At 53.4% G+C, this 82574-nt stretch carries 74 protein-coding genes and 5 pseudogenes; 36 read left to right on the top strand and 43 right to left on the bottom strand.

The features are described 5' to 3' along the window. Window positions 1–354 precede the first annotated feature (354 nt). Together BMZ81_RS10120 and BMZ81_RS10115 are read left to right on the top strand one after the other, a co-directional pair. Window positions 355–711, top strand: a complete 357-nt coding sequence (locus tag BMZ81_RS10120) for a nuclear transport factor 2 family protein (RefSeq protein ID WP_091131618.1) — start codon at window positions 355–357, stop codon at window positions 709–711. Window positions 712–746: 35 nt separating this feature from the next. Continuing rightward, window positions 747–923: pseudogene (locus BMZ81_RS10115) on the top strand (zeta toxin family protein); the annotation flags it as partial. A gap of 61 nt (window positions 924–984) precedes the next feature. Here BMZ81_RS10115 and BMZ81_RS10110 read toward each other — a convergent pair. From BMZ81_RS10110 to BMZ81_RS14285, 33 genes and pseudogenes are all read right to left on the bottom strand, one after another. Continuing rightward, the gene (locus BMZ81_RS10110; RefSeq protein WP_091131614.1) at window positions 985–2205 is read right to left on the bottom strand and encodes an MFS transporter; all 1221 of its coding nucleotides are present in this window, start codon (window positions 2203–2205) and stop codon (window positions 985–987) included. A 540-nt stretch (window positions 2206–2745) separates the two neighbouring features. Further along, a complete protein-coding gene (locus BMZ81_RS10105) occupies window positions 2746–3093 on the bottom strand; it encodes a plasmid mobilization protein (RefSeq protein WP_091131611.1) in 348 nt (115 codons plus the stop codon). Beyond that, window positions 3090–3254 (bottom strand): DUF4316 domain-containing protein, encoded by a 165-nt coding sequence (locus BMZ81_RS10100; RefSeq protein WP_091131609.1) that lies wholly within the window; start codon window positions 3252–3254, stop codon window positions 3090–3092. The genes BMZ81_RS10105 and BMZ81_RS10100 overlap by 4 nt, the downstream gene beginning before the upstream one ends. An 8-nt stretch (window positions 3255–3262) precedes the next feature. Beyond that, window positions 3263–3607 carry a hypothetical protein gene (locus tag BMZ81_RS10095; RefSeq protein ID WP_091131606.1) on the bottom strand — a complete coding sequence of 115 codons (345 nt, stop codon included), beginning with the start codon at window positions 3605–3607 and terminating at the stop codon, window positions 3263–3265. A 133-nt stretch (window positions 3608–3740) separates the two neighbouring features. Beyond that, window positions 3741–4196 (bottom strand): cysteine-rich VLP protein, encoded by a 456-nt coding sequence (locus BMZ81_RS10090; RefSeq protein ID WP_242942616.1) that lies wholly within the window; start codon window positions 4194–4196, stop codon window positions 3741–3743. Beyond that, window positions 4193–4870 (bottom strand): CD1107 family mobile element protein, encoded by a 678-nt coding sequence (locus BMZ81_RS10085; protein ID WP_091131603.1) that lies wholly within the window; start codon window positions 4868–4870, stop codon window positions 4193–4195. The genes BMZ81_RS10090 and BMZ81_RS10085 overlap by 4 nt, the downstream gene beginning before the upstream one ends. Next, window positions 4867–5115, bottom strand: a complete 249-nt coding sequence (locus BMZ81_RS10080; protein ID WP_091131600.1) for a DUF4315 family protein — start codon at window positions 5113–5115, stop codon at window positions 4867–4869. The genes BMZ81_RS10085 and BMZ81_RS10080 overlap by 4 nt, the downstream gene beginning before the upstream one ends. Window positions 5116–5130: 15 nt before the next feature. Next, complete coding sequence (locus BMZ81_RS10075) at window positions 5131–6780, bottom strand: C40 family peptidase (RefSeq protein WP_091131599.1); 1650 nt, start codon at window positions 6778–6780, stop codon at window positions 5131–5133. Continuing rightward, on the bottom strand, window positions 6761–9031 hold the full coding sequence (locus tag BMZ81_RS10070; RefSeq protein WP_091131639.1) for a VirB4-like conjugal transfer ATPase, CD1110 family: 2271 nt from the start codon (window positions 9029–9031) through the stop codon (window positions 6761–6763). Before BMZ81_RS10070 ends, BMZ81_RS10075 begins: the two co-directional genes overlap by 20 nt. A 46-nt stretch (window positions 9032–9077) precedes the next feature. Continuing rightward, on the bottom strand, window positions 9078–9458 hold the full coding sequence (locus BMZ81_RS10065) for a PrgI family protein (RefSeq protein WP_091131596.1): 381 nt from the start codon (window positions 9456–9458) through the stop codon (window positions 9078–9080). After that, window positions 9446–10039 (bottom strand): MT-A70 family methyltransferase, encoded by a 594-nt coding sequence (locus tag BMZ81_RS10060; protein WP_091131594.1) that lies wholly within the window; start codon window positions 10037–10039, stop codon window positions 9446–9448. The genes BMZ81_RS10065 and BMZ81_RS10060 overlap by 13 nt, the downstream gene beginning before the upstream one ends. Continuing rightward, window positions 10036–10758 carry a DNA-methyltransferase gene (locus tag BMZ81_RS10055; RefSeq protein WP_091131637.1) on the bottom strand — a complete coding sequence of 241 codons (723 nt, stop codon included), beginning with the start codon at window positions 10756–10758 and terminating at the stop codon, window positions 10036–10038. Before BMZ81_RS10055 ends, BMZ81_RS10060 begins: the two co-directional genes overlap by 4 nt. A 185-nt stretch (window positions 10759–10943) precedes the next feature. Next, window positions 10944–11810: a VirB6/TrbL-like conjugal transfer protein, CD1112 family gene (locus BMZ81_RS10050; RefSeq protein WP_091131592.1), complete on the bottom strand. Its 867-nt coding sequence runs from the start codon at window positions 11808–11810 to the stop codon at window positions 10944–10946. 12 nt (window positions 11811–11822) lie between these two features. After that, on the bottom strand, window positions 11823–12035 hold the full coding sequence (locus BMZ81_RS10045) for a Maff2 family mobile element protein (RefSeq protein ID WP_091131590.1): 213 nt from the start codon (window positions 12033–12035) through the stop codon (window positions 11823–11825). 196 nt (window positions 12036–12231) lie between these two features. Then, window positions 12232–13119, bottom strand: a pseudogene (locus tag BMZ81_RS10040) (TraG/TraD/VirD4 family protein); the annotation flags it as partial. Window positions 13120–13160: 41 nt separating this feature from the next. Beyond that, window positions 13161–13328, bottom strand: coding sequence for a transposon-encoded TnpW family protein (locus tag BMZ81_RS10035; RefSeq protein ID WP_091131587.1), 168 nt, complete (start codon window positions 13326–13328; stop codon window positions 13161–13163). A 141-nt stretch (window positions 13329–13469) separates the two neighbouring features. Next, window positions 13470–15341 carry an AAA family ATPase gene (locus BMZ81_RS10030; protein WP_091131584.1) on the bottom strand — a complete coding sequence of 624 codons (1872 nt, stop codon included), beginning with the start codon at window positions 15339–15341 and terminating at the stop codon, window positions 13470–13472. A gap of 11 nt (window positions 15342–15352) precedes the next feature. Continuing rightward, window positions 15353–15655, bottom strand: a complete 303-nt coding sequence (locus tag BMZ81_RS10025; RefSeq protein ID WP_091131582.1) for a hypothetical protein — start codon at window positions 15653–15655, stop codon at window positions 15353–15355. Further along, window positions 15652–17148 carry a MobQ family relaxase gene (gene mobQ, locus BMZ81_RS10020; protein ID WP_091131579.1) on the bottom strand — a complete coding sequence of 499 codons (1497 nt, stop codon included), beginning with the start codon at window positions 17146–17148 and terminating at the stop codon, window positions 15652–15654. Before mobQ ends, BMZ81_RS10025 begins: the two co-directional genes overlap by 4 nt. Continuing rightward, window positions 17114–17473, bottom strand: a complete 360-nt coding sequence (locus tag BMZ81_RS10015) for a DUF3847 domain-containing protein (RefSeq protein WP_091131576.1) — start codon at window positions 17471–17473, stop codon at window positions 17114–17116. Before BMZ81_RS10015 ends, mobQ begins: the two co-directional genes overlap by 35 nt. Before the next feature lie 98 nt (window positions 17474–17571). Beyond that, window positions 17572–19107: an ATP-binding protein gene (locus BMZ81_RS10010; RefSeq protein ID WP_091131573.1), complete on the bottom strand. Its 1536-nt coding sequence runs from the start codon at window positions 19105–19107 to the stop codon at window positions 17572–17574. 256 nt (window positions 19108–19363) lie between these two features. Next, entirely contained in the window at window positions 19364–20179 is an 816-nt protein-coding gene (locus BMZ81_RS10005; protein ID WP_091131572.1) for an Eco47II family restriction endonuclease, read from the bottom strand. Continuing rightward, a complete protein-coding gene (locus tag BMZ81_RS10000) occupies window positions 20176–21180 on the bottom strand; it encodes a DNA cytosine methyltransferase (protein WP_091131635.1) in 1005 nt (334 codons plus the stop codon). Before BMZ81_RS10000 ends, BMZ81_RS10005 begins: the two co-directional genes overlap by 4 nt. Further along, window positions 21164–21406 (bottom strand): helix-turn-helix domain-containing protein, encoded by a 243-nt coding sequence (locus BMZ81_RS09995; RefSeq protein ID WP_091131569.1) that lies wholly within the window; start codon window positions 21404–21406, stop codon window positions 21164–21166. The genes BMZ81_RS10000 and BMZ81_RS09995 overlap by 17 nt, the downstream gene beginning before the upstream one ends. A 170-nt stretch (window positions 21407–21576) precedes the next feature. Then, window positions 21577–21765: a hypothetical protein gene (locus BMZ81_RS09990; protein WP_091131568.1), complete on the bottom strand. Its 189-nt coding sequence runs from the start codon at window positions 21763–21765 to the stop codon at window positions 21577–21579. An 11-nt stretch (window positions 21766–21776) separates the two neighbouring features. Next, complete coding sequence (locus BMZ81_RS09985; RefSeq protein ID WP_091131565.1) at window positions 21777–22103, bottom strand: TnpV protein; 327 nt, start codon at window positions 22101–22103, stop codon at window positions 21777–21779. Beyond that, on the bottom strand, window positions 22100–25030 hold the full coding sequence (locus tag BMZ81_RS09980; RefSeq protein ID WP_091131564.1) for a DUF4368 domain-containing protein: 2931 nt from the start codon (window positions 25028–25030) through the stop codon (window positions 22100–22102). Before BMZ81_RS09980 ends, BMZ81_RS09985 begins: the two co-directional genes overlap by 4 nt. Next, entirely contained in the window at window positions 25017–25433 is a 417-nt protein-coding gene (locus BMZ81_RS09975; protein WP_278308887.1) for a PcfB family protein, read from the bottom strand. Before BMZ81_RS09975 ends, BMZ81_RS09980 begins: the two co-directional genes overlap by 14 nt. A 215-nt stretch (window positions 25434–25648) precedes the next feature. Beyond that, window positions 25649–26365 carry an antirestriction protein ArdA gene (locus tag BMZ81_RS09970; RefSeq protein ID WP_091131560.1) on the bottom strand — a complete coding sequence of 239 codons (717 nt, stop codon included), beginning with the start codon at window positions 26363–26365 and terminating at the stop codon, window positions 25649–25651. Next, a complete protein-coding gene (locus BMZ81_RS09965) occupies window positions 26365–26706 on the bottom strand; it encodes a DUF7768 domain-containing protein (RefSeq protein ID WP_091131557.1) in 342 nt (113 codons plus the stop codon). Before BMZ81_RS09965 ends, BMZ81_RS09970 begins: the two co-directional genes overlap by 1 nt. A gap of 395 nt (window positions 26707–27101) precedes the next feature. After that, the gene (locus BMZ81_RS09960; protein ID WP_091131555.1) at window positions 27102–28487 is read right to left on the bottom strand and encodes a ParB/RepB/Spo0J family partition protein; all 1386 of its coding nucleotides are present in this window, start codon (window positions 28485–28487) and stop codon (window positions 27102–27104) included. A 361-nt stretch (window positions 28488–28848) separates the two neighbouring features. After that, the gene (locus BMZ81_RS09955; protein ID WP_091131553.1) at window positions 28849–30447 is read right to left on the bottom strand and encodes a tyrosine-type recombinase/integrase; all 1599 of its coding nucleotides are present in this window, start codon (window positions 30445–30447) and stop codon (window positions 28849–28851) included. Continuing rightward, a pseudogene (locus tag BMZ81_RS14285) lies at window positions 30405–30581 on the bottom strand (site-specific integrase); the annotation flags it as partial. The pseudogene BMZ81_RS14285 and the gene BMZ81_RS09955, both read right to left, overlap by 43 nt. Before the next feature lie 70 nt (window positions 30582–30651). On the opposite strand from BMZ81_RS14285, the gene BMZ81_RS09950 reads away from it, so the two are divergent. From BMZ81_RS09950 to BMZ81_RS09935, 4 genes are all read left to right on the top strand, one after another. Next, window positions 30652–31155, top strand: a complete 504-nt coding sequence (locus BMZ81_RS09950) for a DUF3849 domain-containing protein (protein ID WP_091131550.1) — start codon at window positions 30652–30654, stop codon at window positions 31153–31155. 2 nt (window positions 31156–31157) lie between these two features. Continuing rightward, window positions 31158–31496 (top strand): plasmid mobilization protein, encoded by a 339-nt coding sequence (gene mobC / locus BMZ81_RS09945; RefSeq protein WP_347498064.1) that lies wholly within the window; start codon window positions 31158–31160, stop codon window positions 31494–31496. A 101-nt stretch (window positions 31497–31597) separates the two neighbouring features. After that, window positions 31598–31888: a CD1845 family protein gene (locus BMZ81_RS09940; RefSeq protein WP_091131547.1), complete on the top strand. Its 291-nt coding sequence runs from the start codon at window positions 31598–31600 to the stop codon at window positions 31886–31888. A 75-nt stretch (window positions 31889–31963) separates the two neighbouring features. Beyond that, window positions 31964–33388 (top strand): relaxase/mobilization nuclease domain-containing protein, encoded by a 1425-nt coding sequence (locus BMZ81_RS09935; protein ID WP_091131545.1) that lies wholly within the window; start codon window positions 31964–31966, stop codon window positions 33386–33388. A 249-nt stretch (window positions 33389–33637) separates the two neighbouring features. Here BMZ81_RS09935 and BMZ81_RS09930 read toward each other — a convergent pair whose 3' ends face one another. Then, on the bottom strand, window positions 33638–34000 hold the full coding sequence (locus BMZ81_RS09930; RefSeq protein WP_091131542.1) for a helix-turn-helix domain-containing protein: 363 nt from the start codon (window positions 33998–34000) through the stop codon (window positions 33638–33640). Window positions 34001–34133: 133 nt separating this feature from the next. Here BMZ81_RS09930 and BMZ81_RS09925 point away from each other — a divergent pair, with 133 nt between their 5' ends. The 4 genes from BMZ81_RS09925 to BMZ81_RS09910 all read left to right on the top strand — a co-directional run bounded on the left by BMZ81_RS09925 (window position 34134) and on the right by BMZ81_RS09910 (window position 49313). Beyond that, window positions 34134–34685 (top strand): SLOG family protein, encoded by a 552-nt coding sequence (locus BMZ81_RS09925; RefSeq protein ID WP_091131540.1) that lies wholly within the window; start codon window positions 34134–34136, stop codon window positions 34683–34685. A 275-nt stretch (window positions 34686–34960) separates the two neighbouring features. Next, a complete protein-coding gene (locus BMZ81_RS09920) occupies window positions 34961–37432 on the top strand; it encodes a winged helix-turn-helix domain-containing protein (protein WP_091131538.1) in 2472 nt (823 codons plus the stop codon). Between the two features lie 107 nt (window positions 37433–37539). Further along, window positions 37540–37791: a DUF2442 domain-containing protein gene (locus tag BMZ81_RS09915; protein WP_091131536.1), complete on the top strand. Its 252-nt coding sequence runs from the start codon at window positions 37540–37542 to the stop codon at window positions 37789–37791. 38 nt (window positions 37792–37829) lie between these two features. Then, window positions 37830–49313, top strand: coding sequence for an S-layer homology domain-containing protein (locus BMZ81_RS09910; RefSeq protein WP_091131534.1), 11484 nt, complete (start codon window positions 37830–37832; stop codon window positions 49311–49313). Window positions 49314–49553: 240 nt separating this feature from the next. Here the strand turns inward: BMZ81_RS09910 and BMZ81_RS09905 are convergent, their stop codons facing one another. Next, window positions 49554–49880 carry a helix-turn-helix domain-containing protein gene (locus tag BMZ81_RS09905; RefSeq protein ID WP_091131531.1) on the bottom strand — a complete coding sequence of 109 codons (327 nt, stop codon included), beginning with the start codon at window positions 49878–49880 and terminating at the stop codon, window positions 49554–49556. 463 nt (window positions 49881–50343) lie between these two features. Here BMZ81_RS09905 and BMZ81_RS09900 point away from each other — a divergent pair, with 463 nt between their 5' ends. From BMZ81_RS09900 to BMZ81_RS09890, 3 genes and pseudogenes are all read left to right on the top strand, one after another. Next, entirely contained in the window at window positions 50344–50835 is a 492-nt protein-coding gene (locus BMZ81_RS09900) for a sigma-70 family RNA polymerase sigma factor (RefSeq protein WP_091131530.1), read from the top strand. A gap of 538 nt (window positions 50836–51373) precedes the next feature. After that, complete coding sequence (locus BMZ81_RS09895) at window positions 51374–51598, top strand: DUF6870 family protein (RefSeq protein ID WP_091131528.1); 225 nt, start codon at window positions 51374–51376, stop codon at window positions 51596–51598. Between the two features lie 127 nt (window positions 51599–51725). Then, window positions 51726–52702 (top strand): annotated as a pseudogene (locus BMZ81_RS09890) (recombinase family protein); the annotation flags it as partial. Between the two features lie 173 nt (window positions 52703–52875). On the opposite strand, the gene BMZ81_RS09885 reads toward BMZ81_RS09890, so the two are convergent. After that, the gene (locus BMZ81_RS09885; RefSeq protein WP_091131526.1) at window positions 52876–54114 is read right to left on the bottom strand and encodes a Wadjet anti-phage system protein JetD domain-containing protein; all 1239 of its coding nucleotides are present in this window, start codon (window positions 54112–54114) and stop codon (window positions 52876–52878) included. Next, window positions 54111–55445 carry an SbcC/MukB-like Walker B domain-containing protein gene (locus tag BMZ81_RS09880; RefSeq protein ID WP_242942614.1) on the bottom strand — a complete coding sequence of 445 codons (1335 nt, stop codon included), beginning with the start codon at window positions 55443–55445 and terminating at the stop codon, window positions 54111–54113. The genes BMZ81_RS09885 and BMZ81_RS09880 overlap by 4 nt, the downstream gene beginning before the upstream one ends. Before the next feature lie 231 nt (window positions 55446–55676). On the opposite strand from BMZ81_RS09880, the gene BMZ81_RS09875 reads away from it, so the two are divergent. Continuing rightward, window positions 55677–56288 carry a helix-turn-helix domain-containing protein gene (locus BMZ81_RS09875; protein ID WP_091131523.1) on the top strand — a complete coding sequence of 204 codons (612 nt, stop codon included), beginning with the start codon at window positions 55677–55679 and terminating at the stop codon, window positions 56286–56288. A 344-nt stretch (window positions 56289–56632) separates the two neighbouring features. On the opposite strand, the gene BMZ81_RS09870 is transcribed toward BMZ81_RS09875, so the two are convergent. After that, the gene (locus BMZ81_RS09870; RefSeq protein WP_091131519.1) at window positions 56633–57256 is read right to left on the bottom strand and encodes a GNAT family N-acetyltransferase; all 624 of its coding nucleotides are present in this window, start codon (window positions 57254–57256) and stop codon (window positions 56633–56635) included. An 876-nt stretch (window positions 57257–58132) separates the two neighbouring features. Continuing rightward, window positions 58133–58405, bottom strand: coding sequence for a hypothetical protein (locus BMZ81_RS09860; RefSeq protein WP_091131514.1), 273 nt, complete (start codon window positions 58403–58405; stop codon window positions 58133–58135). A 621-nt stretch (window positions 58406–59026) separates the two neighbouring features. On the opposite strand from BMZ81_RS09860, the gene BMZ81_RS09850 reads away from it, so the two are divergent. From BMZ81_RS09850 to BMZ81_RS09805, 9 genes and pseudogenes are all read left to right on the top strand, one after another. Beyond that, window positions 59027–59395 (top strand): DUF5655 domain-containing protein, encoded by a 369-nt coding sequence (locus tag BMZ81_RS09850; RefSeq protein ID WP_091131509.1) that lies wholly within the window; start codon window positions 59027–59029, stop codon window positions 59393–59395. Window positions 59396–59407: 12 nt separating this feature from the next. Continuing rightward, window positions 59408–59731, top strand: a complete 324-nt coding sequence (locus BMZ81_RS09845) for a TfoX/Sxy family protein (RefSeq protein ID WP_091131507.1) — start codon at window positions 59408–59410, stop codon at window positions 59729–59731. Then, window positions 59731–60189 (top strand): VOC family protein, encoded by a 459-nt coding sequence (locus tag BMZ81_RS09840; RefSeq protein WP_091131633.1) that lies wholly within the window; start codon window positions 59731–59733, stop codon window positions 60187–60189. Before BMZ81_RS09845 ends, BMZ81_RS09840 begins: the two co-directional genes overlap by 1 nt. A 16-nt stretch (window positions 60190–60205) precedes the next feature. Beyond that, entirely contained in the window at window positions 60206–60643 is a 438-nt protein-coding gene (locus BMZ81_RS09835) for a SufBD protein (RefSeq protein ID WP_091131504.1), read from the top strand. Continuing rightward, window positions 60640–61182: a CDP-alcohol phosphatidyltransferase family protein gene (locus tag BMZ81_RS09830; protein WP_091131502.1), complete on the top strand. Its 543-nt coding sequence runs from the start codon at window positions 60640–60642 to the stop codon at window positions 61180–61182. The genes BMZ81_RS09835 and BMZ81_RS09830 overlap by 4 nt, the downstream gene beginning before the upstream one ends. 543 nt (window positions 61183–61725) lie before the next feature. Continuing rightward, on the top strand, window positions 61726–62256 hold the full coding sequence (locus BMZ81_RS09820; protein ID WP_091131497.1) for a GNAT family N-acetyltransferase: 531 nt from the start codon (window positions 61726–61728) through the stop codon (window positions 62254–62256). A 31-nt stretch (window positions 62257–62287) separates the two neighbouring features. Beyond that, the gene (locus BMZ81_RS09815) at window positions 62288–63034 is read left to right on the top strand and encodes a GNAT family N-acetyltransferase (RefSeq protein ID WP_091131495.1); all 747 of its coding nucleotides are present in this window, start codon (window positions 62288–62290) and stop codon (window positions 63032–63034) included. A gap of 276 nt (window positions 63035–63310) precedes the next feature. Beyond that, a pseudogene (locus BMZ81_RS09810) lies at window positions 63311–63720 on the top strand (peptide deformylase). A gap of 11 nt (window positions 63721–63731) precedes the next feature. Further along, complete coding sequence (locus BMZ81_RS09805) at window positions 63732–64478, top strand: EFR1 family ferrodoxin (RefSeq protein ID WP_091131493.1); 747 nt, start codon at window positions 63732–63734, stop codon at window positions 64476–64478. A gap of 214 nt (window positions 64479–64692) precedes the next feature. Here the strand turns inward: BMZ81_RS09805 and BMZ81_RS09800 are convergent, their stop codons facing one another. Further along, on the bottom strand, window positions 64693–65589 hold the full coding sequence (locus BMZ81_RS09800; protein ID WP_091131490.1) for a LysR family transcriptional regulator: 897 nt from the start codon (window positions 65587–65589) through the stop codon (window positions 64693–64695). Window positions 65590–65738: 149 nt separating this feature from the next. Here BMZ81_RS09800 and BMZ81_RS09795 point away from each other — a divergent pair, with 149 nt between their 5' ends. The 10 genes from BMZ81_RS09795 to BMZ81_RS09750 all read left to right on the top strand — a co-directional run bounded on the left by BMZ81_RS09795 (window position 65739) and on the right by BMZ81_RS09750 (window position 73648). Further along, window positions 65739–66110 (top strand): DUF134 domain-containing protein, encoded by a 372-nt coding sequence (locus tag BMZ81_RS09795; RefSeq protein ID WP_091131487.1) that lies wholly within the window; start codon window positions 65739–65741, stop codon window positions 66108–66110. Continuing rightward, complete coding sequence (locus BMZ81_RS09790; RefSeq protein ID WP_091131486.1) at window positions 66107–66463, top strand: NifB/NifX family molybdenum-iron cluster-binding protein; 357 nt, start codon at window positions 66107–66109, stop codon at window positions 66461–66463. Before BMZ81_RS09795 ends, BMZ81_RS09790 begins: the two co-directional genes overlap by 4 nt. Next, window positions 66460–67296 (top strand): nucleotide-binding protein, encoded by an 837-nt coding sequence (locus BMZ81_RS09785; protein ID WP_091131483.1) that lies wholly within the window; start codon window positions 66460–66462, stop codon window positions 67294–67296. Before BMZ81_RS09790 ends, BMZ81_RS09785 begins: the two co-directional genes overlap by 4 nt. Next, window positions 67293–68153, top strand: a complete 861-nt coding sequence (locus BMZ81_RS09780; protein WP_091131481.1) for a nucleotide-binding protein — start codon at window positions 67293–67295, stop codon at window positions 68151–68153. The genes BMZ81_RS09785 and BMZ81_RS09780 overlap by 4 nt, the downstream gene beginning before the upstream one ends. Window positions 68154–68185: 32 nt before the next feature. Continuing rightward, window positions 68186–68545: a NifB/NifX family molybdenum-iron cluster-binding protein gene (locus BMZ81_RS09775; RefSeq protein WP_091131631.1), complete on the top strand. Its 360-nt coding sequence runs from the start codon at window positions 68186–68188 to the stop codon at window positions 68543–68545. Window positions 68546–69066: 521 nt separating this feature from the next. Then, entirely contained in the window at window positions 69067–69816 is a 750-nt protein-coding gene (gene yaaA, locus BMZ81_RS09770; protein ID WP_091131629.1) for a peroxide stress protein YaaA, read from the top strand. Between the two features lie 237 nt (window positions 69817–70053). Then, window positions 70054–70539, top strand: a complete 486-nt coding sequence (locus BMZ81_RS09765) for a DUF7004 family protein (RefSeq protein ID WP_091131479.1) — start codon at window positions 70054–70056, stop codon at window positions 70537–70539. Window positions 70540–70550: 11 nt separating this feature from the next. Continuing rightward, window positions 70551–72008 carry a DNA adenine methylase gene (locus tag BMZ81_RS14400; protein WP_347498063.1) on the top strand — a complete coding sequence of 486 codons (1458 nt, stop codon included), beginning with the start codon at window positions 70551–70553 and terminating at the stop codon, window positions 72006–72008. Between the two features lie 61 nt (window positions 72009–72069). After that, on the top strand, window positions 72070–72813 hold the full coding sequence (locus BMZ81_RS09755; RefSeq protein ID WP_347498062.1) for a DNA-methyltransferase: 744 nt from the start codon (window positions 72070–72072) through the stop codon (window positions 72811–72813). Next, window positions 72800–73648 carry a type II restriction endonuclease gene (locus tag BMZ81_RS09750; protein WP_091131477.1) on the top strand — a complete coding sequence of 283 codons (849 nt, stop codon included), beginning with the start codon at window positions 72800–72802 and terminating at the stop codon, window positions 73646–73648. Before BMZ81_RS09755 ends, BMZ81_RS09750 begins: the two co-directional genes overlap by 14 nt. A gap of 181 nt (window positions 73649–73829) precedes the next feature. On the opposite strand, the gene BMZ81_RS09745 is transcribed toward BMZ81_RS09750, so the two are convergent. The 3 genes from BMZ81_RS09745 to BMZ81_RS09735 all read right to left on the bottom strand — a co-directional run bounded on the left by BMZ81_RS09745 (window position 73830) and on the right by BMZ81_RS09735 (window position 78459). Further along, the gene (locus BMZ81_RS09745) at window positions 73830–74168 is read right to left on the bottom strand and encodes a nucleotide pyrophosphohydrolase (RefSeq protein ID WP_347498061.1); all 339 of its coding nucleotides are present in this window, start codon (window positions 74166–74168) and stop codon (window positions 73830–73832) included. Between the two features lie 11 nt (window positions 74169–74179). Continuing rightward, on the bottom strand, window positions 74180–75217 hold the full coding sequence (rsmH, locus tag BMZ81_RS09740) for a 16S rRNA (cytosine(1402)-N(4))-methyltransferase RsmH (RefSeq protein WP_091131474.1): 1038 nt from the start codon (window positions 75215–75217) through the stop codon (window positions 74180–74182). Window positions 75218–75309: 92 nt separating this feature from the next. Then, on the bottom strand, window positions 75310–78459 hold the full coding sequence (locus BMZ81_RS09735; protein WP_091131472.1) for a UvrD-helicase domain-containing protein: 3150 nt from the start codon (window positions 78457–78459) through the stop codon (window positions 75310–75312). 142 nt (window positions 78460–78601) lie between these two features. Between BMZ81_RS09735 and BMZ81_RS09730 the strand changes: the two genes are divergently transcribed. The 3 genes from BMZ81_RS09730 to BMZ81_RS09720 all read left to right on the top strand — a co-directional run bounded on the left by BMZ81_RS09730 (window position 78602) and on the right by BMZ81_RS09720 (window position 82379). After that, entirely contained in the window at window positions 78602–79144 is a 543-nt protein-coding gene (locus tag BMZ81_RS09730) for a beta-class carbonic anhydrase (RefSeq protein ID WP_091131470.1), read from the top strand. A gap of 80 nt (window positions 79145–79224) precedes the next feature. After that, window positions 79225–80769, top strand: a complete 1545-nt coding sequence (locus BMZ81_RS09725) for a PucR family transcriptional regulator (protein WP_091131468.1) — start codon at window positions 79225–79227, stop codon at window positions 80767–80769. Window positions 80770–81077: 308 nt separating this feature from the next. After that, a complete protein-coding gene (locus BMZ81_RS09720; protein ID WP_091131466.1) occupies window positions 81078–82379 on the top strand; it encodes a nickel pincer cofactor-dependent isomerase, group 22 in 1302 nt (433 codons plus the stop codon). Window positions 82380–82574 lie beyond the last annotated feature (195 nt).

Genomic DNA, 82574 nt, shown 5'->3' with positions numbered 1-82574 from the left:
GGAACTCGAACGGTTTCGTGTGTACTGTTCCATCCTGATTCAGAATTGCTGCAGCGCTTTTTGACTTTGATACATCGATACCGACAGCAAGCATTGGCATTCCTTCTTTCGTTTTTGGTATGCGGTTATCCAGCTCTTTCCAAAGTACGCACATATTCAATCGTGAAACGGGAGCTACGTCCCAACTTGCTGAATCGAGCACTAAACGATGGAGGCTGGCTGACACATTTTACTCCGGGCGTGGTGTCCCAATTCCAGATTTCGTCAGACCGATGCCTCCATCTTAAAGGAAACGAGTAAGGCCGGATAGACCTTACTCGTACATTATGAATTCCAATTTGAGGAGGAAAGAAAATGTTACGGCCAAAAGAAGTAGTATGCAAATGGGTAGATGCTTTTAATAATCACGATGTAGAAGCAATCGTAAGCCTGTACCATGACAATGCAACCAATCATCAGGTGACAAATGCCCCCGTGATTGGGATAGACGCAATCAAAGAAATGTTTACAACAGAATTTGCCACCGCCGATATGGTAGCCATTGTAGAGAATATCTTTGAAGATGGGCAATGGGCAATTTTAGAATGGAAAGATCCATTGGGATTGCGTGGCTGTGGATTTTTCCAAGTTGTAAATGGTAAAATCCTGTTTCAGAGAGGATATTGGGATAAGCTATCTTTTTTGAAGCAACATAATTTGCCGATTGAATAAATGCACAAATCCAAAATTTAAATGGGTGAATATAGATGAAACAAGGAAGAATTGTTATAATTACTGGTTCGCCGGGAACGGGAAAAACCACAATATCAGCTATCGTTGCAAGCGAATCCAGTATGGAAAAATCTGTACATATGCACACAGATGACTTTTATCATTATCTTAGCAAAGGAGGAATTCCACCACATTTGCCCGAATCGAATGAGTAAAATTTTTTTGTGGACTGAATTACCACAGTACGACAGCATTGACTTAAAATCGTATTCTTTACTCACTGACCTTTGTTTTTCGGTCGAAATCTCTCAAAACGGGCAATACAAATACCAACATAGATACTGCAATAATTCCAATCCCGCAGAGTAAGAACCATTTTTCTACTCCAATTTGTTCCGCAAAAATGCCCGAACACAGCAGCCCCATAGGCATGGCAAAGGAAATAACACTGCTCAGCATTGCAAATACTCGCCCCAAATATTCCGGAGCGATTCTCTCCTGAATCAGTGCGTTCTGCACACCGTAGAAAGGGGAGGTTAGCCCCATAGCCACACAGCAGACAGCAAAAGCTGGGAATGCACTGGATGGCAGCAATCCAGAAACCGCAATGCTTACACCCATCACAAGGATAGATAGACCGATGGAGAGAATACGGTTCTTGAAGCCGCCCCAAATGCTAAGCAAAATACCTCCAGCCAACATTCCGCCTGCAAATGCAATTTCCGCAATAGAAGCATGAACGGGTGTGCCGTTAAAATAGCTCATACTCATAAGGGGGAACAATGCTGCAATTGGCATGAAGAAGAACATATAGGCTGTTCCAATCCATAGTAATGCGAACAGGGGCTTATTTTCCTTCAAGACCCGGTATCCGTCATTCATATCCTGTAAAAACCGGGCCTTTCTTTCACTCTTCTGCACCGGGGGATTGGGGATAGGCAGAAGTGCAACGATGCCACAAGCCAAAACCGCTCCCGCAATATCCAACATAATGATATAGCTGAGGGGCCAAACGCTGTAAAGAGCAGCAGCAGCGGCCGGACTGATAAGGGACACGACTGCCGACATAGTCTGAGTATATCCAGCGCATTTTGTAAGTTGCTCCTGTGGAACCATCAGTGGTGTCACCGCACTGGAAGCTGGAGTGTGATAGGCATTTCCGATGCTGCGGATAAAGAGAACCAGCATGATAATCCAGATGGGCGGATCGATAAATACAGCAACCACCGCCAACAGCCCTCCTGCGGCTGCGATCAAAAGGTCTGCACCAATCATCACTTTTTTTCTACTGTGACGGTCAACAAATGCACCGGCAAATGGGCCAAGAATGGCCTGCGGGATAAACCCGACGAAGGTAGCAGCGGATAAGACCATAGCAGAATTAGTTTTTGCGGTCAGATAGAAGATGATTGCCATCTGCAAAATTCCGCTGGTAAGCAGGGAGATGCCCTGTCCTGCCAGAATGGTAAGGTATCTTTTTTTCCAAGTATTCATTTTAATATGACCTCCTGTTTTTTATTGCATAACTTCTTTTCTGCAACAAAAAGCAGGTAAATGCTCCACAACGGGCATTTACCTGCATCACAAAAGGCACGACAAAACAGACGATATGATGGTGTCATCATATCGCAACTGGCTCATGTGTTTATCTGTACGCACGACAAAAAAGCCCCACAATGTGGAACGGGAAACCGACTTTTTGTTGTTTGTTAGCGTACAAAAATTAACACACGTAAGCCTCCTCTCAATTCATATTCCAAATTATTGTACCCGCTTTTTCACCTAATGTCAAGAATCATCCAGCATCGGTATATCTAAAAGTCACGGCATCATTTTGGTGCCGTGATGTTTGGCCCAGTTACCCGCCACTTTCTTTTAAAGGCTCCTTTCTGCGTAAATTTCCACAGATTCGATTTCCGTTTAGGTCACTGTCTAATGAGCACACGCCGAATCAGCCGTCGTTTGTTGTATTTCTGGCCACCACGACCAGAAGTAGGGACAGCCGGGGAACGGCGCGGGGCCGTTCCCCTTGTGTCAGAGCGTCAGGATGGCGGAGAGCTGAGCCAGCAGATCGGACAGAGGCCCCCACAGGTCGGCATAGTCCTTTTGAAGCTGTTTTAGCTCATCCGGGTAAAAGCCGCCGTAGCTGTTGGCGTGGATCGCCGCCTGATTGAGATTGTTTGCACAGCGCCGCTGGAGGGAAACCAGCTCCTTGACCGGGGAAAGGTCAACGTGGAGCACATAACCGCCCAGCGCCATTTTTCGGATATAGGCGCTCATGTTGCGGATGCCCGCCTCCGCCATGCGCTCCTGAATGGTTTCCAGCTCATCGGGGCGCACCCATATATTGATCGGCACATTGCGGACGCGCTTCTTGGTCAACGATCCTCACGCTCCCGGCTCCGCTTGGGGCGGGGCGGCTCCTTTACCTTGTCCAGCGGCTTTTCCCGTTCCGGGGGTTGAATGGGCAGATTGTTGTTCAGGCCGTCAATGTGGTTGTAATTCTGCTCCACAGACAGCTCTGCGTTTTTGGTATGTTCCATGATACCTCCTATCTGTCCCCCTTGTCGGGGACGTTCCTTTTCGAAGCCGTCTGGCCCCGGTCGGCCTCGGCCAGCTTTGCGGCCTCCTGCATCTGCTGGGCAATGGGGCGGGGTGTGACTTCCCGCTGCCCATACAGCCGCTTGTGGTCAGCCACACGGGAATTAAAGTCCAGCTCAGCGGTGGCCTTGTCCGCGTGGTAATGGCCCCAAAAGTAGGAACGGCCCCTGTCCGTGTCATTGAATTGCCATGTCACAAACGGGGCCGGGGCCTTTGGGTTTTCGCCCAGCGCAAAGCCGCTCCCACCCTCAAAGAGAACGGATCGCCGTATGGTATAGCCAGCGTTTTTCTCCACGGTTGTCTCCTTTCAAAATGTTAGCAGTATCGGGCCAAAATGGGGTGGGCCATGAAAACATACGGCCCACCCCAAAAGTGGCCCCGGAAAGCCCTGTAATCACGGGCTTTTTTGAGGGCCAAATGCTCACACATCAGCCCCGGTATTTCCGCATATATCCCCGCTGTTTTTTCAGCCTCGCGGCCTTGGAACAGACCGGAGAGCAATAGCGTGTGCGGCCATCCGGGAGAAAGACCCTGCCGCAGACGGGGCAAATCCGGGTTTCCGGGGCCGGGCCATCCTGCGTCAGAGTGGCCTCCAGCATAGGATCAAGGGGCAGAACGGCCTCCCGGAAGTAGCGGCAAAAGGCCCCCGTCCGGCACTTGCCCAGCATATAGCACTCACTCGTCGTCACAAGCTCCATATCCCTCACTTCCGCCGTTGGCGAAAGTTCGCTCATTTCGCTGTTCCTCCTCTTCCCACGCAAACATTGTTTGCGCGGGAACCCTAAACCAAGCAGGCAGCCGTATTCTTTGTCATAGTTGGCGCACCACTTTGTCACCAGCTTGCGGATCGTGGCCTTTTCCTCGCGGGTCAGCTCCCGGCTCATTCCTCGCCGTCCTCGTCCCAAGGCGGGGTATCGTCCTCGGGATCGGTTTCGTCATAGGCCGCGCCGTCAAAGGCATCGTATTCGCCGCCGTAGTTCTCCTCGGACTCAGCGGCCCTTTGCTTTTTGGGACGATAGATTTTGAAGTACCACCCGGCCCCGCCGCCGATGCCAACCACGGCCAGAGCAAGCAGAAGCATCCCGGCCCCGCCCGTGGCCTTGGGCTGTTCAGGCTCCGGTTCCTCGGTAGGTTCGGGATCGTCCGCAGGTTCAGGATCAGGCGCGGGTGGGGCAGGCTCGGCGGGCATTTCCGCGAGGGCCAGCAGATCGGCCTCGGTGACGGCGTTCAGGAAAAACACATTTTCCGTTTCCCGTTGGCGGTCAATAACCAGATAAAAGACATTCTCGGCGGGGGTCATAATGGTGAAAAACTCCTTGCCATCCTCGTCTGTGGCATTGTCCACCACCGTCCCCGTCCCGGAGGGAGTAAAGGGTTTCGGCTCGGGATCGGGCGTTTCCACTGGCAGCTCCTCGGCAGGGTCAAGTCCCTCCCAAAGCTCTACGCCGCCCGTGTCCTCCATGTACTCGTCACCGCCCCCGGCGTAGGCCGTCACGGAGAAGCCGCACATCAGAACGGCGGTGCAGAGGGTGGCTGCCAGCATCCGAAACTTTCTCATTCTGCCACTCCTTCCTCGGCTACGGACTTCTGGCCACCGTGACCAGAAGCGCCCCGGAGTTGCTGGAGCACCAGCGGCAGCTCCTCCAGAGAAACGCTCATACCGCGCACGATGTCTACGATTTCGCTGTTTTCGGCCTCCAGCTTTTTCTGCTCCAGCTCTTTCAGCCGGGTCTGCTGTTCTGCGATCTTGGCCTTGACCTTTTCGATCTCGGCCTGAATTTTTGCGCTTTTCGTAATTGCCATGTATCAAATCCTCCTTTACGGTAATCGCCCGTAGGCGTACAAATGCGACTGCCAGTAGCTTGTGTTCAGGTTGGCGTACTGGATGGGATCTCCGCAATGGAGCATCCAGCCGTCCCCCACATAGATGCCCACATGAGAAACGCCGGGGGTATCATACGTTCCGGTGAAGAACACCAGATCGCCGGGCAGGGGGCTGTTTGTCCGGGAGCAGATGTTGTAAAGGCTCTGCGCCCCCAGCCGCCCGAAGTCCCAGCCGCATTGGTTGTAGACGTAGCTGACGAACCCGGAGCAGTCAAAGGACGTGCTGGGCTGATAGCCGCCCCACACATAGGGGAACCCGATATACTTCTCAGCCTCCTCCAGAATGGCGGCAAAGGTTTCGTCGGACAGATATGCTTCCGGGACTTCATGCTCCGTGGGGCCGTTTGTGACATACTTGCCCACATAGGGAGAGGACGGGAACAGGTCGGGCCGGTTGCCCAGCGTGGACATATACAGGGCGTACATGGAGAGCTGTTCCTCAGTCATCATGTAGATCGGCACATGGGAGAGATTAAAGTTTTCCAGCGTGACGGTGCAGATGAAATAATCGTAGTACACCCGGTAGCTGTCCGTGTGGGTCACGCCGTCCTCGTCCACCCATGTGTCCGTTTCGATGTAGTACCGCCGCTCCGTCACCACTTCTTCGGTCAGACTGTACTGGCGGTCAAAGAGGTCTTGGAGCGTAAAGCGTACCTCATCCACCGTCCACGCCCCCTCATGGAGCGCGGAGATCATGGAGATCAGCACATAGGGGTCGTGCTCAATGTCATCGAGGTCAAAATGGTATTCGTCGTAATCGTGGGTTTCCTCGTAAGTGTCGAGATAGTCTTGAAGCTCGTCCTCCAGACCGCAATAGGCGGCCTCGGCCCCCAGCATATCCACATCCTCCGCCTTGTAGGTGCTGGCGGCCACCGCACCCACAAGGCCGTTGCCCACCGTCACCATCGAGGACATACACGACTGCATCAGCAGAAGCAGGAGCACACAGCCCAGCGCAAGGAGCGATCCCACGGGATGCCGCTTGGCAAAAGCCACCGTTTGAGCGGCCAGCTTTTCCGTGGTGACTGCCGTTTTTTCGGCAGCCTTGGCGCTCTGCTTGGCGGTTTCCCGCGCCCGCTTCTGATACTCCCGTTTCAGCTTGTGCTTATACCACATCCTGGCGGCGGCGCTTTTAGCGGCCTCGGGCTGTTCCTGTGCAAACTTGCGGGCGTTGTAATCCGCCGTGGCCTTGATATACCGGGACTCGGCGCGGGCGGCAGCCTTGGCCGGGTGCTCCCGGACGGCCTGTTTCACCTTGCGTTTACCATAGTGGAGGGCAGCCTCCCCGGAACGCTCGACAAAGTGACCGCCCTCCACGCCTACGTTGTCATGCTCCTCCTGATAGATTTTCCCATGCACAAAGGCATGGGCCTCGGCCCCGGCCACCCGGCCTGCCCGCTTCACAGGGCCGGGTTTCTTGGGCGGTTTCTGTGCGGCCAGCCGATCACGGGCCTTGCCCAGCTTTTCTTCCCGGTTCTCCATGCGGAGCTTGGATTTGTGGAGCTTGGCCTGTTCGCTGTCCTGATGAAACTTCTGGCCACCGTGACCAGAAGCACCGCCCGGTCTACTCTGCCTGTTTTCCATTGGCGGCGTCCTCCGGCTTGGTGGTCAGCAGATTGTAAATCTCTCCTCGGGGGAAACGGTCTGCAAACGGAATCGTCACGCTCCCATAGAACAGCAGGCCCTCACCGGAATTGGACTGCGTGATATAGGAAAGCTGGTGCTCTGATATGCCGATCTGCTTGGCGAGGATGGCCCGGTCGCTTTGAGCCTGTGACAAGAGGATCATAAAGTCCGTGTTGTCCAGAATGTTCTCGATCTCCCGGCTGGCTAGCAGGTCTTTGACGTTCTGCGTCAGGGCCGACGGCACACAGCCCTTTTTGCGAAGCATCTTCCAGACGGCCACGAAGTAGCTGGCGGTTAGCGGATCGCGCAGAAGAATATGGAACTCGTCGAAGTAGCACCACGTCGAAACGCCGTTTTTGTAGTTGGCATTGACCGCCGAAGTGACAAAATCGTTGGTGATGTGCATGGCGATCTTGCGGAGGTTCTCGCCCATGCCTTTCAACACAAAGCACACCACACGGGAATTGAGGTTGACGTTGGTGGGGTGATTGAACAGGTTGAGGGAGCCTGTACAGTAAAGCTCCAACGCCGTGGCGATCCGCTTGGCCTCGGGTTCGGGCTGTTTCAACAGCTCCTCGTACAAGTCTTGGAGCAGGGGCGGCTTGGCCGTTTCCAGCCCCAGCGCGATCTCCCGGTACACCTGACGCACACAGCGGTCAATCACGGTTTTCTCAATGGGTTGCAAGCCCTCCTTGCCGCCCACGATCAGCTCGCACAGGGACAGCAGGAAGTCAGCTTTCATGGAAAGGGGGCTGTCCTCGTCGTTGACGCTCATTTGCAGATCCATCGGGGAAATGTGGTTCGGGCTGTCCGGGGCAATCTCGATCACCTGACCGCCCAGCCGCCGCACCAGCGGCGCATATTCCCCCATCGGATCTACAACCAAAATTCGATCCTGGGGAATGGTCAGAAACACATTGAGCAGCTCCCGCTTGGCGGCGAAGCTTTTACCACTACCCGTCGAGCCGAGATACAATCCGTTGGCGGATTTCAGCTTTTTGCGGTCAGCCATGATGACATTATGGGAAAGGGCGTTCATGCCGTAGTAGAGGGACGGCCCATCCATGCGAAGCTCCCGCGTCATAAAGGGGATAAAGATGGCCGTGGAACTGGTGGTCATGCCACGCTGGATTTCAACGCCGTTATAGCCCAGCGCCAGCGAGGACATATAGCCCTGCTCCTGCTGCCAGTCCAGCCGCTTCAAAGCACAGTTGTACTTCTGCGCAATGCCGCCCACCGTAAAAATATCGTTTTCCAGCCGCTCCCGCGTGGGGGCGGTGTTGACGATCAGGAACGTCAGGAGGAACATTCGCTCATTGCGGGACTGGAGCTCGGCCAGCAGGTCTGCCGCGTCCTTGGAAAAGGTAACGAGGTCGGGCGGGAGAATATCGGGATCGTACCCGGCGCGGGTGGCCTTGCGCTGTTCCTCCACCTTCATTTTGTCGATGTCGGAGATTTTACCCTTGACCGTCTTAATGGCTTTGACCTGATCTACCGTCTGAATGTGCATGGTGACGGTCAGCTCCGCGTCCAATTCCAAAATCTCCAGCAGGAGCTTGTCCGACATTTCCGACGCCATGATCTGCAAGTAGGACGCCGCGCCCCACGTCTGGCCCACGCGGAACAGCCGTGACTGCCGGAAGTCGAAGCTGTCCGGGACGATAAAATCTTTCGTCCCCAGCCCGGTATGGGCGATGTCGGCCCACTTGAAGCGGAACGGCTCCCGACTGCCGGGGTGAAGCTGGCCGTGGAGCAGGGCCAAACGTTCCCGCCCGTCGAGGGGTTGGGACTGCACCCCCAGCCGCTTAAAGTTGCCCGTGACATCGGCCTCCACACGCTCCAGCCGGGGGCGTGCGGCAGCCACGTTCTCAGCGGGGATACCGAAAGTGATGTACTTGGATCGCTCAATACCGTTGTTGCTCTTGGCAATCTGGTTTTTCAGCATCCCGGTGAACTCGGCCCGGACGCTGTTGTACTCGTCCTCGGCGGGCTGGATATTCACCTTATAGCGGCCCCCGGAGCGGGAGCGGCGATTGATAAAGGAGAGCTGGAACGGCAAGGAGCTGTCAAAGTAGTTGAGGAACGAACTCCAGCCCCCGAAGATAGCCGTCTGATCCTCCGCCGAAGCCACGGAATAATTGATGTCCTCGTATTCCACGGTTTTGGTGAACAGGCCGTTGGGGAGCTGACAAACGCCGTCCGGGAGCATCCGCACATAAGGGACGGTCTGCTGGGCGGATATGGTGGCCGGGCGATTACCGGCCCGGATCAGGCTTTTTCTTTTCTTTGGGCTTCTGGTCAAAAGCATCCTCCTTTCCCGCAAATGGGGCGTAAATGTTCTGCGTCTGATAGGGCCTCACGCCGGGGCGGGTGAACTTGGCCCGGAGGATATTCCGCACCACCTTTTCAAAGGGCAGGCCGTCCCGCTCATACATCGCCATGAAAAAGGCCGGGAGCATGAGCGTGATCATCAGGAACATCGACCCGGTGTTTCCGAGTGTGCTGCGGGTCAGCAGATACACAGGGATGCCCACCACCGCCGCGCCGCCGAAACAGATCAACTGGCGCTTGGTGAGGTTAAAGGCAATTTTCGTCTTGATCTTGGACAAGTCGTTGGGGACGTTCACATACGGCATGACTCGTCCTCCTTTCCGCTATCCTCTGGCCACCGTGACCAGAAGCCGGGAACCGTGGACTCCACCTCGTTGCCCCATACGTCCCATCCGGGCGGGGTCTGCCTTGCGAACAGCTCCACGCGGGGCAGATCGCCCATGAGGGCCACGATCTTGTCACGGGCTTCGTCGGGCTTTTTGCTGTGGGCCTCGATGGGAGAAATAATGAACTGGTGGACATTGGCCGCCTGACGCTTGGGGTGGCCTTTGGTTGCCAGCAGACAGATCTCGGCGTTGCCCCTCGTCCAAAAGCCCAGCCCGTAAAACCAGCTATCCGCTTTGCGGTTTTTCTTCAGCCAGACGAAAGCGACGCTTTTGTAGGTGAAGCCCCACTCGCGGATCAGCCGCAGGGCCTCCGGGAGCTGGGGGAACGTAGCCCATAAAAAGAGTGCGCTGTCCGGGGCCGCAAGCTCGGCCACGGGTAACGCGCACAGATCATCAATTCCCATTGTGGGGTAGTGGTGCTCCGCCGCCCCCTGCAAGCCCTTTTGGGAATACCGCCAAGGGGGATCGGCGTAGATGATGGAATATCTTCCGATGATTATACTCCTTTCTCGCCGCGGGCAACGGCCTCCCGCGCCCGCTGGATGCGTTCAGCCGCCGGGCCGTAAAAGGCAGGGGCGTTCTCAAAACCGATAAAGCGGCGGCCCGTGTTCAGGGCGGCGATGGCCGTTGTGCCGCTCCCAGCGCAAATATCCGCTACTACCTGTCCCTCGCGGGTGTAGGTTTTAATGAGATATTCGCACAGTTCCACGGGCTTTTGCGTGGGATGAACAGTATTCGCCACCGTGGGGAACGCCAGCACATTGCCGGGGAACCGCCGCCCGTCCGACTCGCCGCTGATACGTTCAAAGGCTCCATAGTTGGGACTGTGGCCGCTGCGGTGGTGGATTTTCTTGTACGGCTCCCCCTGTTCAAACTGTGGATAGTAGGCCGGGGACTTCTGATAAAACACCAGAATGTTCTCCGTCTTTTTCAGCGGAGCGCGGCGGGCGTTGAGAAACCCGGTGCATCGGCTCTTGTACCACACCCACTCATAGCGGAGCATGGGAAGATTGGACGCGCCCAGCACCTTGTCATAGGGGCATTGAGCAAATAGGAGCACTGCGCCCTCGGGCTTCACCGCCCAGCGCACCGCCTCCCACAGCTCCGGCAGGGGCAAGGGAACATCCCAATAATTCCGCGTCGTGCCGTAGGGCGGATCGGTCAAAAGCATATCCACAGAATGACGGGGCAAGGAGCGCAGCCCCTCAATCCCGTCCATCAGGTACAGGCCCTCCGGGGTAATGTTCTGGCCTCGTCGCCACAAACTGCGCTCAGCTTCTTCGGCGGCGTTGCCGCCGAAATCCGCCCGCTCCGTTGCGGCTCCTCTCCCAACAAAGTCTGCCGACTTTGCCGGGTTCCCCTTGCCAGAAATGAAGTTGTCTTGCATGGATCACCTGTCCTTTCTCAATGCGCGTTGAATACGCTTTTTGCGATTGTTCCGGTTTTCATCAGGATAAAGCACAGCAGGACGGTATAGCCGATACAGCCCCAAATAGCCCCGATGGGATCGCCGCCTGTGGCAATACCCTGAACGAGCACCGCATAGATGGCCACGCATACAAGGATCAGCATACCTTGAAAGCCAACGGCGAACAGGGAGCGGAGGTAATTCTGGCCCATCTGCCCGGTCTCCCGGTTGGCGAGGGTAGCCACGGGAATCGGGGCCAGACTGGTCAGCAGATAGATCTCCACCATACGGCCATACACGATCACGAAAATAAATATATTCAGGGCAAACATGGTCAGCTTAATGACAAAGGATTGCAGGAACAGCCCCAGCAGGGGGCCAAGCTCCATCGCCTCCAGACTGGCCTCCAGCGTGTCCAGCATATCCGGGGTGACATCGGTACTGCCGCCGATAATGCCCGCCGAGCTTGCGATCACGCTTTGGGAAACGTCAAAAACCGCCATGACAATATTAAAGGTGTTGGAGAGGATGAGGATGGCACAAGTCGTTTTGAATACCCACTTGTAGATATTCGCAACATCGAACTCGTGCATATTGTTCTTTTCCAGTATCATCTGGATCAGCTCGTAGGTTGCGACAAAGGTTAGGATCAGTCCGGCAATCGGCAAAATGACCGTTTCGGAAAGCTGCCGTATCAGGGAGAAAACCCCGGCGTTCCATGCCGCCGGGGTCGTTCCCACCTGTACGGATATTTCCCCGACCCGGGTATTCACCGTGTCAAACAGCCCCTCGAGGTTATCCATGATCCCCGAGATCAACAGCTCTTTGAGCCATTCCGTGATCCATTCGGTGAGAATACCCATAGGCCGCTGCCCTTAAAACAGGGTAGACAGCAGGGGGATCAGGGTCGTACCCAGCACGATGATGCCGCCGCCAGCCATGAGCTGCTTGATGCCCTGGCTCTTGGCCGCTGCGTTATCGGAACCGTAGCCCTCCAGCAAATTGACCACACCCCACACGGCAAGGCCAGCGCCCAGCGCCACAACGAGGGTCTGCAAGGTAGTAACAGCGGAAGTGAAAAAAGCCATATATGCCTCCATTTCTCCGGGGCCATGCCCCGGCCTCGTCGCCGCAAACTTCATGTCGTTCATTTCCGCGCAAGCGCGAAAAATTACTCATTCCGTTGCGGCTCCTCTTCCCACAAAATCTTTGATTTTGCGGGAACCCATAATAATAGCCGCCCAAATGGGCGGCGCGTCATCCTCTGGCCACCATGACCAGAGGTTATACAAAGGTGTCCGGGTCGTCGAGGTCGTCATAGTTGAGGATGTCCTCGTCCTCTTCCATGTGCGCCTCGTCTGGTACGGCCACCTCGTAAACGGTGTAGTGTTCATTGGGATTGAGCTTGTCCATGCGCCGGGTGACAAGGCTGTTGAGATCAAAGGCGTTGCGCTTGTCGGCCTCGGCGGTGTATTTGTAGTTAGGGTGCTGCTTCAAATCGTATTTCTTGGAGTAGAACGGCGGCAGCCCCCGAAGCTGTAAAATGCACCGATCTCCGGGCATGGTAGCCAATTCGCTGGGGGTCATCAGCTCACGGCCCAGCCGCTGGGTGTTCTGGCTGAAACTTTCTGACTGCCCACGGGAGCGGCCCTCGGTCTGCATAGAGATGGTGGCCTTGCCCAACCAGTTTTCGGAAATCTCCTTAATGGTGGTACTTTCCCGGCCACCAAGGAAAATCATGGTGTCCATGTTGCCGAAGATTGTTTCGGCGTTGTCCTTGTAAATGGCCTTGCATTGCGACTGCGCCTGATACAGAAGCGCCAGACTGATCTCGCGTGAGCGGATGACGGCTACTAATTTCTCCAGTTGGGGGACTTGTCCTGTATTGGCCGCCTCGTCCCAAAGCACCCGCACATGATGGGGCAAACGCCCGCCGTGTACGTTGTCGGCCCGTTCACAAAGAAGATTGAACATCTGTGAAAAGGCCAGCGCCACAATGAAGTTATAGGTCTGTGTGGTGTCGGAGATCACGAAAAAGGTTGCCGTCCGTCTATCGCCCATGCGGTCAAGCTCCAGCTCGTCATAGCTCATAATTTCCCGAAGCTGGGGGATGTCAAAGGGGGCCAGACGTGCGCCGCAGGAAATAAGGATCGACTTTGCCGTTTTGCCAGAGACGAAAAGTCAAGGACTTTTTCATCAAATTCAAAAAGAAGTTACATTTTGCGGACTTCCTCACGGAGCAGACGCTTGATTTTGTCCTCCATCGTCTCTTTTGCGGTCTGGCTGAAATGCACACGGACAATATAGGTGGTCTTGCCAATCTGCTTTCTGACAGTCGGGCAAAGGGTATTGTTGGTGCTGCTGGTTGCGGTATTGTTCATTCAAAATCCTCCTGAAATGAAAAATGCCCGGTGACTGTTCATCATCGGGCGGCGTCGGTATGAGGGAACAAGGCAAGGCGGCAACATTTAGGTATCTATAAAAACCTTGCCGTCTTTGCCACGCTTGCCGTGTTCCTGTTGTCAGTCTCGGAGATAGCAGACCCATGCTGTACCGTCTTTCTCGGTCACAAGTCTGTCCCCGATACGGCTCTTTGCCGTTCTCATGGTGCGTGAGGAAATCCCACGCTCATTGACCGTCTTTTCCAGCTCTGCGCTCGGCATACGCTTTCCATCTGCCAGCAGTTCCAGAATGAGCATTTGCGCCTGTGCGGTCTTGCTTTCGGTCTTGGCGGTGTCTGTCCCGGCAAGAAGCTCGTCAGCGGTAATGTCATAAGCTCCTATCCATTCAAAGCCTTTCTCGTCTCCCAGAGAAAAGGCAAGGGACTGTCCGGGCGGCGCAAGGGAACTTTTCTCATGGATAAGCACCCTCGTTGTGGGGCTGTCCTTCAGCTTTCCAATAAACAGCAGACTACGGACTGCCGCCGTAATGTCGATAGACCCTAATCCTCGGTAGGTGCTTTGCGTCCCTGCGGCTTTGTTGAGGTGTCCAATCAGCACGATAGCGCACCCGGTAGCCTGTGCAATGTCTCCCAGACTGCGGAAGATGGGACGGACTTCATTTGCCCGGTTCATATCCACATCCGCGCCCAGAAACGCCTGTACCGGGTCAATGATAACCAGCCTTGCGTTGTTCTCACGGATTGCCCTTGCGATGCGTTCATCAGCAAGGGTCAGCGGCGTGTCTCTATCGTCAATGACAAGCACTCGTTCAAGGTCTGCGTCCGCTTCAATCAGTCGGGGCTTGACGGTATCGCCCAGACCGTCCTCGGCAGTCTGATAGATGATATTGAAAGGCTCAAGTGTCTCCATACCGGGCAAGGGCTTTCGGTTGGTGCAAGCCGCCGCAAGCCGCATGGCAAAGTAGGTCTTGCCCTCGCCGGGATTGCCCTGGATAATCGTCAGCTTTCCAAAGGGAATATACGGAAACCATAGCCAATCCACGCTCGTCAGCTCCACATCTGCCATACGGAGCATGGGGACAGGCTGGGCGGTGGGCAGCTCTCGCAGCGTGATTGTCTCGGCTATGAATTTGCGGCTGGGAATGTCCCCTTGCTGACGGAGAACATCGTTCCAGTCTTTCCTTGCCGGGACAAGGCGAATGACGGCGATCTCGCCGGGAATGTCCTGCACCAGTCGGGAGCAGGCTTCACTTCCTGCGGTGTCGCTGTCAAGGCAGAGGAACACTTTCAAGATGTCCTTGTGTTCAGAGAGAAAACGGTCAAGGGCTTTGCCCGAAACGCCGCCCAGGGCAAGATAGCTCCTTGTCTGCCAGTCCTGCGGATAAAGGCAGATAAAGGACAAAAGGTCAATCGGTGCTTCAAAGACAAAGAGCTGGTTGCCGTTGCCTTCGTAGCGGAATGGATAAGATTTATCGGAGCCGGTAATGTCCTGTCTGAATGGGTCTGCCGTTCCTCGCACATGGGCATATCTCGGTGTGCCGCTTCTGTCTCTGCCGACAAACACAACATTGTGCCGCTTTGCGTCCTCGTAAATATCCCCGGAAAGAAAAAAAGCCTCAACAAGCGTTTTGTTGAGACCTCGGCTTTCGCAAAGATATTGAATTGCTCTGTCGGCTGTTCTGCTGTGCAAAGGCAAGTGGAACTCTGTGGGCGGTGCTGTGCTGGCTTCGGTCTGTCCCTCGCCACTTTCACCGGTCAGGAGCTGGACGGCTTCGGGGAAGGACTTGCCGTAAAACTCCATGACAAAATCAATGGGATAGCCGCCCTTGCTCTGGCTGTGGCGAAACCACTTGTTTCCCCGGACAGTCAGGCTGTCATGTTCTTTCCAGCGGTATTCTCGTCCGCTTTTGATAAGTGTCTCTCCCTGTGTGCGGAGAAAATCTTCCAGACTGACGGCGTTTGCCCGGTCAATCTGTGCTTGGGTGTACTGCATGGGCGTCCTCCTTACTTCTTGAAAACAGCGCATCGTCTGCAAACGCCATGCTCACGCTCGTCCAGCGTATAGGGGCAGTTTGCACATTCCTCGCCATACTGTCTTGTGGTAACGGGAAGATAGCCTAACTCCTGCAACATATCAATCTGGCGGTCGGTGAGGGTGGCTTCAAAGGCAAGGCATTTCCGGGTGTGTTCGTCCAGCTCGATTAAGTCGGAAAGCGGTCTGCCACCGGTCAAAGGTTCACCGCTCAACAGGCGTTTCGCCGTTCTGCGGATGGGGTTGTACTCGTTCTTCCAGTCGTATTTTTTCATCGGGTCATATCCTCCTTTTTGTGTCGTGTTTGGGGTCGATTTTGGAGCATTTGTTCCTCTGTGCGCTCGTTAAATCGGGCGGCGGTATCTACGCATGACTTGACCCTCCAAAGGCGGTGTAAATCGTCTCTGACGGTCTTAAACTCGCCGTAGGTGGTTTTATGCGCCTGTTCCAGAGCGTCATACTCTGCGGACAGCTTTTTCATATCCACCTTGCCGTCCGGGAACTCCTCGGTCAGCTTGCGTCTGGCGGCGTAGAACATTTTCAGCTCGTCGACATGTTCAGCCTTGTACTTGGCTCTCGGCTTCTCAAACTTGATTTTCTGCAAGCCGTCATAGACAGGCTTCAAGCTCTGGAAAGCAGCGGAGTTGTTATAGAGCTGCTTAATCGCTTTCATTCGTGCGGTCTGCCCGTCCAGCGTTTTCTTCAAGCTCTCTGTGGTAGCACTGTGTTCGCTGACACGGTGTTCCAAATCTTCAAGGGTGTAAATGCCGTTTGCCCGGAGATAATTGAAAGTCTCGTTCATCTCCTTTAGGTTGCTGACCTTGCCTTTCTGCGAATAAGCCCCGGCTCTGCGCTGGGTGTAATAGGCGTTCAGCAGAGAAACAAGGTCGGGTGCCTGCGGCTTGGCAAGCTCCGCTTTTGCTTCGGCAATCCAATCAAACAGGAGAGCGATTTTCTTCTTGATGTCCCGGATAACGGCGTTGGTCGCTCTGATCCAGCGGTTGAACTCGCCTTTCTCGGTGCGTATGCCTTTCTTCTCCATTGCCCGGACGGTTGCGCCCTCATGGACGGTGGGAAGAAGCTCCACGCCCTGACGCTCATAGCTTCGGTGGTCAATACGAACGTCAAGCCCCTTTTCCGCAAACTTGGCGTTGCATAGCTCCGCCCATGACTGCCGCCAGTATTCCAGCGTTTCGGGACTGCCCCAGTCGGTAGTGGGAACGGCGTTAAAAATATAGTTTCCGTCTGCGTCCCGGATACGGTTGCCGTCCTCGTCCTGCTCGTACACACGGCGTTGCTTTAGCCCCCATTTGCCATCCTGCTCAATGGGACGGATAGGGCAAAGCACATGGAAGTGTGGGTTTGGTATGCCGCCATCTTCACGGTCTGGCTGGTGTACGGCGAAGTCAACCACCATGCCCCGGCTCACAAAGTTCTCCAATAAAAATTGCCTTGCAAGAGCGATGTTTTCCTCAAGGGAAAATTCATTCTGCAAGGCAATGTCAAAGCTGTATGCAAGCTGTGCGTTCTTTCCACGCTCGGCTTTTTCCACGGCGTTCCATAGGGTCTGGCGGTCTGCGTATTCTGGCGGTGCATGGGACGGCAGGAGAATGTCGGAGCAGATCACGCCGCCCTTGCGTGTGTAGTCGCTGTATTCGCCGTAATACTCGCTATACAATCGCTCCCCGGCTCGGTAGGCGGCAGAAGCAATAGCGGACTGTCCTGCGCTTCGCTTAGTCTGCGTGACGCTCAGATGAAATAGTGCCATCGGATTTCAGCTCCTTTTCTCTGTTGGCTTGGCTGATGTGGGTAATCGCCATGTGACGGACGGCTCGCTGGACTTCGGACAGAGAAAAGATGTGTTCCATCAGCTCTGTCATTTCGGTGCGTGTGAGATCTTTGACCTCCGGGGCAAGGCTCTCAATCGTGCCGCCCAGATTGCAAAGACGGTGGGTGCGCTTGGTGCGTTCGCCTTTCTCCAGATACTTCTTTCGGTTTTTCAGACGCTCCAGCTTGTGCTGTTCCTGTGCAAGCTGCGTCTCCGCTCGTTCCTTTTCGGCTCGGAGCTGGTCAAGAGTTTTCGGTTTTGTCATTGTGATTGACCTCCTTTTTGATTTTGGGGATAAAAAAGACCGCTGACTTTGTGCGCACACGGCGCAGGTCAACGGTCTGATTTTCGGTATTTGGTTTTTTACGGCTCTATACGGCTGCCAATGAAGTCTCGCATTAGGCGAATTGATTCATGTAACTCATCGCCTGTGTAGTGTTGGTTATGCTTGTTCTCTGGATGATGTATTTGATGCCGAATAATCTCACTTAAGATTTTCTGCTCCCGACGTTCTGCACCATTAGGAAGAAGCCGGGTGTACGGCAACACCGGTTTTCCCGCCTTATACTCATTTAACCACTCTTGCTCTTCAATAAATCCATACAGCTCATTATGATATTCTTCAGTTATCTCAGAAAAAGCGAGATAATTAACTTCGTTGAGAGATGGGTACGGCAACTGTCCGGGATCGATAGTCTGAACTTTTTCAATGCCGTCTTCATTGGAAATCAGCCTCAGGTTTTCAAAATCGAGTTCCTTAACGATACTCGCACTATGGGTGGTAATAATGATTTGAGTATTCTCCGACTCTGAGAGCGTCAAGAAGGCGTGAATGAGCTTTCTCTGATTTTCAGTATGCTGAGAAGTTTCTGGTTCTTCAATCGCGTATACAATGCTGGGAGCATTACGTTCTTGTAAGCGCCGTTCCGCTTCTGCTCTGAAAAAATTCAATAAAACTAATCTCTTAACTCCACTGCCGCGCTTATTTATAGGAATATCATTATCTCCTGTAATAGAAACTCCCTTGAACACATCTGTCCATTTGAGATTTGTAGACGACGGTATAACCGGGTTCAAGCTGTTTGCGACATCTGGACTCATTTCCCGCAACTTCTCAAGGGTTCGAGAAGAAACCTCTTTGAGTTTCCGTTCAACTTCATCTGCTACCGAGCGCAATGTAGCTGCTAAAGATTCATCAGCAAGGATTTCTTTCACTGCCTCTTTTAAGGGGTCTTGTACTTCGCTGTCTCCATCAGTATTCTTTCGATCAGCTTGAAATAGAGTATACAATGGCAAATATTTTTGGAGCTTATCCCAAATGGTTTTTGCATCACTTTTCGTAACATCAATGTCGATTGTTTCAAGCTGTAAATCGTCTGAATAGCGTTCCCAAATAGCCTTTCTCATTACAGCATTTCTCGTCTGGTCTTCGCACGCAATCGACTGTGAACTAAGAATTTTACGTAGATCGCTGTCTTTTTTTAGAAGCAGATCAGAGCAGTTGGGGTTCGTTGGATGATATGCACGAATAAAAACTTTTGCGCTCCCAGCATTGGGGTATTTTTTTACAATCTCAAGCTGGCAAGATTCATTAAGCAGATACTCGCTTTCAAGCGTCGTTTCATTCGTCGCATCAATTACTACTGTATCTGGTAGGTTCTCAAAACAAACAGCAATGGAAACCTCATTGTTCCCACGTGAAGCCTCAATCTTATTGATGTCATCTTTATCGAGCTTAATGCAACCTCTTCCATCATTGAAGAAAATATCAAGAGCTTCTAAAATGCTTGATTTTCCAACGTCGTTTTTTCCGACAAATGCTGTGAGATTCTCAAACTCTATTGTTACTGCATTTGAATAACGTCGGAAGTTTTGCAGTGTTAGAGATTTTATTTGCATACTTCTTATCTCCTATATTTTTTCAAACTTGCTGGCGGCGAACGGTTTTCAAACCGTTTGCGGACGGCAAGTCCACAAGGGATAGACGCACAAGCGTCGCAAGGGAATGTAGCTCCCTTGACGGAACGAAGTGACGAAACATTCTCGGTCGGGCAGTTTTTTCTCTGCCGACCGGGAATGAAGCTCCGCAGGACGCACGATACTCTCGACAGGAGAGTATAGAAGTGCGCCCTTTAGTTCCTAAAGGGATTTTTGCTTACTTCGTAAAACCAGAATACGTCGAAAATCCCAGCATATAAATTGCCATTGCAATCGCCAAGTCCCTATTCTCAAGGTTGTTTTCATTTGCAATCGCAATCAATTCCTCCATGACAGTATCATGCGGAACAAGTTCATTGCCGCCCGCTTCGACAACGCGCTGAATTACCTCTGGCAATGTCATACACATTTGATAAAACGCATCTTCTTGTCCCGTCACAAGAGCGTAAAACTGGTCAAGGCTTACTCTGCGGATAAGGCGGTGTCCCATTCTCTGACCGTCAACAGAAGTCTCCCATTTGATATTCTGGGACTTCTTTGCAATAGCTTCGACGAGGAAGCAGGCACAATCATCATCCTTCAAAAGCTGATTCTGCATCTTGATAAAAGTTTTTCCTGATGCAGACGAGTTCATGGTATTATGTTTGTTCTTCATCTCAACATAGACGGTGTGAACAACCGAACCGTCCGGCAATGTAATTCCATCAGGATTCGTGTAAATGACATCCCAGCCGCCTTCTTCACCATTCGGTGGTACATGGCAATTCGTCACATATTGAAAAATCCGCTGGTGAAAATAACCGATGTCATTGTTGTTGGATTTGTCGCGCTGACGGAAAATCTCGTTGCTGATTGTCTCTTCCCACGTTGCGCGATATACAGTCTTATCGAAAATAAGTTTGACCGGATCGACGATGTTGCGGTTAAACCGTTTGAGATCAAACGATTCCAACTTGTCACCGTATTTCTGAATGGTTGCCCGAACATGGTCTGTAAACTCCTGTTCAGAGATAAATGATAGATTCCAACTCATGAGTTTTCCAAAGCCTCCTTGATTTTTGATGCAATTTCATAAGCAAGGTTAACAGGAACAGCGTTTCCTACTTGCTTGTATTGTGAGCTTACACTTCCGCAAAAACACCATTCATCAGGGAAACTCTGGCATCTTGCGTTTTCTCTGATTGTGAAAGGACGCGATTCGATAGGATGGCAACGGTCTGTTTGCTTCTGGCTCGGAGAAGTTAGAACAGTCAAGGACGGCTCGTCAAGGCTCATTCTTCTCAAAATGCCTGTGCGTCCTCCACCCATATTCCAACAACTCTTCATGTATTCCTTTGCAACGTCTTCCGGGATGTCTCGCCAGTAACCGCCCGGGGGGACAAGGTCATAGATTTTTTGCTTGTATTTAGAATAGGGCGTCCCCTCACTTTTAGGACAATCAAGCAAAATATCTCTCAAAACCGGTTTGTAGTCGTGCGGCTTAGGAAACTCAAAATGAATCTTATCAAGCAGGTCATTTCTTATCCCGATGGTGATAAGCCGCTCTCTTTTTTGTGCAACTCCGTAATCCCAAGCGTTTAACACTTTCTTTTGAATGGTATATCCTGCCTGTTCAAATATTGTGGTAATCGTTTTGTACGTTCGCCCTCTGTCATGCGTGAGAAGACCTCGTACATTCTCGAATAAGAACATTTTCGGCTGGAGTTTCTCCAAGAAAGTTGCATAGTGATAAAAAAGTGTCCCTCGTGCATCTTCCAAGCCCAATTTCTTCCCTGCGTAGGAAAATGCTTGACAAGGCGCACCACCCGAAAGCAAGTCAAGCTCACCTTTTTTCAGGGAAAAGTAATTCTCCAAATCAAGGCAAGAAATATTTGCTATATCGTCCTCAATTACACGCCATTGCGGTCTGTTTTTTCTGAGCGTATCGCAAGCATCCTTATCAAACTCAAGGCAAGCTAAAGTGTTGAACCCTGCTTTTTCAATGCCGAGTGCCAGCCCGCCAGCCCCGGCAAATAATTCAATCGTTGAAAACATTTTCATTACTCCGTTCTCTTGTTTCTTTTCTTGAAAAGCACATCACGTCAGAAATATCACACTCTAACCCGTCACAGATTTTCTCAATGCTCTCCATAGACACATACTCGTCCTTGCCTAATTTGGCAAGTGTGGTGCTGCTGATTCCCGCTATTTTTTTCAGATCAACTCGTTTGAGCTTTTTGTCGATTAACAGCTTCCACAGATTTGCATAGCTTACAGACATAGCCCACCTCCAAGAACATTACACTAAATATTATAGCAGGAAGCTGTGAACAAATCAAGCGTTTTCGGATTTTTGGTCCATCAACATGGACCTGATGTTATCTTAAATAAACCATATTTCGTTATGGGTTTGCATTTTTAAGCGGCTTGTGAAACCACAAGCCGCTTGCGCTAAAACTCTTGAATTGAAACCGTTCTTTCGGAAAACAAGTCAATTATTTCTATCCGTATATAGAGGTCTGAATCATCATCCTTGAAAAGAAGAAAATGTGAAATGGCGGCTTCAAAAGTGTGGTAGAAGAACTCTTCAACGGGCTTGCCGTCCTTGCGGATAAACCGCACAATATAACTGTTATCCATGCTGTACCTCCTTAATCATAAATCAGCTCAAACTTCACAATTTCCTCTGCTTGTGCCTTGCAAGCGTTCATCAAGCCTACCCATTTCATAGGGTCTTGGGCTTTGAGAGCTTCTGTCGCGCCCACGCTTGCGGCAAGTCGAGGAATGATAATGTCAAGACGGCTTCTGGCGGCGTCCTCAATCTCTGCGCAATGCTCATAAAGCCGTTCGCTGGCGATAAGTGCGGCGTAGAGGTCGGGACGGTAGCCCTCAAGATAGGCTTTGCGCAAATGCCCATAATGTCCGATATGGGGGCGCTTCTTTTCGGGACTATGGCTGCTGTCGATGATTCTTCTCATGCGGTCTGTACTCCTTTCTTTGGCTCCTTTGCGGGCAACTGTGATACTGGAACGAACACGCCCTTTGCAATATCTTCCGCACGAATGGCGGCTTTCTTAGCTTCAATTTCTGCCTTTCTCTTTTCCTTTATTTTGTTTTCGTATCGCTTCTGCGCTCCGCTGGCTTTCCGCTTCAAGTAGTTCTGATGAAGCCTGTCCTTACGTTCCTCACGCTTGCGGATTTCCTCTAATTCCTCTGGGGTCAGTTCCACTTCGCCAAACGATGGAGGAACGAAACGCCCGACAAAATTGAAGTAAATCTCGACCTCCTGTGTGGTCTGCGTACTGCCTTTGCGGTCACGCTCATGCACAAGGATTTTCTCGACAAACTCATTGAGCATGGCAATCGTCAGCTTGTCAAAGCTCTCGTACTTGTCAATCAGAGCAATAAAATGGTCAACATCTTTCTCATGCTTTTCGTAGCCATCAACTGCCTTTTCCAAAGAAGCAATCTCTGAATTAAGTTCAGACTGTTCTTTTGCGTACTGTGCATCCAGAGTAGCATATCTGCTGTCGGACAGCTTCCCTAAAATGTTGTCCTCATAGATTTTACAGAGAAGAACTTCCAGTTCGGAAACTCTCTGCTTTGCGGCGGCAAGGCGTGTACGATGTTTCCGAACTGCCGCTGTCTGCTGGCTGGACTGTGCTTCTTGCACCACACGAACAAACTCGGCTCGGTCATGTTTGGCGTACTCGGCAATGGCTTTGAGCATATCGGAGATAAGAGACAGTACCACTTCTTCATTGATACGGTGCTGTGTGGCGCAGAGCTTCCCGACCGGGATTTTGCTGTACTGTGAGCAGGTATATTGAGAAATGCGCTTGCCGTTGTTGGTGCGATGGACATACATCTTGCCGCCGCAATCGGCGCAATAAAGCAAGCCCGTGAGGGGAGCTGCTTCGCCCCAGCCGTCCGGGTAGCGTCTGACCTTGCTGCGGATTTTCTGCACAAGGTCAAAGGTCTGCTGGTCAATGATGGCTTCATGGGTATTCTCAAAAATCGTCCATTCGTCCTCCGGGACATAATGGCTTTTCTTGTCCTTGAAGTGCTTTCGGGTCTTGAAATTGATGGTGTGTCCCAGATACTCACGCTTTTCAAGAATGTTGCAGATGGTGGAAGAACCCCAGCCGTACACATCTTTGAAAGTCTTGTTTTTGTTCACGCCCTCGCCGTGTTGGGCAAGGTAAGCGGACGGAATAAGTACCTTTTCTGATTTAAGTTTGCTGGCGATCTGATACGGACCGTAGCCGTCAATCGTCATGGCAAAGATGCGCTTGACCACCTCTGCGGCTTCGGAGTCAACCAACCATTGGTCTCTGGCTTCGTTCCAGAGATAGCCGTAAATGACCGTACCTGTAAGGTGCTTGCCGGACTTGCCTTTGGACTGGAAAGTAGAACGGATTTTACGGCTGGTGTCTCTGGCGTAATACTCGTTCATGATATTGCGGAAAGGGGTAAAATCATCGTCCCCTCTGGCGCTGTCTACGCCGTCATTGATGGCGATAAGGCGAACGCCCCGCTGACGCAGGATTTCCATAATCTGACCGACTTTCAGATAGTCACGACCCATGCGGCTCATGTCCTTTAGGCACAAATATTCCACATTCCCGGCTTCGACCTCTCGCATCAATGCCAGAAAGCCAGGACGGTCAAAGCAGGTGCCGCTAATGCCATCGTCCGTGAAATGGACAATGTTTGTAAAGCCCTGCCGTGCGGCGAACTCCTCCAACATTGCCTTTTGATTGGATATGGAGTTGCTCTCACGCTGTTGGTCATCATCTTTGCCAAAGTCATCACGGCTCAGCCGTTCGTACAAAGCTGTGATTTTCTCGTTTTTTCTCATAGCTTGCGCTCCTTTCTTCGGTTTTAGGTTGTGTGTTCTAAGAGACTTCCCAACCGCTTGATTAAGAAGTCTTTTAGAGCATACAACACCGCTGCTTAATTTGTACTTGCGGTACTGCTTGACGGCGAAACAATCGGGCTTGCGCTTGGCAAGACCGTCAAACATATAATCCACGGCGTTTTTGTAGTTTTCATCGTCCTCTTTGACATCCATCCCGGAGATCATATCAACCAGCGTGTTCATATTCCGATCCTCAGCGGGGCCTTCAAAAATGATGTAGGCAATGAGGGCGCAGTATAACAGCGTTTCCGCTTTCGTCCAAAAGGGATCGCCCTCCTTGCCCTCGCCCTTAGTGTTGGCGATCAGGGTGTCCACGAACTTCAAAATGTCGGCCTCATTTTTGATGTACGCCAGCGGGTTATAGTGCATGGACTTGGAAAAGTCGATGCTGTTGAATACCTTGATTTTGTACCCCCGCTTCTTTTGCAGGAAGTAGCCCACTTGGGAGAGGACGCCGCCCTTGGGATCTACGCAGACGTAGGAGGAATGAGCGGACAGTAGCTGGGGAGTAAGCCAGAAGCGGGTTTTTCCCGATCCGCTTGACCCGATGATACAGGTGTTCAGATTGCGGGCGTTTGCGGGGTTGGCCGGGCGGGTGTTCATGGTCAGCCGCTCTGTGGCGGTCAGAATGATATTATTTTCAAACTTGGGATCGATAAAGGGCTTGATGTCCTTTTCCGTCCCCCAGCGGGCTGTGCCGTACTCCGCATCGTGGCGGAACTTCTTGGCCTTTTTCGTCTTGCAGTAGATTAGGAGCCGAAAGCCCACGGCCCCCACGACACCCACCAGCCAGTCTGCCGGGTTCAGGCCCGGTGCAAAATCTGCAAAGGCCACACCGATGGTCTGCATGATCCCCAGCAGTTTTTGGCCGAAGCCCGCACCAGCGGCCAGACGGTAGGCCGTCCCCACTTTCAGGCAGGCCCAGCCGATGAACAGATACGGGATATTGGGAAGTACATATTTGCGGAGCTTATCTGTCCCCATGCACCGCCTCCTTTTCCAGCTCCCGCTGGGGCTGTTTCCGCACCTGTTCCTCGGCCCGGTTGAGCTGTTCGCGGATCGGGGTGCGCCGGGACTTGGCCCGGTTCAGCTCCTTGCGGGAATACTCAGCAAAACAGCCCGTGATGGCGTCGGCCTGATTTGCCTTGAACAGTAACAGATATTTGCCCTTGTCCACCCGGCGAAAGGCATAGTCAACACCCCATTTCCGGGCCACCCGGTCAAAGTGCCGGGTAGCCCCGGACAGTTCGATACTGCTTGTGGCCCCGCCGTGGCTCATGAGCTTTTTTACGCTCTGCTTGCCGTGGGGGGCTTGGGCCTTGCGGTGCTCCTTGGCAATCTGGCGGCCCACGGCGGCCAGCGCATAGGCAAGGCTCCGGGCCGTCAGCTTGGATGCCTGAACGCTGACGGCGATGGTCTGACGGGAAACTTCGTCACCTACGATCTAAACCACCTCCTCTCGTCGCCACAAACTGCGCTTTGCTCCTTTGGCCGCAAACGGCCAAAATCCGCACACTCCGTTGTGGCTCCTCTCCCCATAAAGTCTGCGACTTTGCGGGGAACCCCATTTGCCGCCTCTGGCCACCGTGACCAGAGGCGGCGCTATCTGTCCTCGCGGCTGACGGGGAGCCGCTGCTTGTCCTCGCTCAGCGCGGAGCGGTCAATGATTTCCTGATAGGCTGCCATCTGCTCCCGGATATTCAGTTTTGGATAGGCGAAAATGCGGTGCTCCGGGGGAATGTCATCCCTGCCGGAGTAGTGCTCAATAAAACGGCTGTTATTGTTAAACACATAGCCGCCGGGGGCGTAGTGGCCGTCCTCGTTGATCCGCATATCCCGCCCGTATGCCTCATAGTCGATATAGTCAATGAGATGCTCCGGGATCTGGATGGAGCCGAAGTCCTGGACGTACATTCGCCCCAGAGCCTCGTCATCGTCAATATCGGGGTAAAATTCAAAGCAATCCAGATTTTGCGTCAGGTTGATTAAGTCTTTGACGCTCCCTGTGTACTCGCCGCTGTCTATGACGGCCTCAAACTTTTCAAGCTCAGAGGTGTCCAACTCGGAGAGCAGATGGGCCAAATGGTTCAGTTCGTCAATGCTTTCGTACTCGCTCAAACAGTCGCAGATACCCAGCACATCGCCGTCAAACGCGGTAATGAAGATTTCCTCATACCGCACACCGTCCACGCCGATTCGCTTCAAAAGCGCCTGTACCTCCTCGGTGGTGGCGGGAAACTTTAGGGTTTCTCCAGCCTCCACGCCATACTCGGCGTATTTCCCAAGGTTGGTAACGTAGGCTTCAATCAGGGCTGACATTAGCGGTGGCCCTGACGCTTGACGGTCAGGATGCCCTCCAGCGTGGTCGAAGTGATACCCAGCCGCTGGGCCACGGCAATATCATTCTTCATGGACTCGGTGACGGTATGACCGCACACCACCAGCACATGAGAGCGGCGGAGCAGATCGCGGCCCATATCGATGCCGCTTTTGTGTTCTTCGGGAACCCCGTCGTTGAGGAACAGGGGCAGATAGAGCGTGGGACAGATTGGGGAAAAGCCCGCGTCATAGACGGCTCGGCAATACTTGGCCGCCTGTTCGGTCATTTCATGGGGATCGCCGCACCATGCGGCGGTGATATAGGCAAGGGGCCTTTTCATAAGGAATACCTCCATTTCAAAGTTAGTTTTACAGGGGACGGTTCAACCTTTTTCCCCCGCCCTTTTCCAGTCTTGGAAAAGGGGGCGGCTCTGGAGGATATACCCCCGCCGCGCCGCTGGATATGGCACAGCTGGGGCAGACCGTAAAGGGCAAGCCGCCCTTGGCGGGGCTACGCCCCCTTGACGGCCAGCTCCCGGATGCGCCCGGTAATGGGCGGCGACGGGGGATATACCCACAGGAGCCTTCGTCGGCACAAACTTCGCTTTGTTCCTTTGGACGCAAGCGCCCAAAATCCACACGCTCCGTTGTGCCTCCTCTCCCCATGAAGTCTGCGACTTCACGGGGCACCCCGTTTGGGGACGAAAAAACCTCTGGTCACGATGGCCAGAGGTGCTTACTTCTCCTTATCCGTCTTTTTCTTGTCGGGCTTGGCAAGCTCGGGCGGCTGCTTCTCTTTCCAGTCGGCCAGCAGGGTCATGATCTGATCCTTCATCTGGCGGGGCGTGGCCTCCTTGCCGAAGAACTTTTCCAATTCAGAGCCGGTAATAATCACGTCACGATCCTCCTTTTTCTTTTCTTCACTCAAAATGCCGTCAATGACATCCGGGGTCAGCTTGTTGTCCTTATCCAGCTCCCGGAGCCTGTTTGCCTGTCCCTTGGAGGGCGAGGACTGCTGGCCCTCAATGGAAACGGCAATATACTTCTGGTGGGTGGGACGGATGCGGGAGATTTCCACGGCGGGGGTAAAGGACAGTTTTCCCGCATCCATTGTCTGCTTCAGCTCGGGAACAAGGTCATTGAGCCAGATATACCGCTGAACGGTTTTCACGCTCATGCCGTTGCGCTGGCCTACGCTTTCCAGCGAGAGCTTACCCGCCGCCGCATCATCCCCACGCGATCCCTGATGCTTGATAGCCTCATACTGCTTTTTCAGGGCAAGGGCCTTTTCGCTGGGTAAGATCGTTTCGCGGTGGCGGAGGTTATCATCCGTCATAGCGAGGATGGCTTCATCGTCCGTCATGTTGCGGACGATACAGGGCATATTCATAAACCCGGCCAATTCGCTGGCCCGCTGGCGGCGGTGGCCCGCGATAATCTCATAGCTGCCATCCTCAAGGGGACGCACCAGCGCGGGCTGGTTCACGCCGCCGGAACGGACGGACTCCACAAGACCCTGCATTTCCGCATCGTCCCGGACACCAAAGGGGTGTTCCTTGAACGGATGCAACTCGGAAAGGTTAATATAGACGATTTCCTCCTTGACGGCGCGGGTAGCGTCGCGGGGAGCGGGAGGAACCTCCGGGGCCGGGGGATCGGCTTTTGCCGCTTCTGCGGGAGCCTTGGCCGGGGCCACCTTGCCCTTTTTCTCCGGGGCGGCCTGATCCTTGGGAGGACGGCCACGGCGGGGCTTGTCAGCCTGCTCTGCTTTCTTGGCCCCCTTATCGGTTGGCGGGGCTTTATCCGCTTTAGGCGGGCGGGCCTGTTTGAGCATTTCCTTGCCAGCCCTGGCATCAGCGGCGGGCGCGGGCTTGTCGGGCTGTTTGTCTGCTTTCGGGGCAGGCGGCTCCACTTTATCAGGCTCGGCGGCCTTGGCCTTGTCCGCACCAGCAGCCCGCACATCGGACAGGTCGATCACCTTACCAGAGGGAGCGGGGCCGCTCTCCATACCGGGGATCGTGGCCTGTTCCTCCACGGCGGGGCCGCCCAGCGTTTCAGGAGCCGGGGCCTCGGGCGTGGTATGCGCCTCCGGGACGGGCGGCTGTTTCTTATCTTCTGCCATTCACTAAATACCTCCTTGTCGTGGTATGAAAAATGCCAGCCTGAAAATGGCTGGCAACGGTGGAGATGAACTCCTCCTTTCGGTGTTCGGTTTTATATAGAAGTACCGCCCATAGTCCCCTCGGGCGGTGCTTGCTTTCATTTATAAAAAAGGGACGCTACCCAAGAAAAATTGAGCGGTGTCCCTTTCATTTTCTGTTTTGTTGGATAAAATCTCTTGTTGACGGTCTGCAAACCATTGGTATTACTGGGTTTTGTCAGATCCTATAATTACACTCCGACCAAAAATCCTCTGGAGTCATTGATTCCAGAGGATTTTTGCTTATTCTTCTGTTTCTCCGGTGTAATTTTTGCACCAAGCATCACCGCCTTGCATGAGCGATTTCTTTTCGGATATCGTCGTAGTGCCGACGCACTGTGCTTCTGTCCACGCCTGCTCCTTTGGCGATCTGGCTCTTGTTGGTGACCTCTGGATGGGCCAGCATATAGTCCCAGACCGCCCGTTTTTTCTTGCTGACACCGTCAGGGATGATTGCTCCGGCATCGCCATCTTTGATGGCCTTGATCTCCGCTTGCATCTCGGCAATCAGCCCTGGCAGTTTGGCTTCAACTTCTTCACGGGTCTTTCCATAGATGTTGCGGCTGTGCTTTTTGCCGTCAGGCCACATGGGCGAGTATCGCCCTTCCCACAGGTGGTCACTGATTTGCGTAATGCACCCCGTCCCCGGTCTGCGTTTCTTCCCGTGGTAGGGGACGAATGGAGTATATGTCTGCTGTTCCGTACTTGCGCTCTGTTCAGGCTGTTCCAACGGCTCCGTCTTGCCGATCCCCCGGTCGATGTGGGCGGCGGCGTTGCGCTGCATATCGTCGGTGATATGGGTGTAGATGTCCAGCGTTGTGGCAGAGGACACATGGCCCAGCAGTGCGGAGAGCGTTTTCACATCCATCCCGGCTTCCAGAGCCATGGTCGAGAACGTGTGACGAAGATCATGAAACCTCACTTGCTTACAACCGGCGTGTTCCAATATGAGATGGAGCCGTCCGCGGACATTGGCCGGGTCCATGGGGATATCCTCTTTTACCGGAGATGGAAACAGCCACCGGGAGTTGACCCTTTCCTTGTACTCCTTCAGTACCTTCAGTAAGGGCGGCGGCAGAATGATGGTGCGGATGGAGGTTTTGGTCTTGGGCGTGGTTACGGTCAGCTTGCCTTTTATGCGTCCGATCTGCTTGTTGATCCTGAGCTCGCCGGTGTCAAAGTTCAGGTCATCCCATTGGAGGGCCATCAGTTCTCCGCGGCGCAGTCCTGTGGACAGTTCCAGAAGGAAAAGTTCGTAATAGCCCTCCGCCTTGGCCTGTATGAGAAACCGCTGCATTTCCTCACGGGTCAGCACTTGCATCTCTCTGGCCTTCTTGGGCGGGAGCTTACAGCCGATGGCCGGATTTACGCGGATGAGGCCGTCCTCCACCGCCTTTTGCAGTCCCGCCCGACAGCTTGCGTGGATGCCACGGATCATGCGGTCTGATAGTCCCTCGCCGTACAGTTCGGTGCGGATCAGCCGCCCCGTGTGCTTGAGGCGGGTGTAATACTGCTGCAGATCATTCTGTGTCAGCTTGTTCAGTGGAATGTGACCGATGTCTGGAATGACGTGGTTATAGATCCGCACTTCATAGGCTGCCTGTGTGGTGGCCTGGATCTTCGGCTTGGAGTAATACTGATACCAGTGGTCCATCCATTCACCGAAGGGCATATCCGGCGCGATTTTCTCGGCTTTAACGCCACCGCCCAGCTTATCCTTGAGCCGCTTCAACTTCTCCAGACATTCTGTCTTGGTTTTTGCCAGCACATTTTTGGTTTTGGGATAGCCGTTTTCATCGTAGCCGACAACGACGCGGCCCTCCCATCGCCCATCCTTTCTCAGGTGGACGCCGCCTTCTCCGGCTTTTCGCTTTCTTGCCACGGTTTCAACTCCTCTCCAAAGATGTCTGTTATGAAGGAACCCACTACCTCGGCAGCTCGCTTCTGCATATCGCCAGTGACATGGGTGTAGGTGTCCAGTGTGAACGATGCGTTGGTGTGACCGAGGATTCCGGACTAAGCTGAAAACGCCGCCGGTTCACAGCGCACCCGACAAGCCCCATAAGAAAGAAATGGAGGTACGATAATGAAAGAGATTCCTGTGTATCAGCATACCGGCACCTATGCCCGTGAGCATGGGGAGCTGGAACAGTTCCGCAATTCCTTCCGGGCGAATATCGCCTGCAAAGAGGCGATTGAGGCGGCCATCAGAGAACACTACCGGAACAACTGCCTTGGCAGCGAAGCGCCGAAGCAGGTGGTGGACCAGTTCGGCTATGACCGCGTTTTCCATGTTCTCGCCAATACGGTCAAGCAGATGGATTGGGACGGACGCATCTCCAATGACAACAAGGCGTGGGCCAAAACCGTCCCCGTTTGTGAAAACAAGGATGGACTTGGCGGCGACCGTAACTGCTACTTTGTCGTGAACAGCCATCCCGGCCTGACGGACCTGTTTCTGACACAGACGCGGAAAGAATTTGCCCTTGCCCAGCAGCAGGAAAAGCCCTCCGTCCGGCAGAAGCTGAAAGCCCCGCCGGAGAGAAATGCGCCGAAAAATTCGGCGCATTTCAAGTCCCAGGAGCGTTGACCATGGCAAAGCGGAAACGGGAGATACAGTTAAAGTTCCGCGTCACGCCCCAAGAGCGGGAGATGATCGAGGCGAAGATGGGCCAGCTCGGCACCTCCAACATGGCCGCTTATCTGCGGAAAATGGCGATTGACGGATATGTGGTGAAGCTGGAACTGCCGGAGCTGCAGGAGCTGGTTTCTCTGCTCCGCTATGCCAGCAACAATCTCAATCAGCTGACCAAGCGCGCCCATGAAACCGGGCGCGTCTATGATGCCGACCTGGAGGACATCCGGCAAAATCAGGAGCGGCTTTGGACGGCTGCGGAAAAGATCGTCGCTGAGCTGGCGGCGCTGAGATGAATGTGAGGGGCGGCACAGGCTGCCGCCCCTCTTTTCTCATATCCTTGCAGAACGCGGCAAGATACGATACGCTTATGTCAGGAAGGAAAGGAGTGTTGAAAATGAAGTCGATTATGAAGTTTGTCGCTGCCCCCATTACCATGGCCCTGTCCCTTTTCATCTGGCTGTGTGCGGGCCTTATCTCTTGTTCCGCTTTTATATTCAAGCTGGCGAGTGTGCTGCTTTCCATTCTGGCCCTGGCCGTCCTGATAACCTACTCCATCCAGAACGGAATCATCCTCCTGGTGTTCGCGTTCCTGGTCAGTCCCATGGGACTTCCGATGGTGGCGGTGTGGGTGCTGGGAAAGCTGCAAGGCGTCAACGCAGCTATGAAAGGATTCATAAGAAGTTAAGGACATCTGAATCAGGATACGCGGTTCGCATCGTTATGCGGGCCGCTTTTCTTTTGGAAAGGAGGAAAAACACAGGTGGCGACCACACGCATCATGCCTCTGCACACCGGCAAGGGCCGCACGGTCGGGCAGGCCATCAGCGACATACTGGACTATTCCAAAAATCCGCAAAAGACGGATAACGGCCAGCTCATCACTAGCTGGCAGTGCGACAGCAGAATCGCAGATGCGGAGTTCCTGTTCACCAAGCGGCAGTATATCCAAAAGACTGGCAGAGTGCGCGGCGAGGACGATGTGATCGCCTATCATCTCCGCCAGTCTTTTCGTCCCGGCGAGATCACCCCGGAAGAAGCAAACCGCCTGGGCTGTGAGTTGGCACGGCGATTCACAAAAGGCAACCATGCCTTTATCGTCTGTACCCACATTGACAAATCCCACATTCACAATCACATCATCTGGAACTCTACTGCCCTCAGTCAGACCCGGAAGTTCCGTAACTTTTGGGGCAGCACCCGCGCCGTGCGGCGGCTCAGCGACACCATCTGTATTGAGAACGGCTACTCCATCGTGGAGGACCCGAAGCGCCACGGAAAGAGCTACAACAAGTGGCTGGGAGATCAGAAAAAGCCCTCTCACCGGGAGCGTATTTGCTTTGCCATTGACGATGCGCTGGCACAGAAGCCGGAATCCCTTGAAGCTCTGCTGACGCTGCTGCGGGAGGCCGGGTATGAAGTCAAGGGAAAGAAAGTGCCGTCCCTTATGGGCGGCGAACAGAAGAAGTTTATTCGTATGGACACCCTTGGCCCCGGCTACACCCCGGCAGATCTTCGCGCAGTCATCGCCGGTGAAATGGAGCATACGCCCCGGCAGCGCCTTGCCGCCAAATCTACACCGGAGAAGCGCAGCGGGAATCTGCTGGTGGACATCCAGGCAAAGCTCCGGGCCGGAAAGGGTGCCGGTTATGCGCGCTGGGCCACGCTGTTCAATCTGAAGCAGATGGCACAGACGGTAGCCTATCTGCAAGAGAACGAGCTGCTGGACTACGACACATTGGCAGAGAAAGCCTCCGCTGCCTCTGCCCGGTATCACGACATATCCGGGAGAATCAAAGCAGCAGAAAAGCGTATGACGGAGATCGCCGTCATGCGGACGCACATCATCAACTACGCCAAGACCCGGGACACCTATGTCGCCTATCGTAAGGCAGGATACTCCAAGAAGTTTCTTTCGGAGCATGAGAGCGACATCACTCTGCATAAAGCCGCCAAGCAGTATTTCGATGCCCAGGGCGTTAAGAAGCTGCCCACCATCAAGAGCCTGAACGCCGAGTACGCCGCGCTGATTGCCGAGAAAAAAGCGGCCTACTCCGAATACCGCAAGGCACGGGAGGACATGAAGGAGCTGCTGACCGCCAAGGCCAATATTGACCGTTTCCTTGGCACGGAAGAAGTCCATGAAGAACCGGATGCCACAAAAGAAAAAGAGGCGGAACAGCGTTGAGCTGACCGCCATAAAGCGATTTGAAAAATCGCGCAGCCGCAGGACTTGTCCTGCGTTTCAGAACACGGAAACCGTGTTCTGCGGGGATTGGGGCGGAGCCTCAACAAGCATGAAACCGTGGGTTTCCGCGAAAGCGGAAATCTACGGTTTTCGCAAAGTGGGTCCCGCTTTGCATTGCTTGCCGCTTTCCCGTACCCTCCGTTTCCGTGTACCGGAGGAAAACAAAAGGACGGCCTGGGTAGGCCGTCATCATTTGCACTTATTCTGCCGGTTCGCTTTCATCTGCAATTCGATATACTCACGGACACTCTCCCGCCCCTTGCGGTCAAGCGTCAGCACATCCGCCAGCAGCTCGTCTGCCGTATACCCGGCGACGATTGGCTTTTGATATTCCTCCAGGCGTACCCGGCAGGCCGTGCGCCCCAGGAGATAGTCCACAGATACCCCATAGAAGTCTGCAAGGGGCACAACATAGTGGATCGGCATTTCATATTTGCCCGTTTCGTACTTGGAATAGTATTGCTGCGAAGTACCGAGAAGATTTGCAACATCGGCCTGGGTCATATCCCGGTCCTCCCGCAGTTCCCGAAGAATCTCACAAAACGATTTCATGCGACGCACCTCCTTCTTAATGATGCGTAAAATATTATACCGTACATCATTTTCGGCTTATTGACGGCAAAATGTATTTGGCTTATAATAATTTTACGCACATCATATTTTGCTTATTCACGAAGGCGGTATTATGGAAGATTTGACTTGTGCATTTACCGGACACAGACCGTCCAGCTACAAATTCGGCTACGATGAAGAACACCCGGACTGCTGTAAACTCAAGGCCCTGATGACGCTTCAGATCGTGTCGCTCATTGAGAACGGCGTAACGACTTTTCTTTCCGGCATGGCGCTGGGTGCGGACATCTGGGGCGCGGAGATCGTTCTTGCCTGCAAGAAAAAGTACCCCCAAAAGAATATCCGCCTGATTGCGGCGCTGCCCTGCGAAAGTCAGGCGGACCGCTGGAGCGTGGAGCAGCGGGAACGCTATTTCAACATTCTGGAGGAGTGTGACGAAACCGTCTATCTCAGTCGCCACTACACACGCGACTGTATGTTCCGACGCAACCGCTGGCTGATCGACCATGCCAATTTCGTCCTTGCCGTCTACAATGGTTCCGCCAAAGGCGGCACGGCCTACACCGTCAACTACGCGCACGAAAAGAAGCGGGCGGTCATCATCATCGACCCGGACACGCTGAGAGTCCTGCCATATACCATCCGCGTGAACAATGATTTGTAAGAGCGCGGGACAATGCCCGCGACTGTTTAGATGGTTGCATGACATCTGCTTCGCAGCACCGCCGTACTGCATAACCCCGACCTGAAAAAAGCCTTTGCAGATCGATTTGTCATGCTCATTGATACTGGCAAAAATCAAGCTCCATTTTTTCTCAAATTGGGGCTTGACTTTATTACGGGTTTACAGCTTTCTTGTGTATGGTGTTCGATCTCTTGAAATTTTGGGCATTTTCCAGTACAATAATGACAAGTATGTAGTGAGCGAGGTGCCTCGCAATGCCTGTCAAGCTGAATACAACGTATATCTCCAGTGCGCTGGCCGATAAGCTGTCCCACATTTCCGAATATCCGGTCACTTCCATCGTGGCCCCGATTGGATACGGGAAAAGCAGAGCCATCCGCTGGTGGGCAGATCATTGCCAAAAGAAGAAATCGGATTCTCTGATCCTGCAGCAGATCATTGTCACAGATTCCCTGACGGATTTCTGGCGAGGCTTTTGCCGGAACCTCCGGGAATGGCCGGAACTGGAAAAGGATATGTCTGCTCTTGGATTTCCCGCAGATCCACAGGCGCGGCAGCTGATGATGGAATTGCTGACCGATGCTCTGGCCGGGAAATCCCACGATATTTTTTACATCATTGATGATCTGCACTTTCTGCCGAATCCCGCGTTTACATCTCTAATCCTGTTTTTAAGCGATCACCTGCCGGAGCGGACCCACATTATTCTGCTTTCCCGCAACGTGATCTTTGACCGGGCGGCACAGATGAAGCTGGGTCCCCGCCTGTGGGAACTGAATGTGGACGATTTGCGGCTCGGCGAAACTGACGTCCGGGAATATGCACGCCGGAGCGGCCAGCTTCTGAACATCCGGGATGTGAATATGCTGGCCAGCAGTACCGAGGGCTGGTTCTCCATGGTCTATCTGAAGCTGCGGGCCTATACGCAGACCGGAAAATGGCCGGAAAACACCACAAATATCTATCCGCTCATAGACGAGGTGCTGTTTCGTCCCCTGACGGCCCGTCAACGGGAATTTCTGGTTCGGCTGGGCGTGCCGGACGATTTCACTGTGGAGGCGGCGGCATATCTCTGGCCGGACGGAGATGCGGCTGCGCTTCTTCACAGCCTGACGGCGCAAAACGCCTTCATCACCTGTACCGACGGTGTGTATCGCTATCACAATATGCTGCGCTCCTGCGCCCGGAAGAAGTACGCACTGCTGCCGGAGGCGGAGCAAAACGCCACGCTTGCCCGCCTGGGAGCGTGGTATGAGCGGACGGGAGAGTGCTGTCTTGCCGCAGAGTGTTATGAAAAGGCCGGCAGGTGGGATGATCTCCTGCGGACAGTGGGACAGGACCGGGGCCTGAGTCTCGGCCCCGAGCGGCTGCCGCTGATGCGCCGCTGGATGGCCAATTGCCCGGAGGAATGTCAGCTGCGCCATCCGCGGGCGCTTCTGGTATTCATGCTGCTGCTCTTTTACGGCCGGGACATCCCGGAAATGCGGCGGTATCACGCACTGTTTCAGCGCAGCATGGCCCTTTGCACCGACCTTTCCCGGCGGGAGCGGGATCAGCTGGAGGGAGAGGCCCTGCTGCGCCTGTCTTTCCTGTGCTTCAACGACATTTCCGCCATGAGCGCCTATCACCGGCAGATCCGCGCCCTGATCCCTGCGGACCGCAACCCATGGACGCAGGGCTCACCTTCCGTTTTGATGCTCTATCACAGCAAGAGCGGCGGCCTTGACCGGGAGAATGCCGAGATGCGGGAATGCATGCCTATTTACAGCCGCGTTGCCAGCGGACATGGCAGCGGCGCGGCGACCATCATGCAGGCCGAAACGGAATTTATGCGAGGGAACCTGACCGACGCCGACATTCTCTGCCGCCAGGCGGAGGAGCAGGCGCTAGAGGTAGGGGAATACAGCATTTATACCGCTGCCGCCTTTCTCTCCGCCAGGCTGGCGCTGTATGAGCAGCCGCTCCGGAGCGGCTTTCCCCTCCTGGACCGTGCGGCGGACACCCTGCGCCGTGCCCATCAGTACCGTTTGCTGACCACCGTGGAGCTGGGCCGGGGATGGCTGAGCGCCCTGCTGGGGCAGCCAGAGCAGCTTCCCGCGTGGCTGACGGCGGAAGGCGCCAGCATGGCACAGGTGTTCCCGCTGATCGAGCCGGTCTTCCAGGTGATCGTGGGCCGCGCGCTGCTGGCGCAGGGCCAGTGGGCACAGGCAGCGGCCCGGATGCCCCGGCTGCTCCGGGCCTGCACCGCTGCCCGGTTTGCCCTGTGCGGCGTCTATGCCCACCTGCAAAACGCCGTGGCGCTGATGCATCTCGAAAAGGAAACGGCCGCACGGCAAGCGCTTTGTGAGGCGTGGTCCCTGGCGCAGCCGGACGGCATCCTGCTGCCCTTCGCCGAGAGCGACCCCTGTCTGGACCGGCTTCTGGACGAGCTGGCAGAGGGGGAAGTCCAGGAGCATCTGCATACCCTCGCTGCCAGGTTCCGCGCCGGACGGGAGGCCACCCAGCAGGAGGATAACCTTTTGGCACGGTACGGTCTGACGGAGCGGGAACTGGAGATCGCCGGTCTGGCGGCTCAGCGCAAGAGCAGCAGGGAGATCGCCGAGATTCTGAACATTTCTGTAAAGTCTGTCAACAACCGCCTGAACGCCGTCTACGAGAAGCTGGGCCTGGGCGGCGAGGGGCGGAACAAGCGTCAGGCACTGGCCAAGCTCATGAAAATCTCATAATGGAATCCGGCAAATTGGGGTAATCATTACCCTGCCCAATTTCAAAACGCCACTGTATACTTTGACTATACAGTGGCGTTTTTTTGCGGAAAGGAGGGCGAAGACCGATGACTGGGCCTCCCATCAAGTCAGTGGCGGCACACAGGGGCTATATTCTGCGGGTGGAATGGCGTAACGGCAGCGCCACGCTGCTGAATATGCGTCCCAAACTGCAAAGCCTGCGCTTCGGCGCGTTACGCGATGAAGCAGTCTGGAAGTCGGTGACTACGGATGGGCGGACCATCCGCTGGATCGATGCTATGGGCTTTCCCTACGAGATGGCGGAGTACGAGGTCAATCAATTCGCCAGCGGGCTGTGAACCCCGCAGAAGGATCCAACTACCAAGGAGGGAACAAAATGGAACATAAATGGATGAGAAAATTCACAGCGTTGATCCTGACGCTGGCACTCTCTCTTCAGTTTGTATCGCCGGCACTTGCCGCCGTTGTTCAGGACCAAAACGGTAATTTTGCCATCCTGGATTCAGACGGCAATGTGATCGAAAGCAAATCCCAGAAAGAGTGGGAAGAAGAGTATCCTTACGGCATTTTTGCCTTTAAGGAAACGCAGGTCAATTTGAAAGAAGGTGCCGACAACGGCGAGGAAAAAGGTACTCTGACCCTGTACCGCCTGGGCGGCACGGAGGGCCGCGCGGAAGCGCTGGTCGTCCTGGTCCCCGCTGCGGCACAGATCGAGGAAGACCGGATGTCCTACGCCAACGCGGCCGGCACACAGGACTATAAGGTGACTGTGGAAGACCCGTGGCCCATTGCCCAGTATCAGCCGTTGGGCGGTGCGGGGGAAATCATCCGTCCCGGCGGGGTCATTACCACAGTGACCAAGACGACAGAACTTCCTGAGGAAGACCCCGTCGTCAAGGATGAGACTCCCGTTGAGGATGTAACTCCCGCCGGGGATGATACGTCCACTGAGGATCAGACTCCCGCCGGGGATGATACGTCCGCTGGGGATCAGACTCCTGCTGAGGATGAAGAGTCCACTGAGGACGTGGAGCAGTTGGCAGCGTCTTTGCTGCTGAACGATTCTCTGACTACCCAGACGCTGGTAGCCCCGGTAGAGGACGCCGACAGCTATCAGTGGCAGATGCAGATCAAGCTCTATAACTCCTATGTGCAGAGATGGTCTGACATCAAGGATGCAACGGACGCGGAGATGGTCATGTCTCCGGAGCTGCTGAAGGCTGTTATGGGCGAGGGCTACACCTATGACTTCCGCTGCTTCTATGAGGTCGATGGGGTCAAGTACTGCTCCGAGAGCTGGCGGGGTGAGGCTTACGAGCCCGAAGTGGATGACATCCCGCCCGTCATGCCCGAGGACTTTGTGGATGACCACACCCGCACCGACTCCCTCATCGAGTTCGACGGCGGTGAATATGACAGCTATCCCTTCCAGGTGGTCTTTGCCGACGGCGAGTGGGAAAAGGAGATCACCTTTGAGGCTCTGGATGACGGCCTGCACGAGTGCGGCGAAGTGGTCAACGCCGTTGTCATGGAATCCCGGGGAGCGGAGGTCTATTCCAACGCCTGTACGGCCTCCATCGCCATTGAGGACGATGAGCCGGAGATCCCCAGCGCCATGGGGTTTGCTGAGACGGAGATCTGGGCGGACAAGTCTGCCGGAACCGTCCGCATCCTGCTGACCCGGGAAAGCGAGGGATTGCAGTATGTGACCGGCGTGGACTATGAGACGGAAAACGGCACCGCTGTGGCCGGGGCCGACTATGCTGCCGCCAATGGGACGGCGCTCTTTCCGTCCGACCTGGATCATACCTATATTGAAATCGACCTGGTGAATGACGGCGTTGCGCTTACCCGGGAGGACAGCGGGCTGTCCTTCACCGTGAAGCTGACCGCCGCCAAGGGCGGCGGCGGGAGCACGCTGTTGGAAGGCCAGGATATTGTTACCGTTCATCTTTACAATTCCGCCGAGGGCACCGGCGAGACAAATCTTGCTACCGCGCTGTACTCCCCGGACGAAGAAGATCTGACCGGCGCTGTGGAGGATACCTCTGCCATTGTTCCGGCGGGCGGCAGTGTTGCGGCCGCTGCCGTGACACCCGGTGAAAACGCCCAGGGCGAATATATCGCGGACGGCGCCGGAGACAGCGGGATCAGCACCTATACTTACACCTATCCCGGCGCGCTGACCTTCCGTGACGCCCACGGCGGCAGCTACTGGACGGACAATGCCGCCCTGGCCAGCGAGGATGTCAGCGGTTTCAGCGGCGCGAAGATCCCCAGCGAGTCCGACGACCTGGAGGGCTATGTGGCCAACGCCAAATCCAAGTGGAGCGGCGGCTACCGTTATGGGTCCACGGGCTGGGCGCTTGCCACGGAGAGGGGCGGCGATATGAAGATGACCGTTCAGGACATGTATGACCGGTACAGCTCCGTGACCGTCAACACCTACACCCGCTCGGAGCGGAGTGCCAAGGGCTGGTATGGTGCCAACGACTGCTCCAACGCGCTGTTCTCCACCAGCGGGGAAAACGGCTTTATCCAGATCCATTCCGACCCCGGCGCGAACACCTGGGAGTTCCATGCCAATACCCTTTCCTCCAGCAGCGCCGACCAGTTGTGGTTCCGGCAGCATTACACCGGCAGTTCGCCCAAGGGCGACGCCCGCTGTACCATCCAGCTGCGGAACGGCTACATGACCCGCCGCACCATCAAAGCGCCCATCGTGCGCATCCACACGGCGGATGACGATTACCTGCAGGCCAACGCCGCCAGCCTCCATGAGTCTATCAAGCCGGAGATCTCTCTGGTCGCCGGAAAGGGCGGCACCACGGCGGACGGCACAAAGCTCTATAACAATTCCCAGGTAACGGTCACCCGGGGCAACAACGCCTCTTCCTATACCTTTGCCACTCAGGCCAACGGGAAGTTGAGCAATGACTCCCTTTTCTTCAGCCAGGAGGACGAGAACAGCAAATATCCCAAGGCAACCTCCAACGTTACCTCCAGCCGCGGCACGCTGACACTGCTGATGCCCGCCGGCAGCGCCACCAGGCAGCAGGGTTATATCAACGTGGTCATGGACCGGGAGCAGACGCTCTCTCTGGAGATTGCTCCCTCTGTGCCCCGGCTCAGCCAGGAGGACAGCACCACCATCGATCCCGAACAGATCGAAGGCACCTGGAACAACCTGTGGGAGAAGTCTGCGCGCAACGGCGGCGTGACCTACACCTACCGAGAGGTCAACTGGGACTTCTCAGACGGGAAAGACGGCTTCAGCGACGAAAAGACCGGCACACTGGCGAAGGATGTTTTCAGCGGAAACAGTAGCCTTTACCAGATCGGCACGAAGCTGAAAAATGTCCGCTCCATCAATTTCCATCTGGACGCGGACGATGTGATCCTGGTCAACGGCATCGCCTACGCGGGCAATGAGGACATCCCCATCCCTGCCAACCAGTATCTCAACAATAATATTACCTTTTATTACTACGATGCGGATTACGTCACCAGCGAGAACACCATGCTGGCCACCATTTCCCGCGTCGAGCGCTACATCGACCTGAACGATGACGGCGTGGTAAACGGCACCATTGCTCCAGTTAGCGGCGAGTTCGTCCCAGCGGACAATGAGTACGCCTGGTCCGAAAGCACCAACACCGGCACCTATTACGTGCTGCCCTCTCTGACGGACAGCGCTTACTCCATCTCCCAGCTGGCCCCCCGGCTGGGTGCGGACGGCCAGTATCACCAGATCGTGCTGAAGGTCTATTACTCTATGCTGCCCCGGAGTCTTGTAGTCCCCGCAGGTGCCAGCAGCAGCGACACTGCGGAGATTATTCCTGCCGTGGTCACGGCGGTCACCTCCGCCTCTGCCCGCAGCTCCATGAGCGACGAACAGTTGGGCTACCGCTATATTGACCATGGCGATACCGGAAGCGGCAAGCCCATGTACGAGGCAAAGGCCTCCGCCATTTCCACCGTGGACATCCCGCTGGGCGGTGATTATAACCCGGCCACGGTGACGGGAGAGAGCATTACGTGGGAACCCCAGTGGAAGGGCAATCCCTATCCCGGCACGGAGTTCACGGATCCCCAGCCCATCTATCTGGACGGCACCGTGCTGGGTGACCGCTATGCCGTGGGTGAAGTGGATGCCAGCGGCGCACTGACCGCCGGGGGCAAAACCAAGGTGGCGGGCTACCTCAGCTCCATGCAGGAAAACGACACCTTTACGCTCTGCGTGCGGGAGACGCCCAAGTCCTCCGGCGGCACGACCTATGGCCTGCGGTCGGAGCCTGTGCAGTATCTTGCCGGTGTGGAATCCTCCCGCCTGGCCAGTACTGCCACCTATCCCTCCTCCATTAGCGCCCGGAATCTGACCGACCCCGATCCGGGCAAGGAAGCGGGCTTTGACTCCTCCAACGCGCACAGCCCCATGAGTGAGTATGACATGACCGGCGACATCAACCTGCCGGAGCTGGAACTGGGCATTACGGACTTCGTCTCCGTCTCCACCAACGGTCAGGAACTGGCCATTTCCGCGGGAGCCAACATCTTTGGCGTAGGCATGGAGAGTGACTTTGAAAACCAGCAGAATAAGTCCTTCGGAGACGCGGAAACCAACGCCCTCAGTGACGCCAATGGAGAAGCGATCGAAACTATCAAGCAGGCCTATAACTCTCTGTTCGGCCAGCGTGACGCGACTACCGGCCGGTCTGAGGGCTATCGGAACGCCATGGAGGACTATGCCGATAAGCTGGACAAGGCGATAGACAGCAAGGGCAACGGCAGCATCACTTCCAAGGGCGTTGAGGCGGGCCTGGCTGTGAACATCACGCTGCTGCTGAAATGGGACCCCATCGAAAACCGCTTCTTCTTCAACCAGCTGATGGTAGTCTTCGCGGCGGAGCTGGAATTCTCCTACACGGTCTATCTCACGCCCTGCCCCATTTTCTATTGCAGTGTCTCCATCGGCTTCGGCCTCGAAGTCGCCGCCGGTTTGGAGGCCAGCCGGGTCAAGGTCATGGCCGCCGCTTCAAACCTGACTGATTCTGATGTCAGCGGAGACGGATGGACGTATTACACAGGGCAGGAGCACATGGGCTACGACGAACTGGATGAGCCGGAGGAAGGCGACTTCCTGGCGGGAAGCCCAGGGTCCAGTTTTACCTATTCCACGAAAGAAAAGGCCATCGACATCTATTTCAGCGGCACTCTCTATGTGGAAGTGGTTGGCGACCAGCCCGAGGGATTCACTCCCGGCACCATCCGCTCCGCCGGTGACGAGGCCGTTACCATCAAATTGGCGAAGAAGGTGGATGGTAAGGACAACAGTAAAAACTACACGCTGAAATTCACCGTCGTGAACGATGATAAGACCCGAAACTATGATGGCGAGAACGGTTACACGCAGCTGCATCCCGGCTGTGCCATCGTGGACCGGATCGTGGCCATCGACCGTCAGACCAGCGATGTCTATTTCTCCGGCATCAGCATTTCTCCCGAAGCCTCTTTGGAGGTGGCGGTGGGCATGGGCATCGAGATCGTCAAGGTGGAACTGTTCATCAACGTCAGCGTCGGCTGCTCCTTCGCCGTTCTTGCCCACGACTCGGCGGACTATGATGGTGAGGGCGCGGAAAACCACAATTTCGTATTCAACGAGTTTTCCATGGCGGCCGGCGTAGGCTTCCGGGTGGCGGCCCTGCTGTTCAGCTTTGAATTCAACGCCATCCAGTTCACCATCACCTATGACCGTGAGACGAAGTACGACGAGGATACCAACAAGAAGACCGGCTGGAACTTCATGTGGTACGCCGCCAACCAGCAGATCCAAAGCTACGGTCTCCGGGGCGATGACAACATCCTGAAGGTCAATATCATCCTGCCCGGTGAACTGCCCCGGGGCGAGACGATCTTCAGCCCGGAGGAGAATATAGACTCCGGCATCACGACGTTTGCCTTTGATCCCAGCGACAACACCGTTCCCTTCCAGTATTCCGGCTATGGCAGCACCGGCGACGCCTTTACCCTGGGCAGCGGTCTGGCCTCCGGCAGCACCTATGAGCTGGTGACGGCGAGGGGCTCCAACTACATCGTCTATACTGTTACGGATGAAAAACAGGACAGCATTGACCAGAGCCAGCTGGTTCTCTCCAAGGTGCAGGAGACCGCGATCCCGGATGAGGAGGGCCAGCCCACTTCTGATACCGCCTACGGTCTGGTCCATCCCATTGACAGTGATGCAGAAACCCCGTATCTGAAGCTGGACAACGACAATTTCGGCGACCTGGACTTTGACGCCTGGGTGGATGAAGACGATACCATCCATGTGGCCTGGGTCAGCTATACCAATGAGGCAATGGTTGCCTACGAGGCTGCACTGAACGACGGTGACGCCATCGCCGCTATGGCCGCCGCCGGACGGAATACCCAGGTCAAGACCGTTACGGTGGATGTTGGCACGAGCGGAACCGGTAAAGGCACAGTAAAGACCGTTTCTGACAACGCGCATGGCCACGGCATGTACTATATGCCCTCCGGCGCGGGCGAGATGGTGTTCTATGCCGAGGCCTGCTATTACACTGACACCGAATTGGCCGCTCTGCTGGATTCCTATAAGGACTATTACGGCGAGACGAACTATAGCAAGACCTCCAGCGGCCTTTACTACGGCGAGGACGATCCTTCCGCCAACTACCAGATGACCATGAAGCGGATGCGCACGCAGGTCTATGGTAAGAGCTTCTATCCCACCTTCGCGGTTCCCACCACAGACGGCTATACCGTTTCCAGGGTGGCGGCGCAGGATTGGATCGATAATGGCGTGCAGATCGAGAACGCCAGTCTGGCCCAGGTGGGCAGCGACTACTATGCCGCTTACACCACCGCACAGTCGGCGCTGACAGCCAACGGGGAGGATGAACAGACCATCAAAAAGCTCTACCTCCAGAAACTGACGCTGGACGACGCCGGCAAGGCCGTTCCCGGCAGCGCCATCGCCCTGCGGAAGCTGGTGGACAATGCCAAGGACAACAGTGACGACGGCGTTTACGCCAGCGGCAGCTGTTCGGAAGCCTACCGGGACCCCTACTTCTCCAACATCCGGTTCCTGAACGGCAAGCTGGGCGGCTTGAACGGCGAAGACGAGAACTTTGACGAACAAATCGCGATGCAGGCTTACAGCCTCCGTGCGGCCGCGGAGACCTTCCTCATCTTTGAGATGAACGGCAATACCTATGTGGTTCCCCAGGAGAGTCTGGCAGGTATCACTGGCGAGGGTAAATCCGGAAGTATTATCCCGTTCTTCACCCGTGAGACCGTCAATCAGTTGGGCGGTTCCGATGCGTCCACCGTGAAGGGTGCGCCCGCTGTCACCAATGTGACCTTCGGCACGGACGGCAGCGGCAACATCACGGCCGTCTATACCAGGGGCGAAAACGGTGCTCCTGGCAACGCGGTCTATCTGACCAAGTATGACCCGCAGAGCCAGACCTGGGGCCTTGGCACCCGGCTTGCCATGCGGGATATGGATACCATTGAGGAGGCCGAGGCCAACAGCTGGAGCGCCAGTGAGACAGCCGCCGCCTGGTATGACACCAATGATGACGGCAAGGCGGACACCAAGGATGCCCCCTCCAGCTTTACCTTCAACCGCCTGCGCGTCGGCCTTGCGGGAGAGGATAAGCTGCTGATCGTCGCGGAAGGCACGCTGATGGCTTTGGAGGCCGTCCAGCAGATGCGGGCTGCTTATGACAGCAGCGGCGGCCTGACCGGTCTGACACCCGTGACCGATGAGGAGGGAGAACCTGTTTACTCCTTCCAGCCCAGGCAAACGAACGGTGCCTATGACACCACCAACGGCGTGTATGCCCTGAGTTTCGGTATGGGCAGTCAGGGTATCGGTTCCGCAGCCTTGTATTTGAGCAACTATGACCTGACGCCCGGCTCCACCATGAACGCCAGCGTCTCCTTCGTCAACAGCGGCGATGTGGCCATCCGGGCCGGCAAGAGCCAGCCCGCCTCCATCACTTTGTACGCGGGCGAGGAAAAGCTTGCTGAATGGCAGATCACGGAAAACGTCCGGGCAGGCCAGGAGGTCTATACCGCGTCCACATTCGTGACCCTGCCTGCCGGGCTGAAGGCCGGTGACAAGCTCTATTTCACCGTCAATGAAGATACATCCTACACCGGCAGCGACGCCTTCAGCCAGAGCACGAAAACGGCTGACGGCGCAGCGGATACTGCCGCCTGTATCACCGTGGCGGACCGTGTGGAGCTGGGCTACGAGGATTTCGACATCACCATGGTAGGGGCGGATGAGAATACCGTGACGCTGGCCGCCGACATCCATGTGGGCAACCGCGGCAGTGCCACTTCGGATATGACCTATCTGCGCTTCCAGTATGAGAAGGTCAATTCCCAGGGGGAGACGGAGCTGTATCCCGTAGACCTGACCGGTCATAAGCTCAGTGTCAGCGATGAATCTCCCATCAGCCGGTTCTCCCGTGATGAGCGGACGCTGAAAAACGGCTATCTGCTGCTGCGTACCATGCAGGACGGCGTGGAGATGACCGATGCCACCAAGGCGGGCCAGATCCGGTCCATGTACGGCCGTACCGTCACCGGCACCTTTGCAGTTCCCAAGGACTGGTATGACACCAACTATGGCACCGGCAGTCTGAATCTACGGGTGACCATTGAGAGCTATAACGCCAGCGACGATGAAAACATTGAATACAACGCCGCCAACAACGTGAAGCTCCACAGCGTGGAGCCGGAGACCCTCTTTACCACGGTCAACAGCGTCAATATGCAGGTCGGTTCCACCCTGCGGCTGCCGCTGACCATGCAGACCAGCACGAAAACAGCACCCACGGTCACCGTCGCCGAGCTCACAGACGATGGCAGCCGGAACCTCAGCGTTCTCTACTACGATGTGAACCAGGGAGCCGTGGTGGTCATGCCCGCCCAGGCTGGTGAGGGCAAGATCCGCGTGGCCGATACGGCGACCAACTCCTTCCACGACATCTGCTACAAGGTGGAGGGCGAGGGTGTGGCCCTGAACATCTACGATGACAACGGTATCTTCATCTGGTACAACGCCTCCGGCAACGCCGGGGATGTCGGTCATAACGCATGGGACTTCGTGAAAGCCCTTGTGTGGTCCGAAGACTTGCAGACTCCTCCTCTGAGAAGCGACCTGGCAGTGGCCTATGAAGGCGATTCCTTCTCCTTCCAGACTCTGGCGGATTCCATCAACCTGTATTTTATGGGAACGAATACCAGGACGCCCGTGGAGATTGAGGTGAGCAGCAATCTTTCCGGTTTCGGTACAAAAACCTATTCCTCCGCAAACGGCGAGGCACCTGTGACCATCAGCTTCGGCAACAGCGAATCCATTGCGCACACCGTCACCATCACAGCAAAGAGCGGCGAGGTTCGATTTGACAGGTTGGAGGAGACCTTCTCCGAGTCCCTGAATATCCAGACTGATCCCACCGCACCCGGTGTCTACTGGAGCCGTACTCTGCCTAAGGCGGCGTCCGTTAAGCAGGGGGAGGCCGTAAGTCTGACTGCGTACTTTGCCGATCTGGGCGGACTGGTGTCTGTCACGATGAATGGCGCGGACGTTTCCGGGCAGCTGGAAAAGGATGGCGACGAGCTGTGGTCCCTGCCTATGACGATCACGGAGAATGGCAGCTGCCGCTTTGTCGTTACCGACACAGCGGGCAATACCACCACCCGCGATCTGTCTGTGGACTGGTTCAGCGCCACAGAGCCTGTGAACCCGGACCCCGGAGCGCCGGAGATCACCGCCCAGCTGACCAAAGAAGACGGAACGCCCATTCCGGCTACCGTTCCCGGCGATATGCAGGTCATGCTGAAGGTGACAGACGGCAGCGGAAATGCTGTGGAAGCCACCATCAGTCAGTATCAGTATAACGATCCCGAATCCCCCACCAGCCAGTACTTTGCGCCTTGCGAGGATATGGAACCCAACGAAGATACCCTCTATCCCGTCCTCCGCGGCGTCTACCGTGCCGCAGTCAAGGGGGAGGGCGGCGTGACCAGCTACCGCTTTGTGAACCTGGACGAACGGGATTCCAATGCGCCCGTGGCCTCTCTCAGCAAAAATGCTGACGGTACTGCCCTGATCTATGCAGTTGAAAAGTTTGCAAGTGACAGCGACGAGATGACCAAAATCACCAGCATCAGGCTCAATGACCTGGAACTGCTCAAGACCGATGAGAGCGGTTACCGTTTCTCCGGCAGCTATGTCCTGACCCACGGCGGCAGCTATGTTCTGACCGCAATGGATGAGGCCGGAAACAAGGGCGTCAGCGGAGAAGTGGAGGTCGATCCGTTCCCCATCGTCCTGCCGGAAAGCGCCATCTCCATCACCAAGGTGACAGAGACCAGCTCCACGGATGAGAAGGGGCAGACGGTCTATACATCAAACAGCGATGGCAAGGTCACTATCGACCTGAACCGGATCACTGGCGGCGTCTATGACAGCGAAGCGTCTAAGAATGCTGGAAAGGCAGCCGGCAGCTACGAGTTTGCCCTGCTGCCTGTGACCGGAAACGATACTCCGGCTCCGGACGAGAACACTGCATGGACAGCGGACGATCAGCTTTCCGGGTTGGATGAAGGCGTCTATGTTCTGTATGTCCGCGATGCGAATGAAACCTCCGTAGTCACTGGTCCCATTACCATTACCGTGGAGTTCCTGCGGGTCATCATCCATGACGTGGCGACCACTTATGCACCCAACGGCTCCATTACCGTTACCGCCACCGGCGGAACCGGCGCTCTGGAGTACGCGATCTACAGCCTGGATCTGGAGGCTTCCGGCAAGCTGACCATCAACGACCGGGGTACTCCGAACGATGACAGTGATGACACCGTGGATACCGTTCAGTCGGATGGCACTATCGTTTCCAGAGCCTTGTGGCAGGAGACCAACACCCTTACGGAGCTTCCCTCCGGTAAGTATATCGTTCAGGTGCGGGATTCCAACGACCATACCAACTGCGCGGAACGGGAGGTTCGTATTAATATGAGATCCTCCGGGGGCGCCGTCAATTCGGTGACGGTACCGGAGCAGCCGGAATATGGTACGATTTCTGTCAGTCCCTCCAGCGCATCCGAAGGCAAGACCGTTACGTTCACCATCACCCCGGTTGAGGGCTATGGCGTGCAATCTGTCACAGTAACAGGCAAAAACGGCAAAAACATCTCTGTGACTGCTCTTGGCAGCGGTAAATACAGCTTCATCATGCCCGGCACCGCAGTCACCATCAAGGCCGAGCTCGTACCGCTGCGTGACATCGTAACCTTTACCGACGTTCCCGCCAATGCCTACTATGCGGACGCGGTGAGTTGGGCGGTGCTCAATGGCGTTACAAAGGGCACATCCGAAACCACTTTCTCTCCCGATGCAAGCTGCACCCGTGCACAGGCCGTCACATTCCTGTGGCGTGCTGCCGGTTCCCCCGCTCCCAAGTCCAGCGCCATGCCCTTCACCGACGTGGATGCTGACGCCTACTACCACGACGCCGTGCTGTGGGCTGTGGAACAGGACATAACCAATGGTACCAGCGATACCACGTTCAGTCCCAACGCAACTTGCACCCGGGCGCAGATTGTCACCTTCCTGTGGCGTTCTCAGGCATCCCCTGCAGCCGGTGCGGTGAATCCTTTCGCCGATGTGGCGGACAATGCCTACTACGCAGAGGCCGTAAAGTGGGCCGTGCTGGAGGGCGTTACTTCAGGTACTACCGCTACCACCTTTAGTCCAAACGATAACTGCACTCGCGCGCAGATCGTTACCTTCCTGTGGAGGCGGTTTGGTGAGTAATTAAGCTGCTGAAGCAACCATCTGCCGCTACATGAAGTAACCTTCAATCCACATAAAACCCCAAAGCGACCAAAGGGGCGGCGGTGTTGAGCCGTCGCCCCTGTCCTGTAATACACAGCAGTGAATACCAGTGAGCATTTACAATGGGACTGGTTAGAATAGAAATGCTTCCTGCCCCCAGCTCAGAAATAATAAGCGGCGGTCAGCATTTCAAATTGCTGGCCGCCGCTTGTTTTTTTCTTATGTTTTTTCGTGGAGCTTCTGCGCGTCCTCACATAGCCGGATATAGCGGGATGCTTCCTCCTCGCTCATACCGCTGAAAAACTGCTTGACGCAGAACGGAACATCGCCTTGCGGCGCGTCATGAATTACTGCGTCAACGCTGATCCCCAGCCTGCGCGCAAATAACGCGACAGTATCCAGCTTGGGAGTTGTTTTTCCGTTTTCCATATCAGAAATAGACCGGTCTGTTTTTCCGAGTTCTTCGGCAAGACCGACCTGTGCTAGACCAAGTTTGCGCCGAGCCTCAGATACGGCAGCGCCAAAGTCTTTGTTCAAGTCTCGCATAGATTCACCCTTTACTATTCTAATTTGAATCAGACTTCCAAAGAATGCCGTTTCAGTTCTAATAATTAGAAGCGCAATTCAAATTATTAGCAGAGAAAGGAAGATTACTCGATGAAAAGTGAGGTATGGAATAAGGAGGACGGATAAAATAAGGTTCCTGCACCGGATCTCAATATTCTGTATGTTCCGGCGTACAGATGGACCGGTCCATGTGCAGGAACAGACCGCGGGGAATTATTAGAAGTTTACTTCTATAACAGGGAAGTAAACAAGGAGGGCTTTGTTGGACCCCAGCCAACAGTTGCCTACACCCGAACTGAAGAAACCAAAGGCGCACAGCTTCGGCTGTGCGCCTTTGGTTTTTCCAGTCGAATTAAGTCGAAAAAGGTATATCACTGCCGGAATCCTCCCGTTTCTGAAAATTTGCGCTACCCCCCCAATTTTCAGAAACGGAGGAACGACAATGTTCAACAGAAAGAGCGACTATGCCCTTAACAAGAAGGACGCCACCGCTATCGTTTACATAGACGCGGACAAGCACATCAAGAGGCTGACCCCCGAGGACTTTTCCAGTGAGGAGGAGTTCCTGCGCTGGAAAAACTGGTCCGATGCGAATTACCACGAAACCGAGAAGCGGGACCACGTTCATGCCAACCACACCGTATCCATCGAGGGCCTTGCTGGTGATGGTATTTCCGTTCATGGTGTCGATGCTGTTCTGGAGGCCATCTATGACCGGCAGGAACAGGAGCGGTTGAACACCGAGATGGTCGCCCGCATCAAGTGCTGTCTGAGTGAAACCCAGTTCCGCAGATTGTGGCTGTTCCGTGTGGAGGGGCTGACCGTCCGGGAGATCGCCAAGCAGGAACACATCAGCTTTCAGTGCGTCCACAAATCTGTCTGTGCGGCGGAAAAGAAAATTATGAAGCTGCTTGCCAAATGGGGTGACAGATAGGCTTGAAAACGGCGAAGGGTGAAGGGACATTTTCCACGAGCCTTTCACTGATCGTTGAAAAGTGAATAGACCATGATGCAGGAACAGACCCCGCGTGATAGCGGCAAGGGCGCGCCGCCAGGACGGCAGCTTCAGGAGGTGATCTTGAACAAGCTGCCCGAGCGATCTACGCAGCCTTTGACCCGGCGTGGCACACCGGGCGCGATGACAGCGCGGGCGAAATGCAACTCCAGCTACGGCCTCCCACTGAATTGAGGGGGAACACGGCGGCACACGTTTTGTACGATGCTGCGGTGTTGGGACAGCCTCGCCAAAGGCGGCCTGCATCATGCCTCCCGTCAGGGGCGCGTGGCGAATGTGACGGATGAACAAACAGTAACTGATTGGGAGGCTGCGCCGGTGATTGCCTATGTTGTATGGCTCCACACTTTCGGCGCAGCCCTTCCTCAAAGTCAGATACCATGCGCTGGCAACATTGTCCGCCAGCGCATTCATGTGATTTTGAAGAAGCAACCCACGCTGCGGAAAGGAGATCGCCATGAATCAATTTCCCAACCATGAAACGGAAAGTGACGTCGAGGAGCTGGTTGACATCCGGGATGTCTCTGTGGACAAGACCCTGCCCAGGGAAGAACGCATTGCGTCCTTTGTCCGGCAAATTAAGAATCCGTACCGCTTTCGCTGCGGCGAGTTCGTGGTGAACGCCAGATTTACCGACAACGGCAAGACGCTGGAGGACTGTCTGCAAGGGATTCTGCGGTAATCGACAAACTCGCGCTTTTCCGATAAAGATGCTACGATGGGTATGGAAAAGGATGAACCCCTTGATAACAACCTCCATACCCACTCTTTTCTTACGGCAGGCACCGGGACGAAAGGAGTGCTTTTTTATGCCAAAGTACAAGGCAACGGCATATATCCGACTTTCCTATACCGATGACCGTTCCAGCGAAAGCGACAGCGTTGCCAACCAGCGCAAGCTCATTGAGAACTTCGTGGAGCGCAACCCGGATATTGAAGTCATCTCTGAGAAGATCGACGATGGTTACAGCGGCATCATCTTTGACCGCCCTGCGTTCAAGGAAATGATGCAGGATGTGACGGACGGTGTAATCAACTGTGTCATCGTCAAGGACCTGTCCCGCCTGGGGCGTGAGTACATCGAAACCGGCGCTACCTGCGCAGGGTGTTCCCGGCCTACGGGGTGCGCTTCATCGCCATCACGGATAATATCGACACCGCCCATGAGAACAGCGGCGACGATTTGGCCGTGTCGGTGAAGAACATTATGAATGAGGCGTACTGCCGGGATATTTCCATCAAGACCCGGACTTCTCTGGATGTGAAACGGCGCAACGGCGATTTTGTCGGCGCGTTCACCGTCTACGGTTATATCAAGTCCGAGGAAAACAAAAACCGGCTCATTCCAGACCCTTACGCCTCCCGCGTAGTCAAGGATATTTTCCGTATGCGGCTGGAGGGCACCAGCGCCCTGGCGATTGCCAATGAGCTGAACAGAATGGGCATCCTCTCCCCGCTGGCCTATAAGAAGAACAATGGCCTGCCCTACGCAAAAAAAGGCTATACAGATAAAGCGGACTGCAAGTGGTCGGCTACCACCATCCTGCGTATTTTGCAAGATGAGACATACTCCGGAACGCTGGTCCAGGGCAAGCAGAGTACATCCAACTACAAGATCAAGCAGAAAGAGCAGCGCCCAGTCTCTGAGTGGGTCCGCATCCCGGACGCACATGAGGCGTTGATCCCCAAGCAGGATTTTGACCTTGTGCAGCGCATCCGGGGAATGGAAACCCGTACCTCTCCGCATAACCTCAATAAGGTCAGCCAGTTCTTCGATGTTCTGATCTTTGTGGTATTCTGCGAGTTCTTCATCCAGCTTGGCATCAATCATGCAGAGATAGTCTTCATCGGATAGAATTTCTGCCACGCAGTTCTTTCCCGATGCTTCGATAATTTCCGGAATACGGTCGCGGACAAGTTTATTGTATTTTATCTGGCCCACTAAGGTCTCCTCTCGTATTAGTTCAGAAAAATTTCCTGCTCAATCGTGACTCCATACTTCAGAATTTCGTTAATTGCATCCACAAACAACGGGTACTCTCCATCCTGCATATCTGTTTTTAATTTGAATAAGTATTTCTCCGGACGCACAAGGCCATTCTGATGGTATTTTTCTACAAAGTTTCCAGACATGCGCATGGGTTGTAAATGGGGAATCAGACTTTGCAAATGTTCAAACATTCGGAAACCACCCATGTCAATATCTGCCCAGAACTGTACTTTGATAGATGCAGACGCTGCATCGCCAATCAATGCGAATAGCTTTCGCTTTTGTGGGCTGAGGAAACCACCATGAAAGATGACGAGCTCTTCCGGCTGTCTCTCAGATATCAGATATTCATCATAATTGGTCTTATTCTCAATAAACGTTACACATTGTATGGACCTCAGGTCAATTCCGGCAATTGTATCTACCAAAGTGCTGGGTAACGCAAGACCATGCGGAGTAGCCGCGCCGATGTAAATGTTGCCTTGATGCGTCTGAATAGTGCAATTTCCAGCAAGTTCGTAGAGCTCGGGTCGGGCATAGATTCCTAAAAACGCCAGCTGCTCCCGTTCACCCAGCTCAGATTCCTCGCAGGACTGGGCTAATCCTGTATCATACTTTCTCGCAATGCGCAGAAATGTTTCCCGTACGTTTCGTTCAAAATACTTCGTGTCATGAAAGCATTTACTGCTGAAGGCGCGCATGGTTATGCTTCCGGACAAGGCGGCGTATTCTTGAAAGGAATAAAGCAGAGCATTCAGCAAATAATCGTCGTCTTTGCAGAAAGATGGTACTTTCATATGCTCCTGAGCTTCTGTGCAAATTTCGTCCCGCCAAGCTGTAATCCATGGTACGACAACGCCTTCTAGACTATCAGATACAAGAGATGCTACATGGGTTGCTCGAACTTTGGGATGCACTCTTCCTGCCAAATCATAACACCGCATTACCTGGTTTAAATTCAGAACGACAGCAGAAAGCAGGGGACGGTCCTTTATCCACTCCAAATGTACCAGATGTTGACTTTCAAGTTCCAGAGCCGCCGCGTTGTAAACATCTCGGGTGGCTGCGTCCTCATAGTCATATTCCGGGAACTCTTTCTTAACCACTCTCAGCATTACACGCCGCAGAGAAGTTCCGGGTTCTGAAAGATGCTTGCTGTTTTCGTATTTATCCAGCAGCCGGTTCAGGATGATATTTCTCTCACTCATTGCGCAATCTCCTTGCCGAAGGGCAGAATGTGCATCTGATACTTGTTTTTATCAACCAACAGCGTGCGATCTGCGATGGGCATAATATCCGAAACCTTGTCCGGCGGTGTACAAATAATGGCTTGCAAGCCCATTTTTCGCAGAAGCCGGACACTTTCTATGATACGGTCGCTGTCCATTTTATTAAACGCCTCGTCGAATACAACCAAACGCACTGTATTCCCGAAACTGGAGGCGTCGTTGACCCGATACAGCTGCGCAAAAGATGCCAACACAGCAATATAGAACGGTGTCTGAGTCTCGCCTCCGGATTTGGTGTTCAGAGTTTGAGAAAGAAGTTGTTTGGAGCCATTTTGGTCTGTGGTTTCCAAGTCAAATTTTAGGTAGGTTCTGAAATCCGTATAGCGCTGGATATTTTCCTGTAGCTCACTCTGCTTTCTGGCGTTGAGCTGAGTGTCATCTGCCATAGTGATCTGGCTGAACAGTTTCTCGATCAGAGGACCGTATTTCTCCTGAAAAGGCAGGGCAAACAGGCCCATATCGCCCTCCATCAGCTCCGGCGCCATAATCATATCATAGTATTCCGCATAGTCCGGATTCCGCTCTACACGGAACTGATAGCTATCTGTTCCGAACTGTGCCTGACGCAATGCCCGATTCAGATTCTTCACTTGATCCTGCACCTGGTCAATGCTGGATTTCAGCTTGGCAAGAAAATCGTTCTGGAACTGTTCCATGGCGCTCTCACGGGCAGCCTTGATCTTCTCCCTGTACTTGGGCAGTTCACTCTCTTCCAACAAGCGCTGCTCCGCCTCAAATTCATCATTGTCCATGGCCTCCACACGGAAGGAGCAGGGCTTGAATCGGTCGGTGTAATCCCTTCGCGCGGTAAACAGCTTCCGCCGTGCGGCTTCCCGTTCATTGACACTCTGGGACAGGCGGTCACTGAAGTTTTTATGAACAATATCTGCCCTTTTTAGGCGAGAGAGCTCCTGTCGATATCTGGGAATGCCCGTATTTTCCTGATACTCAAGAGGGAACTCCTCTTGCAAGTGGTCTTCGATGCCGGTCAGCCGCTGATAGTGGTCCGGCAACACCTCATATTCCAGCTGACGGATACGCTCTTTGAGCTGACCTTCTTGTCCAATTTTTTGTTCCTTTTCTTTGTTTAGCGCCAAAATCTCATCGCCGAGTACAGAGATGGTTCGACGCTGCTCATCCAGCCACAGCAGGTCCAGGTGGGAAAGCTGGTAGGTGATGCTGTGCGATTTTTGAAACACATCAATTTCCGAAAATGCACATGTGCGTTTATATGTAGTTTGCTGATTCACGCATGACTCCTCCTTATAGAACTTTTGAACAGCATATATGTGTTTTGAGCAATGTTCAATTGGGTAATCTGTCCGATTATTATATTGAATAGAAGCGGATTTTGTCAGGATGTATCTTTGTGCAGAAATTCAATAATAAAGGGAGGAGGATTTTTCCCTAAACAGAAGTTGTTCGGCGAAAAATGATTTTCGCTTTTTTAGCCGAAAATGGCTATTTAGAGGAAGTGAGAAATGGAGAACCGTATTGAATTAGCTGAAAAAATAGCCAAAATACTTCGCCGGTCCCGGTATGAAAGCGGGAAATCTCAAGAGCATATGGCCATGGGAATCGGGGTTTCCAAAAAAACCATTCAGAATTGGGAAAACGGCACAAGCTTTCCTAATATTTTACAGGTGGAGGAGTGGTTTCGCCTGCTTGACATTAATCCGCTTCAGTTCTATTTGGAATATATGCTTCCACATACAGCAGCCAACAACGAGTCACAGGACACAGATGAGGAGATTGCACAGAACCTCCAGATGCTTATTGAGCAAGTGCCCACTTTAGGAAAAAGAATATTGCTCTATTTGTTAAGCGGAAAACATGGCAGTTCGCCATACGCTGTCCTGCAAATGCTGGCAGCGCATTTACAGGTCCTGCTAAAGGACCGCGTACTAAATGCGGGCATTATTCTACAAAACTATGAAATGGAGCGTGAACTTAAAAAACTGGTATGTCCCAAAGAGGTACAACCGGATTTGAAGTTTCTGAGCAATGCTGTATATACGGGAAAAAGCTCTGTGCAGCGGCATGACAATAGCTATTTTATTGTTGAGGAGGTGGAGGGGGCTAAGACTGAGTGAGAAGGCTGGATTTGTAAAATAATTCAGATGCTTTCTGAAATTCGACTTCGGCATTTTGAGGGGCACCTCGGCAATGCATGAACTTGCGCCGCTCCTTTGTATAGGCCGGTATGGTATGGAAAAAAGTCGCTGAGCGGTGTATAAAAACGGACAGCATGACCAGTTCCGCGGCTTGAAGATTTTACCCCTTTCATATGGACAGAAACCATCCGCTCCCTCGCGTTTGAAGCGGACAAGCCATAGACGTGCATTATCTAGGAAGAGACAATCTGGTTGCCGCTGGGGATAACGGCCGGCCAAAACCGAAAGGGAGCGGTCCAAATCAGGCCGCTCCCTTTCTGGTGTTATGCCAGTTGTCCGGGCAATTTCAGTTTTTCTTTCGGAGAAAATTGAGCGTCAAAGGCCTCGGCTGCAGACTCATCCACGAAGTAGCCCGCCGGATCCTGATAGGTGCCGGCGACCCCTTCCAAAAATCCGGGTTCCAGCTCCCGAATCAAGAAGTAAGGCACCTCTGCTGACCGGGGCTCGGCAAAGTAATGGATGCCTTTTGTGCTGGCTACCACGAAGCCGGATTTCCCGTAAAAGCCGATGCTGCCGGTAATAGCAAGCGCCCCTGCACCCAGCTTTCTGGCTGCTTCCATGGAATGACGGAGCAGGATGGTTCCATAGCCCTGCCGTTTACAATCCGGAGCAATGCTGATGGGACCGAAGGTCATGATGGGGATGGTATGACCACTGTCGGCCTGGATTTGGGAACGCATATACATCACATGGCCGATGATCCGGCCTCCCCTCTCCATCACAAAATCCAGTTCCGGAACAAAGGCAGGATCGTTCCGGAGAACGTGCAGGACATAATGCTCCAGACACCCGGGGCGGTATACGTTCCAGAAAGCCTCGCGCGTCAAATATTCCACTTCACGGTAGTCGCTTTTCGTTTCCAAACGAATGGTATAGTCATTTTTCATGGGGTTACCTCCTCAAAATTGTAAAATGGCAATGATGGGAGGTTCGTGAGATTGTGGAACCTCCCGGTCAGCCCGCAATCTCCAAAGTGTTGTTTTTCAAACAGATGTTCTCCTAAATGTTGATGTTAGCCGGGCCATAAGGCCAGACTACAAACTCATTATAAGCTCATCTTTCTGAAAATTCAAGTCTCTGCCCGTGTGCTGCAATTAAAAAGAGAAATAGTGACACAGTACAGCTGAATTAGATTGAAACTGAACAGCCCGCCGCCCACGATATCGGCCGGCCAGTGAACGCCGGATACGAACCGTCCCATGATGATGCCGGCTGTGAACAAGACGCAAAAGAAATTCACACCGCGGCGAAGGGCCGGGGCTCTGGAGACACCGGCGAAACTGTACCATAGCGGTGGCCAATATTCCAGTCCACCCGCAGGTGGCTGCACCGCTGGATGGCTGAACCAGCCCCAACAGGGCAAAGCCCAGCATAGCGGGCAGGGTAGACAAATTCAGCCAATCGGCCAAAGCATAGATTCACAGTTGACCATTGCATTTAACGCATTTACAATTGCCTCTGTACGAGATAAGTTTGGTGTGTACAAATGATGTTCTTATGCACTCTCTGTATAAAAAGGCAGGAACACCGAAGGTTCCTGCATCTACTTTAGTTAAGTTATTTAATGCTATTCTCGAAAAATAAGCAGTTGTTTTCAGCTAACATCAATCAGAGGGACTGCCTGCAAATTGCTTATCTAAGAAAGATAGATCAATTTCACAATCGGCAGACATACCTTTGTAATAATATTCGTCGAAAATAATGGTGTAGCCGTCCCCTAAAAGAGTCAGTTTCTCTATGGTTTCTCCGTTGGAGTTGTACCATTATAATGTATAACTCCAACCATCACTATTTAATTCCTCGCTTTTGGAGTATTCCAGAGCATTGATGTTGTCGGTAATATATTCAATATCCTCAACATTAGTAATATCAGCACTTTCGCCTGTTAAACCAGATTTAACGGTAAGTTTTTCAACATCACTTATATCAAAAGTTTTGACCTCAGTAGTTGCTAAATCTTCTCCCGACTGTTTATTGCACCCAACCAGTCCCAATAGACAAGTCAGTGCCCAAATGAATATGATTAACTTTTTCATGTCGTGTACCTCCAATCTAAATTATGATTCTATTTATATAGACAGAAAATTTTCTTAATAGTTCCTAAAAAGTAGTATAGCAGATTAATTACAACTGCAAGATCTTAATTCCCCCAAAGATACCCATCAAGTCAAACGAAATTTCCTTTTCCTTGAACTTGTGAAGAGGTATCTTGTTGAACTGATTGGATAGCAAAGTGATTATATCATAATCATATGCTTGGTCAAAATAGGATTTATCCTTGTTCTTTTCCTTCCAATAGAACAAAGACAAGTAGTAGTCAAGAAACTTGGAGGAAACACCGTGATACAAATACAGAAAATCACTAATATTATGATGATAGCCATTTATGTGACCGAGATTCCGTTAGTTGCTGGATTTCCTCATCAGCTAAATTGGAAAAGGAAAGTTGCTTTTGTATATCGCTAAAATTGAAATTAAAATCAGACATAAAATATCTCCACAGAATTGCATTTATGTAGAAAGATATTTTTTGTGTCAGATTTATTCAATTTATGTGTATATTTTTGTCCATCAATATTTATCTGGGACAGAGACTTGCAATTTAAGTTGATTCCTTCGGTTTGCGTGGTATACTGACAGGAACAGGAGGCGATTTGATGACACCCGACGAATTGATGTTTTTCAGCGCACAACCTAGTGCGCTGCCGCTGTATGAAGCGCTGAGGAACAGGCTGCTGGACAGGTGTCCCGATACTACCCTGAAGGTACAGAAATCTCAGATTACCTTTAAGGCCAGATATGGGTTTGCCTTTGTATCCATGAGGCGGATGAAGGGATGCCCGGAGGTGTTTTTCATGCTGTCCTTCGGCCTTAAACATCGTCTGGACTCGCCCCGCATTGCTGTGGCCGTGGAGCCATACCCCAACCGCTGGACCCACCATGTTATTGTGTCGGAGATAGAGCAGATAGACAACGAAATGATGAACTGGCTGCAGGAGGCCCATGATTTTGCACTGGTGAAATGAGGAGGAGCCCTAATGGCGACGACGCTTGATTATGTCGAGTTTGTCAGTGAACAGCTCCGCGGCATGGACGCGGTGCGATATCGGAAGATGTTTGGCGAGTACATGGTTTATGTGAATGAAAAACCCATCCTGCTGGTGTGTGACAACACTACGTTTGTAAAGACTGTCCCGGAGTTGGACGGCGTGCTGATTGGAGCGGAACGGGGAAGACCCTACGAGGGGGCTCGTGAACATTACATCCTGGATATTGAAAACGCCGAACTGGTGCGGAAGGTCATTGCGATTTTGGAGCCGCTTACATCTCTGCCAAAATCCCGGAAGAAAGGACGTACATGATGAATTTTAAAAATCCTCTGCTGGCGGTGACCGATCTGGCCGCCTCCATCGACTTTTACAAGCGGGTTCTGGGGCTGCGTGTCATTATGGACTTCGGGGCTAATGTAACGCTGACCGGCGGCGTATGCCTGCAGACCATGGATACCTGGCGGGAGTTTCTGGAAGGCAAGCGCGTTTTTCCGGCAGGAAATGCCGGAGAACTCTACTTTGAAGAAGGCGATTTTGACGCATTCGTCGAGAAGCTGGAGGGGCTGGAGATCGAATATATCCATCCGGTGAAGGAGCACCGCTGGGGCCAGCGGGTGGTGCGGTTCTATGACTTGGATCGCCACATCATCGAGGTGGGTGAGCCCATGGAGGCCGTGATGCACCGCTTCCTGCGCGGCGGAATGACCCCGGAGCAGGTGGCAGCCAGGATGGATGTGCCGCTGGAACTGGTGAAAAGCTGCATAAACTGACCGGAGGCCAACAAAAATGGAAATTTCTTCATATATTGCCTGCTTGACCGGTAAGGACGCGAAGGCTGCCTGCGCTCTGACGGAACAGATTGCGGCGGAGAGCCGGGATAGCGGCCACTGGGCGCCCCACCTGGCGGATTTTGCTGCCCTCCTTCAACACAAAAATTCTCTGGTGCGAAACCGGGGCATCTATATTCTTGCCGCCAATGCAAAGTGGGCAGGGCAGGAGGAATTCGGCATCCTGATGGACGAGTTTCTCCGCCATATCACTGATGAAAAGCCTATCACCGCCCGGCAGTGTATTCAGGCTCTGCCGGAGATTGCCGCAGCGCAGCCGGGATTGGTTCCCCGTATCCGCAAGATGCTGGAACACGCTGACCTGACTGGCTACCGGGACAGTATGCGGCCGCTGCTCTTGAAGGATATTGCGGCAGTGCTGGAACAGCTGCCATGAGAAAGTATCTGCCGAATCTGCTCACTGCAGCACGGTTTCCGTTGGATCTGGGGCTACTGGCTGCAGAAGATGCGGTATGGTTTTTGACGCTGTATTTGCTCTGCTGCCTGACCGATGCGCTGGACGGCCTGGCTGCCCGGCGGCTGCACGCCTGCTCTGCATTGGGCGCGCGGCTGGATTCGGCAGCGGATCTGGCGGTGATGGCGGCGCTGGTATGGAGGCTTTGGCCCCTGGCTGCGCCGGGCCTGCAGCTGACGGTGTGGATCTACGCTGTGGCCGCTTTGCGTTTCGCTTCGGCATTGATTGCCTGGCTGCGTTTCGGACAATTCGGCTTTCTGCACACGTTGGGTAACAAGACCACTGGCGTATTGCTGGCGTTGTATCCATTTGCGCTGGTGCTGACAAAATCTCATTGGCTGCTGGCTGCAGTTCTGATTGCGGCCACCCTCTCGGCGCTGGAGGAACTGGTCATTCAGTGCAAAGCGGAACAGTGGGATCCGGACCGGCGTTCGGCGATTAGAAAAATCGATCATGATTAACGTTACAAAAAACACCTGCCCAAAGCCGGGCGGCGTTTTGTGTACTGCTTTTCGCTTTCATTTCAGTTCCCCGCCCAAAAACTCCGGGGAATTTTCCGATTGGAAGAAGTTCCATGACAAACTTTATAAGACCAATTGCACCGACAGCAGCACAGCCCGTGGCCGCCGGAGCCATCAAAAGTGTTTTTTAATATGGTGACTGGTTCCAATGTGAAAAATATGAGAGATATGTTGCACGCTTTGCGATTGCTATGATATGCTGAAAGATAGAAAAGCGCAGTGCCAGTCCAAGACCACCTGTAAAAAAACGAGATCCTTTTATGCAAAATGCCGCACATGGGGAGGCCTGCTTTGAAAAAGGGAGATTGGCGGAACCGACACACCCGAAAGATGATCCGAGGCGGCTTCTCAAAAAAAGCTGGTATCTGAGGCGTACGATAACCGCCGCTTGGAGCAGAAAGACTGTGAAGCAGGTTCGGATTCTTCTGAAGAGATCAGCGGCGGGAACGCTGCGCAGCTTCGAAGAACCATACGGGAAAGAAGATGAACAAGGTGGAACTAATTAAGGCGGAATGGTGTGATCTTCCATATCTCTTGACTTTTTACAATAGAATCATTGACTGCACCGAAAATATGAACATATATGCGAGATGGAAAAGGGGCATGCATCCAACTGAACAGGCAATTAAAGCGTATATGGAAGGTCAGGCAATGTATTTATATATGGATGAGGATAATGCGGCAGGCGCTATGGCTGTAACCATGGAACAAGGGGATGGTTATCACGATATTGCATGGGAGGTTATGGCGGATGACCATGAAGTTGCGGTGATACATATTTTGGGTGTAAATCCTGATTACCAAGGAAAAGGAATCGGAAAGCAGATGATTGAGAAAGCCATTCAGCTTGCTAAAGATTCCAATAAAAAAGCGATCCGTTTGGATGCACTGGCGTCCAATATACCTGCGCAGCACTTGTATGAAGGAAGAGGCTTCCAATATAAAGGCAAGCGGAACCTGTTCGCAGAGAATACGGGCTGGACAGATTTCTTCTTTTATGAAATGCGGTTATAGCAGCAATACATACAGAGGAGACATGTACAATATGTGTGCTGAATTTATCAATCTGACGCCGGAAAATCTAGGGGCGGAGCATCTTTGCTGCATCATCCGCAGCAAAAAGCCACATCCGGGGGTGGAGGCCAAGCGGAGGTGGCTTGCAGGCCGCCTGAGGGAAGGCCATATCTTTCGAAAGCTGAATGCAAAGGTCACGGTGTTCGTGGAGTATGCCCCCTTGGAAATGGCCTGGGTTCCGGTCATCGGCGACAACTACATCTACCTTTACTGCTTATGGGTGAATGGTGGAGAAAAGGGAAAGGGTTACGGGAAGGCACTGATGGAATCCTGCATTGCAGATGCCAGAGAACAGGGAAAGTCCGGCATCTGTATGCTGGGGGCAGCCAAACAGAAGGCGTGGCTCTCCGACCAGGCTTTTGCGAAGAAATTTGGCTTTGAAGCGGTGGATACCACCGAAAATGGCTATGAACTTATGGCCCTCTCCTTTGACGGGACTACACCGAAGTTTGCTTCCAATGCGAAACGGATGGAAATCGAAAGCAAAGAGCTGACCGTTTATTACGATTTTCAGTGCCCCTTTGTCTATCAGAGCGTGGAGCGGCTGCAGGAATACTGTGCAGAGAACGCTGTCCCCGTATCTTTCCGGCCGGTGGACACGCTGGAAAAGGCAAAGGCGTTGCCTTGCGTGTTCAACAACTGGGCGGTGTTTTATGGCGGTAAATTTCAGACTGTCAATCTGTTGGATGGCGCCGGGGTGAAGAGAATGATAAAATGAATTGATAAAAAGCAAAGGAAACAAATGATAGTGCTGTGATAAATTTATGTAAGCTGGAAATTGAATCAGAATATATAATCAGCTTTTTGAAGTTCCCGTTGGAGTATTTTGGCGTTACATTCAAACCAATTGGCCACTCCGCCGACAAAATCTGTTTTTATGCAGCATGGATAAAGACAAGACGTTCTAAAGAAGAATACGGAGATGCATCGGGGGCTGGCTGACATAATTCAATACCCATCTCCAGAGCCCCCCTTTGATATTGCGGAGGAAATCATGATCCGAGAAATTTGCAAAGACGAAGTATTCCTCGCCCAGAGGGCCGAACCGGCCACGTCGGACGACCTTTTGTGGCACAGGACCTGCTGGAAACACTGGAAGCGAACCGTGCGGACTGTGTGGGGATGGCAGCCAACATGATCGGCGTGAATAAACGCATCATCACCTTTGACAACGAGGGTACTTACATGGTCATGTTCAATCCCGAGATCGTCAAACAGTCCGGCCCTTATCTGACGGAGGAAGGCTGCCTGTCCCTCACTGGCACCCGAAAAACCAAGCGGTTCCGGTCCATCAAGGTTCGCTACCAGAACGAGAAGTTCCAGGTACGTCTCAAAACCTTCACCGGCTGGACGGCCCAGATCATCCAGCACGAGATTGACCACTGCGAGGGCATTATCATCTGAGGGGGAGTACCATGATCATCTATTTCACAGGAACCGGCAACAGCCGGTACTGCGCCAAAATACTGGCTGAGCAACTGCAGGATGAACTGGTGAATTCGTTCCACTTCATCCGGGAAAGCATCGCGGCGGAGCTGGTCTCTGAAAAGCCCTGGGTGTTTGTGGCACCCACTTACGGCTGGCAGCTGCCCCATGTTTTCGCTGACTTTATCCGTGAAAGTCGCTTTTCCGGCAGCCAGGATGCCTGGTTTGTTATGACCTGCGGCAGTGAGATCGGAAATGCGGATCGGAGCAACAAAGCCCTCTGCAAAGAAGCAGGGCTCCGCTATCGCGGAACCCTGGAGGCGGTCATGCCGGAGAACTACATCGCGCTGTTCAATGCGCCGGAGGAGGACGAGGCCCGGAAAATAATTGCCGCCGCCCGGCCAGGGCTGGAGCGGGGCGCAGGCTGCATCCGGGAGGGACGGGATTTCCCTGGGATTCAGACGGGAGTCGTGAACCGCCTGAAATCCAGCATCGTCAACAAGCTATTCTATCGGGTCTGCATCAAGGCCAAGCCTTTTACCGTTTCCAATGCCTGCATAAGCTGCGGCAAGTGCGAAGCCGCCTGCCCGCTTGGCAATATCCAGATACAAAACGGAAAGCCTTTTTGGGGGGATCACTGTACCCATTGCATGGCCTGTATCTGCGGTTGCCCAGTGTCTGCCATTGAGTATGGCAGGGCGAGTAAAGGCAAGCCGAGGTACCAATGCCCCGAGTAAAGGATCATGGCCGCACAGAGAGCCAATGGAGTTGGCCCTGAAAACAGCACATATGAAATACCCATCCATGTAGATGAGACCTATGCAGCTGGAAGGACAGATAATCGGTGTGGCCAATATTGTCTCAAATCGGAAAAATAAACGATGCAGTTGCCGCATAGAACAAATCAGGGAAAAAGCTGTGGAAATGCTTAGCATTTCCACAGCTTTTTCCTTATACCGGGGCGCCTTCACACAAAAGGCACCGCAGAGCCTTCATTGCGATGCTTTGGGGACGGGCAGTATCTTCGATCAGGCATACAGCCCGTTCCGGTATCGGCTCCACCAGAGGAATTTGGTAGACCGTTCCATCAGAGACGGAAGGACTGGCCAATTCCTCTGAGTAAAATCCAATTCCGAGATTATGGCGGATCATAGGCAGTACCTGATCCATCGTCGCTGCTTCCGTATCTACGCGTAGAGGCAAGTTGTGCCTGGCAAAAAGCCGCTGGTAAAATTCATATGTACCAGTCCCCCTTCCCATGCAGATAAATGGATACGGTTCCAAGTCCTTCAGCCTGCGTGGGCGGGAGGCAAGTTCCCGGTATTGACTGCCGCAGAGCAGAACATCATGGAAAGGCAGCAGACGGGTTTCCCGCAGGGGCATCGCCGCTTGGTTGGGCGTTGTAACCACTGCGCAGTCTGTTTGCCCTCTCGCAAGCGCCGCAATCGCCTGCGGAGTGGAATCGTTGGTGATGCGCAAGCGTACCCCCGGGTATCTTGTATGAAAGGCGGAGAGCCTGTCCAGAAGCAGCAGGTGCAGGGCTGTTTCACTTGCTCCGATAGAGAGAATACCGGATTCCAGACTGCGATCCCGTTGAATCTCCTCTTCACCCATGCGCAGCTGGTCGCAGGCGATGGAGACATGAAGATACAGACGTTCCCCCTCGGGCGTCAGTGTAATTCCCCGGTTCGAACGAAAAAACAGCTTACAGCCAAGCGCCTGTTCCAGATTGTTCATGCACCGGGTGATATTAGGCTGGTTATTGCCCAATACCTCAGCAGCCTGAGTAAAACTTTGACATTGGGCAACATGATAAAAAATGCGGTAATAATCATATGTAATTGCCATCTCTGCGGAATCCTTTACAATATGAATTGTATTTTAAATAGTATAAAATGCTTTCTGGTATATGTCAATTAAATTCTTGACATATACCAGAAATAGAATATAATAAAATTATAAACGGCATATGCCAAAAATGGAAGGGAGAGGTCACGTTGCCAAGACCGCAAAAATGCAGAAAGGTTTGCTGTCTGCCGCAAAACTCTGGATTTACCCCCATCAATGGGAAGGAGTTGACGGCCATCGTGCTGACAGTGGACGAGTATGAGGCCATCCGCCTGATCGATAAAGAGGGATTTTCGCAGGAGGAATGCGGTTCCTATATGAGGGTTGCCCGCACCACGGTTCAGCAGATTTACGCCACGGCCCGCAAAAAAATGGCAGATGCGCTGGTGGATGGGCTTCCATTGAAAATTGAGGGCGGCAATTACCGCCTTTGTGACGGCCAGGAGGCATACTGTGGCTGTGGCGGGTGCCGGAAGCACCGGCATAGATGCGGAATGCAGGGCCAGGAGGAGAATCTATGAGAATTGCAATTCCGGTAGAAGAGAATAAGACGGATATTTGCGCATCCTTTGGCCGTGCGCCTTATTTCCTTTTTTACGATGCGGAAACAGGAAAAACGGAAGTCCGGGAGAATCCGGCTGCCCGGGCCCAAGGCGGTGCAGGGATTAAGGCGGCACAATTTGCAGTGGACGAGCGGGCCGATGTGCTTATCACTATCCGCTGCGGGCAGAATGCCGCCGACGTGCTCCAGGCGGCCAATATTCAAATTTATAAGGCGGATGGAACCAACGGAGCAGAGAATTTGATCGCCTGCCAGGAAAACCGGCTTATACAGCTAACCCACTTTCACACGGGCTTTCAAGGTGTCCAATGAAAATTGCAGTGTTAAGCGGCAAGGGCGGCGTAGGTAAGACCATGGTAGCAGTGAATCTGGCGGCTATTGCACAGCAGGTGGCCTATGTGGATTGCGATGTGGAGGAACCGAACGGTCGCTTGTTTTTGAAGCCGGAGGGCGTGGCAAGAGAGTCGGTCTGTACACTGCTGCCGGAGTTTGACGCGTCCAAATGCACCGGCTGCCGCAGATGCGTGGAATTTTGCCGGTTCAACGCCTTGGTTTACATCAAAGAGAAACCCCTTGTATTTCCAGAGGTTTGCCATGCGTGCGGCGGCTGCCAGCTGGCTTGCCCTGAGGGAGCGGTCTGTGAAAAAGAGCGCCCCGTGGGCTGCGTGGAGAGGGGGCAGCATGGCAGTGTGCGCGTGATTACCGGGATTTTAAATGCGGGAGAAGCGTCTGGCGTGCCGGTCATCAAAGCCGCACTGCGTGCTGGAGATGCCCATGGAGGGCTGGAGATCATTGACTGTCCGCCGGGCAGCGCCTGTTCCGTTATGGAGAGTGTGGCCAGTGCAGATTACTGCCTGCTGGTGGCAGAGCCAACAGCGTTTGGCTTTCACAATTTTCAGATGGTATATGAACTGGCGTCGCTGCTGGGAAAGCCCTGCGGGGTAGTCATCAATAAGATGGATGCGCCCTATGATCCGCTGGAGCGGTTCTGTGAGACGAACGGCCTGCCGATTCTCCTACGGATTCCATACAGCAGACAGTTGGCGCGGCTGGCTGCAAACGGAGAGATCATCGCTGAAAAGGACATGGAATACGCCGGACAATTCAATCGCCTGCTGGAGAAAATCGGAGGTGTACGCCGATGAAAAAGCTGCTGATTCTCAGCGGAAAGGGCGGCACCGGAAAGACCACTGCGGCGGCGGCCTTTATCCGATTTGCCCAAGCCAGGGCCATTGCGGACTGCGATGTGGATGCACCGAACCTGCACATTGTGACGCCTGTGAAGACGGAACCGGAACGCTTTGTCTTTGCAGGATCGGATAAGGCGCGAATTGATACAGGTACCTGCGTGGGCTGTGGGCTCTGCGCGCAGCACTGTCGATTCGATGCAATTGACGAGCGGGATGGCGTTTACCGGATACGGGAAACTGCCTGTGAAGGCTGCGGCGTCTGTGCCTATGTCTGCCCGGTGAAGGCTGTGACCTTGACGGAGGATATCGCCGGAGAGCAATTCCTTTACCGAAATGGCGCCGTATTCTCCACGGCGATGCTGAAAATGGGACGGGGCAATTCTGGCAAGCTGGTTTCCGATGTAAAGCTTGCCATGACAAAAGCTGCGCCAAATGCGAAACTGGCGATTATCGACGGTTCTCCGGGAATTGGCTGTCCGGTCATTTCCTCTATCAGCGGAGTGGATTTGGTGCTTATCGTGGCGGAGCCGTCTCAGGCGGGACGCAGCGACTTGGAGCGGCTTTTCAAAACGACTCAGATCTTCCGGACAAAGGCGGCGGTCTGCGTCAACAAATGGGATGCCAGCCCAGAACATACGGCAGCCATTGAACAATTCTGCCTGGAACACCAAATTCCGTTTGTGGGAAAGATCCCATATGACAAACATGCATCTGCAGCCATTAACCGGGGAATAAGCCTTGCAGATGTGGACTGTCCTGCGCGGGACGCTCTGCGCCATATTTTTAATCAAACGGGCAAGCTGCTCGGCTGATGATATTGAGTTCAGACTGTGAAGGAGTAGAAATCATGAGAATTGCTGTTGCTGCTATGGGTAAGATGGTAGACGGTCACTTCGGCCATTGCGAGAATTTCATTTTCTTTGATGCTGAAAACAACCAAATTACTTCGGAAAACAGTGTCCCGAATCCTGGCCACCGCCCTGGATTCCTGCCAAATTTCCTGGCTGACAACGGTGCCCAGGTGATTATTGCCGGTGGTATGGGCGGCGGTGCCGTGGATATTTTCAATGAGCGCGGTGTGGAGGTCATCATCGGTGTACAGGGGGATGCTCGCACTGCCGTGGAGTCCTATCTGAAGGGCGAGTTGGAGTCGACTGGTTCTATTTGCCATGAACACGAGCATGAGGGCGCATGCGGCGAATAAAGAGGGCACATGCGGCGTGGACTGTGAAAATGTGAAATATTTTCAAAACAAACACCTGCTGGTTTGTCCGGTGGGTGTTTGTTTTTGTGAAAAGTACTGCTGAAGAATACAAATGATGAGCATCCCCGCAGCTTGGCATGAATTTCTGCCCATACAGAGAACGCAGGGAAGAGCAATTTTGCGGAAACCTATAAAATGAAGATGTGAAAAGAGCCTGCTTTTCAGAACAATTTATGATACAATAATAAATACTTGTGGTGGAGGAAGCGGCTGATTCATAAGCGATATCGCAGACTTCCTGGCGGCCTGATTTTCCGCTCTGCTTTTTCATGGTTCACAAGCGGCAAAATGTTCCCTCTGAATCTGGCTGACGTGAACGTGGCGGCGCTGAATGCCTGTTTGGACAAGAAACTTCTACTAAATCCCGCCGCCAATGCCAAGCCCAGCCGGTGTGTGGGCTTTGGAGGATTGAATCCGGCGGAGGGATCCTGCCAGATAGCATGGAAACGGAGAAACTGCCTATGCGTATCATCATCTCGCCTGCAAAGAAAATGAGTGTGGATATGGACAGCTTTCCGATTAGCGGCCTGCCCGTGTTGATTGACGGGGCTGAGCGGTTGCGGGAAGTACTCCGGAAAATGTCCTCAAGGGACTTGCAAGTCCTTTGGAAGTGCAGCGAAGCCATTGCTGAACTGAATGTGGAGCGGTTGCGCGGCATGGATCTGCGCCGTCGCTTGACTCCGGCCGTTTTAGCATATGAAGGTATCCAGTACCAGTACATGGCGCCCGGTGTCCTCGAAATGGAACAGTTGACCTATATTCAGGAACATTTGCGCATTCTGTCGGGCTTTTATGGCCTGCTTCGGCCGCTTGACGGGGTAACACCTTACCGCCTAGAGATGCAGGCCCGTTTGCGCGTAGGTAATTGCAGGGATTTATATGCCTTCTGGGGCAGCCGGCTGGCAGAACGGCTGGCATCGGAGACGGATGTCATCCTGAACTTGGCCTCAAGAGAGTACAGCCGCGCTGTGGAGCCACATTTGCCGGCCTCCGTCCGCTTTCTTACCTGCACCTTTGGGGAGGAAAAAAACGGAAAAGTGGTTGAAAAAGGCACCCTTTGCAAAATGGCCCGGGGCCAGATGGTGCGCTGGCTGGCAGAGAACCAGATCACCAGCCCGGAAGCAATTAAGGGCTTTTCGGAATTGCATTACCGATTTTCACCCATCCATTCTGCAGAAAACCGATTTGTCTTTCTCAGGAGGGTGACCTGAACCGCCGAAGGCCGTGAGGGTATACCTGGATTTGCGCTTCCTGGCAGATTTTGCAGGCGTGCGCAGGAAGCGTCTTGTCGAAACTGCGAAAATACCGTATACTGTATGTGGACAGAAGCAGCAGGGATACCAGCCTGAGTTTGCGAACATCACAAAGGTGCTGCCGTGCCCCCTGTAAAATCGGAGGGAACTTTCTGCTGGCAACAGTGGTTTGGGCCCCGCAGTGAGGGAATGGATATGGGACAGAGAATCAAAACATTTCTGGATGGTTCTTTTCTTGAGTATGCCCAGGGGGCATTTGACGGCTGGTGTGTTTATTTGACCAGGCCCAATAAGAGGCGCAGGCCACCGAAGGACACCGAGTATTTTCAACAGATGCAGCAGTATGCGGAGAGATATGGTGCCGATAGGATTTACAGGGACTATGTCCGTGTGTACGATATGACTGGCCGGCAGGCAGACAGCAGGGTGCTCTCCTCGATAACGGATATTGCTGAGACATATGGTTCAGATGCGCAGGAAATCGACATCATGTTTTCCATTCTCTATATGGCCATGATTGCAGAGGAGCGCAAGGAGAATACCCGTTTGGGAAAACGCATTAAACGGCTGGGTATCCATGTGCTGCTGAAAGAAAACCGCAGTGTCGGCGAGGCAGCTGATTTTATGCGGGGAATGAGCTGGAGGAGAATTGATGCCCTATGCCGGGAGAGGGGCTTTTAGGAGGCGGCAAAATGGCAAAGCATGAGATAACATGCTCCTTTTCAAACGAGGGAACCCGAAATGAAGTACGTATGCGGGTGATCCAACAGATGGCTGCAGAAGACCCGGGCAATGGCAACGGAAATGATGCATCCCAATATATTTATTATGTGGAAACGCTGAAATCCGGAGACCGGGTATATCTGCAGCGTCCGGCGAATCTGCACAATGGGTTTGATTTTTTGGTTTGTGTCGAGAACACTAATTATGCGCAGGGCAAACGCAAAAGAAACTATCCAAAGCATGACGACCTGAAGGCGGACTTACAGAGAAAAAAAGCGGAAAACCCGCAAATGTACGCCAAACTCTATACACTGCTGAAAAAGGTTTATCAATGCCGGGATGTCGGGGATGAGGAGATGCAGCGCATTCGGTTTGCCTCGGGCCTGCCGGTGGATCATGTCCTGAAAGTGATAAAATGGCTGTTTATTGAGCAGGATATTCGATACTGGAATTACTCCGGCAGAAATATGACCTGGCGCATTGTTCCCACAGCTGAAAACGCCGGAGAGAGTGGACAGAAGCGCACACATGAGAGGCGGCAATTGACTGCGATGCCAAAGGAAAACGGACAATTTGATGGGGGAACAGCGGCTGCATTACAAATGGGTCCATTTGTGAAATGGGCCGGGGGGAAAAAGCAGCTGCTTGAAAAATTGAAGGAACATGTGCCGCCTTCCTTTGGGACGTATTATGAGCCCTTCATCGGCGGAGGAGCACTTTTACTGGATCTTCAGCCGAAAAAGGCGGTTATCAATGATATCAATGAGCAGCTGCTCAATGTTTATATGCAGCTGAAGAAGGACGCGGAGGCAGTCATTGCAGCCGTAAATTCCTATGATGCCGCGGACTGTGATAAAGCCTGCTATATGGAGCTTCGCAGCAGGTACAACCAGAAAATCATGACACACGAACTGGACGCGCAATGTGCGGCAATGATGATATGGTTGAATAAACACTGCTTTAACGGACTATACCGCGTCAATTCCAAGGGCCTTTTCAACGTCCCGTACAACAACAAAACAAGCGGTCCGTCGGTGGATGCGGAGAACCTGCGCAATATTGGACGGTATCTCCGCGAAGCAGAAGTTGATATCCGGCAGAGTGATTTTGAGATTGCCTGTGCAGACGTCAAACCGGGTGATTTTGTGTATTTCGACTCGCCCTATGTGCCCATCAGCGATACGGCGAACTTTACAGATTATACAAAAGACGGCTTTTCTTACGAGTCGCACCGCCGGTTGGCAAACTTGTTCCGGCGTCTGGATTCCATGGGGGCTTACCTGATGCTGAGCAACCACGATGTACCGTTGGTGCGGGAACTGTACAGTGGCTACAAGATAGAAACGGTTGACGTCAGACGGAATATCAACCGGGATTCTTCCAAGCGATTTGGAAAAGAAGTGATTATTACCAATTTTGATAAGTGAGTAAAAAATGGTGGAGTTATTAATTGGGAAAACTGTGCCTTACTTTGCCGGGGAGAGGGAGATGCTCCTTCTGGAAGACACCTTTTCCGCCCTGGAACAAATAAAAGCCGGATCCATTGACATGATATTTGCAGATCCGCCTTATTTTCTCAGCAACGACGGAATCACTTGCCAGGCGGGGAAAATGGTATCTGTGAACAAAGGCAGCTGGGACAAGATTGCTTCCCTTGAAGAAAAACATGCGTTTAACAGAAGATGGATCCGGCTGTGCAGACAGGCGCTTTCCTTAAACGGAACCATTTGGATCAGCGGAACCCTCCACAACATATACAGCATTGGAATGGCACTGGAGCAGGAGGGGTTTCAGATTATCAACAATATCACCTGGCAAAAGACAAATCCTCCGCCGAATCTGGCCTGCCGCTGCTTTACCCACAGCACAGAGACGATTTTGTGGGCACAGAAAAATGAAAAGAAGGCAAAGCACTGCTTTCACTACCAGCTGATGAAAGAGCAGAATGAGGGAAAGCAGATGCGGGATGTGTGGGTGGGGTCCCTTACCCCAAAAGGAGAGAAAACAGAGGGAAGGCACCCAACACAAAAGCCGCTGTATCTTCTTCGAAGAATCATTGAGGCATCGACCGATGAAGGGGATATCGTATTGGATCCATTTTGCGGAAGCTCGACAACGGGAGTGGCCGCAAAGCAATTGGGACGACGCTATATTGGAATCGACAAAGAACGGGAATACATTGAGCTTTCCGTGCGGCGTTTAAAACTGGAGGAAGAGCATGAGAGAGTTTAGCAGCTGGCTGGCAAAAATGAGACCGAGCATCAATGGTTACGCGTACTATGTGGATTTCCCGAAAGTATACGCCAATATTGACGCGGTCCGGATAGAATTAAATATGATGAATTCCCTGATTGGCTCCTCCGATATTGAAGCGGATTTCAAAAGGCTGATCGAACGGTATCCTGAAGTCCTAACATGTATTCCCTTGCTCCTGGCGGTGAGACAACATGAAATTTATGCGCAGGACGAAGACGGGGCATTTCTGTATGATTTCGACAAGCCGAAGTGTTCTGCCGATCAGGACATCACATTTATGAAAAAAACCGGGCTTCTGGATCTGATCTCCAGGCATCTGGTAAGCAACCTGGTGGATTATGCGCTCGGCGTTGAAACAGGCTTGGACAGCAATGGCCGTAAAAACCGCGGCGGGCACCAGATGGAGGATTTGGTAGAGGGCTTTCTCCGAAAAACCGGCGCCGAATACTACAAGGAAATGTATTTGAATGATATTGAGCGCAAGTGGAATGTCGACCTGTCAGCCATATCGGCAGAGGGGACTACCACAAAGCGCTGGGACTTTGTCGTCAAAACGCCGACGGTGATCTATGTGATGGAAACGAACTTTTATACCGGCGGCGGTTCCAAATTGAATGAAACCGCAAGAAGCTACAAACTGATCGCGGAAGAGGCACGTCAGATCGCTGGTGTTGAGTTTGTGTGGATTACAGATGGGGGCGGCTGGAAAAATGCCCGCCGGAATTTGGAAGAAACATTCCGCGCCATGACACATCTCTACAATATTGATGACATGGAACACGGTGTTTTTGAAAGGCTGTTTGCCGTATAGCTGACGGAGCGCATCCAACATCATGATAAAACAGGAGGGATGTCCGGGCCTTTTGGCCTGGACATCCCTCCTGTTACAGAGAAAGGACACTGCGCTTTTGAATGGGGCGCTTGCAGCAGCGGCCCCCACGCAAAGCCGGACGGAAGAACCAGGGGACGCGGTAGGAAGGACTCGCCTGACTTCAGTCCAGTTTCGTATATTTTGCCGCGGTTCCTCTGGATTTTTCCACCGGGTATTTTCTCTCGTTTTTTGTGACCTTTTCATTCATAATCTCGTCCAAATCCAAGCCGCAGACGTCGGCCATCAAAATGCAGTAGCTCAAAACATCCGCCAATTCCTCGCGGATGCTGGCCTGCTTTGCCGTACATTCCAAATCTGTTCCGCTCCACTGAAAAACCTCCAGAAGCTCGGCGGCCTCCAGGCTCATGGAAATTGCCAGATCCTTTGGCGTGTGAAACTGCCGCCAATCCCGATCGTCCCGAAATTTCAGCACGCGCTGAATGGTTTCCTCACGCAGCATACTGCACCTCCTTACGCCCGGATAGCCCACCGCAGCTTTGTGGAGCGGGCCCGTGGATTTTGAAAGCATTCCTCGGCCGACGGGCGGATCACCTCGTCGGCGACAGCCTGGTAGATGCCGTCCCGCTGGTACCGCTGGAAAGCTTTTTTCACCAGACGATCCTCTCCGGAGTGGAAGGTCAGCACGGCCACCCGTCCGCCGGGTTTTAAAACGCCCGGCAGCTTTTCCAAAAAGGCGTACAGCACTTCGAATTCACTGTTGACATCAATCCGAAGTGCCTGAAATGTCCGTTGGCAGGACTTTTTTACGGTTTCCCTCCGATCCTTTGCCGGGAGGAAAGAGAGCGCTCCCTCAATCACGGCGGCCAGCTGCCGGGTGGTGTCGACGGATCCGCCGCGGCGGTATACCTGCATAACGGCGTGGGAAATTCGGGTGGCATACGGCTCGTCGGAATTTTCCACCAACATGGCAGTCAGCTCCTCCTCGTCCAGTTCCCGCAGGCGCTGGGCGGCGGTCATACCCGAGGAGGGATCCAACCGCAGATCCAGCGGGCCGTCATATTTGAACGTGAAGCCGCGCTCTGGGTTGTCAATTTGCATGGAGGAAATGCCCAAATCTGCAAGAACAAAATCAAACAACACACCCGGGGCGACCTGATCCACATCGGCAAAATTCATCCGGCGAATCGTGAGAAGCTCTGAGCCAAAACCAAGGCCTTCCAGCCGGACGCGGGTCTTCTCGGATTCCAGCGGATCCACATCGGTGGCATACAGATGCCCTTCTCCCTGCAGCTTTTCCAGCATTCGGCGGGTGTGGCCGCCATAGCCCAGCGTGGCGTCATAGCCGATTTGGCCCGGCTGAATTTGCAGAAAATCCAAAATTTCATTCACCATGATGGGAATATGCATTCCGGCGGGGGTTTTCCCGCTCTTCAGAATTTTCTCTACATCGGATTGGTACTTTTCTGGATTCAATTCTTTATATTTTTCCCGGTAATTCCGGGGATGCGTCCCCTGATAGCGGACGCGGCGTTTATGCGCCTGCTCCATAAAATCAGCTCCTATCTGAACTGGTATCATATCATAGATTCTGGAAAAAAAGAAGGAAGAGATGCGGTGGAAAAAGCCGCCGGGCCGACTAGTCAGAACAAGCGGATTTGCTCCGCGGGCCGCTCCCGGCGCGACTGGGATTCCCGTAGGACGCTTTCCGGTAAATCGGCCAGGAAGGGGGAGGGAATGGAACCAGCGGTGAGGATCAGCTCCTCCCGGGCACGGGTCATTCCAACATATAAAAGACGTCGTTCCTCTTCAAAGTCCACCGGATGCGCCGCGGATTCCAACGGCAGGATGCCCGCGGTTATCCCGGACACAAAAACGGCTGGGAACTCGAGTCCCTTGGAGGCGTGAAGCGTCATCAGCCGTACGGCGCCGGAGGCCCAGCCCTTGCCCGCCGCCCGACACACGTCGGCATCCTGCCCCAAAACCAGCGCGTTCCACAAGTCTTTCCAGGTGGAGTGAAAAACGGCGGTATTTCGGAGACGCTCCAAAGCGGGTGTGCTGCCGTATTGTGATTCCCAAGACTCCACCAGTTTCCACGGTTTCTCTTTTTCAACAAGGGGAAGCCACGTCTCTGCCTGATCCAGCCAGGCCTCCAGAGGGCCGTATCCGCAAACGGTCTCCCGCAGGGAAGCTGGCTGTAAGATGGACATCGGAGAACAGGCGGCCTGGGCTTTTTGAATCAAATCGGCAGGGCAGTCCCACAGAAGCTGCAATGCAGCTGCCAGGGCAGCGCGATCTCCGGGATCCTGCAGGGAGTGGAGAAACGACAGCATTGCCCGTACTTCATCCGCCTCTAAAAAGCCATCCCGCCCACTGATGATACAGGGAATATCATCATGCCGCAGGCACTTTTCAACCAGATCCAACTGCCGGTGTGTACGGCAGAGCACAGCAATGTCCGAAAAGGCACGTACCGCCCGATCGTGCCCCAGCTTTTGAGATTCCAGCATGTCCACACCGCCCGCCATGCGGCCGATTTCCTTGGCGATGAAAAGGGCCTCTGCAAAATCATCCGATGCCTGGACAAGGCGCACAGGCGGGCCGGAGAGCTGATGGGGGGAGAGACGGCGGTCACCGGGATTGGATATGATAATGGGCAGGGCGGCCTGGAGAATCTCCGGCGTGGAACGATAGTTTTCTGTCAGGTGGATTTCCTGCGCGTTTGAAAAATCCGCTGAGAGGCGATCAAAACAGCGGCTGGAAGCACCGCGGAAGCCATAAATGGACTGGTTCGGATCCCCGATGACAAAAAGGCTTTTCCCACCATGGCTCCAGGCCTGGATCAACGCATACTGGGCATCGTTCAGGTCTTGAAACTCATCTACCAAAAGGTGGGTAAACGCCTTGCGGCCCACCGTATCCAGACGCAGGGCCTCCGTCAGAAGATCATCAAAATCCAGAACGTCAAGCGTGTGCAGCTGGGCACAATAAGCATGATACATCTCCGGAGTGAGGCCGGCGGATTCGCAGGGAGTGCCATTCTTTACGCGGGAAACCGCCTGGAGAAAGCTGCCGGGGTGCATGCGGCTGCTCTGCGCCCGGAGAATTTCGGCTGCGGCTTCCAGTGCCTCGCCATGGCTGATAAGATGGACAGGCCCCAGCAGCTGCAGGCAGATGGCGTGGAAGGTCCCGATGGTCATGGATGCTGCGGCGCGCCTGCCGCCAAGGCGGATCTCCAGGCGCTGGCGCATCTCGGCGGATGCCTGATTGGTAAAGGTGACAGCGGTGATCTCGCTTGGCTTGACACCCTGCTCTTCAATCAGATATGCAATGCGGGAGATCAGTGTTTTGGTTTTCCCTGTGCCGGGACCGGCCACCACAGCTGTCACACCCATGGGCGCGGTAACCGCCTCTTTCTGCCCCTGGTTCAGCTGCTGTTCCGTACACGTTGCAGGCAGGAGACTTCGCTGCGCCCGCGCCGCCGGAAGCCGTGTGTGGCGTGGCTGCTGTTTCACGGGTAAGCCATCCGACGCAAACAAAGAGAGCTGTCCGCTGAAGCGCTCAATTTCTCCGGGCGTCAGCAGGGAGATGGTGCCGTATTCCCCATCAAAGCCTGGCCGCCGCTCCACCAGACCTGCCCGGAGACGGCGGATTCCCTCTGCCACACAAGCTCCGGCCACATGCCGGATATCCTCGATGGGGGTCTCCCGCAGAATGGGAAGCTCCGGACCGAGCGCTTGAAGCATCCGCTCATAGAGCGCAAGAGTCCGCTTAGATGCAGCGGAACATCCTGCGGCCGCCGCAATCACTTCCGGAAGAGGGGCGAGACACTCAAAGTGTTTAGCCCCCTCTGGACGGAATCCCTCGGGGCGGTCTGCCAGCGCTTCCACACGATGCTCCACACCGATGGTGAGCTTTTTTCCGCATACGGGACAAAGGCCGTTTCGTGCCTCCGTTTCAGCTGGGGTCAGACAGACGCCACAGTTCCGATGTCCATCCAGGTGGTATTTTCCCTCCTCCGGAAAGAATTCCACAGTTCCAAGAAATCCTTTTCCAGTCCGGATGGCCTGAACCAAATCCGGGTAGGAGCATCCGGTTTCCATCAGATCTGCCTCCCGGCCAAGCTTGGCCGGAGAGTGGGCGTCCGAGTGGGAGACCAGAGTGAGATCATCCAGCGCGGAGACCCGCCAGTTCATAGGCGGATCAGAGGACAGCCCGGTTTCCACAGCGTGGATATGGGCGGTTAAATCACCAAAACATTCCTCAATGGTGTCAAAGCCCGAAAATGCGCCAAACATTGCGAAGTGCGGTGTCCAGATATGGGCGGGGATGAATTCGGCTTCCGGGCAGGTTTCCAGAGTCAGCTCCAGCAGATCCCGGCTGTCCAACCCCAGAATGGGCCGCCCGTCAGAGTGGATGTTCCCGATGGCCTCCAGACGGACAGAGAGCTCTTCCGCCGCCTCCAGAGAGGGGAGGAGAATCAGGTTGTGGACCTTTCTGGTTTTCCCATGGCGTTTATAAATGCAGCTGATTTCTCCGGTGATGACAAAACGGGGGGCTTCCCCTGGCATATCTGCGGGCAGGCAGGAATCCTTCCGCAGCGTGTATACACCATCGCCTGCCGGAATCAAATACTCCTGCAGCTCAGCGCGCCAGGCGGGATGCGTGAAATCCCCGGTGCCCAGCATTCCAATGCCCTTACGGCGGGCCCACCAGTCAAGGTGGGCGAGATCGCAGTCCCGGCTGGTGGCTCGGGAAAAGCGGGAGTGAATGTGAAGATCGGCAATATACATAGGGCCCCCTGAGAAAAGTGATTGATTTAGATATTATAAAACTTTTTCCAGTTGCCTGCAATGTGCGATGGAACAGATTGCGCATGATGTCGAAAACTGCTATAATGAACAACAACTATCTTCAGAGAAAGGAACGGTTCCCATGATTGATGAGATGCTTGCCTATAATGCGAAATTTGTCGAAAGCGGCGCATATCGGCAATTTTCAACCAGCAAATATCCGGATAAGAAAATTGCCATTCTCACCTGTATGGATACTCGGCTGGTAGAATTGCTGCCGGCTGCTCTTGGAATCAAGAACGGAGACGTGAAGATGATCAAGAACGCCGGAGGTATGATTACCGGCCCCTTTGACAGTGCTGTGCGGAGTCTGCTGGTGGGGATTGTAGAACTGGGTGTGGAAGAGGTTATGGTGATTGGGCACACGGACTGCGGAGTGTCTCACATCAATGCGGATATGATGATTCGCCATCTCATCCAGCGGGGTGTCTCTCAGGACCATATCGATATGATGCGCTACTGCGGGATCGATTTCGAAGCATGGCTGCGCGGATTTGACACTGTGGAGTTTTCGGTGGAGGAGACCGTGGATCTGCTGCGCAATCATCCGCTGATGCCCCAGGATGTGACAATCCGGGGCTATGTGATGGATACGGAAACCGGGGAGCTGCGTCCGCTGGGATAAGCAAGGAGTTGCCAATCCAAAAGGATTAGAGGAGCTGAAAAGAACAGGGGGGAACCCTTTGAATAGGAGGATGGAGTGTAATGCTGCTGCCGCTTGTGGTAATATTGGAGCAATTGGAGGGGTACCAGCCAATGGTGCGGCTGGCTCCAGGAAGATCCGAGGAGCAATCATTCGACTGCGTTTATTTGCTGCCCGATGTGTTTGAGCCGCTGCCAAAGGTAAACACATTATTTGTATCAAGTGCGGATCAGCTGTTGGCAAGACAGGGAGAGATCCCTGAGGGAATCACCGTAATCTGTCCCAAAACCGAACAAATGACAGAGGAAGCTGTTGAAAAAATACCATGCAGCGTAATCCTGCTGAAACAAGCCGGTAACTTGGCGGATTTCTTCAACCGCCTCTCTGTGTTTTTTTATGGAATGAATGCGTGGGAGCGGGAGATTAGCCGCGTTCTGATTCAAAAGGAGAACATTCAGGAATTTTTGAATGTAAGTGAACCGTATTTTACAAATCCAATTGTGATTATGAACAAGTCCATGATGCCGGTTGCCTACACCCGAAATCTTCCATTCCGCCACCCGGACTTGATAGAACTTGGAAAGACCGGGCGGTTCCCGGAGCGGATGGTAATAGGAATTGGGCGAACCGTGGTGGAAGCAGAGAAATATAAAACCATTGGATTTATGTACCGGCCAAACTATCTGAATTGCACAATTGTTATCCGGGCCTATCAGGCAAATCCCATGCAGTTGAATCTGGCGTGCATGTATGGAGTGAACAGCGAACCTACGCAGACGGATCTGCATAAGATGCGATTTCTGACGGATGCCATTGAGGAGTATCTCTCTACGATGTCCGATCAGGGGGTTTCCGAGCATGAGAGAAATGTCTGCTATTTGCTGGATCTTTTAAATGGCAAGATATCCAAACGGGATTTGACATCGCTGAGCAGTCTGCTGACCCTCCCGCTTCACGGAAATTACCGGCTGTATCTGATTCGCTGCACCAGCGAATCGATTGCCCGTTCGAATTATATTTCGGAACTACTGCGGGGACGGCTCCCTTATGTGACCGCATTTCCCTATCAGAGACGCATTTTACTGCTTGCCAACGAGTCAACAGATACAGAACGCCAAGCTGTCTCCGGAATCATCACCCCTGTGCTGAATACATATGACTCTTTTTGCGGAATTAGCAGGAAATTTGAGGAACTTTCAGATTTCCGGGATGCCTATACCCAGGCGGAGGCAGCCGCACAATTGGGACGAACCATGCACCCAAATGAGCGTACGTATGATTATAGTGATTACTATATTGAACATTTGATATTCTGCGGAATTGGGGAGATCTCCTGGGATAATATTTTTGACCATGTCTTGGGACGGATTGCGGAGCATGATAAAGCCAGGAAGACGGATAATCTGAAGCTTTTGGAGGTTTACCTGAACTGCGATAGGAATATTACCATGACGGCACAGATTATGCACCTGCATCGGAACAGCGTGCTGTACAGACTGCAGAGGCTGGAAGAGGAGCAGAATCTGGATCTCAGCAATCCGCAGACGGAGCTGAATCTGCAGGTTTCACTCCGGGCATTCCATCTGAAAGAAGCACTGCAGCTATAAATTGGTTCAACACAGCTTGCGCATAAAACGGTAAAAACCGCACGCGGCCATCATGGCTGCGTGCGGTTTTTTGAAATGAGATGGGAAGGGAACTGGATGTTTTGTCCAGTAGGGCCTCTGCCCGACTTCATGGAATTCGTAAAAACCTCCGATGAAAAAGCAGGCCCGGCATGTTATCTTGGATTTGGGAAGAGATCAAGAAAGAGATTAGGCGTTTTTCACGAGACATACCTATTTGGAAAAGAAAACGTTTAAAATAGTAAGAGGGGGATTTGAACGGCCGATAGAAAAGAGGAGGAACAGGACTTATGTTTATTCCATTTCCGGAAAGCCAGGTGGTCGTCAAAGGGATTGAGGAAATCCGGATTCCGGAACTGGCGCATATGCGCCAAATTTATGAAAGCGATTATATTGCAGATCTGAAGGGCCATTTGCTGGACCAGATGAATGCAGTTGTAGACTGTCCCGGAATGCTTGCGGGAAAGCGGCTTGCCATCACGGTGGGGAGCAGGGGAATTCCCAATCTGGACTTGATTGTCCGGACGCTGTGTGACCGCCTGAAAGAATGGGGAGCATTGCCATTTATTGTCCCGGCGATGGGAAGCCACGGATCAGGGACAGCGGAGGGACAAATCGATTATTTAAAAGGATTCAATATCACAGAGAAGACCATGAAGGTTCCCATCTTGTCTACGATGGATGTCGTGCACTATGGGACACTGACAGACGGGACACATTGTTATTGTGACAAATACGCTTATGAGAGCGACGGAATTATTGTACTGAACAAAATCAAACCACACAGTGAATTCAAGGGGGCCTATGAGAGTGGTCTGGCTAAAATGATTGCCATAGGCCTGGGAAACCATATCGGTGCGTCTGAATTTCATGTGCCGGGCTTTGAAACCTTTGCAAAGCGGCTTCCGGAGGTTGTGGAGCTTTTTTTAAAAAAATGCAAATGCCTATTCGGCATTGGTATTGTACAGAATGCCTACGATGAGGTCAGTGAGCTGGAGGTTATCCGGCCGGAAAACATCTTGGAGAGGGAGCGGGCGCTGCTGGAAATTGCCAAAAGGCGGATTGCCACATTCAAAGGCAAACAAATAGATGTACTTGTAATTGATGAGATCGGCAAAAATATCAGCGGCGCCGGACATGATCCCAATGTCACAGGCCGCAACTCCAGCCAACTGCCTGGCTTTGGCAGTGAGATTCTGGATTTAAAGCGGCTGTTTGTGCGGGGGTTGACAAAGGAAAGCCATCACAATGCCAGCGGTTTGGGAATGGCGGATGTTACAACCCTCCGTTGCCTGCGGGATGTGGACTGGGGAGCAACATGGACAAACCTTCTCAATGCCACGCAGCTCAGAAGTGCCATGATGCCGCTCTACATGAATAATGATTTTGATGCACTGATGATTGCGATTCGCACTCTGAATGGTGTTGATTATAATCAGGCTAAGATTGTCCGGATACGGAACACCCAGTGTATGGATGATATTTTGGTCAGCCGCAGTTACTGGGAGAGCATCTGTAACCGCCCGGACGTGGAACTGGTCAGCGACTTTGTGCCGATGCAGTTTGATGAAGCGGGAAACCTGTATGGATAGGATACGCTCTGCAAAGGGGAGCAACTTTGTTGAAACATGATACTTTGCAAAAAAGCAAGGTAAGATATGTTAAATTATATGAGGAAAATAGGAGGAACCCATATGGCATTCAAGACGAGAGAAGGCTACTACGCAGACCTGCGGGCGATGCGGCCGAATGTATTCAAGAATGGACATTTTATCGAGGATTTGGTG

Source organism: Oscillibacter sp. PC13 (genome assembly GCF_900115635.1).
Taxonomy (GTDB): domain Bacteria; phylum Bacillota; class Clostridia; order Oscillospirales; family Oscillospiraceae; genus Oscillibacter.
This window is presented reverse-complemented; position numbering and strand designations above follow the sequence as displayed.

Coding starts and splice junctions, on each gene's coding strand:
- BMZ81_RS09895 (WP_091131528.1), top strand. CDS start 51,374: ATGAATCAATTTCCCAACCATGAAACGGAAAGTGACGTCGAGGAGCTG.
- BMZ81_RS14400 (WP_347498063.1), top strand. CDS start 70,551: ATGGCAAAGCATGAGATAACATGCTCCTTTTCAAACGAGGGAACCCGA.
- BMZ81_RS10055 (WP_091131637.1), bottom strand. CDS start 10,758: ATGGACGGGATTGAGGGGCTGCGCTCCTTGCCCCGTCATTCTGTGGAT.
- BMZ81_RS09780 (WP_091131481.1), top strand. CDS start 67,293: ATGAAAAAGCTGCTGATTCTCAGCGGAAAGGGCGGCACCGGAAAGACC.
- BMZ81_RS10070 (WP_091131639.1), bottom strand. CDS start 9,031: ATGCTCCCGGACGGCGTTTGTCAGCTCCCCAACGGCCTGTTCACCAAA.
- BMZ81_RS09745 (WP_347498061.1), bottom strand. CDS start 74,168: ATGCTGCGTGAGGAAACCATTCAGCGCGTGCTGAAATTTCGGGACGAT.
- BMZ81_RS09755 (WP_347498062.1), top strand. CDS start 72,070: ATGCTCCTTCTGGAAGACACCTTTTCCGCCCTGGAACAAATAAAAGCC.
- BMZ81_RS10085 (WP_091131603.1), bottom strand. CDS start 4,870: ATGAGAAAGTTTCGGATGCTGGCAGCCACCCTCTGCACCGCCGTTCTG.
- BMZ81_RS09905 (WP_091131531.1), bottom strand. CDS start 49,880: ATGCGAGACTTGAACAAAGACTTTGGCGCTGCCGTATCTGAGGCTCGG.
- BMZ81_RS09725 (WP_091131468.1), top strand. CDS start 79,225: ATGCTGCTGCCGCTTGTGGTAATATTGGAGCAATTGGAGGGGTACCAG.
- BMZ81_RS10080 (WP_091131600.1), bottom strand. CDS start 5,115: ATGGCAATTACGAAAAGCGCAAAAATTCAGGCCGAGATCGAAAAGGTC.
- BMZ81_RS09900 (WP_091131530.1), top strand. CDS start 50,344: ATGTTCAACAGAAAGAGCGACTATGCCCTTAACAAGAAGGACGCCACC.
- BMZ81_RS09980 (WP_091131564.1), bottom strand. CDS start 25,030: ATGGGGACAGATAAGCTCCGCAAATATGTACTTCCCAATATCCCGTAT.
- mobC (WP_347498064.1), top strand. CDS start 31,158: ATGGCAAAGCGGAAACGGGAGATACAGTTAAAGTTCCGCGTCACGCCC.
- BMZ81_RS09930 (WP_091131542.1), bottom strand. CDS start 34,000: ATGAAATCGTTTTGTGAGATTCTTCGGGAACTGCGGGAGGACCGGGAT.
- BMZ81_RS09840 (WP_091131633.1), top strand. CDS start 59,731: ATGAATTTTAAAAATCCTCTGCTGGCGGTGACCGATCTGGCCGCCTCC.
- BMZ81_RS09960 (WP_091131555.1), bottom strand. CDS start 28,487: ATGGCAGAAGATAAGAAACAGCCGCCCGTCCCGGAGGCGCATACCACG.
- BMZ81_RS09750 (WP_091131477.1), top strand. CDS start 72,800: ATGAGAGAGTTTAGCAGCTGGCTGGCAAAAATGAGACCGAGCATCAAT.
- BMZ81_RS09885 (WP_091131526.1), bottom strand. CDS start 54,114: ATGAGTGAGAGAAATATCATCCTGAACCGGCTGCTGGATAAATACGAA.
- BMZ81_RS09985 (WP_091131565.1), bottom strand. CDS start 22,103: ATGAGAAGAATCATCGACAGCAGCCATAGTCCCGAAAAGAAGCGCCCC.
- BMZ81_RS09860 (WP_091131514.1), bottom strand. CDS start 58,405: ATGAAAAAGTTAATCATATTCATTTGGGCACTGACTTGTCTATTGGGA.
- BMZ81_RS09830 (WP_091131502.1), top strand. CDS start 60,640: ATGAGAAAGTATCTGCCGAATCTGCTCACTGCAGCACGGTTTCCGTTG.
- BMZ81_RS09800 (WP_091131490.1), bottom strand. CDS start 65,589: ATGGCAATTACATATGATTATTACCGCATTTTTTATCATGTTGCCCAA.
- BMZ81_RS10065 (WP_091131596.1), bottom strand. CDS start 9,458: ATGCCGTATGTGAACGTCCCCAACGACTTGTCCAAGATCAAGACGAAA.
- BMZ81_RS09970 (WP_091131560.1), bottom strand. CDS start 26,365: ATGTCAGCCCTGATTGAAGCCTACGTTACCAACCTTGGGAAATACGCC.
- BMZ81_RS09735 (WP_091131472.1), bottom strand. CDS start 78,459: ATGTATATTGCCGATCTTCACATTCACTCCCGCTTTTCCCGAGCCACC.
- BMZ81_RS10025 (WP_091131582.1), bottom strand. CDS start 15,655: ATGAAAAAATACGACTGGAAGAACGAGTACAACCCCATCCGCAGAACG.
- BMZ81_RS09730 (WP_091131470.1), top strand. CDS start 78,602: ATGATTGATGAGATGCTTGCCTATAATGCGAAATTTGTCGAAAGCGGC.
- BMZ81_RS09990 (WP_091131568.1), bottom strand. CDS start 21,765: ATGGATAACAGTTATATTGTGCGGTTTATCCGCAAGGACGGCAAGCCC.
- BMZ81_RS09805 (WP_091131493.1), top strand. CDS start 63,732: ATGATCATCTATTTCACAGGAACCGGCAACAGCCGGTACTGCGCCAAA.
- BMZ81_RS09835 (WP_091131504.1), top strand. CDS start 60,206: ATGGAAATTTCTTCATATATTGCCTGCTTGACCGGTAAGGACGCGAAG.
- yaaA (WP_091131629.1), top strand. CDS start 69,067: ATGCGTATCATCATCTCGCCTGCAAAGAAAATGAGTGTGGATATGGAC.
- BMZ81_RS10030 (WP_091131584.1), bottom strand. CDS start 15,341: ATGCAGTACACCCAAGCACAGATTGACCGGGCAAACGCCGTCAGTCTG.
- BMZ81_RS09910 (WP_091131534.1), top strand. CDS start 37,830: ATGGAACATAAATGGATGAGAAAATTCACAGCGTTGATCCTGACGCTG.
- BMZ81_RS10045 (WP_091131590.1), bottom strand. CDS start 12,035: ATGGCTTTTTTCACTTCCGCTGTTACTACCTTGCAGACCCTCGTTGTG.
- BMZ81_RS09870 (WP_091131519.1), bottom strand. CDS start 57,256: ATGAAAAATGACTATACCATTCGTTTGGAAACGAAAAGCGACTACCGT.
- BMZ81_RS10050 (WP_091131592.1), bottom strand. CDS start 11,810: ATGGGTATTCTCACCGAATGGATCACGGAATGGCTCAAAGAGCTGTTG.
- BMZ81_RS09785 (WP_091131483.1), top strand. CDS start 66,460: ATGAAAATTGCAGTGTTAAGCGGCAAGGGCGGCGTAGGTAAGACCATG.
- BMZ81_RS10100 (WP_091131609.1), bottom strand. CDS start 3,254: ATGGAACATACCAAAAACGCAGAGCTGTCTGTGGAGCAGAATTACAAC.
- BMZ81_RS09720 (WP_091131466.1), top strand. CDS start 81,078: ATGTTTATTCCATTTCCGGAAAGCCAGGTGGTCGTCAAAGGGATTGAG.
- BMZ81_RS09920 (WP_091131538.1), top strand. CDS start 34,961: ATGCCTGTCAAGCTGAATACAACGTATATCTCCAGTGCGCTGGCCGAT.
- BMZ81_RS10075 (WP_091131599.1), bottom strand. CDS start 6,780: ATGGAAAACAGGCAGAGTAGACCGGGCGGTGCTTCTGGTCACGGTGGC.
- BMZ81_RS10110 (WP_091131614.1), bottom strand. CDS start 2,205: ATGAATACTTGGAAAAAAAGATACCTTACCATTCTGGCAGGACAGGGC.
- BMZ81_RS09850 (WP_091131509.1), top strand. CDS start 59,027: ATGACACCCGACGAATTGATGTTTTTCAGCGCACAACCTAGTGCGCTG.
- BMZ81_RS10120 (WP_091131618.1), top strand. CDS start 355: ATGTTACGGCCAAAAGAAGTAGTATGCAAATGGGTAGATGCTTTTAAT.
- BMZ81_RS09995 (WP_091131569.1), bottom strand. CDS start 21,406: ATGTCTGTAAGCTATGCAAATCTGTGGAAGCTGTTAATCGACAAAAAG.
- BMZ81_RS09965 (WP_091131557.1), bottom strand. CDS start 26,706: ATGAAAAGGCCCCTTGCCTATATCACCGCCGCATGGTGCGGCGATCCC.
- mobQ (WP_091131579.1), bottom strand. CDS start 17,148: ATGGCACTATTTCATCTGAGCGTCACGCAGACTAAGCGAAGCGCAGGA.
- rsmH (WP_091131474.1), bottom strand. CDS start 75,217: ATGGAGCAGGCGCATAAACGCCGCGTCCGCTATCAGGGGACGCATCCC.
- BMZ81_RS10015 (WP_091131576.1), bottom strand. CDS start 17,473: ATGACAAAACCGAAAACTCTTGACCAGCTCCGAGCCGAAAAGGAACGA.
- BMZ81_RS09845 (WP_091131507.1), top strand. CDS start 59,408: ATGGCGACGACGCTTGATTATGTCGAGTTTGTCAGTGAACAGCTCCGC.
- BMZ81_RS10035 (WP_091131587.1), bottom strand. CDS start 13,328: ATGAACAATACCGCAACCAGCAGCACCAACAATACCCTTTGCCCGACT.
- BMZ81_RS09815 (WP_091131495.1), top strand. CDS start 62,288: ATGTGTGCTGAATTTATCAATCTGACGCCGGAAAATCTAGGGGCGGAG.
- BMZ81_RS09820 (WP_091131497.1), top strand. CDS start 61,726: ATGAACAAGGTGGAACTAATTAAGGCGGAATGGTGTGATCTTCCATAT.
- BMZ81_RS09915 (WP_091131536.1), top strand. CDS start 37,540: ATGACTGGGCCTCCCATCAAGTCAGTGGCGGCACACAGGGGCTATATT.
- BMZ81_RS10005 (WP_091131572.1), bottom strand. CDS start 20,179: ATGAGTTGGAATCTATCATTTATCTCTGAACAGGAGTTTACAGACCAT.
- BMZ81_RS09765 (WP_091131479.1), top strand. CDS start 70,054: ATGGGACAGAGAATCAAAACATTTCTGGATGGTTCTTTTCTTGAGTAT.
- BMZ81_RS09950 (WP_091131550.1), top strand. CDS start 30,652: ATGAAAGAGATTCCTGTGTATCAGCATACCGGCACCTATGCCCGTGAG.
- BMZ81_RS10090 (WP_242942616.1), bottom strand. CDS start 4,196: ATGAGCCGGGAGCTGACCCGCGAGGAAAAGGCCACGATCCGCAAGCTG.
- BMZ81_RS10010 (WP_091131573.1), bottom strand. CDS start 19,107: ATGCAAATAAAATCTCTAACACTGCAAAACTTCCGACGTTATTCAAAT.
- BMZ81_RS09940 (WP_091131547.1), top strand. CDS start 31,598: ATGAAGTCGATTATGAAGTTTGTCGCTGCCCCCATTACCATGGCCCTG.
- BMZ81_RS09790 (WP_091131486.1), top strand. CDS start 66,107: ATGAGAATTGCAATTCCGGTAGAAGAGAATAAGACGGATATTTGCGCA.
- BMZ81_RS09875 (WP_091131523.1), top strand. CDS start 55,677: ATGGAGAACCGTATTGAATTAGCTGAAAAAATAGCCAAAATACTTCGC.
- BMZ81_RS09925 (WP_091131540.1), top strand. CDS start 34,134: ATGGAAGATTTGACTTGTGCATTTACCGGACACAGACCGTCCAGCTAC.
- BMZ81_RS10000 (WP_091131635.1), bottom strand. CDS start 21,180: ATGTTTTCAACGATTGAATTATTTGCCGGGGCTGGCGGGCTGGCACTC.